The sequence below is a fragment of the Pseudomonas sp. N-1-13 genome, from assembly GCF_057787095.1.
The window spans coordinates 2,357,838-2,472,365 of record NZ_JBYNRI010000001.1 but is presented as its reverse complement, the minus strand read 5'-3'; the positions used below and the strand labels follow the sequence as shown (position 1 = coordinate 2,472,365).

The 114,528-nt window shown below is 62.0% G+C and carries 104 protein-coding genes (2 of these 104 running past the window's edge); 60 read left to right on the top strand and 44 right to left on the bottom strand.

Annotated elements, in window-relative coordinates:
- On the bottom strand, positions 1-1,890 hold the 5' portion of the coding sequence (locus AC3I65_RS11240; RefSeq protein ID WP_076385097.1) for a carbon starvation CstA family protein. It extends 171 nt beyond the left edge of the window; 1,890 of the gene's 2,061 nt are visible here — the first part of the coding sequence; its start codon is at positions 1,888-1,890; the stop codon falls past the left edge of the window.
- 348 nt (positions 1,891-2,238) lie between these two features.
- On the opposite strand from AC3I65_RS11240, the gene AC3I65_RS11235 reads away from it, so the two are divergent.
- A complete protein-coding gene (locus AC3I65_RS11235) occupies positions 2,239-3,600 on the top strand; it encodes a cache domain-containing protein (protein WP_092398613.1) in 1,362 nt (453 codons plus the stop codon).
- A 31-nt stretch (positions 3,601-3,631) separates the two neighbouring features.
- Positions 3,632-4,264 carry a response regulator gene (locus tag AC3I65_RS11230; RefSeq protein WP_047229883.1) on the top strand — a complete coding sequence of 211 codons (633 nt, stop codon included), beginning with the start codon at positions 3,632-3,634 and terminating at the stop codon, positions 4,262-4,264.
- Positions 4,265-4,287: 23 nt separating this feature from the next.
- Here AC3I65_RS11230 and AC3I65_RS11225 read toward each other — a convergent pair whose 3' ends face one another.
- Positions 4,288-5,448: a GGDEF domain-containing protein gene (locus AC3I65_RS11225; RefSeq protein ID WP_223194468.1), complete on the bottom strand. Its 1,161-nt coding sequence runs from the start codon at positions 5,446-5,448 to the stop codon at positions 4,288-4,290.
- A gap of 187 nt (positions 5,449-5,635) precedes the next feature.
- Here AC3I65_RS11225 and AC3I65_RS11220 point away from each other — a divergent pair, with 187 nt between their 5' ends.
- The 3 genes from AC3I65_RS11220 to AC3I65_RS11210 all read left to right on the top strand — a co-directional run bounded on the left by AC3I65_RS11220 (position 5,636) and on the right by AC3I65_RS11210 (position 9,108).
- Positions 5,636-6,427: a transporter substrate-binding domain-containing protein gene (locus AC3I65_RS11220; protein ID WP_047229885.1), complete on the top strand. Its 792-nt coding sequence runs from the start codon at positions 5,636-5,638 to the stop codon at positions 6,425-6,427.
- 96 nt (positions 6,428-6,523) lie between these two features.
- Positions 6,524-8,401 carry a DUF294 nucleotidyltransferase-like domain-containing protein gene (locus tag AC3I65_RS11215; protein WP_076385103.1) on the top strand — a complete coding sequence of 626 codons (1,878 nt, stop codon included), beginning with the start codon at positions 6,524-6,526 and terminating at the stop codon, positions 8,399-8,401.
- Positions 8,398-9,108 carry a 3'-5' exonuclease gene (locus AC3I65_RS11210; protein ID WP_076385105.1) on the top strand — a complete coding sequence of 237 codons (711 nt, stop codon included), beginning with the start codon at positions 8,398-8,400 and terminating at the stop codon, positions 9,106-9,108. Before AC3I65_RS11215 ends, AC3I65_RS11210 begins: the two co-directional genes overlap by 4 nt.
- Positions 9,109-9,112: 4 nt before the next feature.
- On the opposite strand, the gene AC3I65_RS11205 is transcribed toward AC3I65_RS11210, so the two are convergent.
- From AC3I65_RS11205 to AC3I65_RS11190, 4 genes are all read right to left on the bottom strand, one after another.
- Entirely contained in the window at positions 9,113-10,783 is a 1,671-nt protein-coding gene (locus AC3I65_RS11205; protein ID WP_281459281.1) for a BCCT family transporter, read from the bottom strand.
- Between the two features lie 277 nt (positions 10,784-11,060).
- Positions 11,061-12,080, bottom strand: a complete 1,020-nt coding sequence (locus AC3I65_RS11200) for a TRAP transporter substrate-binding protein (RefSeq protein WP_047229889.1) — start codon at positions 12,078-12,080, stop codon at positions 11,061-11,063.
- A 56-nt stretch (positions 12,081-12,136) separates the two neighbouring features.
- Positions 12,137-13,417: a TRAP transporter large permease subunit gene (locus AC3I65_RS11195; protein WP_047229890.1), complete on the bottom strand. Its 1,281-nt coding sequence runs from the start codon at positions 13,415-13,417 to the stop codon at positions 12,137-12,139.
- A complete protein-coding gene (locus tag AC3I65_RS11190; protein ID WP_047229891.1) occupies positions 13,414-13,962 on the bottom strand; it encodes a TRAP transporter small permease in 549 nt (182 codons plus the stop codon). The genes AC3I65_RS11195 and AC3I65_RS11190 overlap by 4 nt, the downstream gene beginning before the upstream one ends.
- Before the next feature lie 1,012 nt (positions 13,963-14,974).
- On the opposite strand from AC3I65_RS11190, the gene wecB reads away from it, so the two are divergent.
- The 6 genes from wecB (at position 14,975) to AC3I65_RS11160 (ending at position 23,652) form a co-directional block, all read left to right on the top strand.
- On the top strand, positions 14,975-16,132 hold the full coding sequence (gene wecB, locus AC3I65_RS11185; RefSeq protein ID WP_439125735.1) for a non-hydrolyzing UDP-N-acetylglucosamine 2-epimerase: 1,158 nt from the start codon (positions 14,975-14,977) through the stop codon (positions 16,130-16,132).
- A gap of 37 nt (positions 16,133-16,169) precedes the next feature.
- Positions 16,170-18,383 (top strand): hypothetical protein, encoded by a 2,214-nt coding sequence (locus AC3I65_RS11180; protein WP_488523723.1) that lies wholly within the window; start codon positions 16,170-16,172, stop codon positions 18,381-18,383.
- Positions 18,384-18,395: 12 nt separating this feature from the next.
- Entirely contained in the window at positions 18,396-20,510 is a 2,115-nt protein-coding gene (locus AC3I65_RS11175) for a glycosyl transferase family protein (protein WP_281459283.1), read from the top strand.
- Positions 20,507-22,312, top strand: a complete 1,806-nt coding sequence (locus tag AC3I65_RS11170; protein WP_281459284.1) for a bacteriophage N4 adsorption protein A — start codon at positions 20,507-20,509, stop codon at positions 22,310-22,312. Before AC3I65_RS11175 ends, AC3I65_RS11170 begins: the two co-directional genes overlap by 4 nt.
- A gap of 39 nt (positions 22,313-22,351) precedes the next feature.
- Entirely contained in the window at positions 22,352-23,233 is an 882-nt protein-coding gene (locus AC3I65_RS11165) for an alpha-amylase family protein (RefSeq protein ID WP_488523722.1), read from the top strand.
- Positions 23,234-23,433: 200 nt separating this feature from the next.
- Complete coding sequence (locus AC3I65_RS11160) at positions 23,434-23,652, top strand: phage infection protein (protein WP_488523721.1); 219 nt, start codon at positions 23,434-23,436, stop codon at positions 23,650-23,652.
- Positions 23,653-23,751: 99 nt separating this feature from the next.
- Here AC3I65_RS11160 and hpaR (AC3I65_RS11155) read toward each other — a convergent pair whose 3' ends face one another.
- Together hpaR (AC3I65_RS11155) and hpaA are read right to left on the bottom strand one after the other, a co-directional pair.
- Positions 23,752-24,174, bottom strand: coding sequence for a homoprotocatechuate degradation operon regulator HpaR (gene hpaR / locus AC3I65_RS11155; RefSeq protein WP_047229898.1), 423 nt, complete (start codon positions 24,172-24,174; stop codon positions 23,752-23,754).
- A gap of 123 nt (positions 24,175-24,297) precedes the next feature.
- Entirely contained in the window at positions 24,298-25,203 is a 906-nt protein-coding gene (hpaA, locus tag AC3I65_RS11150) for a 4-hydroxyphenylacetate catabolism regulatory protein HpaA (protein ID WP_076385117.1), read from the bottom strand.
- Between the two features lie 186 nt (positions 25,204-25,389).
- Between hpaA and AC3I65_RS11145 the strand changes: the two genes are divergently transcribed.
- From AC3I65_RS11145 to hpaI, 8 genes are all read left to right on the top strand, one after another.
- Positions 25,390-26,067, top strand: coding sequence for a fumarylacetoacetate hydrolase family protein (locus AC3I65_RS11145; protein WP_047229900.1), 678 nt, complete (start codon positions 25,390-25,392; stop codon positions 26,065-26,067).
- Positions 26,064-26,834 carry a fumarylacetoacetate hydrolase family protein gene (locus tag AC3I65_RS11140; RefSeq protein ID WP_188251599.1) on the top strand — a complete coding sequence of 257 codons (771 nt, stop codon included), beginning with the start codon at positions 26,064-26,066 and terminating at the stop codon, positions 26,832-26,834. The genes AC3I65_RS11145 and AC3I65_RS11140 overlap by 4 nt, the downstream gene beginning before the upstream one ends.
- A gap of 5 nt (positions 26,835-26,839) precedes the next feature.
- On the top strand, positions 26,840-28,300 hold the full coding sequence (gene hpaE, locus AC3I65_RS11135) for a 5-carboxymethyl-2-hydroxymuconate semialdehyde dehydrogenase (protein WP_047229902.1): 1,461 nt from the start codon (positions 26,840-26,842) through the stop codon (positions 28,298-28,300).
- A 232-nt stretch (positions 28,301-28,532) separates the two neighbouring features.
- Positions 28,533-29,390 (top strand): 3,4-dihydroxyphenylacetate 2,3-dioxygenase, encoded by an 858-nt coding sequence (gene hpaD / locus AC3I65_RS11130; protein ID WP_107321714.1) that lies wholly within the window; start codon positions 28,533-28,535, stop codon positions 29,388-29,390.
- Between the two features lie 76 nt (positions 29,391-29,466).
- Positions 29,467-29,859, top strand: a complete 393-nt coding sequence (locus AC3I65_RS11125; RefSeq protein ID WP_047229904.1) for a tautomerase family protein — start codon at positions 29,467-29,469, stop codon at positions 29,857-29,859.
- Positions 29,860-29,909: 50 nt separating this feature from the next.
- Positions 29,910-31,214 (top strand): MFS transporter, encoded by a 1,305-nt coding sequence (locus tag AC3I65_RS11120; protein WP_047229905.1) that lies wholly within the window; start codon positions 29,910-29,912, stop codon positions 31,212-31,214.
- Positions 31,215-31,226: 12 nt separating this feature from the next.
- Complete coding sequence (hpaH, locus tag AC3I65_RS11115; protein WP_047229906.1) at positions 31,227-32,030, top strand: 2-oxo-hept-4-ene-1,7-dioate hydratase; 804 nt, start codon at positions 31,227-31,229, stop codon at positions 32,028-32,030.
- Positions 32,031-32,044: 14 nt separating this feature from the next.
- Positions 32,045-32,842: a 4-hydroxy-2-oxoheptanedioate aldolase gene (hpaI, locus tag AC3I65_RS11110; protein ID WP_488523720.1), complete on the top strand. Its 798-nt coding sequence runs from the start codon at positions 32,045-32,047 to the stop codon at positions 32,840-32,842.
- A gap of 139 nt (positions 32,843-32,981) precedes the next feature.
- Here the strand turns inward: hpaI and hpaR (AC3I65_RS11105) are convergent, their stop codons facing one another.
- The 3 genes from hpaR (AC3I65_RS11105) to AC3I65_RS11095 all read right to left on the bottom strand — a co-directional run bounded on the left by hpaR (AC3I65_RS11105) (position 32,982) and on the right by AC3I65_RS11095 (position 35,720).
- Positions 32,982-33,404: a homoprotocatechuate degradation operon regulator HpaR gene (hpaR, locus tag AC3I65_RS11105; protein WP_047229908.1), complete on the bottom strand. Its 423-nt coding sequence runs from the start codon at positions 33,402-33,404 to the stop codon at positions 32,982-32,984.
- 133 nt (positions 33,405-33,537) lie between these two features.
- Entirely contained in the window at positions 33,538-34,479 is a 942-nt protein-coding gene (locus tag AC3I65_RS11100; RefSeq protein ID WP_047229909.1) for a p-hydroxyphenylacetate 3-hydroxylase reductase component, read from the bottom strand.
- 71 nt (positions 34,480-34,550) lie between these two features.
- Entirely contained in the window at positions 34,551-35,720 is a 1,170-nt protein-coding gene (locus AC3I65_RS11095; protein ID WP_047229910.1) for a p-hydroxyphenylacetate 3-hydroxylase oxygenase component, read from the bottom strand.
- Positions 35,721-36,033: 313 nt separating this feature from the next.
- On the opposite strand from AC3I65_RS11095, the gene AC3I65_RS11090 reads away from it, so the two are divergent.
- From AC3I65_RS11090 to AC3I65_RS11065, 6 genes are all read left to right on the top strand, one after another.
- The gene (locus AC3I65_RS11090; protein ID WP_047229911.1) at positions 36,034-37,332 is read left to right on the top strand and encodes an NAD(P)/FAD-dependent oxidoreductase; all 1,299 of its coding nucleotides are present in this window, start codon (positions 36,034-36,036) and stop codon (positions 37,330-37,332) included.
- A 108-nt stretch (positions 37,333-37,440) separates the two neighbouring features.
- Positions 37,441-37,806: a cupin domain-containing protein gene (locus AC3I65_RS11085; RefSeq protein WP_047229912.1), complete on the top strand. Its 366-nt coding sequence runs from the start codon at positions 37,441-37,443 to the stop codon at positions 37,804-37,806.
- Positions 37,807-37,858: 52 nt separating this feature from the next.
- Positions 37,859-38,518 carry a helix-turn-helix transcriptional regulator gene (locus AC3I65_RS11080; protein WP_107321711.1) on the top strand — a complete coding sequence of 220 codons (660 nt, stop codon included), beginning with the start codon at positions 37,859-37,861 and terminating at the stop codon, positions 38,516-38,518.
- A 97-nt stretch (positions 38,519-38,615) separates the two neighbouring features.
- A complete protein-coding gene (locus AC3I65_RS11075) occupies positions 38,616-39,437 on the top strand; it encodes a molybdenum cofactor biosynthesis F family protein (protein WP_107321710.1) in 822 nt (273 codons plus the stop codon).
- Complete coding sequence (locus AC3I65_RS11070) at positions 39,430-40,230, top strand: SDR family NAD(P)-dependent oxidoreductase (RefSeq protein WP_281459287.1); 801 nt, start codon at positions 39,430-39,432, stop codon at positions 40,228-40,230. The genes AC3I65_RS11075 and AC3I65_RS11070 overlap by 8 nt, the downstream gene beginning before the upstream one ends.
- A complete protein-coding gene (locus tag AC3I65_RS11065; protein WP_281459288.1) occupies positions 40,223-40,990 on the top strand; it encodes an SDR family oxidoreductase in 768 nt (255 codons plus the stop codon). Before AC3I65_RS11070 ends, AC3I65_RS11065 begins: the two co-directional genes overlap by 8 nt.
- A 160-nt stretch (positions 40,991-41,150) precedes the next feature.
- Here the strand turns inward: AC3I65_RS11065 and feaR are convergent, their stop codons facing one another.
- The 3 genes from feaR to AC3I65_RS11050 form a co-directional block, all read right to left on the bottom strand.
- The gene (feaR, locus tag AC3I65_RS11060; RefSeq protein WP_454864827.1) at positions 41,151-42,113 is read right to left on the bottom strand and encodes a transcriptional regulator FeaR; all 963 of its coding nucleotides are present in this window, start codon (positions 42,111-42,113) and stop codon (positions 41,151-41,153) included.
- 123 nt (positions 42,114-42,236) lie between these two features.
- Positions 42,237-42,857, bottom strand: coding sequence for a DUF3156 family protein (locus tag AC3I65_RS11055; protein ID WP_076385135.1), 621 nt, complete (start codon positions 42,855-42,857; stop codon positions 42,237-42,239).
- The gene (locus AC3I65_RS11050) at positions 42,802-44,301 is read right to left on the bottom strand and encodes an APC family permease (RefSeq protein WP_139050442.1); all 1,500 of its coding nucleotides are present in this window, start codon (positions 44,299-44,301) and stop codon (positions 42,802-42,804) included. Before AC3I65_RS11050 ends, AC3I65_RS11055 begins: the two co-directional genes overlap by 56 nt.
- A gap of 292 nt (positions 44,302-44,593) precedes the next feature.
- Between AC3I65_RS11050 and AC3I65_RS11045 the strand changes: the two genes are divergently transcribed.
- On the top strand, positions 44,594-45,922 hold the full coding sequence (locus tag AC3I65_RS11045; protein ID WP_488524305.1) for an alginate export family protein: 1,329 nt from the start codon (positions 44,594-44,596) through the stop codon (positions 45,920-45,922).
- 39 nt (positions 45,923-45,961) lie between these two features.
- On the opposite strand, the gene AC3I65_RS11040 is transcribed toward AC3I65_RS11045, so the two are convergent.
- Positions 45,962-46,933 (bottom strand): methyl-accepting chemotaxis protein, encoded by a 972-nt coding sequence (locus tag AC3I65_RS11040; RefSeq protein WP_488523719.1) that lies wholly within the window; start codon positions 46,931-46,933, stop codon positions 45,962-45,964.
- A gap of 213 nt (positions 46,934-47,146) precedes the next feature.
- On the opposite strand from AC3I65_RS11040, the gene AC3I65_RS11035 reads away from it, so the two are divergent.
- Positions 47,147-48,634, top strand: a complete 1,488-nt coding sequence (locus tag AC3I65_RS11035; RefSeq protein WP_047229921.1) for an aldehyde dehydrogenase family protein — start codon at positions 47,147-47,149, stop codon at positions 48,632-48,634.
- Positions 48,635-48,649: 15 nt separating this feature from the next.
- On the opposite strand, the gene yghX is transcribed toward AC3I65_RS11035, so the two are convergent.
- The 12 genes from yghX to pedF form a co-directional block, all read right to left on the bottom strand.
- Positions 48,650-49,540, bottom strand: coding sequence for a YghX family hydrolase (gene yghX / locus AC3I65_RS11030; RefSeq protein WP_107321704.1), 891 nt, complete (start codon positions 49,538-49,540; stop codon positions 48,650-48,652).
- 91 nt (positions 49,541-49,631) lie between these two features.
- Positions 49,632-51,275, bottom strand: a complete 1,644-nt coding sequence (mqo, locus tag AC3I65_RS11025; RefSeq protein ID WP_274090837.1) for a malate dehydrogenase (quinone) — start codon at positions 51,273-51,275, stop codon at positions 49,632-49,634.
- A 485-nt stretch (positions 51,276-51,760) separates the two neighbouring features.
- On the bottom strand, positions 51,761-53,131 hold the full coding sequence (locus tag AC3I65_RS11020) for an ATP-binding response regulator (RefSeq protein WP_076385143.1): 1,371 nt from the start codon (positions 53,129-53,131) through the stop codon (positions 51,761-51,763).
- The gene (ercA, locus tag AC3I65_RS11015; protein WP_173407030.1) at positions 53,115-54,278 is read right to left on the bottom strand and encodes an alcohol dehydrogenase-like regulatory protein ErcA; all 1,164 of its coding nucleotides are present in this window, start codon (positions 54,276-54,278) and stop codon (positions 53,115-53,117) included. The genes AC3I65_RS11020 and ercA overlap by 17 nt, the downstream gene beginning before the upstream one ends.
- 113 nt (positions 54,279-54,391) lie before the next feature.
- Positions 54,392-54,463 carry a pyrroloquinoline quinone precursor peptide PqqA gene (pqqA, locus tag AC3I65_RS11010; protein ID WP_003243383.1) on the bottom strand — a complete coding sequence of 24 codons (72 nt, stop codon included), beginning with the start codon at positions 54,461-54,463 and terminating at the stop codon, positions 54,392-54,394.
- 239 nt (positions 54,464-54,702) lie between these two features.
- Positions 54,703-56,223 carry an acetaldehyde dehydrogenase ExaC gene (gene exaC, locus AC3I65_RS11005; protein ID WP_076385147.1) on the bottom strand — a complete coding sequence of 507 codons (1,521 nt, stop codon included), beginning with the start codon at positions 56,221-56,223 and terminating at the stop codon, positions 54,703-54,705.
- Between the two features lie 285 nt (positions 56,224-56,508).
- On the bottom strand, positions 56,509-58,284 hold the full coding sequence (locus AC3I65_RS11000) for a PQQ-dependent methanol/ethanol family dehydrogenase (protein ID WP_076385149.1): 1,776 nt from the start codon (positions 58,282-58,284) through the stop codon (positions 56,509-56,511).
- Positions 58,285-58,493: 209 nt separating this feature from the next.
- A complete protein-coding gene (locus tag AC3I65_RS10995) occupies positions 58,494-59,366 on the bottom strand; it encodes an alpha/beta fold hydrolase (RefSeq protein WP_488523718.1) in 873 nt (290 codons plus the stop codon).
- Between the two features lie 178 nt (positions 59,367-59,544).
- Entirely contained in the window at positions 59,545-60,480 is a 936-nt protein-coding gene (locus AC3I65_RS10990; RefSeq protein WP_047229006.1) for a quinoprotein relay system zinc metallohydrolase 1, read from the bottom strand.
- Between the two features lie 16 nt (positions 60,481-60,496).
- On the bottom strand, positions 60,497-61,252 hold the full coding sequence (locus AC3I65_RS10985; protein ID WP_139050450.1) for a quinoprotein dehydrogenase-associated SoxYZ-like carrier: 756 nt from the start codon (positions 61,250-61,252) through the stop codon (positions 60,497-60,499).
- Positions 61,253-61,262: 10 nt separating this feature from the next.
- A complete protein-coding gene (locus AC3I65_RS10980; protein WP_047229004.1) occupies positions 61,263-62,138 on the bottom strand; it encodes a substrate-binding periplasmic protein in 876 nt (291 codons plus the stop codon).
- A gap of 5 nt (positions 62,139-62,143) precedes the next feature.
- Positions 62,144-62,605 carry a cytochrome c-550 PedF gene (pedF, locus tag AC3I65_RS10975; RefSeq protein WP_160892508.1) on the bottom strand — a complete coding sequence of 154 codons (462 nt, stop codon included), beginning with the start codon at positions 62,603-62,605 and terminating at the stop codon, positions 62,144-62,146.
- A gap of 252 nt (positions 62,606-62,857) precedes the next feature.
- On the opposite strand from pedF, the gene exaA reads away from it, so the two are divergent.
- Both exaA and AC3I65_RS10965 read left to right on the top strand, forming a co-directional pair.
- Positions 62,858-64,714: a quinoprotein ethanol dehydrogenase gene (gene exaA / locus AC3I65_RS10970; RefSeq protein WP_047229002.1), complete on the top strand. Its 1,857-nt coding sequence runs from the start codon at positions 62,858-62,860 to the stop codon at positions 64,712-64,714.
- A 247-nt stretch (positions 64,715-64,961) separates the two neighbouring features.
- Entirely contained in the window at positions 64,962-65,606 is a 645-nt protein-coding gene (locus tag AC3I65_RS10965; protein WP_488523717.1) for a pentapeptide repeat-containing protein, read from the top strand.
- A gap of 184 nt (positions 65,607-65,790) precedes the next feature.
- Here the strand turns inward: AC3I65_RS10965 and AC3I65_RS10960 are convergent, their stop codons facing one another.
- Together AC3I65_RS10960 and AC3I65_RS10955 are read right to left on the bottom strand one after the other, a co-directional pair.
- Complete coding sequence (locus AC3I65_RS10960) at positions 65,791-66,429, bottom strand: response regulator (protein WP_160892504.1); 639 nt, start codon at positions 66,427-66,429, stop codon at positions 65,791-65,793.
- Positions 66,429-67,685, bottom strand: a complete 1,257-nt coding sequence (locus AC3I65_RS10955; protein ID WP_448693729.1) for a HAMP domain-containing sensor histidine kinase — start codon at positions 67,683-67,685, stop codon at positions 66,429-66,431. Before AC3I65_RS10955 ends, AC3I65_RS10960 begins: the two co-directional genes overlap by 1 nt.
- Positions 67,686-68,091: 406 nt before the next feature.
- On the opposite strand from AC3I65_RS10955, the gene AC3I65_RS10950 reads away from it, so the two are divergent.
- The 6 genes from AC3I65_RS10950 to AC3I65_RS10925 all read left to right on the top strand — a co-directional run bounded on the left by AC3I65_RS10950 (position 68,092) and on the right by AC3I65_RS10925 (position 73,331).
- The gene (locus AC3I65_RS10950; protein ID WP_448693728.1) at positions 68,092-69,276 is read left to right on the top strand and encodes an ABC transporter substrate-binding protein; all 1,185 of its coding nucleotides are present in this window, start codon (positions 68,092-68,094) and stop codon (positions 69,274-69,276) included.
- Between the two features lie 31 nt (positions 69,277-69,307).
- Positions 69,308-70,312, top strand: a complete 1,005-nt coding sequence (locus tag AC3I65_RS10945; RefSeq protein WP_047228996.1) for a YVTN family beta-propeller repeat protein — start codon at positions 69,308-69,310, stop codon at positions 70,310-70,312.
- The gene (locus AC3I65_RS10940; protein WP_488523716.1) at positions 70,309-71,037 is read left to right on the top strand and encodes an ABC transporter ATP-binding protein; all 729 of its coding nucleotides are present in this window, start codon (positions 70,309-70,311) and stop codon (positions 71,035-71,037) included. Before AC3I65_RS10945 ends, AC3I65_RS10940 begins: the two co-directional genes overlap by 4 nt.
- A complete protein-coding gene (locus AC3I65_RS10935) occupies positions 71,034-71,825 on the top strand; it encodes an ABC transporter permease (protein WP_076385171.1) in 792 nt (263 codons plus the stop codon). The genes AC3I65_RS10940 and AC3I65_RS10935 overlap by 4 nt, the downstream gene beginning before the upstream one ends.
- A 250-nt stretch (positions 71,826-72,075) precedes the next feature.
- Positions 72,076-72,609, top strand: a complete 534-nt coding sequence (locus AC3I65_RS10930) for a PQQ-dependent catabolism-associated CXXCW motif protein (RefSeq protein ID WP_076385173.1) — start codon at positions 72,076-72,078, stop codon at positions 72,607-72,609.
- Positions 72,610-72,665: 56 nt separating this feature from the next.
- Positions 72,666-73,331: a response regulator transcription factor gene (locus AC3I65_RS10925; protein ID WP_047229013.1), complete on the top strand. Its 666-nt coding sequence runs from the start codon at positions 72,666-72,668 to the stop codon at positions 73,329-73,331.
- 152 nt (positions 73,332-73,483) lie between these two features.
- Here AC3I65_RS10925 and nahK read toward each other — a convergent pair whose 3' ends face one another.
- The 4 genes from nahK to AC3I65_RS10905 form a co-directional block, all read right to left on the bottom strand.
- On the bottom strand, positions 73,484-76,126 hold the full coding sequence (nahK, locus tag AC3I65_RS10920; protein ID WP_488523715.1) for a hybrid sensor histidine kinase/response regulator NahK/ErcS': 2,643 nt from the start codon (positions 76,124-76,126) through the stop codon (positions 73,484-73,486).
- A complete protein-coding gene (gene nosP, locus AC3I65_RS10915) occupies positions 76,056-77,219 on the bottom strand; it encodes a nitric oxide-sensing protein NosP (protein ID WP_047228991.1) in 1,164 nt (387 codons plus the stop codon). Before nosP ends, nahK begins: the two co-directional genes overlap by 71 nt.
- A 237-nt stretch (positions 77,220-77,456) precedes the next feature.
- Positions 77,457-78,641: a porin gene (locus AC3I65_RS10910; RefSeq protein ID WP_076385177.1), complete on the bottom strand. Its 1,185-nt coding sequence runs from the start codon at positions 78,639-78,641 to the stop codon at positions 77,457-77,459.
- 282 nt (positions 78,642-78,923) lie between these two features.
- Positions 78,924-80,198, bottom strand: a complete 1,275-nt coding sequence (locus AC3I65_RS10905; RefSeq protein ID WP_488523714.1) for a glucarate dehydratase family protein — start codon at positions 80,196-80,198, stop codon at positions 78,924-78,926.
- 107 nt (positions 80,199-80,305) lie between these two features.
- Between AC3I65_RS10905 and AC3I65_RS10900 the strand changes: the two genes are divergently transcribed.
- Both AC3I65_RS10900 and AC3I65_RS10895 read left to right on the top strand, forming a co-directional pair.
- A complete protein-coding gene (locus AC3I65_RS10900; protein WP_188251616.1) occupies positions 80,306-81,202 on the top strand; it encodes a LysR family transcriptional regulator in 897 nt (298 codons plus the stop codon).
- 143 nt (positions 81,203-81,345) lie between these two features.
- Complete coding sequence (locus tag AC3I65_RS10895; RefSeq protein ID WP_047228987.1) at positions 81,346-81,780, top strand: nuclear transport factor 2 family protein; 435 nt, start codon at positions 81,346-81,348, stop codon at positions 81,778-81,780.
- Between the two features lie 95 nt (positions 81,781-81,875).
- Here the strand turns inward: AC3I65_RS10895 and AC3I65_RS10890 are convergent, their stop codons facing one another.
- A complete protein-coding gene (locus AC3I65_RS10890) occupies positions 81,876-82,799 on the bottom strand; it encodes a LysR family transcriptional regulator (RefSeq protein ID WP_107321696.1) in 924 nt (307 codons plus the stop codon).
- Between the two features lie 126 nt (positions 82,800-82,925).
- Here AC3I65_RS10890 and AC3I65_RS10885 point away from each other — a divergent pair, with 126 nt between their 5' ends.
- On the top strand, positions 82,926-83,132 hold the full coding sequence (locus AC3I65_RS10885) for a tautomerase family protein (RefSeq protein ID WP_003202537.1): 207 nt from the start codon (positions 82,926-82,928) through the stop codon (positions 83,130-83,132).
- 289 nt (positions 83,133-83,421) lie between these two features.
- Positions 83,422-84,156 carry an SDR family NAD(P)-dependent oxidoreductase gene (locus AC3I65_RS10880; protein ID WP_281459300.1) on the top strand — a complete coding sequence of 245 codons (735 nt, stop codon included), beginning with the start codon at positions 83,422-83,424 and terminating at the stop codon, positions 84,154-84,156.
- A gap of 66 nt (positions 84,157-84,222) precedes the next feature.
- Here AC3I65_RS10880 and AC3I65_RS10875 read toward each other — a convergent pair whose 3' ends face one another.
- Complete coding sequence (locus AC3I65_RS10875) at positions 84,223-86,364, bottom strand: TonB-dependent siderophore receptor (protein ID WP_305468266.1); 2,142 nt, start codon at positions 86,362-86,364, stop codon at positions 84,223-84,225.
- Between the two features lie 205 nt (positions 86,365-86,569).
- Here AC3I65_RS10875 and AC3I65_RS10870 point away from each other — a divergent pair, with 205 nt between their 5' ends.
- The 16 genes from AC3I65_RS10870 to AC3I65_RS10795 all read left to right on the top strand — a co-directional run bounded on the left by AC3I65_RS10870 (position 86,570) and on the right by AC3I65_RS10795 (position 100,501).
- The gene (locus tag AC3I65_RS10870) at positions 86,570-87,241 is read left to right on the top strand and encodes a GntR family transcriptional regulator (RefSeq protein WP_047228982.1); all 672 of its coding nucleotides are present in this window, start codon (positions 86,570-86,572) and stop codon (positions 87,239-87,241) included.
- Positions 87,242-87,352: 111 nt separating this feature from the next.
- Positions 87,353-88,285 carry a 4-hydroxyproline epimerase gene (locus AC3I65_RS10865; RefSeq protein ID WP_047228981.1) on the top strand — a complete coding sequence of 311 codons (933 nt, stop codon included), beginning with the start codon at positions 87,353-87,355 and terminating at the stop codon, positions 88,283-88,285.
- On the top strand, positions 88,282-89,397 hold the full coding sequence (locus AC3I65_RS10860) for an NAD(P)/FAD-dependent oxidoreductase (protein ID WP_139050464.1): 1,116 nt from the start codon (positions 88,282-88,284) through the stop codon (positions 89,395-89,397). The genes AC3I65_RS10865 and AC3I65_RS10860 overlap by 4 nt, the downstream gene beginning before the upstream one ends.
- Positions 89,390-89,626, top strand: a complete 237-nt coding sequence (locus AC3I65_RS10855) for a 2Fe-2S iron-sulfur cluster-binding protein (protein WP_047228979.1) — start codon at positions 89,390-89,392, stop codon at positions 89,624-89,626. The genes AC3I65_RS10860 and AC3I65_RS10855 overlap by 8 nt, the downstream gene beginning before the upstream one ends.
- A complete protein-coding gene (locus AC3I65_RS10850; protein ID WP_488523713.1) occupies positions 89,623-90,879 on the top strand; it encodes an FAD-dependent oxidoreductase in 1,257 nt (418 codons plus the stop codon). Before AC3I65_RS10855 ends, AC3I65_RS10850 begins: the two co-directional genes overlap by 4 nt.
- Before the next feature lie 236 nt (positions 90,880-91,115).
- Positions 91,116-91,865 carry an AraC family transcriptional regulator gene (locus AC3I65_RS10845; RefSeq protein ID WP_076385191.1) on the top strand — a complete coding sequence of 250 codons (750 nt, stop codon included), beginning with the start codon at positions 91,116-91,118 and terminating at the stop codon, positions 91,863-91,865.
- Positions 91,866-92,097: 232 nt separating this feature from the next.
- On the top strand, positions 92,098-92,916 hold the full coding sequence (locus tag AC3I65_RS10840) for an ABC transporter substrate-binding protein (RefSeq protein ID WP_047228976.1): 819 nt from the start codon (positions 92,098-92,100) through the stop codon (positions 92,914-92,916).
- Between the two features lie 10 nt (positions 92,917-92,926).
- Positions 92,927-94,705, top strand: a complete 1,779-nt coding sequence (lhpI, locus tag AC3I65_RS10835; protein WP_488523712.1) for a cis-3-hydroxy-L-proline dehydratase — start codon at positions 92,927-92,929, stop codon at positions 94,703-94,705.
- Positions 94,698-95,363 carry an amino acid ABC transporter permease gene (locus AC3I65_RS10830; RefSeq protein ID WP_047228974.1) on the top strand — a complete coding sequence of 222 codons (666 nt, stop codon included), beginning with the start codon at positions 94,698-94,700 and terminating at the stop codon, positions 95,361-95,363. Before lhpI ends, AC3I65_RS10830 begins: the two co-directional genes overlap by 8 nt.
- Positions 95,364-95,372: 9 nt before the next feature.
- On the top strand, positions 95,373-96,023 hold the full coding sequence (locus AC3I65_RS10825) for an amino acid ABC transporter permease (RefSeq protein WP_076385195.1): 651 nt from the start codon (positions 95,373-95,375) through the stop codon (positions 96,021-96,023).
- Positions 96,016-96,738, top strand: coding sequence for an amino acid ABC transporter ATP-binding protein (locus AC3I65_RS10820; RefSeq protein WP_139050469.1), 723 nt, complete (start codon positions 96,016-96,018; stop codon positions 96,736-96,738). The genes AC3I65_RS10825 and AC3I65_RS10820 overlap by 8 nt, the downstream gene beginning before the upstream one ends.
- A gap of 115 nt (positions 96,739-96,853) precedes the next feature.
- The gene (locus AC3I65_RS10815; RefSeq protein WP_488523711.1) at positions 96,854-97,882 is read left to right on the top strand and encodes a trans-3-hydroxy-L-proline dehydratase; all 1,029 of its coding nucleotides are present in this window, start codon (positions 96,854-96,856) and stop codon (positions 97,880-97,882) included.
- 87 nt (positions 97,883-97,969) lie between these two features.
- A complete protein-coding gene (locus AC3I65_RS10810) occupies positions 97,970-98,887 on the top strand; it encodes a dihydrodipicolinate synthase family protein (RefSeq protein WP_047228970.1) in 918 nt (305 codons plus the stop codon).
- A gap of 176 nt (positions 98,888-99,063) precedes the next feature.
- A complete protein-coding gene (locus tag AC3I65_RS10805; RefSeq protein ID WP_047228969.1) occupies positions 99,064-99,618 on the top strand; it encodes a DinB family protein in 555 nt (184 codons plus the stop codon).
- A gap of 26 nt (positions 99,619-99,644) precedes the next feature.
- Positions 99,645-99,995, top strand: a complete 351-nt coding sequence (locus tag AC3I65_RS10800; RefSeq protein WP_047228968.1) for a DUF6152 family protein — start codon at positions 99,645-99,647, stop codon at positions 99,993-99,995.
- Positions 99,995-100,501 carry a DUF6644 family protein gene (locus AC3I65_RS10795; RefSeq protein ID WP_047228967.1) on the top strand — a complete coding sequence of 169 codons (507 nt, stop codon included), beginning with the start codon at positions 99,995-99,997 and terminating at the stop codon, positions 100,499-100,501. Before AC3I65_RS10800 ends, AC3I65_RS10795 begins: the two co-directional genes overlap by 1 nt.
- 55 nt (positions 100,502-100,556) lie before the next feature.
- Here AC3I65_RS10795 and AC3I65_RS10790 read toward each other — a convergent pair whose 3' ends face one another.
- The 5 genes from AC3I65_RS10790 to AC3I65_RS10770 all read right to left on the bottom strand — a co-directional run bounded on the left by AC3I65_RS10790 (position 100,557) and on the right by AC3I65_RS10770 (position 105,923).
- Entirely contained in the window at positions 100,557-101,621 is a 1,065-nt protein-coding gene (locus AC3I65_RS10790; protein ID WP_230682633.1) for a 2,3-butanediol dehydrogenase, read from the bottom strand.
- Between the two features lie 84 nt (positions 101,622-101,705).
- Positions 101,706-102,818 carry an acetoin dehydrogenase dihydrolipoyllysine-residue acetyltransferase subunit gene (locus AC3I65_RS10785; protein WP_445577792.1) on the bottom strand — a complete coding sequence of 371 codons (1,113 nt, stop codon included), beginning with the start codon at positions 102,816-102,818 and terminating at the stop codon, positions 101,706-101,708.
- A complete protein-coding gene (locus AC3I65_RS10780; RefSeq protein WP_047228964.1) occupies positions 102,818-103,834 on the bottom strand; it encodes an alpha-ketoacid dehydrogenase subunit beta in 1,017 nt (338 codons plus the stop codon). The genes AC3I65_RS10785 and AC3I65_RS10780 overlap by 1 nt, the downstream gene beginning before the upstream one ends.
- A 35-nt stretch (positions 103,835-103,869) precedes the next feature.
- Positions 103,870-104,847 carry a thiamine pyrophosphate-dependent dehydrogenase E1 component subunit alpha gene (locus AC3I65_RS10775; RefSeq protein WP_047228963.1) on the bottom strand — a complete coding sequence of 326 codons (978 nt, stop codon included), beginning with the start codon at positions 104,845-104,847 and terminating at the stop codon, positions 103,870-103,872.
- A 2-nt stretch (positions 104,848-104,849) separates the two neighbouring features.
- A complete protein-coding gene (locus tag AC3I65_RS10770) occupies positions 104,850-105,923 on the bottom strand; it encodes an ATP-NAD kinase family protein (protein WP_487777793.1) in 1,074 nt (357 codons plus the stop codon).
- A 361-nt stretch (positions 105,924-106,284) separates the two neighbouring features.
- Between AC3I65_RS10770 and AC3I65_RS10765 the strand changes: the two genes are divergently transcribed.
- Complete coding sequence (locus AC3I65_RS10765) at positions 106,285-108,165, top strand: sigma-54-dependent Fis family transcriptional regulator (RefSeq protein WP_439125715.1); 1,881 nt, start codon at positions 106,285-106,287, stop codon at positions 108,163-108,165.
- An 8-nt stretch (positions 108,166-108,173) separates the two neighbouring features.
- Here the strand turns inward: AC3I65_RS10765 and AC3I65_RS10760 are convergent, their stop codons facing one another.
- The 3 genes from AC3I65_RS10760 to AC3I65_RS10750 form a co-directional block, all read right to left on the bottom strand.
- Complete coding sequence (locus AC3I65_RS10760; protein WP_274091100.1) at positions 108,174-108,500, bottom strand: hypothetical protein; 327 nt, start codon at positions 108,498-108,500, stop codon at positions 108,174-108,176.
- Positions 108,501-108,727: 227 nt separating this feature from the next.
- The gene (locus AC3I65_RS10755; RefSeq protein WP_047228960.1) at positions 108,728-109,939 is read right to left on the bottom strand and encodes a cytochrome c biogenesis protein DipZ; all 1,212 of its coding nucleotides are present in this window, start codon (positions 109,937-109,939) and stop codon (positions 108,728-108,730) included.
- A gap of 178 nt (positions 109,940-110,117) precedes the next feature.
- Positions 110,118-110,381, bottom strand: coding sequence for a DUF2790 domain-containing protein (locus AC3I65_RS10750; RefSeq protein ID WP_047228959.1), 264 nt, complete (start codon positions 110,379-110,381; stop codon positions 110,118-110,120).
- A gap of 232 nt (positions 110,382-110,613) precedes the next feature.
- On the opposite strand from AC3I65_RS10750, the gene AC3I65_RS10745 reads away from it, so the two are divergent.
- From AC3I65_RS10745 to AC3I65_RS10730, 4 genes are all read left to right on the top strand, one after another.
- Complete coding sequence (locus AC3I65_RS10745; protein ID WP_003202589.1) at positions 110,614-111,354, top strand: response regulator; 741 nt, start codon at positions 110,614-110,616, stop codon at positions 111,352-111,354.
- Entirely contained in the window at positions 111,351-112,661 is a 1,311-nt protein-coding gene (locus AC3I65_RS10740) for an ATP-binding protein (RefSeq protein ID WP_076385208.1), read from the top strand. Before AC3I65_RS10745 ends, AC3I65_RS10740 begins: the two co-directional genes overlap by 4 nt.
- A 285-nt stretch (positions 112,662-112,946) precedes the next feature.
- Positions 112,947-113,612: a ferric reductase-like transmembrane domain-containing protein gene (locus AC3I65_RS10735; protein ID WP_047228957.1), complete on the top strand. Its 666-nt coding sequence runs from the start codon at positions 112,947-112,949 to the stop codon at positions 113,610-113,612.
- Between the two features lie 18 nt (positions 113,613-113,630).
- Entirely contained in the window at positions 113,631-114,125 is a 495-nt protein-coding gene (locus tag AC3I65_RS10730) for an HvfX family Cu-binding RiPP maturation protein (RefSeq protein ID WP_047228956.1), read from the top strand.
- A gap of 123 nt (positions 114,126-114,248) precedes the next feature.
- Here the strand turns inward: AC3I65_RS10730 and AC3I65_RS10725 are convergent, their stop codons facing one another.
- On the bottom strand, positions 114,249-114,528 hold the 3' portion of the coding sequence (locus AC3I65_RS10725; protein ID WP_107321683.1) for an HvfC family RiPP maturation protein. 482 nt of this gene lie beyond the right edge of the window; only the last 280 of its 762 coding nucleotides appear in the window; the start codon falls outside the window, past its right edge — the gene reads right to left on this strand; it ends in the stop codon at positions 114,249-114,251.

Below are 114,528 nucleotides of genomic sequence, written 5' to 3'. Positions count from 1 at the left end.
CTCGATGCTCTTGGCCGGGGCCAGGATCTGGCCGGCGGCCAGGGCATCGTTGTATTTGCGCGCCAGGGCCAGGAAGCCGATCGCCGGGTTGGCGTCGAACAGCTTGATCAGGCCCGCCGTGGTGGTGCAGATCAGCAGCCAGACCGCCGGCAGCATGGTCACCCAGACGTAGCGCTGGCGCTTCATCTTGATCAGTACCACGGTGCCGAGCATCAGGGCGATACCGGCCAGCATCTGGTTGGAGATGCCGAACAGCGGCCACAAGGTGTTGATGCCGCCCAGCGGATCGATCACGCCCTGGTACAACAGGTAGCCCCACAGCGCCACACAGCCGGCGGTGGCGATCAGGTTGGCAACCCAGGATTCGGTCCGCTTGAGGGCTGGGACGAACGAGCCCAGCAGGTCCTGCAGCATGAAACGCCCGGCACGGGTGCCGGCGTCTACCGCCGTGAGGATGAACAGCGCCTCGAACAGGATTGCGAAGTGGTACCAGAACGCCATGGTGTTCTCACCCGGCAACACCGAGTGCAGGATCTGCGCGATCCCCACCGCCAGCGTCGGCGCACCGCCGGCACGGGCCAGGATGGTGGTCTCGCCGATGTCATTGGCCACCGCCTGCAGCGCTTCGGGGGTGATTGCAAAGCCCCAGCTGCTGACAGTCTGTGCCACGCTCACCACATCACCGCCGACGATCGCCGCCGGGCTGTTCATGGCGAAGTACACGCCCGGCTCGATCACCGAAGCGGCGACCATTGCCATGATGGCCACGAACGACTCCATCAGCATGCCGCCGTAACCGATGTAGCGGGCGTTGACTTCGTTATCGAGCATCTTCGGCGTGGTGCCCGAAGAGATCAGCGCGTGGAAACCCGAAACCGCGCCACAGGCGATGGTGATGAACAGGAACGGGAACAATCCGCCCTTCCACACCGGGCCCGTGCCGTCGGTGAACTGGGTCAGTGCCGGCATTTTCAGCTCGGGCATGGTGACCAGGATGCCGATCGCCAGGGCGACGATGGTGCCGATCTTCAAGAAGGTGGACAGGTAGTCGCGCGGCGCCAGGATCAGCCAGATCGGCAACACCGCGGCAACAAAACCGTAGCCGATCAGCATCCAGGTGATTTGCACGCCGGTGAAGGTGAAGGCCTCGGCCCAGACCGGGTCTGCGGCCACTTGCCCGCCGAGCCAGATCGAACCCAGCAGCAACAGCACGCCGATGAGGGAGATTTCACCAATGCGGCCCGGGCGGATGTAGCGCATGTAGATGCCCATGAACATCGCGATCGGGATGGTCGCCATCACCGTGAAGATCCCCCACGGGCTCTCGGCCAGGGCCTTGACCACGATCAGCGCCAGCACCGCGAGGATGATGATCATGATCAGGAAGCAGCCGAACAGCGCGATGGTGCCGGGAACGCGGCCCATCTCTTCGCGGACCATGTCGCCCAGGGAGCGACCGTTGCGACGAGTGGACAGGAACAGGACCATGAAGTCCTGCACGGCACCGGCCAGCACCACCCCGGCGATCAGCCAGAGCGTACCGGGCAGGTAGCCCATCTGCGCCGCCAGTACCGGCCCGACCAGCGGCCCCGCACCGGCAATGGCCGCGAAATGGTGGCCGAACAGGATGTGTTTGTTGGTCGGGACATAGTCCAGGCCATCGTTGTTGAGCACGGCGGGGGTGGCCCGGCGCGCATCGAGTTGCATCACGTTATTGGCGATGAACAGGCTGTAGTAGCGGTAGGCGACCAGGTAGATGGCCACGGCTGCGACGACGATCCAGAGGGCGTTGATCGGTTCGCCGCGGCGCAAGGCCACGACACTCAACGCACAAGCTCCCAGAACAGCCACGGCAAACCAGGCAAGGTGTTTAACCAGACGGGTTGTCATTGCGTGTCTCCTGCCGATATCCAGTGGATTGCGGCGATTGTTTTTATAGTGTGCCCCGACTATTCGGAGCCGGCCCAATATCCGTGGAAGCCGTCAATAAATAAATCCGCAGTACTACGTACGGGCCATCTACGTAGTTCTACGTAGATTCTCGTGGAATCCCTCTGTGTGAGCCCATGCAAAGCCAATGCAGGCTAACGACTGTGGGAGCAAAGCTTGCTCGCGATAACGCTGGGTCTGTTGGCAACAGTCCAGGCTGATCCGTCGCGATCGCGAGCAAGCTTTGCTCCCACAGCGTTATGATGCCGACCATTCGCCTCCCCCCGTTGAGTCCGGACAGGAGTACACATGCTGCTCAAACACAAAATCGTCGCCTTGGGAATTCTGCCCCTGGTCCTGGCGATTGCCGTCATCTGCGCCTTGGTGATCTCGCTTAATCGCCAGTTGGGTGATCAACAGGCGCAACTGATCGAAGACAGCATCCTGGCCAGCAAGCGAGCAGAGCTGAAAAACTACGTCGAAATGGCGCAAAGCCTGATCGCCCCGCTGTATAACAACGGCCAGGGCGACGCACGCGCGCAGCAGCAGGTGCTGGAGGAGCTGCGCAAGCTCAGTTTTGGCATCAATGGCTATTTCTTCGTCTACGACCGCCAAGGGCGCAGCCTGATGCATGCCCGGCAGTCCGAACTGGTGGGCCAATACCTCTGGGACATGAAAGATCCCCAGGGGCTGCCGGTGATCCAGGCATTGCTCAAGAGCGCTGAATCCGGCGAAGGTTTCCAGCGCTACGCCTGGAACAAGCCCTCCTCCGGCCAGGTGACCGACAAGCTGGCCTATGTGGTGATGCTGGATCGCTGGGGTTGGATGCTCGGGACCGGGATTTACCTGGAGGATGTCGAGCGCGCCACCCAGCAAGCCCGCGCTGAAGTGGCCCAGGGCATCCACACCACCATGCAGGCCATCGCCGCCATTGCGCTGGTGGCGGTCCTGCTGGTGTTTGCCGGCGGCATGACCCTCAACGTCAGCGAACATCGCTTGGCCGACAAAAAGCTGCAACGACTGAACCAGCGCATCGTCAGCTTGCAGGAAGAGGAACGCGCGCGAGTTTCACGCGAGCTGCACGACGGCATCAGCCAATTACTGGTGTCGATAAAATTCCAGTTTGAACTGGCCAGTCACGTCCTCGAAAAAGGGCAGGAAAACGGCCTGGGCATCCTGAAGAACGCGACAGACCGGCTGGGGGAAGCCATTGGCGAGATCCGCAACATCTCCCACGACTTGCGCTCCTCCCTGCTCGACACCCTGGGCCTGTCCGCCGCCATCGGCCAGCTCGCGGCCGAATTTCAGCAACGCAGCGGGCTTGAAGTGTCGTACAAAAGCAACGAATTCGATTGCCGCCTGGAAAATGGAGCACCGGTTTCGCTGTTTCGCATTGCTCAGGAAGCCTTGACCAATATCGAGCGTCACGCCGGGGCGAAAAGTGTCGGCATCACCCTGTTCGGGTCCGGCCAGTCCTTGCGCCTGACGGTGGTGGACGACGGGATGGGTTTCAACGTACCGCAGGTCGAACGTGGCCACGCCGGCATCGGCCTGCGCAATATCCGCGAGCGGGTCGAGCATTTCGGCGGACGGCTGGAAATGACCTCGGTGCCGGGACGAAGCGAGCTCGATATCCTGCTGCCCATGAACATGATGGCGACACAAAGCTGATGCGCGCCCAACCTGACAAGAGCACCTGCCGATGAACCTGCCCTCTGTGATCCGCGTCGCGCTGGTCGATGATCATTCCCTGGTCCGCGATGGCATCAGGGCCCTGTTGTCCGTCATGCCCCAACTGGACGTGGTGGGCGAAGCCGAGAATGGTGCACAGGCCATCGAGATGGTCGGGCGCTGCCAACCGGACCTGTTGCTGATGGACATCAGCCTCAAGGACATGAACGGACTTGAACTGACCCGCCTGCTGGGCAAGCAATACCCCAACCTCAAGATCCTCATCCTGAGCATGTACGACAATTATGAGTATGTGAGTGAGTCCGTGCGCTGCGGCGCCAGTGGCTACGTGCTCAAGAATGCCCCTTCGCGGGAAATCATCGCGGCCATTGAAGCCATCATCAGCGGTGGCACCTTCTACAGTGCCGAGATCGCCCAACGGCTGGCCACCGACCCAACCACCGACAACGAGCTGACGCCGCGCGAGAGTCAGGTGTTGTACAAAATGGTCCAGGGGCTGAACAACAAGGAAATGGCCCGGGAACTGGACATCAGCGTGCGCACCGTCGAAACCCATCGCCTGAGCATCCGCCGCAAGCTCAACATCGACAAGCCCGCGGCCCTGGTGAAATACGCCATCGATCACGGGATCATTTCACGCTAGCAACCCCGGCTCGCGCTCGCGGCTTATGACTGAACCTCGGTGGGCCTTTCGATCCGACCCGGAACTTCATCGGCCACCGTGCGATTGCGCCCGGTTCGCTTCGCCTGGTAAAGCAAGGTATCTACGCGCTTGTAAAGATCCTGCCAGGTTTCCCTGGGGCCTAGACTGCCGACACCGAAACTCGCGGTGACCGGCCCGACCGTATCGCGCGTGACAGGCGTACCGTTCTCGATAGCCGCCCGCAAGCGCTCGGCACATTCGTAAGCTTCCCGGGCATCGGTGTCCGGCAGGAGCACAGCGAATTCTTCACCACCGAGGCGCCCGACGATGTCCCGTTTGCGCGCCGAAGTGCGCAGCAGTTGGCCAACTTCGCGCAAGACGTTATCGCCCACGTCATGGCCATGGCTATCGTTGATGTTCTTGAAGTTGTCGATATCGCACAGTGCCAGCGCTGTCGTGCCGCGCGGGCTCTTCATCAGCAGCATCGACACCCGTTCTTCGAAGCCGCGCCGGTTCAAGACACCGGTCAACGGGTCAAAGTCGCGTTCGCGACGCAGGTCATCGATCACGTCAGCAATGGCCGCGGCGAGAATCACAAAGGCAAGTCCGATACCGAGCACCGCCAGGGACAACTGGAGCGCCTGCCAGAACACCGAGTTGGCGAAAGCGACCCGGTCCAGCGGCACCGACAGCCCGACAGTCAACAGGGTCCGCGGAAAGAAATGCAACGCGAAGACCAGCAACACCCAGAACAGCGCCTTGTCAACGAGTCGCCCGCGTAACAGCGATCTGAGCTTGACCGCCGCCACAAGCAAAATCGCACCATAGCCGAAGTTCTGGATGTAGATGCGCGCAAGCAGGTTGCGGTCGATATAAAAGAACCAGCCCAGTGCCAGGGAAATGACGCATACCACGGCCACGTCCAGCCGCCAGCCGAGGCGTTTTTGCGAGCGCAGCAAAACGCCTTCGGCCACTGCCAGGACCGCCGAGGTATACAGCGCGCCGGACACAATGGCATTGGGCCCGACCCCGGGAGGCCAGCCGAAAAGCTGCGACGTGGCGCCACACGCGAACAGGCCACAGCCACCAGCCAGGAGCAGCAGATAGTCGCGTTTTTTGTCGATAAACCAGGCGCAGACGAACGCAACCCCAAAGACCGACAGGATCCCTGGGACCATCAACATAAGCGTAATTCTGACGACTGATGCGTCCATCCGAAACGTGTTTCTCCCCTGACCCAAGTCTGCCATCGCCCATGATGACAGAGGCGAAGGCAGCACACCTGCGAAGTTTGAGGCGCCAATGACAGCCCGCCAACCTTTTCACTACACTGCCCTTCTTGTCCCCTCCCTTGCGAGACGTGCAGTCCCTATGAAAAACATAACAAACACGATGACGTTCTGTGGCCTGCTGGCGTTCTGCGGCAGCGCCCTTGCCGAGCCAGCCCCTTCGCACCTTGATCAGGTCCTGCAACGCGGCGAGCTGAAAGTGTGTACGACGGGCGACTACAAGCCTTACACCTACAAAGCCGAAACAGGTGAATACGAGGGGATCGACATTGACATGGCCCGTTCGCTGGCCGCCAGCCTAGGGGTCAAGGTTCAATGGGTGCAGACCAGCTGGAAAACCCTGATGCCGGACATGGTCGCCGGTAAATGCGATATCGGCATGGGCGGGATTTCCGTGACCCTGGAGCGTCAGAAAAAAGCCAACTTCAGCACCACCCTGGATGTGGATGGCAAAATCCCGCTGGTGCGTTGCGAGGACCAGGCGCGCTACCAGACCATCGAGCAGCTCAACCAGCCTTCGGTGCGCCTGGTGGAACCGGCCGGCGGCACCAACGAAGCTTTCGTCCGGGCGTTCCTGCCCAAAGGGCAACTCAAGTTCCACGACAACGTGACCATCTTCCAGGAGCTGCTGGACAAGCGGGCCGACGTGATGATCACCGATGCCTCGGAAGCGCTCTATCAGCAGAAACTCAAACCCGGTCTTTGCGCCGTCAACCCCAGCCGCTACTTGCAGTATGGCGAGAAGGCCTACCTGCTGCCACGGGACGACATCACCTGGAAAATGTACGTCGATCAGTGGCTGCACCTGAGCAAGGCAAATGGCAGCTACCAGAAGGTCATCAGCCAGTGGCTGGCGGTGCCCCAGCAACAGTGACAATGCCTGCGCCGCACACGACTCACTCACCCAGGGTTTGTGTGCGGCCCCTGGAACTGGCATGTTGGTCTCTCAATTGATCAGCCACGAGGTTCCATGCAGATCGAGTTACTGGAAATCAGCGAGCACCTGCATCGTTTTCCCCCTTTCGATGCCCTGCCCCAGCAAACCCTGGAGGCCATAGCGCAGCGCGTCGAAGTCAGCTACTTCAAGGCCGGCAGCGATATTCTCGAGGCCGGCTCCATCGTCCACGACCTGCATTATGTGCGCAGTGGCGCAGTCGAGATCTACCGGCGCAACGGCCAGTTGTACAATAGGCTGGTGGAAGGCGACATCTTTGGTCAGGCCAGCCTGCTGCGCAGCAACAAGGTGCGTTTTCCGGCACGGGCCCTTGAAGACAGCCTGATCTACTTCATCCCGGCGGATGTGTTTGCCCAGCTGTGCGAGCAACATGACAGCTTCGCCGACTTTGTCGAGGCCGAAGGACACTCCAGGCTCAAATCCGCCGTCGAGGCCCAAGGCCGCGCCAGCGAACTGATCCAATTGAAATCCCGCGCGCTGATTTCCCGGGACCTGGTCTGGGTCACCCCGCACACCAGCGTTCACGAAGCAGCACGGTTGATGTCCCAGGAAAGCGTTTCCTGCGTCGTCGTCCTGGAACCTGCCGGGCATCACCCGGAAAAAATGCTCGGCATCGTCACCGACCGCGACCTGCGCACCCGGGTAGTGGCCGCCAACCGCAGCGGCGATACCTGCATCGGTGAAGTGATGTCGACCGATCCGGTGGTCATCCAGGCCGATGACTCGTTGTTCGAAGCCATGTTGTGCATGCTTCGCAGCAACATCCACCACCTACCGGTGGTGCACAAGGGACGCACGCTGGGGTTGATCAACCTGTCGGACATCATCCGGCACGAGTCCCAGAGCAGCCTGTACCTGGTCAACAGCATCTCCAACCAGACCTCTGTCGAGGGCTTGCGCTCGTTGTTGCGGGATCTGCGCGGCACCTACATTCGCATGGTGCGCGACGGTGCGACGGCTCACATGATCGGCAGCGCCATCTCGGGCATTGGCCGCGCCTTCACCCAGCGGTTGCTCGAATTGGCCGAGCGGGAACTGGGGCCGCCGCCGGTTCCGTACTGTTTCATGGTGCTGGGATCGATGGCGCGGGACGAGCAACTGCTGGTAACCGACCAGGACAACGCCCTGGTGCTGGATGATCGTTTCGACCCGGCCCTGCACGACGAATACTTCAAAAGCCTGGCCACCTTCGTCAGCGACGGCCTGGCAGAGTGCGGCTACAGCTACTGCAAGGGCGGCATCATGGCCACCAACGCGCAATGGCGTCAGCCGTTGCGAGTATGGCGCGAGTATTTCAGCCAGTGGATCGAGAAGCCCAATGCTGCCACCCTGCTCAACAGTTGCATCTTCTTTGACCTGGACGGGGTCTATGGGCAACTGGAAATGGTCAACGAACTCAAGGTGCTCTGCGCTGAAAAATCCAGGGTGACCCCCGCCTTCCTGGCGGCGATGGCCCGGAATGCCTTGAACCGCACGCCCCCCTTGGGTTTCTTTCGCACCTTCGTGATGGAAACCGACGGCAAGCAAAAACAGATCATCAACCTCAAGGGCCGTGGCACGGCGCCATTGACCGATCTGATCCGTATCCACGCCCTGGCCTGCGGGACCACGGCGCAGAATTCCTTTGATCGTCTCGAAGCCATCAGCACCACACAGCTCGTGCAACCGCAGGCCATTGAGCATCTACGCTACGCCTTGGAGTTCCTGTCGATGGTGCGCATCCGACACCAGGTCGACGCCATCGAACAGGGCCAGAAACCGGATAACTACATCGAACCGGAGCGCTTTTCCACCACCGAGCGGCACAACCTCAAGGAAGCGTTTCAGGTATTGAGCAATGCGCAGAAATTCCTGCGATTCCGCTACCCCGGTCACGCTCGGCCATCCCGATGAACAATCCGAAGGGGCAAGAAACGCTGGATTGGGCGGCACGTTTCAAACGTCTGGAACAGCAAGCCCGGCACCCGCTGCTGCAACGCTTCTACCAACAGGGTGTCATCGACGCCGGGACTGCGCTGGAGCAGGTGGAACTGCTGGCCATGGACCTTGAAACCACCGGCCTGAACGCACGCACTGACAGTATCGTCAGCATCGGCCTGCTGCCGTTCACCCTTAGGCGCATACGCTGCGGCGAAGCCCTGTACTGGGTGATCAAGCCCTCGCAGCTCAGTCATGAGTCGGTGACGTTTCACCACATCACACACTCCGACATCCGTCATGCTCCCCGATTGCCGGACGTCATGGAGAAAGTGCTGGAAGCCATGGCGGGGAAGATCATGGTGGTGCATTACCGGGCCATCGAACGCAACTTCCTGGATCAGGCGTTACGCAATCACCTTGGGGAGGGCCTGCAATTTCCGGTGATTGACACGATGCAGCTGGAAGCGCGGCAGGTGCGCGGTCAGCGGCGTTGGCTGGACCGGCTGTTACGCCGTCCACCCGAGTCCATCCGGTTAGCGGACAGTCGCTTGCGCTACCACCTGCCGCCCTATCACGCCCATCATGCCTTGACCGATGCCCTGGCGACGGCCGAGCTGTTGCAAGCGCAAATAGCCACTCACTACAGCCCGTCCGTCCCTATCGGCCAGCTGTGGGATTAAAAGGTCAGGTGCGCGGTTCCGACATCAATCCCTTGACCAGGGAAATACAGCCCAGCAGCAGGACAATGGCAAACGGTAAGCCGGTGGAAACCGCCATGGCTTGCAACGCGATCAAACCGCCGCCCAACAACAGCGCAATAGCGATCACACCTTCGATGATGGCCCAGAACACCCGCTGTGGAACGGGCGCATCGACCTTGCCGCCAGCGGTGATGGTGTCGATGACCAGCGAACCGGAATCCGAAGAGGTGATGAAAAACACGATCACCAGCACGATACCGAGCAGTGACGTGATCTCCTTGAGCGGAAGCCCTTCGAGCATGGCAAACAGCTTGAGCTCCAACACCGCATCCTTGACCCCACTCAGCCCCTGGAGGGTGGCCTGGTCGATGGCTGTCCCGCCAAAGGTGGTCATCCACAATACCGACACCAGCGAAGGCACCAACAGCACCGAGATCAGGAACTCGCGAACGGTACGGCCGCGACTGACGCGGGCAATGAACATCCCCACAAACGGCGACCAGCTGATCCACCAGGCCCAGTAGAACGCCGTCCAGCCTTGGGTGAATTCAGTGTCTGTGCGACCGAAGGGGTTGGACAACGCCGGCAGGTACTCGGCGTAGGTCACCAGATTCTTGAAGAAGCCGGTGAGGATCGCCAGGGTTGGTCCCACCACGATAATGAACAAAAGCAACAACAGGGCCAGGCCCATGTTGATTTCGGAGAGCAGCTTGACGCCCTTCTCCAACCCGGCGAGCACCGACCACAGGGCAATCAGGGTGATGCCGATGATCAGCACGACTTTGCTCACGCTGGTCGATTGAATGCCAAACAGGTGTTCAATCCCCGCAGCGGCCTGCTCGGCACCGATGCCCAGCGAAGTCGCCAGCCCGAACAGGGTGGCGAATACCGCCAGGATGTCGATGATATGGCCGGGCCATCCCCAGACGCGCTCACCCAGCAGCGGGTAGAAGATCGAGCGTATCGACAGCGGCAAGCCTTTGTTGAAGGAGAACAGGGCCAGGGACAACGCGACAATGGCGTAGATGGCCCAAGGGTGCAGACCCCAGTGGAAAATGGTCGCGGCCATGGCCAGGTCGGCGGAGGCTTTCATATCGCCCGCCGCACCGCCCAGAGGCGCCCAGTCGGTACGCGCCCCGCTGGCGTCGAGTGTGACACCGCCCATGGCGGCAGCGTAATGGGACATGGGTTCTGCCACGCCGTAGAACATCAGGCCGATGCCCATCCCAGCGGCGAACAACATGGAGAACCAGCCCACATAGGTGTGGTCCGGCGTGGCATCCTGACCGCCCAATCGAACCTTGCCCAAGGGCGAGACGATCAGCGCCAGACACAGCACTACGAAGATGTTGGCCACGCTCATGAAGAACCAGGCCAGATGCTTGGTCAACCAACTGCGCATGGCGCTGAAAAGCGGTTCGACTTCATTCTGCAGTGCAAGTGTCACGATGACGAACAGCAGAATGGTCGCCGCGGAGATGATGAAAACTTTGCCGTGGATATCCAGAGAGAAAGAGAACTGACCTCGGATATTGTCTTGCCCGATCACGTAGTCGGTGTCGATGAGATTGGCTTTGCCGCTGGGGGCTGGTATCCCCTCTGTGCCGGTTGACTGGGGTTGTCCTGATAGATCGTCTACAGGGTTTTTTCCCACGAGAACCTCCTTTTGTTATCCGCGCGCTTGGGCGCGCATGGTCTGATAAGCCCCGCTGTTCCTATGGTAAAAACGAGATGTGTGCGCATGTATCTTAACAAGCTTATGAGCCAGTCTGGGACATTGCGGCCGTTCAAGCGTTCCCCGGCTGGGAAAATGGCCCGTGTGCGAGCCCTCAGGGGACCGGCATCACGGCTGGGAAAAGCCTGAATCGCAAAGAAAAAAAAGGCGCCGGGATTGCCCCGGCGCCCTTTGATCAGCCTTTGTGTCGCTCAGCTCACTGCGCGGCGCGTACCTTGGCAATTTCGTCGTACATCATCTTCACCAGATTGGCATCCAGGGACTTGGCGAACTTGTCGATCACCGGTTGCACACGCTCGCGAAAGCGATCTTTCTCGGCCGGGGTGATCTCGTTCACGGTCATCGCACCGGCCAGTGTTGCTTTGGCCTTGTCCATGCTCGCAGCGGTGACTTCCCGCTGGTACTTCTGCGCCTCGGCGGCGGCCTGGCGGATCAGGTTTTTTTCATCCTCATTCAGACGGCTCCAGGTTTTCTGACTGATGATCAGCGACTGGGGATTGAAGATGTGGCCGGTCACCGACAGGTACTTCTGCACCTCGAAGAACTTGTTGCCCTCAATCACCGTGAAGGGGTTCTCCTGGCCGTCGATGGTGTGCTGCTCAAGGCCAGTGTAGACCTCGGGAAACGCCATCGGCACCGGGTTAGCGCCCAGGGCGGTAAAGGTTTCCAGGTAGATCGGTGACTGGATCACGCGAATCTTCAAGCCCTGCATGTCTTCAAGCTTGGCCACTGGATGCTTGCTGTTGGTCAGGTTGCGGAAACCCAGGTCCCAGTAGCCCAGGCCAACTAGCCCTTTGCTGTCCAATTGCGCCGCCAGTTTCTGGCCGACCGGCCCGTCGATCACCGCGTGGGCTTCTTCGGCGTTGTTGAACAGGAAGGGGAAATCGAGCATCGCGAAATCCGCTGCCTGGGCGGCGAGGATGCCGGAGTTGAGCACGGTGATGTCCAGCGTACCGCCCTGCAGGGCCGAGACCGTCTGCACGTCACCACCCAGGGTTCCACCGGGGAACAGACGGACCTTGAGCTTGCCGCCGCTCTTCTCGCTCAGCAGGTCGGCGAACTTCTGTGCGCCCTGCCCTTGGGGGTGCTCCTTGACGTTCTGGAACGCAAATCGCAGGGTACGCTCGCGGATCTCGTCCGCGTGGCTGACCACGCTGCCCAGCAGCAGCCCCGTTGCACATGCCCCGGCCAGCAAGGTTTTCATCAGTTGTCCCATGTCACTCTCCGATCATTATTGTTTTAGAAGTCGAGCTACTACCGCTTGCACCGGCGTCAACCGGTGAAGAATTTCAAAGGTCCCAGAACCAGTTGCGGAAACAGGACCAGAAGGAACAGCACCGCCAGTTGCGCGAGCAGGAACGGCCACACGCCACGAACGATCTCTTCGATATTGAGTTTCGAAACCCCGCTCACCACATTGAGCACGGTACCCACCGGTGGCGTAATCAGGCCGATGGCAGTGTTGATGAGAAACAGCACGCCGAAATAAACCGGATCGATACCCGCCTGGGTCACCGCTGGCATCAGCACCGGGGTGAGGATGAGGATGGTTGGCGTCATGTCCATGACCGTACCGACCATGATGATCAACAGCATGATCACCACCAGGAGCAAGGTCGGGCTGTCCATGAACGGTTCGAGCACTGCCGCCAACTGGCCCGGCAAGTCGGCAATGGTCACCAGCCACGAGGACACCATGGCCGCCGCCACCAGGAGCATCACCACCGAGGTGGTCTTGGCCGAGGACAGGATCACTTCGTACAGCTGGCTGACTTTCATTTCCCGGTAGATGACCAAGGACACAAACAACGAATAGACCGCTGCCACCACCGCCGCTTCCGTCGGGGTGAAAATGCCGAACTTGAGACCCAGGATGATGATCAGCGGCAGGCCCATGGCCCAACTGCCCTCGACCAGGGCCCGCATCACTTCGGCCCGCGAGCGCTTGGGTGGTGTCTGCACATGCTCGCTGCGGGAGATGAACCACCAGGCGATGGCCAGGGCGACACCGAGCATCAGACCCGGCACGATCCCGGCCAAAAACAGCTTGGAAATCGATACCCCGGACGCCACGCCAAACACAATGAAGCCAATGCTCGGCGGAATGACCGGGGCAATGATGCCTCCGGCGGCAATCAAGCCGGCCGAACGCGCCCGGTTGTGCCCCGCCAGCACCATCATCGGCACCAGCAAGGCCGCCAGCGCCGCCGCGTCGGCCACCGCCGACCCCGAAAGCGATGCCAACAGGCAGGACGCGATGATCGCCACGTAACCCAGGCCGCCACGCTTGTGTCCCACCAGCGCCATGGCGATGTTGACGATGCGTTTGGACAGGCCGCCGGAGTTCATCACTTCGCCGGCCAGCATGAAGAACGGCACAGCCATCAACGGAAAACTGTCGGCACCGTTAAGCAGGTTCTGGGCGATGATTTGTGCGTCAAACAGATCCAGATAAAACATCAACGCCACACTGACCACCAGCAAGGCAAAGGCAATGGGAATGCCCAGCGCCATGCTGCCTATCAATGACCCGAGGAAAATAACCAGTGTCATGGGCGGGTACTCTTGATGGGGTTATGGGCGATCACTTCGGCGGCGTCGTTGTCCTTGACCATGACCATTTCGTCATCCCTGAGCTTGCCGAACAGCGCCAGGTAGAGCTCATAGACCAGGATGGCGGCGGCGCTGGCGCCGAACACCAGGCCGGCAGCGTAGAACACGGCCATCGACAAACCCGAGGCCGGCGCGACCACATCCAGGTTGATGACCGCCTGCTGCCAGCTGCCGCTGAAGATCAGCCAGCAGATGTACAACATCATCAGGTGCCCGATGACCAGGCAGAGGCGCTTGCCGGCCGGAGGCAGGCGTTTGACCAGACTGTCGAGCCCCAGATGGGCACGGTCCTTGAGCGCCACCAAGGCGCCGAGAAAAATCATCCAGACGAAGAACCAGCGCGACAGTTCCTCCGAGACGCTGATGCCTGAGTTGAAGGCATAACGCAGCACCACATTGCCGAACACCAGCACGATCATTGCGACCATGCACAGCACAATCAGCAGTTTGAGCAGTTTGAAATACAGATCGACGACCTTTGTCATCTTGAAGACCTCCCGGACTTGTCGAGCACCGGCATCTCGCAACCGGCGCGATAGGACCGCAACGATGGGCGGGGAGCTATCGGGTCAGGACACAGCGACTGAGCGTTGTTCCGGGGCCGGAGCAACGAAGCGAGGGATAGGGGCTGAGCGCTTGCAGACGGGTACGCATGGGGGTTCCTCAATTTTTTATTATGGTCTTGGTCAAGCTGAGCAAGAGGTGTTGCGCCTAAAATGTACCAACCGGTTAGTTCGGTCAATCACCTTGGCGGGAGGCCCACACAAAGCGTGCGATTATCGGATAAGCGTGTGGGCCGGCTTATCCGGTCTTTTTCCTGTTCGACCCCGTGCCCGAGTGCGTTTTTTTATTTATCAACAGACAACTTTATTTATGAACTAGCGCCACACAAAACTGTTCAACTCCGCCGATCTGAAAATCCAATAATAAAATTGAACCTTATTTAACTTCCGCACTTCACCGGCAACCCGCCAACTCGATAGAACTTCCAACCTCGACAACAAACAGGCGTCATTTCAATGACAAACATCCAGGCACCTTTATATAAAGCGGCGCCAGAAATAAGACCTCGATAGACCTGGCGTGATCAAGACGCCCTTTCCAGCACTCAATAAATCACGAAAAAACCTTATAATTCAAAATCTTACACGATTTTTATTTGAGAATAAGAGCGCAACTTTCCAACCTCCCCTCAACCCTTCTTAATCAAAACAACAAAATACCTTTCAAATAAAACTTTGCGCCCGTGTTCTTTGGTGTTATTACTTCGCCGCTCCAAACTGCAATAGGCCATTACGCAACTTTCCGCGTGCGTAACGCGCCTGCCTGATATTGGATCCCACTTAATTCAACTTGCTTGTTTACTCAAACGCATGATCGCGCTTGGGCGAACGGCTGTGCAGCGCAGCAAACTGCGCGAGGAAGGGCGTCATCGCTACTCATCAGTCACGGATCAGGATTCTTTCGATCTTCGGTACCCGTCCGGAAGCCATCAAGATGGCACCTTTGGTCAAGGCCCTCGCCGCCGAACCGGGCATTGAGTCGCTGATCTGTGTCACCGGCCAGCATCAGAGCATGCTTGAGCAGGTGCTGGACCTGTTCGATCTCAAGGCGCATTTCACCCTCAACGTGATGACGCCGCACCAGACGCTCAACTCGCTGACGGCTGCGTTGTACGGCGCGATCGACCCGGTACTGGAACAGACCCGGCCGGATCGGGTGCTGGTCCATGGCGACACCACCTCGGCCATGGTGGCTTCGATGGCCTCCTTTCATCGACGCATTCCCGTGGGCCATGTGGAAGCCGGGCTGCGCACCGGCGATATCTACAGCCCATGGCCGGAAGAAATGAACCGTCGTTGCATCGACCTCAGCGCCGACCTGCTGTTTGCCCCCACCGCACAATCTCGCGATAACCTGCTGGACGAACGTCTGCAGGGCCGCTGCCTGGTGACCGGCAATACCGTCATCGATGCGTTGCAGATGACCGCCCGGCGCATCGAGCAGGATGCACAACTGCGACAAACACTGGACCAACAGTTCCCGTTCCTGCAAACCGGACGCAAGCTGCTGCTGGTCACCGGCCACCGCCGGGAGAACTTTGGCGAAGGCTTCCTGGACATCTGCAAGGCCTTGCGTCACTTGGCCCAGCGTCCCGACATCCAGATCGTCTACCCGGTGCACCTCAATCCCAGCGTACTGGGCCCGGTGACGGAACAACTGGGTGACCTGCTCAACGTGCACCTGATCAAGCCCCTGGATTACCTGGCGTTCGTGCGCCTGATGCAACACGCCCACGTCATCCTCACGGACTCCGGTGGTGTGCAGGAAGAAGCGCCGTCCCTGGGCAAACCGGTGCTGGTGATGCGCGACGTCACCGAACGCCCCGAAGCCGTAGCTGCGGGTACGGTGCGTCTGGTCGGCACCTCCCCGACCTCGATCATTGCCGGCGTGGACGCACTGTTCGACGACAAGGCCTTGTGGCGCCGCGCGTCTCAGGCAGCCAACCCCTATGGTGATGGCAAGGCCAGCCAGCGCATCGTCGATACCCTGATGGGGCGCCCGATGGACGAATTTCTCGTGGGCCAGTCGCAATTGCCCCAAGGCTGGGCTCACCCACCGATGTACGCGCCACGCCAGTTGCTCGCCTCCTAATCGCTGCTCCCCCTTATCAGAATCGAGATTTACCTGAATGAAGCCTTCCGTTGCCATCTCTACGGGTGCGCTCAGCGCCCTTGCCTGTGGCCTGAGCCTGCTTGCGCTCATGCCAACCTTTGCCTTGGCTGCCGATAGCCCGCTTACCCAGGCAATCCATCGGCTCAACGCCGATACCCGCCAGGAGCGCGAAGTCCGCTTGAGCGACCTGGGCATCAGTGCGCCGATCCTGCTGGGCGCCAGCGATTCCCGACGGGAACTGTATTTGCCAGTGCCGGCCGGGGTTACCCTCAATGAGGCGACCCTGCAACTGGACGCCAGCTATCTCAATGGCGAAGGGGGCCGCAACACCCTGCTGCTGTCGCTCGATGGCTATCCGGTGCGCGCCGAAGGACTCAGCGAACCTCAGGGCAGTGCCAGCGCCACACTGGGCGTCGACAAGGCTGCGCGCGACAACGGCCTGGTGCGGCTGGGCATTGCCTGGTCTTCGGTGGTCTCCCGGCCGTTGTGCGAAGACGACCGAGTCATCGGCAACGTGCTGCGCATCCAGCCCGACACACGCCTGAACTACAGCTACGACGCCAGCCAACTGCAGGATGTCGGTGCCGCCTGGACGGCATTGCCTGCTCAACCCGGGATCCTGGTTGCACCCGGTTCGTTGTCCGCCGACAGCTATGACGCGGCCTGGCGATTGGGCGTGGCCCTGGAGCGAATGGGCAAGCACAGCCGCATCCTGCCGTTCCCTGCCGTACAAGACAGTGTGGATTTGAGCGCTCTGCGCATCCCGGCCGAACTGTTGAGCCTCCCGGCCTTCGCCAGCCTCAACGCGAAGGGCCAGCATCGCCTGGCCAACCCGGCAGAGATCGGCGCGCTGCTGATGCTGGGGCAAACCCCGAATGTACAGGCCGATCTGGCCATCAACGACCCGCAATTGCTCCAGGCCATCAATCAGTCCCTGGATGCGTTGCAGAGTCAGGTCCAAAGCGTCGACCTAACGGCGGCCAGTGCATTGACCCAATGGCGCGCACAACACGTCAACGCAGCCACGGCAGGCGCCGGTCCGGACGATGTGCGCCTGGCGCTGCTGGGTACTCGCCCGGTCCTGATGATCGCCCCGCACGCCACCGGCAAAGCCCTGTCGCTGCTTGGTTCAGCGTGGAACAAACTGGCGCGCAGCCGTCAGTTGACCGTCAGCCAAGCGCAAACGCCTTTGAGCAACGATGGCCGCGTGGCCCTGTCGCGACTGGGCGGCGCACCTGGCACCTATGACGTGGCCTCCCGATTCGACTGGAGCACTTCGTTCCCCTTGGGCAGCGTGGCGTATGACGGTCGCTTGCCGGTAACGGCCGTGGTGGATCTATCCGCGGCACCGGGGGCTTCACACACCCCGCCCGTGGCCTCGCTGTTTTTCAACGATTTCCTGATCGGGGCCCAGCAGTTGACCACCGATGGTCAGTCACAACGCATCCAGGCCCATATCCCCAGCTATGCCCTGGGTTCAAAAAACGTATTGCGCGTCTCGTTCCAGCGCCAGCCTGTCAGCGATCGCTGCCTGGAAACACCCCAGGCCTTCCCGGTAGCGGTGCTGCCGAGCAGCCATATCGTGCTGGAAAAAATCGCCCTGGACGACGGTTTCTCCGGCATGGCCGCGCGCTTCGCCGTGGCGACCCAGATCCTCGTTCCCCAGGCATACCTCGACCAACCGGCCGCCAGTCTGGCCCGGGTGATCTCGGTGGCCGATGCCGCCGGTGTTTCACCGTTGCGCGCGCAGTTGAACGTCAGCGCCGATCCCAAAGCCGTGGTCAGCCCGGACAAAGCCTTCCTGGCGTTCGAGTTGCCGCTTGAGGACAGCAAGGAATCGGTCCTGGTCGATGAACAGGGACGTCTGCGCATCAACCATGAAGATCACTTGCTGCTGGATGTGCAGCCTCTCAACCAACTGGCTTCGCTACAAGTGGTGCAAGCCTCGGGACAGCATGGCCTGGTGTATCGGACCTTGGGCAGCCAAGCGCCCGACTTCGCCCAGCCGATTGTGCTGACCCGTGGCGATGTGGCGATTCTCGGCGACAGCGGCGCGGTGACGATCATCGACAGCAAGGACCCCAGCGGCAGTCGGTTGCTCGGCCGTGAAGAACCCAAAGGGCTGGATGCCTGGCGTAAACCCTCGCTGCTCTGGCTGATCCCTGGCGCCATTGTGTTGTTCCTTCTCCTGTTGCTGGCTGGCCGTAGCGCCCGTCGCAATCGCCAGTAACGGTACCCTTCGATGACGTCGCTTTATTGGCCCTATTGGCTGGCCCACTACTACAACTACCTGGAAGCGGCGACCATCGTCGTCGCGGTGGTGATCCTGATCTCCAGCCTGGACGACCTGATCATTGACCTGTGGTACTGGTCTCGCCGCCTGTACCGCAAGCTCACCGCGGACCGCAAATACCGGTCGCTGACCGTCGACCAACTGCTGGCCCGGGACGAACAGCCCCTGGCGATCATGGTGCCGGCCTGGCTGGAATACGACGTCATCGCACCGATGATCGAGAACATGGTTTCGACGCTCGATTACCAGAACTACGTGGTCTTCGTCGGCACCTATGTCAACGACCAGCGCACCATCGACGAAGTCGAGCGGATGCGCCGGCGCTACAAGCAACTGCACCGCGTGGAAGTGCCCCATGCCGGACCGACCTGCAAGGCCGACTGTCTGAACTGGGTGATCCAGGCGATCTTCCTGCACGAGAAAACCCATGGCATGACCTTCGCTGGGGTGGTGTTGCACGACAGCGAAGACGTGCTGCATCCATTGGAATTGCGGCTGTTCAACTACCTGCTGCCGCGCAAGGACATGATCCAGTTGCCCGTGGTGTCGCTGGAGCGCAACTGGTACGAATGGGTGGCGGGCGTCTACATGGACGAGTTCGCCGAATGGCACGGCAAGGACCTGGTGGTGCGTGAAAGCATGACCGACACCGTGCCCTCGGCCGGCGTCGGCACCTGTTTCTCCCATCGCGCGTTGCGGGTACTGGCCGGCGAAACCGAAAACCAGCCGTTCAACACCGACAGCCTCACCGAGGACTACGACGTCGGCGCGCGACTGGCCAAGGTCGGCATGAACGCCATCTTCGTGCGTTTCCCGGTGCAGTTTCGGGTGCTGCGCAAATCCTGGTTCCGCAAGCCCTACGAATCGACCCTGACAATGCCACTGTGCGTGCGCGAGTTCTTCCCGGACACCTTCCGCACGGCGTTCCGACAAAAGGCCCGCTGGACCCTGGGCATCGGCCTGCAAGGCTGGGAACAGATGGGCTGGAGCGGCTCGTTGGCCAACCGCTACCTGCTGTTTCGCGACCGCAAGGGCGTGGTGACGGCGTTCGTCAGTATCATCGCCTACGTGATTCTGGTGCAGCTGCTGGGCTTGATCATTCTGCGCAACAGCGGCTGGTGGGACGTCACCTTCCCGACGCCCTTTGAAACCAACGACCTGATCAAATACCTGCTGGTGGCCAACGGCATTGCCCTGCTCTGGCGGATCCTGCACCGTTGTTATTTCACCACCGTGCTGTACGGCTGGCAGCATGGCTTGCTGTCGATCCCGCGCATGCTGGTGGGTAACTTCGTCAACTTCATGGCCGCGTCCAGAGCCTGGCGGATGTTCCTGGTGGGCAAGGTGATGAATCGCAAACTGGTCTGGGACAAGACCATGCACGACTTCCCTTCCACCGACCTGGTGGCCATCGCGCCCCGCCGCCTGGGCAGCGTGTTGCTGTCCTGGCAGGCCATTACCGACACCCACCTGCAGAGTGCCCTGGACCAGCAACAATCACGCAACATGCCCCTGGGGCGCATTTTGCTCAACAACGGCTGGCTGGACGACGAAACCCTGGCCGAAGCCATCGCGTTCCAGAATGACCTGCCCCGGGTCTTCGACGTGTCGCAAAAAGCCGCCGCCTCGACCTCGTCACTGACCGGCGAGTTTGCCCTGCGCTGGCGGGTCATTCCCCTGGGCCGCAACGCTGACGGCTGCGAACAGATCGCCGTTGCCAACCCCCTGTCCGACGAAGGCCTGCAACAGATCGCCGCCGAACTGGGCAGCGAGCCGGTGCAACTGATTGCCAGGGAAAGTGAAATTCTCGCGCTGTTGCGCCAATTGCCGGAACGCAACGGCCACGCCGTACCGAATGCCAGTGCACCGCTACTGGGTGACTTGCTGATCGAAATGGGCCTGCTCGATCGCGATCAGTTCAGCCGCGCCATGTTGCAGTATCGACCGCAGCACCACGGTCGGATCGGCGATTACCTGGTCGACAGCGGCGTGCTGCCCCGGGCCACTATCGAACAGGTGGCGGCGCGTCAGCACAGCGTCTACCCCATGGAGCTTCCGGCATGAACCGCGCCCTTCTGACCCTCTTGGCCACGGGGCTGAGCCTGATACCGGCCGTGGCTGCTGCCGAAACCTTGCCATTGCCGTTGTCCGGCCCGGCCTACACCGCCGCCAACCAAGCCTACAGCGCCTACGAGCGCAAGGACTACGACCTGGCCATCGCCAAGGCGCGCGAGGCCCTGCGCCTGCGCGCCGACGTGACGCGTCTGCACACCCTGATCGCCATGGCCGAACGTGACAAGAAACGGCGCGACCAGCCCCGGAGCGCCGCATCGTCCGCCGTGGCCGCGGCACCGGGTTTCATGGCCGCCACCCAAGGGTACAGGGCCTATGATCGCGAACGGTTCGGTCTGGCTGCGCAATCGGCTCGCAAGGCGATTGCCCAGGCTCCCCATCGCCGGGAGTACCGGCTGTTGCTAATCGACGCCTTGCAGCGCCAGCATCTTCTGGTCGAAGCCGACCAGGCTGTGGGCGATGCGCTCGGGGTCTTCGCCAACGATGACGCGCTGCTGATGCGTCGCAAGGCGATTCGTCGCCAACTGGCGGCGCCGCTGGCGGTCCAGGGCTACCGCGCCTTGCAGCAGGGCAATGCGGTGCTGGCCGTGGACAAGGCTCGCCAAGCCGTGGCTTGGGCTCCGGAAATCGCCGCCAACCAGCAATTGCTCAACAGTGCGCTGCTGACGGCCGAGGATCGCGACGCACCGATTCTCGAGTGCCAGGAAAGTACCTTCGGCCTGACGTGCGCCACCAGGGCGAATAATGCCGAAGGACGGGCACCGGTCAGTGATTTGCAACTGGCCTATGATTCAGTCCGGGCCGGTGACGACGAGGCGGCCCACGCAGCCTTCCGCAGGGCCGATGCCAGCACCCGGCTCGCTCCGGCAGCGGCTCAGGATGCAGCTTACAACGCCATGCGCGTTCATAAAGACGACGAAGCGGTGGCGTATTTCAAGCGCGTCATCGATGCCCAGGCGACCACTGAGTCACCCATGTCTGCACAACAGCTGTTCGATACCCGTCGTGCCGTGGGCGACATTTCACGCACCATGGGCTTGACCAGCACCACCAGCTATCGCGGCAACAGTTCCAGTGGCCTGAGCGCTGCTCCGGGCACCAGCAACAGCGGCAGCCAAAGCAATGATCAACTGCAGAACAGCACTGAGCTGTCCTGGCGGCCGCTCGGGTATCGCAATGCACGTTTCGTCGAACTCTACGGGCGCGTCACCGACACCCTGTGGAGCAAGAACAGCGACTCGGACACCGGTGCGGATGCCTTGCAAGGGGCGCTGGGGGTACGGATCAAACCCTTCAGCTCCATCAACATCATGGCCGCCTTTGAACGCACCTTTCCCCTGGGCTCCTCGAACGTCGAGGGCGACTGGCTCGCGCGCCTGGGCTACGGTTCGAGTATCGGCACCGACCTGCGGGTCGATGCGCCCAGTTGGTGGACTTCGCAGCTGTACGCCGAAGTCGGTCGATACATCAACGACGAACGCAATTATTTCAACAGCGAATGGCAAGTGGGACGCAGCTATGCCATCGGCGGTACCGGCTCGCGCTGGGTGACCTTCCCCCATGTCGTGGCGGCGGTCGACTACGATTCCAAGATGAAAAGCGGCGCCGACGGTGACTTCTCGTCAGGCAACGCCGGCGGGATCGGCGTGGGCAACAACGTACGCTACTGGTTCCGCGAAGACGCCTACAACGCCCCGCGCTCCTATGTGGATTTTTCCCTGCAGTATAGGGCCAGGGTATTTGGCGAGGAACGCGCCAAAGGCGTGTTCGCTCGCTTGACCTACTCCTATTGAGGCCGTTGATGTGATGTGCAATTGCAGGAAGACGTTCGCTTGAAAATCTTCGGCCATATCATCAGTCGCACGGCTGTGGCGGCGCTCTCGCTGGCCACGGCCCTCGGCGCAGGCACAGGCACAGGGATGTATTACATGATGAACCAGGAGGTTGCACCGAACATCGTTGGCATCGTCTGGCAGCCAGACAACCAGACCGTGGGCATCAAAGGCGACTGGGAAAAGCTGGGGGTGCGCGAGCTGCTGGTGCAATGGACGGTGGTGGATGACCAGGCCTTCGTGCCCGGCACCGGCCTGCCCAGCGTGCCGCTACTGCCTGACTGGGCGCGCATCGCCAAGGCGCCCTGGGCCCAGGATGTCATCCTCGGGCTGGCCGGCCATTTCAGTGAAAACCGCTCCAGGGACAACATCGAGCAACTGGCCACGGTGTCGGAGCGCATTGCGCAACTGCCGACGCCACTGCACGTGACCGGGTGGTACTTTCCGGCCGAGGTCGATCCCAGTTGGTCTCGCGCCAAGGAACTGCCCGCCTTGCTGGCCAAGCTGCCGCGCCCGTTGTGGATCAGCGTCTACGACGGCGCCAACATCGGCCCCGCCGCCACTGCCGACTGGCTCAAGCAATGGTTGCCGGACGATATTGGCGTGTTCTTCCAGGATGGCGTCGGCGTCTACGCCCGCACCGCCCCGGTGGCCCGGGACTACGCCGACACCCTGCGTGACCGGCTCGGGAAGGATCGCGTGCGGATCATCGTCGAAGCCTTCCGCCCCAAGTTCGGCGGCGGCTTTCGCTCGGCCACGGTTGCCGAACTCACACCCCAACTGGCCGCCTATGCCGGCTATCCGCTGTACCTGTTCGACGGCCCCCATTATCTGACGCCTGAGTTGGTGGAGCAGCTGGAGCAATCCTTGGCCAAGCCGTGATCATGGCTCGAGGCCTTCGTCCTGGCCTGGCCCCATAGATTTGTATCGCTGTGTATATGAACGGCGAGTTGATACGAAATCGCTGACTTCGAGCCTTGCCGACACACAACGTCGATACACCTTCGCGTTTAACTGTGATCACCGGACAGCAGCACACCCGTTGCCACCGGCCCACTCAATCAAGCGCAAGGAGAATCACCATGTTCACTTTCTCGAAAGTTTCGTCCCTGGCAATCGCTCTGACACTGATGGGCGGGCTCGGCCTGTCGAACATCGCTTCGGCCACGGCCATGAGTGCAGCGGCGAAGGGTCAGGCTGCACAGTTGGTGGCTGAAGGTGGCTCCGATCGTCTGCTTCAAAACCGCGTGGCTGAAGGTGGCGCTGATCGTCTTCAGGAACTGCGCGAACGCAACGCTTAAGAGTTGCCGATAGCCGTGCCGAGTTTGGATCGAAGTCTCAGCGCAATGGATTATTCGGGGTGAGGGAGCTTGCCCTCTCACCCCGAATGTTTGCCTGGCTCACGGCTTGATGTTCTTCAGCTCGTTGAGCAGCGCCAACAGTTGCTGCATCTTTTCTTCACCAAACTGGTCTTCGATGCGGCGATAGTTGCTTTCCATCCCCTCACTCATCGACACGAAGCACTGCTGCCCACGCTCGGTCAGCCCTACGAAAACCCGACGCTGATCCTGGCTCGACTTCTGCCGACGCACCAGCCCATCACGCTCCAGACGGCTGAGCACACCGGTCATGCTGGGTTTGAGGATGCAGGCCTGATGAGCGAGCTGGTGGCTCTCCAGCTCTCCTTGCTGATGCAGGATACGGATCACCCGCCATTGTTGTTCCGTAAGGTCATGCTGGTTCAGCGCCGGGCGGAAAAAAGCCATGGCCGCTTCGCGCGCTTGCAACAGGGTCAGTGTCAATGAAGGTCTGGGGTTGGCCATGTTCGGACTGTTTGGATGGACGAGCTGGCAGCTTAGTGTTGCGGACAAGCGGCTGCAAGAAACAACGCCGCGCACTGGACGGCTGCATGACGCCGGTGGCGAGTGCTCCACCAGCAACAACGCTCAACGCAACCCCGATTGCCGCTGGCGATACTCCCCTGGTGTGAGCCGGGCGTAGCGCTGGAAGAAACGACTGAAATACGCCGGGTCCTTGAACCCGAGCTGGTAGCAGATTTCATTGGCTGAACTGCCGGTAAACAACAGCAACCGCTTGGCCTCCTGCATCAGCCGTTCCATGATCAGTTGCTTGGAAGGCAGGTCGGCGATCCGTCGGCACACATCGTTGAGCCGCGCCTCGGTGACGCCGATGCCCTCGGCGTAGCGCGACAACGGCCAATGTTGCAGGTAGTGAGCTTCGATCAGCTCATTGAAGCGGTGGAAAATCTTCAGGTCCTCATGCCGGGCCGGTCGTGCCTGCAGAGAATTGGAACACAGACGCAGCAGACTGATCATGATCAGCCGCGTCAAACCGTCCAGCGCCGCGCTGCGTCCCGGCCGCTCGGCACAGACCTCCTCGCTCAGCTCCTCGAACAGGTACTCCAGTCGCCGCACCTCCCCCGCCTGTTCCGGCCCCAACTGCGCCAACGCAACGCAGGCCGCAGGCATTTGCACACCCGCCGGCGCCAGGCTCGGATCAGCGTCGATCAACTGCCACACCAATTGCTGACGAACGGTCAACACATGCCCGTCACTGTCGGCTTCGGTCACAAAAGAATGGGGAATGGTGGGTGGCGTAAGGAAAAACATAGGCCCGGATTCGACGTATTGCTGGTCGTCCAGATACACCCGTACGGCGCCGCTTTTCACGTAGTGAACCTGAAAGAAACGGTCATGCCGATGCACCGGCATATTGCGACCGAAGAAACCCGCCAGGTTGGCAAGCCGATCGTAGTGAACCTCGGCATCGCTGTAACGCTGGTCGTACACCTGGCCAATGTTGATGTTGGGGATTGGCTGACGGTCAGTCATCACGCATTTCTCGTTTTTTATTCTGATTCAGGCAGCGGCTTGGATTCATCCTGCGCCGATTTCCCGAGGGCAACCAGTGTCCGGTGATTCTGCCACGCTTGACGATAGTTAACATCTTAATTATAACTGTTAATACATTAACAATATCTGCAGAGCCCTCATCTCTGCCGCTGCCAGGAGACAAGCATGAGCCGTGCCCTGCATGACGTCGCGACCGGCACCCTGTTTGGGGTTGCACTGAACTATCAGGGGCTGCTGAAACAGCGCCTCGCCGAGTTCGAGCAACCGCCTTACCAGAAGCCGCCGGTCAAACCGGTGTTGTTCATCAAGACACCCAACACCCGCAACCGGCACGACGCCGACGTGGTTCATCCAGGTCACGGCCAGCGGCTGCAACCGGGGCCCGCGCTTGGCGTGGTGATGGGCAAGTCGGCCAGCCGTGTCAGCGCCGCCGAAGCACTGGACTATGTGGCCGGCTATACCGTGGTCAATGAATTCAGCCTGCCGGAAGACAGCTATTACCGCCCCGCCGTCAAGGCCAAGTGCCGGGACGGCTTCTGTGCCATCGGGCCTGAACTGGTGCCCACGGCCAACGTTGCCGACCCCCATAGCCTGACAATCAGGCTGTACGTCAACGGCGAGGTGCGTCAGCACAACAACACGGCCAATTTCGTTCGCAACATTCCCCAATTGATTGCCGAGATCAGCGAGTTCATGACGTTGCATGCCGGCGACGTTCTGATCACTGGCACGCCCGAGGGCCGGGTTGATGTCGTGCCTGGCGATCGCGTCGAAGTGGAGATCAGCGGCCTGGGCCGCCTCGTCAATAGCGTTGTGGCCGAGCACACAGGAGCACGTTCATGAAACACGCGCGCATTGGTTTTGAAGGCCAGGTCCACACGGTCACCGTTGAAGCTCACAACGCCGTTCGCCTGGCCGACGGTCGGCTGCTGGCCGAGGATCAGGTCCAGTGGTTGCCGCCGGCCACCGGCAGCATGTTCGCCCTGGGCCTGAACTACGCCGATCACGCCGCCGAACTGGCGTTCAAGCCGCCAACCGAACCGTTGGCGTTCATCAAATCCCCGGGCACCTACACCGGCCACAACCAGATCACCTGGCGCCCCGACAACGTCGCCTACATGCACTACGAGTGCGAGCTGGTGGCGGTCATCGGCAAAGCCGCGCGCAACGTCAAGCGCGAGGACGCGCTGGGTTACCTGGCCGGTTACACCGTGTGCAACGACTATGCGATCCGCGACTACCTGGAAAACTACTACCGCCCCAACCTGCGGGTGAAAAACCGTGATGCCACCACACCTGTCGGCCCGTGGATGGTCGATGTGGCCGATGTACCGGACCCCGGCAACCTGAAATTGCGTACTTGGATCAACGGCGAACTGCGCCAGGAAGGCTCGACCCGCGACATGATTTTCGACATCCCCTACCTGATCGAATACCTGTCCAGCTTCATGACCCTGCAGCCCGGCGACATGATCGCCACCGGCACACCCGAAGGTCTGGCGGACGTGGTGCCCGGTGATGAAGTAGTGGTGGAAGTGGAAGGCGTCGGCCGCCTGGTCAATCGAATTGTCAGCGAAGCCGAGTTCTTCGCATCCCGTAAAGAGGCGTGAGCAGCATGATCAAGCACTGGATCAACGGCCGTGAGGTCGAAAGCAAAGATGTGTTCGTCAACTACAACCCGGCCACCGGTGAAGCCATTGGCGAAGTTGCCAGCGGCGGCGCCGAAGAAGTTGCCCAGGCCGTGGCTGCGGCCAAGGACGCTTTCCCGAAGTGGGCCAACACGCCGGCCAAGGAGCGCGCCCGACTGATGCGCAAGCTCGGTGAACTGATCGAGCAGAACGTGCCGAAACTGGCCGAACTGGAAACCCTCGACACTGGCTTGCCGATTCATCAGACCAAGAACGTGCTGATCCCGCGCGCCTCCCACAACTTCGACTTTTTCGCCGAAGTCTGCACGCGGATGGACGGCCACACCTATCCGGTCGACGACCAGATGCTTAACTACACCTTGTACCAACCAGTCGGTGTCTGTGCATTGGTCTCGCCCTGGAACGTGCCGTTCATGACCGCAACCTGGAAGACCGCGCCGTGCCTGGCGCTGGGCAACACCGCCGTGTTGAAAATGTCCGAGCTGTCGCCGCTGACCGCGAACGAGCTGGGGCGCCTGGCGGTGGAAGCCGGCATTCCCAACGGCGTGTTGAACGTGATCCAGGGTTACGGTGCCACGGCCGGCGACGCATTGGTGCGGCATCCGGATGTGCGGGCGATTTCCTTCACAGGCGGCACCGCCACCGGCAAGAAGATCATGCAGACCGCCGGGCTGAAAAAGTATTCGATGGAACTGGGCGGCAAGTCGCCGGTACTGATTTTCGAAGACGCCGACCTTGAACGGGCCCTCGACGCAGCGCTGTTCACCATCTTCTCGCTCAATGGCGAACGTTGCACCGCCGGCAGCCGGATCTTCATCCAGGAAAGCGTCTACCCACAGTTCGTGGCCGAATTCGCCGCCCGGGCCAAACGCCTGATCGTCGGTGATCCGCAAGACCCGAAAACCCAGGTCGGCTCGATGATCACCCAGGCCCACTACGACAAGGTCACCGGCTACATCAAGATCGGCCTCGAAGAAGGCGCCACGCTCCTGGCCGGCGGTCTGGAGCGCCCGGCCAACCTGCCGGCGCACTTGAGTCGCGGCCAGTTCATCCAGCCGACAGTGTTCGCCGACGTGGACAACAACATGCGCATCGCCCAGGAAGAAATCTTCGGCCCGGTGGTGTGCCTGATCCCGTTCAAGGACGAAGCACAAGCCTTGCAACTGGCCAACGAGACTGACTATGGGCTGGCCTCGTACATCTGGACCCAGGACATCGGCAAGGCCCATCGCCTGGCCCATGGCATCGAGGCCGGCATGGTGTTCATCAACAGCCAGAACGTGCGCGACCTGCGCCAGCCTTTCGGCGGCGTGAAGGGTTCCGGAACCGGCCGCGAAGGTGGACAGTACAGCTTTGAAGTCTTCGCCGAGATCAAGAACGTCTGCATCTCCATGGGCGGGCATCACATTCCGCGCTGGGGGGCATGATCACAGACAAATCGGGTGATTAACCTTGTGGCGAGGGGATTTTTTATCCCCGCTGGGCTGCGCAGCAGCCCTACACCCGACGACTCGGTGTGTCAGGCCTATTGAGGGGCCGCTCCGCGCCCCAGCGGGGATAAATCCCCTCGCCACAAGTGCAGTGATCTACCCAGAGCATCAAGACCCGATTCACCCGTTATCCGAGATTCAACAAGAACAATTTTTCAGGAGAATCATCATGGGCGAAGTCGTCCTGGCTGCGAAAATCTGCCACGTTCCCTCGATGTACCTGTCGGAGCTGCCGGGCAAACACCACGGCTGCCGCGCAGCGGCCATTGCCGGCCATAAGGAAATCGGTCGCCGCGCCCGTGAACTGGGCGCCGACACCGCCGTGGTGTTTGACGTGCACTGGCTGGTCAACAGCGCCTACCACGTCAACAGTGGCGCGCACTTCAAAGGCATCTACACCAGCAACGAGTTGCCGCACTTCATCAAGAACATGGAGTACGAATACTCCGGCGCTCCGGAACTGGGCGAATTGATCGCCGCCGAGGCCAATGCCGCCGACGTGCGCACCCTGGCCCACAACATCCCGAGCCTGGAGCTGGAATACGGCACGCTGGTGCCCATGCGCTACATGCACATGGATGTTCCGCAAGACCAGAAATTCAACGTGGTGTCGGTTGCCGCCTGGTGCGCCTGGCACCGTCTGCAAGACAGCTTCACCTTCGGTGCCGCCGTGCGCCGGGCCATCGAAAAAAGTGATCGCAAGGTGCTGGTGCTGGCTTCCGGCTCGCTGTCGCACCGCTTTTCCGATGATCGCAATGCCGAAGCCAACATCCACAACTGGACGCGCGAGTTCGACAAACAGGTCGACCTGCATGTCGTGGAGCTGTGGCGCCAGGGTCGCTGGAAAGAGTTCTGCGCCATGCTGCCCGATTACGCCGAGCACTGTTTCGGTGAGGGCAAGATGCATGACACCGCCATGCTTCTGGGGCTGCTCGGTGGGCCGGACTATGCCAAACCCGCCGAAATCATCACCGAACCTTTCGGCAGTTCCGGTACGGGCCAGATCAACGCCATTTTTCCAGTTTGAGCCACAGCGGCAGCCGACCACCCTCGACTTGCCGCTTGAAGCTTGCCACTCACAGCTGCCGACGCAGGAGGCCTCCATGCCCCACTTCATTGCCGAATACACCGACAACATCGAACAACAGGCCGATCTGCCCGGCCTGTTTGAAAAGGTTCACACCCTGCTGGGTGACAGCGGTGTGTTTCCCCTGGGTGGTATCCGCAGCCGTGGTGTGCGCCTGGATACCTGGCGCATGGCCGACGGCAAGCACGACTATGCCTTCGTCCACATGACCTTGAAGGTCGGCCATGGCCGTGACCTGGCTACCCGCCAGAAAGTGGCGCAAAAGCTCTTTGAAGTGATCACCGCGCACTTCGCCGAACTCCAGGCCCAGCGCTTGCTGGCGCTGTCGTTCGAGATGATCGAGCTGCACGAACAGCTCAACTTCAAGGCCAACAACGTTCACGCCTTCCTCAACGCCCAGGCCCATTAAACCCGCCTGCCCGTTCGCCCTTCGGCCTCTCTGACAAAAAGTACAAAATCATGAGCACAGCCAATACCGCCGACACTGCCGGCACAATCGCCCACGACCGCACCCATGCCACCGTCACCTGGCGACTGATGCCATTGCTGTTGGTCTGCTACCTTTTCGCCCACCTGGACCGCATCAACATTGGCTTTGCCAAGATGCAGATGAGCGCCGACCTGCAGTTCAGCGACACGGTCTATGGCTTCGGCGCGGGCCTGTTCTTCATCGCCTACGCGCTGTTCGGCGTGCCGAGCAACATCGCCCTGGACCGGGTCGGCCCGCGCCGCTGGATCGCCACGCTGATGGTGGTCTGGGGGGCTTTGTCCACCGGCATGTTCCTGATCGAAAGCGCCGCTGGGTTCTACGTGTTGCGCTTTCTGCTGGGGGTGGCCGAAGCCGGGTTCTTCCCGGGCATTCTGGTCTTTCTCAACCGTTGGTACCCGGCACGACGCCGCGCCCAGGTGACCGCGCTGTTTGCCATTGCCGTGCCGATGGCCGGCGTGATTGGCGGGCCCTTGTCGGGCGGCATCCTTGAACACTTTCATGACTTCGGTGGCCTGCGCGGCTGGCAGTGGATGTTCGTCATCGAAGGGCTGCCGGTGATTCTGCTCGGCCTGGTGGTGCTCAAGTGCCTGCCGGACAGTTTCGAGACGGTCAACTGGCTGACACCGCAAGCCAAACAGCAATTGCGCGCGCAACTGAGCGTTGAAGAACAACGCAAATCCATCACCTCGTTCTCGGCGATTCTCAACAACCCGCAGGTCTGGTTGCTGGTGGCGGTGTATTTCGCCGTGATGCTGGCGGTGAACACCCTGGCTTTCTGGATGCCCACGTTGATTCACGGCGCCGGAATCGGCAGTGACGGTCAGGTTGGATTGCTCAGCGCCGTGCCGTATCTGGCCGGCTGCTTTTTCATGATCGGCTGCGGCCGTTCGTCAGACCGCCATCGCGAACGGCGCTGGCACCTCTGCGTACCGCTGCTGATGGCGGCGGCAGGCATTGCCATCGCCGGTCTCTCACCCACCAGCCCAACCCTGGTACTGGGTGGCCTGATCATCGCGGGTATGGGTGCCAGTGCAGCGTTGCCGATGTTCTGGCAACTGCCGCCGGCCTTCCTGTCCAACAGCACCCAGGCCGCCGGCATCGCACTGATCAGCTCCTTCGGCAGCATTGCCTCATTCCTGGCGCCCTATCTGATCGGCTGGATGCGCGACACCACCCAGAGCGCCAGCCTGGCCCTTTATGTGCTGGCGCTGCTCATCGCCGTGGGGGGCCTGCTGGTGCTTCGCACCCAGGCCGCCATCGTCAACCCTCAATAAGAGATGCTCTTCATGCTCGATCAAAACCTCATCCAGCAGGCCGCCGCCCGCCTCGACCACGCAGAACGTTCGCGCGAACAGGTGCGGCAGTTTTCCCTCGACCATCCGCATATCACCCTGGACGACGCTTACGCCATCCAGCGCGCCTGGGTTGCGCAAAAGATCAAGGACGGCCGCAAGCTGGTCGGCCACAAGATCGGCCTGACCTCCCGGGCCATGCAGGTCTCGTCGAACATCACTGAGCCGGACTATGGTGCCCTGCTCGATGACATGTTCTTCGACGAGGGCACCGACATCCCGTTCGAGCGCTTCATCGTGCCCCGGGTGGAAGTGGAACTGGCGTTCATCCTCGGCAAGCCGTTGAAAGGCCCGAACGTGACGGTATTCGACGTGCTGGACGCCACCGAATGGGTGATCCCGGCACTGGAAATCATTGATGCCCGCATCCAGCAGATCGATCCACAAAGCAAGGCCACCCGCAAAGTCTTCGACACCATCTCCGACAATGCCGCCAACGCCGGCGTGGTCATGGGCGGGCGCGCGGTGCGCCCCACTGAAATCGACCTGCGCAAGGTGCCTGCGGTGCTCTACCGCAACGGCGTGATCGAGGAATCCGGCGTCTCGGCAGCGGTGCTCAATCACCCGGCCAAAGGCGTGGCCTGGCTGGCGAACAAACTGGCGGCCTACGACGTCACCCTGCAGCCGGGGCAAATCATTCTAGGTGGCTCCTTCACCCGTCCCGTGGCGGCCAACCCGGGGGATACCTTCCATGTCGACTACGACATGCTCGGTTCCATCGCTTGCCGTTTCGTCTGATCGGAGACTGACTCATGGACATGCCCATCAATACCTTCAAGCAACGGCTGCGCAGCGGTGAGGCGCAGATTGGCCTGTGGCTGGGCCTGGCCGACGCCTACTGTGCGGAACTGGCGGCCAACGCCGGCTTCGACTGGTTGTTGATCGACGGCGAACACGCGCCCAATGATGTGCGCGGGATACTCGGCCAGCTCCAGGCCGTGGCCCCCTACCCCAGCCAACCGGTGATCCGCCCAGTGGTCGGCGACACCGCATTGATCAAACAGGTGCTCGACATCGGTGTGCAAACCTTGCTGGTGCCGATGGTCGAAAGCGCCGGCCAGGCTCGCGAACTGGTGCGCGCCATTCACTACCCGCCTCAAGGCGTCCGAGGCGTCGGCAGTGCGCTGGCCCGTGCATCACGCTGGAACAGTATTGCCGGTTACCTCGATAAGGCCGACGAACAGATGTGCCTGCTGGTGCAGATCGAAAGCCGCGAGGGCCTGGCCAACCTGGATGCCATCGCCGCAGTGGAAGGTGTTGACGGGGTCTTCATAGGTCCGGCGGATCTGAGCGCGTCCATGGGTTTTCGTGGCAATCCCGGGCATCCGACCGTGCAAGCCGCCATCGAGGACGCCATCGCCCGCATCCGCCAGGCCGGCAAAGCGGCCGGGATTCTCAGCGCCGATGAACAGCTCGCCCGGCGTTATATCGAGCTGGGCGCTGGGTTTGTCGCGGTGGGGGTGGATACAACCGTGTTGATGCGCGGTTTGCAAAGCCTTGCGGCGACGTTCAAAGACACACCAAAACCTGCGGCTAGAGGTGTGTACTGATAGCAACACAAACCTCTGTGGAGAGGGGGCCTGTGGGAGCAAAGCTTGCTCGCGAAACCGGCACCTCGGTTTCTGAGAGACCGCGGTGCCTTCATCGCGGGCAAGCCTTGCTCCCACAGACGTTAACCAACCCGGGATCTCAACGCCTGATCGCTTTCAGGTCATTGAGCAACTCCAGCAACGTCTGCAACTTCTGCTCCCCCAACTTGCCCTGCAAACGCTGGTAATTCTCTTCCATGCTCTGGCTCATCGAATCGAAGCTCGCCTGCCCCTGCGGCGCCAGGCGCACCAGCACCCGCCGCTGATCCTGTTCGGCCTTGCGCCGTTCCACCATGCCCGCCGCTTCCATGCGCGTCAGCACGCCGGTCATGCTCGGTTTGAGAATGCAGGCCAGTTCAGCCAGGCGATTGATCTCCAGTTCGTCGTGCTGGCTGAGGATACGGATGACTCGCCATTGCTGTTCGGTCAAACCGTGCTGGTTGAGGGAGGGACGGAAAAAACCCATGGCCGCTTCACGGGCCTGTAGAAGGGTGAGGGTCAAGGATTGGCGCGGTTTGGGCATAGGTGTGTTCGCGAGGAAATTTAGTTAATGAGTTAACTAAATCTTAACAGCTTCGGCGCCAAGTTACCTTGGGGCGAAGGGATTTCTCTCCTCGCCACAAGGCTGAGTGTCGCGCTTGAACCCCTGTAACAACTCAAGCGCCTTTGATGACGCCTTTGAGCACGGCCTTGAAATGCTCCACCTGTTGCTCGCTGAACTGGCCGAATACCTTGTCCTGCTGCTCCTTGGCAATTGCCCAGAGTCCTTCGGTTTCGTCCACGCCCTTGACGGTCAGACGCACTCGCTCGCCCTCATCGGTGACCAGGCCCTTGCGCTTGAGGTTAGCCACGGCCTCTTCGATCTCACGCGCCGGCATCGCCACTTCCCGTTGCAGGTCGCACAGGTTCAGCCCTGCATCGTTTTCCAGCACCATCAACATCCGTGCTTCGCTGGTGCGCAGCCCGGTGGACAGCTGGCGCGGCTGGTAACTGGCCTGATAGGCCCGCAGCGCCTGGGTCATCAGGTAATACAGGTTGTGGCTCAAACGGCCCTGGAAGTGACTGCTGGGGGACTGTCCCTCCTCCCGTTTGGTCATGCGGGTGTGGGGCAAGATCATCGAGTAGGCGCCCTGGTGATAGAGCAACGGTGAGCGGCCGTAATCATCAAACGCCACGACTTTACCGATCATGATCCAGTGATCACCGCCATCGACCTGTTGGAATTTTTCACAGTGAAAACGCGCCGAGCAATCGACAAACACCGGAGCACCTCCCTCCCCGGCCTCGAACTGGATCTCGGCGAACCGATCCTCCTTGGGCCGAGCGAAGTTGTTCGACAGGTCGATCTGATCGGCGGCCAGCACGTTCACCGCAAAATGGCTGGCGGCCTCGAACACACCGTGACTGCTGGAGCGCTTGTCGATGCTCCAGAGAATCAGCGGCGGATCCAGGGACACCGAGTTGAAACTGTTGGCCGTCACACCGACCTTGCGACCATCTTCGGCGGCCGCGGTGACCACGGTCACGCCAGTGGCAAAGTTACCCAGGGCCCGGCGAAACGCACGGGTGTCGAAAGCGCTATCGCACACATCAGACATACAAGACTCCCGGCCGCCTCAGTCGACGGCCTCAATTGTTTTTATATGAGCCAGGCTCAGCGAGCAGGCGGTCAAACCATGGTGGGGTCGGGCTCCAGGCCCATCAGTTCACGGCCCAGAATCTGCGCGCAGACGTCGTAGTCGGTGTAGGCGTGAGCACCGGTCAAATGGGCATCGCGGAACAGTCGTTGCAGTTCATTGGTCTCGAACCAGGCGCCACCCCCGGCTGCTTCCATCAGGCGATCCACTGCCTGAATGCACATTTTGGTGGCGTACCCCTGGTTGGTCCGCCAAAACGCCAGGGTTTCGCGGCTGGGGTATTGGTGGCGCTCACTGTGCTCGGCATGCTCTTGCCAGGTTTTCTCCAGAAACGCCCGGGCTGCCGCCACCTGATGAGTGGACTCGGCCAGGCGCATCAGCGCTGGAGTGGCGGCGCCGACCGCCGCGCCGGTGTAGGCGCGCACGCGGGTTCGGGTTTTCTCGCGAAAAACCTCTAGCATGCGTTCCGCCACACCCAGGCTCACGGTGGAGAAACCGCTGGCGAAATACGGGCGATACGGCGAGTAGAAAATCTTGCTGTCGGGGTACAGGCCAAACCCGGCGGATTTGCCTTCCATCATGTCCTTGGCTTTCTGAATCCGGTGTTCCGGCACAAACGCGTTGTCGATGATCAAGGTCTTGCTGCCACTGCCGCGCATGCCTACCGCGTACCAGTCATCGCGGATTTCATAATCGCTGCGAGGCAGCACCGCGAAGCAATAGTCCTGGGTTCCTTCGGCATTTTTGCGGCGAAATCCCACGATCGCCCACTCGGCATGGTCACAGCCGCTGCTCCAGCCCATTTCGCCGCTGAACATCACACCGCCCTCGACCTCCTCGGTGCGACCGAAAGGTGCAATGCTGCTACTGGCAGTCGCATCGGGATCGTCACCCCAGACTTCTTCCTGGGTTTTGGCCGGGAACATTGCCAATTGATGGCTGTGGGTGCACAACAGGCTCATGGCCCAGGCGGTGCTGGCGCAGGAGCCGGCCAGCAACGCGATGCAGTCGGCGAACTGCGGTAGCGATATTTCCATGCCGCCGTACTTTTTCGGCTGGAAAGCCCGGTGCATGCCGATACCTTTGAGCAAGGCTATATTTTCGACAGGAACGCTACGGTCCTTCTCTGCCTGGAAGGCATTGGCGGCAATGACCGGCAGGATAGGCTTGAGGTCTTCGAGCAACGGATTTGGCTTTTTCATGGACGGGCTCTTTTATTATTGGCATCTGCCGATCCCGCCTTTGCCCGGCAACCCGGTGCTGCAGAAATGGCGGAATCAGTGATTAAGGCCCGTTCAGTATGGGTAATCCGGGGCAACTGAAAAATGCACCTTCCAGACCCAAGATTGTACTTTCCACGGTGCGACCTTCACTGCCATGGCGCGCTCGATCAAATCCGCCGGCACGGATGATCAAGACAGGCGCCAGCACCAGGGCTCTTAATAGGGCCATCGCGTGCAGTGTCTTGCGAAGGCGCTTGTCACGGCGTTTCTTTTCACTTTGTCAGGTTGCGTCATGATCAATATCGAAACGCCCACCTATTACACCGCCACCAAGAAATACAACCTCAGTTTCCCAACCCTGGAACAGGACGTGGAAGCCGACGTCGTGGTGATTGGCGGCGGTTTCTCCGGCATCAATACCGCGCTGGAACTCGCTGAAAAAGGCATTACCAATATCGTGGTGCTGGAGGCGCGTTACCTGGGGTTCGGCGGCACCGGGCGCAATGGCGGGCAGATCATGGCCGGCATCGGCCATGACCTGGAAAAAATCAAGAAGGATGTGGGAGAAGACGGGCTGCGGCAGGTCTTCGAGATCAGCGATCTGGGCGCGGACATCATCAAGGACCGCATCGCCAAGTACGACATCGATGCCGACTTCTGCCATGGCTACGGCTACATGGGCTTCAACGCTCGCCAGGAAAAAACCCTGCGGGCCTGGGAAAAAGACTTCAAGTCGATCAACAGCAAGCATGAGATCCGCTTTCTCGGCGGTTCCGACGTGCAGCAAATCATCGGGTCCAAGGCCTACAGCAGTGCATTGCTGCACATGGGCGGCGGGCACGTGCATTCGCTGAACCTGTTGCTGGGCGAAGCCAAGGCACTGGTCAGCCACGGCGTGCGGATTTTCGAGAACAGTCCGGCCCTGGAAGTCAGCTACGGCGAGCGCATCACCGTGCGCACCGGGCGTGGCTCGGTCAAGGCCAGCAAGCTGTTGTGGGCCTGCGACAGCTTCCTCAACAAACTGGAGCCGGAGCTGCATCGCTCGACCATCAATACCTATGCCTTCCAGATGATGACCGAGCCATTGTCGGAGGAGCTGATCCAGCGCATCAGCCCGATTCGCGGCGCCTACAGCGATATTCGCCCGGTGATCGACTACTACCGCGTCACCAATGAAAACCGCCTGCTGTTCGGTGCGGCGACGCCGTTGATAGAACACATCCCCCAGGACCTCAAGGCCTGGAATCGGCGCCTGATGCTGAAGATTTTCCCGTACCTCAAGGACGTGAAGATCGACCTGGCCTGGGGCGGCCCGATGGCGTGCAGCCCGAACCTGTTTCCGCAGATCGGCACCCTGCCCGGCCGCAGCAATGCGTTTTTCGTCCAGGGCTATTCAGGCTTTGGCGTCACCCCCAGCCACATCATCTGCAAGGTGCTGGCCGAAGGCATGAGCGAAGGCTCGGCGCGCTACGACCTGGTCAGCTCCGTCAGGCGTCCGACCATCATCGGCAAGGACGCCATCCGTCCACTGCTGCTGACCGCCGGCAAGTCCTGGCACCAGCTGTCGGGTTACTGGAATGGCCGTCGCTGATGGCCATGATGCCAGTCAGTTAGGCGCTCCCACAGATCCCAGCGCCTTCACGGACCGGTACTAGACATACATACCCGCTGTTTTTTTCACTCATCAGGAGTCACTGCCATGCCCCTTATCAACCTCAAGAAAGACATCCAGCTGTCCGACCTGGACGCCTGGGGCACCGTCGCCGATCTCGGTTCGCAGATTCTCGAAGGCGAAGTCAAAGCCTTCGGCAAAATGACCTTCGGCGCCCCCACCGATGCGGTCAGCAGCGCCTACTTCGGCACGACCAAGGGCAAGTTCCGAATGGTTTATCCGTTCGCCGAACAGGCCACCGTGGTCACTGGCGAAGTGGTGCTGACCGATGAAGCCAGCGGTCAGAGCACCCGCTACAAGGCCGGCGACAGCTGGTTCGTGACCAAAGGTACGCCGGTATTGTGGGAAGTGGTCAGCGAAAGTTTTGTCAAACACTACTTCGCGGTAGTCTGACCGGACCCGGCTGCCGGATTCACCGGCAGCCCTCTTGGCGAAGGTTGCGAGCATGTACGTCATCCCCTCCCAGGACATCGCCGGCCATTGCCTGCACGCGTTCACCCAGCTCGTTCCCGCCAGTCGAGCGGCCTTCTATTGCGTCGACCGACAGTTGCAAGCCCATGACTTCAGCCTGCATGGCATGAGCGGCGAGATGCATCGCGACTATCTGGACAATTATCGCCAGTTCGATCCGTTGCAGCCGCGCAACTACGTTTCCAGCGACCTGGCCGTGGTGCCTCTTGGGCTGGCCATGGCCCGCCAGCCAATCCGTGACAGCCATCGCTACCGCCATTTTTTACAGCGCTACGACGTGGTGGATGTGGTGGAAGTCTTCGCCCATTGGGGCAGTCGGCCTCAAGCGGCTATTTCCTTGTTGCGCACCGCCGAGCAAGGCGTCTTCACCAGCGAGCAACTGACGCAGCTCGCAGCGCTGCAAGCGTTACTGCAACTGGCCGTCGCCAACCTGCCGCCGCAGGACGACTCGCTCAGTAGCCTGACCCCCAAGGAACGCCAGATAGCGTTGCTGCTGCGCCAGGGCGTCAGTAACAAAGAGTTGGCCCGAGAGCTGGACGTCGGCCTGCCCACGGTCAAGACGCATCTGATCAACCTGTTTCGCAAGACCGGCGTGAGCAATCGAACCGAGCTGGTCAGCAGCCTGTTCCTCTAAGCCATTGCCTGTGCCGGTTCAACCATTCGGTTGATGGGCCAGCCCCGCGCAAGGCGCCATGATCCGGGTGGCTATCTCATCCAACCGGAGTCTTGCAATGACCACACCTACAGACTGGATCACCGTCGGCGCCCTGGCCGACGGCTTTGCCCCTGAAGCGTTCATCCTGCCGAACCTGGCCGACCTGAACGGTAAGACCTTCACCCTGAATTTCGCCAATGGCTGGCAGATCGAACACCGCTTCGAACAGCAAACCCTGTCATGGAACGCAGCCGATGGTCATTCCAGCGGCACCGCGCCTTATCGGGCCACGTCGGTGCGGCCAGGCCTCTACCTGGTGGATTTCGTCAAGCACGAAGGCGCACAAGCCTGGTCGGTCAGCCTGGTACTTGATACCGCTCACGCGGCGTTCACCGCAGTGATCGGCAGCATGCCCGGGCAAGAACAAACTCGCGAAGGTCTGTACAGCCGCGCGCTGGCCGGCCAGCCACTGACGGGCGTGAAAGTGGAGTTCCTTCACGGCAGTCTCGACCGCCCCTGGCAGCAGGGCCTGTGCCCACATGCACCGACCACCGAACTGGTGGGCCTGCGCAACCTGTATCGCTACAGCCCCAGCGAAGTCTACGAACACATCTATCTCAACGACCGGTTCTATTCCTGGCAGTGCCTCAAGGGTGTCGAACAGGGCCTGTGCGATACCGACCGGTGTGACACCTACAAGATCGCCGATCAGTTGTACCTGTTCGTCTGGCGGGAAAAGATCATCCCGACCCTGGGCCTGGTGCTGATCGACATGCAGCAGCACCGCAGCGACGGCAAGATTTTCGGTTATGCCGGCGCGTCTTTCGATGAGTTTTCCAATTTCCCCGTCAGTTCCTACTGCCAGGTTCTCAACCGGACGGAATATCCCGATGCCTGAATTGCGCACCATCGTGATCACGGGCGCGGGCACTGGCATCGGTGCCGCCTGCGCCCGGTTGTATGCCGCTGAGGGCGCCAACCTGGTGCTGATCGGCCGACGCCGCGAACCTCTGGCGCAACTGGCCGAGGAAATAGGCGGCCTGGTGCTGGTGGGCGATGCCGCGTGCCCGACGACCTGGGACGGCTTCGTCGCACAGATCCGCGAGCGTTATGGCCGGCTCGATGTGCTGCTGGCCTGCGCTGGCGGCATGGGCCTGGGCAGCGCCACCCAGACCAGCCCGCAGACCTGGGAAGCGGCCATGCGCAGCAATCTCGACAGCGCCTTCTACAGCGCCCGGGCGTGCCTGCCGCTGCTGCAGGAAAGCGCTGGCAACATTGTCCTGATCGCATCCATCGCGTCGTTGGCGGCAGGCCCGCAAGTCTGCGGCTATACCACCGCCAAGCACGCGCTGCTGGGGCTGAACCGCTCCCTGGCGCGCGATTACGGCCCGCGCGGGGTGCGGGTCAACGCCGTCTGCCCGGGCTGGGTGCGCACGCCGATGGCTGATGAGGAAATGCAGGTCTTGATGCAGTTTCACGGCGAAACGCTGCAGCAGGCCTACGACAGGGTCTGCGCGGACGTGCCATTGCGCAGGCCCGCCAGCGCGCAGGAAATTGCCCATGTCTGTCGCTTCCTGGCCTCGGATCAAGCCTCGATCATCACTGGCGCGGCATTGGTGGCCGACGGTGGCTCCAGCATCGTAGACGTACCAACCCTGGCCTTCAGCCGGATGGAGGCCACCGATGCCTGATGACCTGGATTTCAGCGCAAAAACGGTGCTGGTCACGGGCGGTGCCCAGGGTATAGGCCGGGCCATCGTCGAAGCCTTCGCCTGGCGTAGGGGCCGTGTGGTGATCGCTGACCTGGACCTGGCACAGGCCGAGGTGGTGGCGAGCGAGTTGACCGCTGCAGGTTGTCAGGTACAGGCCGTGGGCGTGGACCTGGCCGATGCAACGGCGATCAGTACGCTGATGGCTGATCTGGAGCAGCGTCTGGGGAGGCTGGATGTTCTGGTGCACAACGCCGGGTACTTTCCCCTGACACCCTTTGCCGGGATCACACCGCCGATGCTTGAGCGCACGCTGGCAGTCAACCTTTCGGCGCTGTTCTGGCTGACTCAGGGAGCATTGCCGATGTTCCGTCGGCAGGGCCAGGGCTGCGTGCTGGTGACCTCCTCGGTCACCGGCCCGCGGGTGGCTTATCCAGGGCTCAGTCACTATGCGGCGTCCAAGGCCGGAGTCAACGGGTTCATCCGCAATGCGGCACTGGAACTGGCGAGTGAGCATATCCGGGTCAACGGCGTCGAACCCGGGATGATCGCGACACCGGCCATGGCGAACCTGGGGGATGATGCGGTCAATCAAGACATCGCCCGTCGGGTACCGCTGGGACGCCTGGGCACCCCGTCCGACATCGCCGGCGCCATGCTCTTTCTGGCATCGGACCTGGCCGCGTATGTGACCGGACAAACCCTGGTGGTGGACGGCGGCTCGACCTTGCCCGAGGTTTGAGCGTGTGGGAGCGGTGCGTCGGCTGGCGATGATGTCGACGCAGCCGTCATCACCGGCAGCCCTGCTCCCACAGCCCCATCCTCCCCCCATCCACTGTGGGAGCGAGCCTGCTCGCGATAGCCGTGGGTCAGCTTGAGCCGACCCTGAATGCGCCCACCACTCAAACCACCCCCTGTACCTGTTGCAGATGGCTGGCACGAAATTCCTTGGGCGATAGCTCGAACTGTTTCTTGAACGAACGGCTGAAATGGGCCGAATCGGTGAAGCCCCATTTGTAGGCGATCGAAGTGATGGATTCGTCCCGCAGGAACGGATTGGTCAGGTCATCGGCGCTGCGCTTGAGCCGGGCCCGCTGGATGTAGCGGCAGACGCTGTCATCCTGTTCTTCGAATAAACGGTACAGATGTCGCACCGAAATGTTCAGACGGTTGGCCAGGCCCACCGGGCTCAAGCCGGGCTGGGTCAGGGACTCGTCGATGACTTTCTGCACATAACTGCGCAAGTGATTGCCTTGCAACGCAACGCCGTCATCCTCCGATCCGGTGCCCTGTTCCAGGGCCGAACCGAGCAGCGAAACAAACGCATTCTGCAAGGCTTCACCTTCTCCTGTGGCGCCCTCACCGTCGGGAGTGTCCTTGCACAGCTGATCCATCAAGACGTGCAACATGCGCCCACAAGCCTTGCGCGAGGAGATCTTGCCGAAGGTCCGGGTTTCCCCGCCCAGTTTCCTGGACACATCCTGGCGGGACAGAGACAACACCGCGTGTTCAATCAGGCCGAACGGGCTGATCTCGAGCGAGCCCACCGAATCCATCAATAGCAGTTCGCCGGGCGCCAGCTGGATGCTCAGGCCGTTCTGAGTAATGCGCGAGTATCCACTGCGCTGACTGACCAGGAAGCAATCCTGGTCGTCATCGTGGTCGGAATTGGGCGAGTGACGCTTGATACAGCCAGCGTTGGTACGCAAGTTGGCGAGGGAAAGACCGCCACGGAAGAAATTCGACACCTCACCGATAAACAGCGCGCGATTAAAGGCCAGTTCCGTCTCGAAATGGCCGCAAGTCGCGCGCAGATCCCGGTTCCAGGTCTCCAGCCCGTCTTGCCCAACCTGATGCATGCTCATGGCGCTCTCCGCAGTGGCTTATTGTTTTTGTACGGCAATAGTTAACATGTTATCTATATGCGCGCAACAAGTACCTGATCGCCAGAGCAGTAGCACAATTGATGCCAGGGCAAAGCCCACAAATCAGAGTGTTCCCAGTACCCTTTGCAAGCCGCTCAAGACCGCCCACAAGGCAATCCGTTGCTCGCGGCTCAAAGCAATGTAGCGCCGAAAGGCCGGCATCCGATTCACCACCTCACTGCCGCCCATGTGCTCCAGCCGCACGCACCACTGGTGGTCTTGCAGATCGATGCGCAGGCGTTTGAAGTCCAGCGGCATGAGGGCTTGGTACAGCGCCGGATCGCCCTCTATCGCCGTCTTCAAACGAGCCGACAGCTGATTGTCCCCTTCCTTGAGCCGACAACGAATACCCTGGCGACGCACGGCCCCGCCATGGTGCAGTTCCACGCGTGCCGTGCCCTCTCTCGACGCAGGCACGCGCAGCACGAACTCGGTCATCACCAGGTGCATCAACAACTGCGACTCGGTGCGCTCGACGATCTCCACCTGCAAGCAACCATCATCGGTGACGGCCATCGCCGTCACCGGGCCGGACATCTCGAATCGCGCCAGCCCGAGGTTGCGCCGCAAGTGTTCCAGCGTCACCCCGGGACGATAACCGACCGGGGCGCGGTGGGCACTGAACAGCTCAGACAGTCTTCGCAGCACGTTCGTCAAACTCGCTGACAGGTTGCCCTGGCTCATGGGAAAACTCCTTGGCCAGCACGTCTTCCACCGACGCGGGCTTGAATGGATTGACCTTCTGCACCACCAGGGTCCAGAACAAGGCGTAGGCCGCAGTGCCACCGAGCATCACCGCGAATGGAACGTAAATGTCTGCCGGATTCATGCCTGGTGGAGTGATGAACCACATGCCGATGACGATGCCGACACTGGACAGGATCTGAGGCAGCGGGAAAAACGGTGAGCGATAGGCCCGAGGCAGATCCGGACGACGGATCCGCAGGCTGATCACCGACACGGTCACCAACAGGTAGGCAAAACTCCAGGCACACACTGCAGCCAGCACCAGGTGCATGATGTTGTCGGTATTGCCGCCGAGCCACAGCGCGTGCAGACAGGGAATCAGCATCGCCACAAGGATGCACAGCACGGGGGTCTTGAAACGAGGGTGCAGATAGGTGAAAAACCGCGGCAGCGCACCATCCACCGCCATGCCATACAGAATCCGCGGCACACCGGCCATCAGGGTGTTGATGGTCGCCGCTCCGGCAAACAGGAAGCCGATCCCCAGCCACATCGGGCCGATATCGCCCATGACCTGCTCGGCGAATCGCGGAATCGCCATGGGCGTGTCCAGCAAGTGCACGCCGCTGGTGGCATCGAGCAGCACGTTTTCGACCTGGCGCTTCATCGCCGCGCCATAAATGAACATGCACGTGGCAACGCCGAACAACCCCAGCATCATGGCCCGCGGCATGGTCGTGGCCGAGCGCCGCAGGTCCGGCGCCAGTGGCGTGACGAACTCGCAACCGACAAACATGAACATGGCCATGCCCACCAGCGACAGCACCGTCACCAGATCGGTGCCCACCACGGATGCGCCAAACCACCCCTCCAGCTCCACCGCCGGAGCGGCGATCAAGCCCAATACGCCGAACACCATCAGGGTCGTCCACATGCCGAACGTGAGGATGATCTCGGCCCGGCCGAAGGCGCTGACACCAAACGCGTTCAGCACGCCGAAGACCACGACGAACCCCACGCCCAACAGCCAGGAGCCACCCGCCGATTCGGCCAGGGTGTTGAGGTGCTCGAAATTCACCAGGGCCATGACCCCGGCCAGGATCGTTTCCGCAGTCCCGGCGAACACATGGACAATCAGGTAGGCCGACAGCGTACCGGTGATTGCAAAAAAGCGTCCCATGCCACAGTTGATGTAGTCGTAGACCGAGCCGGTGGTGGGCAGGATCGAGGCGGCTTCGGCGAAGGTGGTCGCCTGGGCCAGCATCATGACCACGGCGATCAACATCGCCACGGCAAAGGCGCTGCCGCCAATACCGAAGCCCATGGTGGCGGTGAGAATCACCGGGCTTGCCATGATCAGGCCAATGGTGCTGGCCAACGCGGTGGGAAAGCCCACCGTACCCCGGTTCAAGTGCTCGGTGAGCCTGTCATTGATCGACATCGTGAAGATCCTCGAAAGCGGATTTTTAGTATGGATGCCACTGCCGTCCAGGAGCCGGCGCTCAAGCCTTCCCCAGCCAGTCCCTGATCGAAACGGCGTCGCGTGCAGGATCACTGTGCGCCGCCCTCGGCCCGAGCGTCTTGCCCGTGTCTGCCGCCGGTTTTGTTGCTGCCTGCCAGCGCTCGCGCCTTGGCGGGCTGGATCAATTATCTGGCAGGCAGGTAAAAGACTTCCCTGCCCCGGTCTCCCCTTAATGGGCGCTCTGATGTCCTATCACACTGGGGAAAACACCATGGAGCACACCCGCAATACACCTTTGCTGCGCAACGCCATCGGCCTTGGAATCGCCCTGCTGGTGGCTGATTCGTCGGCCCAGGCCTATGAGCTTTACACCGACGACGACACCACGGTTACCGGCAACTTCCTGGCGGTCTACGGGATGTTCAATAGTCGCAAGAACTATGACGGCACCCGCGGCGGCTCAAGTTGGCGTGAGGGTTTTATCAAGTATGGCCTGAGTATCGACCAGACACTCGGCGCCATGGGCAGCGTCTACGGGACGGCCAATCTGGTCAGCTCCGGCACCTGGGGCGACGGCGATGCCGCGGGCCTGAGCGACGGATCCGAACGCACCACCAAGTTCGATGAAGCGTTTGCCGGCTGGCGTTCAGGGGATCTGTTCCCGGCGCTGGGCAAGGACGGCGTCGACCTGTCCTACGGTCGCCAGGTCATTACCCTCGGCGATGGCTTCATCATCAATGACGACGGTCTGAATCTGGGCAAAGGCGTGGCCGACGGTGAGTTCAACCGCGGCGGCGCCTATTACCTGGCGGCCCGTCATGCCTTCGACAAGACCGCCGTGCTGCGCCTGGGCGGCCAGGAAGGCGTACACGGCAGCCTGATGTGGATCAAGTCCGACAACCGCGCCCAGGCCAATACCGAAATGGCCGCCGGTACCCTGCAATACAGCGCAGCACCAGGCACACTGGGGCTGACCTACATCCATGGCATCGACGTCGATGATCGCTACGCCAGCGAGTTCCAGAAGCAGCGCGAAGGCATGGACATCTACAGCCTGCGGGGCGCGGGGAATGCCGGCATCGACAATGCCCACTTTGCCTTCGAATATGCCTGGCAGGACAAGGACGCGGGCCCGGAGAAAGCCTGGTACACCGAAGCCGGCTACACCTTCGCTGAGCTGCCCTGGACCCCGGACCTGACCTATCGCTACAGCCGCTACTCCAAGGACTGGGACTCGATGTTCAACGGCACGAGTCGCGGCTATGGCACCTGGTTCCAGGGCGAAGTCACCGGCAACTATTCCGGGCCGTTCAACAGCAACACCGCTGTCCAGCACCTGGGGCTCAAGCTCAAGCCAACAGAGGCAGTGACTATCGGCGCGCTATTCTTCGACTACAAGACCCTGCACACCCGCGACGCGCTGAATCTCGATGGACGGGAGCTGGACCTGTATGTGGAATGGGCCGTGAACGAACACCTGATCGTCACGCCACTGGTGGGTCTGTACAAGCCGGAAAAGGACGCGAGCAACGGCGGCAATCAAGTGAATGGCAACGGCACCAATGTCTACAGCCAACTGGTGGTAGCGGTTCCATTCTGAAGCAACCGGGAGCTGCCCCGAAGGCAGCTCCCGGGCGGATTATTGTTTGTGCTGATGCAACATGGTCTGGATCTGATGGGTCGCCTGACGAGTGCTTTCTGCCAGTTTGCGCACCTCATCGGCCACCACGGAAAAACCGCGCCCGACCTCGCCCGCCCTGGCCGCTTCAATGGCGGCGTTCAAGGCCAGCAGATTGGTCTGCTCGGCGATGCCCTTGATCACCCCCACCACGGTGGCAATCTGGGCGTAGGTCACTTGGTTCTGCTCCAGCATGCGCTGGTGGGTAGATTGGGCCGAGCGTTCATCGCTGATATCGCGCACCGCACCGATGACCCGAACCAGGCGTGCGTGCGAATCCCGTAACGCCCGACCACGCTCGCGACACCAGATGTAATCCCGGCTCTTATGGCGCATCCGGTACTCGAATACGTACTCGCCGCTGCCCTGGGAGCCAAGGATTTCCCGCTCGAAAATCGCCATGATCTTTGGCAGGTCGTCAGGGTGGGTGATGCTGACCTGGGCATCCCAGCCATCGGGTAACTCATCGGCGGTGTAGCCCAGCAGCGAGCGGAACTGACCGGAAAAACGCATGGCGCTGGCGGGGTGCTGCAGATCGCCATTGGCCACCGTGATGTCCCAGCAGCCTTCGGTCAGGGTCGATTGCAGCAGCTCCCAGATGTGCGCTTGCTGCTGGAGTTGCTGCAACTGCTGGCGGTGTTCATCCAGGCGTGCTTCAAGCCGATGCTCGCGCTCCAGGGCCTGTTCCAACTGCTGGCGAGTCACCTCAAGTTCATGCTCACGTTGCCGGCCTCGCGCGCTCTGCTCGCTCACCTGTGCCTGGGCATTGTGCAGGTCTTCGCTTGCCTGCGTCATCTGCCGTGCGTGTTGCTCAAGACAGTCCCGCAGTGACGGATACACCTCCAGCATCGGGGCGTCGCCGCCCTCTCCGGCCAATGCGCGTTGTATTTGCGCGATCAACGCCAGCTTCTGTTTGTTGGTCTGGAGAAACATCGCCCGCCCCTTTGCCCGTCAGTCGAAACACTGATCTGAACGCAAACCGGTCGCGCTGGCTTGTACATGGCTGCAATGGCTTTTGCTCCTGGCTGCCAGCCCCTCCCGGAAACTGGCAGCCACAGACATACCCCGCGGCAGGCACAGTCAAGCCGCATCGGCCCCCAGGGATTAACCTCCAGACTTTCCCTTGCCCGCGATCAGGAAACCCTCATGAGCGATATTGCCCTGCTACCTCAGGTCGAAGCTTTTCTCGCCCGACACCACGCGCTGTTCATCGACGGTCGTTATGTCCAAAGCCAAAGCGCGCAGACGCTGGACGTCGTCAACCCCGCCACCGGCCAGGTCATCGCACAGGTCAGCGAAGCCTCGCCAGGCGATATCGATGCGGCGGTGGAGTCGGCGCGGCGCGGATTCAAACAGTGGTCTGCGGCGGCACCGGCCGTGCGCGGTCACGTGCTGCTCAAGCTGGCGGACCTACTGGAGCGCCATCGCGAAGAACTGGCGCAGATCGAAACCTGCCAGTCGGGCAAGATCATCCAGATATCCCGCGCTTTCGAGGTCGACCAGGCCGCGCATTTTTTGCGTTATTACGCCGGCTGGGCCACCAAGATCAGCGGCCAGACCATCACCCCGTCGCTGCCCTCCTTCGCCGGTGAACGCTACACCGCGTTCACGCTGCGCGAACCGGTGGGCGTGGTGGTCGGCATCGTGCCGTGGAACTTCTCCACCATGATTGCCATCTGGAAACTCGCCTCGGCACTGGTGACCGGCTGCAGCATCATCATCAAACCCAGCGAGTTCACGCCGCTGACCATCCTGCGCATCGCCGAACTGGCCATGGACGCGGGCCTGCCACCGGGTGCCCTCAACGTGGTGACCGGCGGTGGTCAAGTAGGCAAAGGGTTGATCGAGCACCCTGGCACAAACAAGGTTTCGTTCACCGGTTCCGTGCCAACCGGCCTCGCCGTCGGCCAGAGCGCCATGGGCGCCGGGCTGACCCGTGCCACACTGGAACTGGGCGGCAAGAATGCGGCGGGTTTTCTGCCGGACGTGGCGGCGGACGTGGCGGTCAACGGCATCATCGAAGCGGGTTTTCTGCACTCAGGGCAAATCTGCGCGGCGGCCGAGCGGTTCTTTGTCCATCGTTCGCAGCTTGAACCGATCATGGACAAACTGGCCCAGCGCCTGAGCAAACTCAATATCGGCTCGCCCCTGGACGAAGCCACCGAGTTCGGCCCGGTCACCAACCGCCAGCATCAGCGCAAACTCGGCGAGTTCTTTGCCAAAGCCCGGGCACAAGACAACACCATCATTCACGGCGGCAAGTTGATCGACGGACCGGGCTGTTATGTCGAGCCGACCATCATCCTTGCCAACAGTCGCAGCGATACCTTGCTTCACGAAGAGACCTTCGGCCCGATCGCCACGTTCTTGCCTTACGACAGTGAAGAAGAACTGCTGGAGCTGATGAACGACACGCCGTTCGGCCTGAGTGCCAGCCTCTGGACCAATGACCTGGGCAAGGCCCTGCGCATGGTGCCCGCCATCGAAGCCGGCACCGTATGGGTGAACATGCACACCCTGCTCGACCCGGCCGTGCCCTTTGGCGGCAGCAAGTCTTCGGGGATGGGCCGGGAGTTCGGCAGCGCCTTCATCGACGACTACACGGAACTCAAGTCCGTGATGATTCGCTACTGAGCCGCGACGTGGCGCTCACCCCAGGTAACGCTTGAACCATTCAAGGGTGCGCCCCCACGCCAGTTCGGCAGCCGCTTCGTCATAGCGCGGGGTCGAGTCGTTGTGGAAGCCATGGTTGACGCCCGGATAGATATAGGCCTGATAGGTCTTCTTCCCGGCCTTGAGCGCTGCTTCATAGGCCGGCCAGCCTTCGTTGATGCGGGTGTCGAGTTCGGCGTAGTGGATCAGCAACGGTGCTTTGATTCGCGGCACGTCCTCAGGTTTGGGCCCGCGCCCGTAGAATGGCACCGCCGCGCCGAGCTCGGGATACGCCACGGCGGCGGCATTGGCCACCCCGCCGCCGTAGCAGAAACCGGTGATGCCGACTTTCTTGCCGCCAATGGCGTCGTGTTTCATCAGAAACTCAACAGCAGCGAAAAAATCGTTCATCAGCTTCTCGGGATCAACCTGCTGCTGAAGCTCGCGCCCCTTGTCATCGTTACCCGGATACCCGCCCACCGAGGTCAGGCCGTCCGGCGCCAGCGCCACGAAACCGGCCTTGGCCACACGCCGGGCGACGTCCTCGATATAGGGGTTCAAGCCACGGTTCTCATGGGCGACCACCACACCGGGCACCGGGCCGCTAGCCTTGGCTGGCCGGACCAGATAGCCGCGCACCTGACCGTGACCGTTGGGAGAGGGATAAGTGATGTACTGCGCCACGATATCCGGGTCGGTGAAGTTCACCTGCATCGCTTGGGCATAGTTGGGGCTCAACGACGCCAGCAGTGCGCCGGCCGTCAGCCCGCCCACCGCAAACTGACTGGCCCGCTCCAGGAAGATCCGTCGGGATATCTGGCCGTGGGCGTAAAAATCGTAAAGCTCGAGCAGTTCGGGGGCAAAGTCCTTGGCGGTCAGGCGAGTCATGGTTTGATCCTCTTCGGGGATCGAAAAATCATAGACGAAAAAAAACGCCGCTCGATGAGCGGCGTTTTTTATTCACCAGACAACGTCCGGTTTACAGCGCCATGTCGGCCGCCGGGTTGCTTTGCGGGGCAGCGGCCGGCGCAGTCGGTGCAGGCGCGGTGCGCTGCTGGCCGATCGTCGGTGGCGTGTCCAGTTGCAGGACTTCGCTGGTGTAAGCCCACTCCTGAGCCACACGCTCAGGGCTTTCGTTGAGCTTAGTGCCGTAGCTTGGCACGATCTGATGCAGTTTTTCCTGCCAGGCCGGGGTGGCGACCTTGTCCTTGAAGACCTTCTCAAGCACCGTCAGCATGATCGGCGCAGCAGTCGAGGCACCTGGCGAAGCACCCAGCAGAGCGGCGATGCTGCCGTCCTGGGAGGCGACCACTTCAGTACCCAGTTTCAGGACGCCGCCCTTCTCTTCATCACGCTTGATGATCTGCACGCGCTGGCCGGCCTGCCACAGGCGCCAGTCTTGTTGCTTGGCGTCCGGGAAGTATTCCTTCAGGGCGTTGAAGCGATCTTCGTCCGACTGCATCAACTGGCCGGCCAGGTATTCAACCAGCGGGTACTGTTCGATACCCACCTTGGTCATCGGCCACACGTTGTGGGTGGTGGTGCTGGTCAGCAGGTCAAAGTACGAACCGTTCTTCAGGAACTTGGTGGAGAAAGTGGCGAACGGGCCAAACAGAATCACACGCTTGCCGTCGAGCACGCGGGTGTCCAGGTGCGGAACCGACATCGGCGGTGCGCCAACCGAAGCCTTGCCGTAGGCCTTGGCCAGGTGCATCTGGGCGACGGTCGGGTTCTCGGTCACCAGGAACGAGCCGCCTACCGGGAAGCCGGCGTATTCACGGGCTTCGGGGATGTCGGCTTCCTGCAGCAGGTGCAAGGCACCGCCGCCAGCGCCGATGAACACGAACTTGGCGTCGGTCTCGGTTTCGCTACCGTCCTTCAGGTTCTTGTACGCAACGCGCCAGGTGCCGTCTTCGTTGCGGGTGATGTCCTGCACTTCGCTGGACAGCTTGAGGGAGAAGTTCGGTTTGGTTTGCAGGTGAGCAGCAAACTGACGGGTGATTTCGCCGAAATTCACGTCGGTGCCCAAGGGACTCCAGGTGGCCGCGACTTTCTGGCTCGGATCACGCCCTTGCATCATCAGCGGTACCCACTTGTTGATCTGCTCGCGATCTTCGGAGTACTGCATGCCGGCGAACAACGGGCTGGCCTGAAGGGCTTCGTAGCGCTTCTTCAGGAACGCGATGTTGTCCTCGCCCCAGACAAAGCTCATGTGCGGGGTGGAGTTGATGAACGAGCGCGGGTTCTTCAGCACGCCGTTCTTGACCTGCCAGGCCCAGAACTGACGGGAAACCTGGAACGCTTCGTTGATCTCGATGGCCTTGGCGATTTCGACCTTGCCATTCTTGTCTTCGGGCGTGTAGTTCAGCTCGGCCAGCGCGGAGTGGCCGGTACCGGCGTTGTTCCAGCCGTTGGAACTCTCTTGGGCAACACCGTCCAGGCGCTCGACCATTTCCATGGTCCAGTCCGGTTCCAGCTCATTGAGCCAAACGCCGAGTGTCGAGCTCATGATGCCGCCACCAATGAGCAGGACATCCACTTTTTTTGCTTCGGCGGCGTGCGTGGTCGCAAGACCCATCGCCATCGCCAGGCCCAGCAGCGCCGTGTGTGTTTTCTTCAACATGTGTGTATCCCTAGGGTAGAACGCCATTCCGCCCACCAGTCCTGCAAGGATAGACCACGCCATGGCCGGCATACGGCATGACTGGGGTCGAGACGAGACTGGAGGATGGACCTACAGGGGCCGAGAATCATCGGCCTCGCTTTTATGTCTCTCCGGCGCTGACTTCTTGTAGGTCTTGGCTTCAGCTGGGTGAGGGACACTGCAAAACGCTTGTAATCGGGCCAGACATGGCCGCGCCCGATTGTCGCAGCGGGGGGAGTTTACAGAATGAACTAAACAGACCGAAGCCCCTTTTTTCATTCAAGGCATAAACACCGACCAAATGACGGCGTTTTGATGGCGCACTGGCTGAAAAATGTGGGAGCGAGCCTGCTCGCGATGGCCGTGGCGCATTAGACAGTGATGCAAGCTGACCCAGTGCTATCGCGAGCAGGCTCGCTCCCACAAGGGATTGTTGGTGAAATCTGGCGTCACCTCTCCACCCGCTACCCGAGCAACTGACTCAACACCGCCCGCAATTTGCCGGGCTTGACCGGTTTGTTGAGCAGTGGCGCATTGAGTTTGCGCAAGGCGCGGCGGCACTGGTCGCTGCGATCGGCGGTGATGATCACCGCCGGGATCGTCTGTTGGAAATGCTCGCGCAAGTGCTTGACCACTTCGCACCCGACGACGCCATGATCCAGGTGGAAATCCGCTAGGATCAGTTCCGGCGCGCGGCCTTGCAGCACGTCAAAGGCACCCGCCTCGTCCGTGGCGGTCAACACGTCACACCCCCACTGCCCCAGCAGCGCGGCCATGCTTTGCAAAATGCTCAGCTCATTGTCGATGACCAGCAGACGGCGGCCAGGCAGCGGGTTACCGGCGACGGCCTGGGCGGGCATCTGGGCCATGGGCAGCAGTCTTTCAGCAGACAACGGCACCTCGATGCTGAATACCGAACCGCGCCCCGGGCGGGAACGTACCTGGACCCGATAACCGAGAATGTGGGCGATACGCTCGACAATCGCCAAACCCAGGCCGACACCCTTGCGATCGGCAGCGCGACCTACGTCCAGCTGGTTGAACTCCAGGAAGATCGACTCCAGGCAGTCGGCAGCAATACCGCGCCCCGTGTCCCAGACCTCCAGGCTCAACCGCTCGCCCCGACGCCGCGCGGCCAACAGGATGCCGCCCTGAGCGGTGTAGCGACAGGCATTGCTGAGCAGGTTGCGCAAGATCCGGGTCATCAGCCGCAGGTCGGTCATCACTGTTTCGTCGCCGAAACGTACCCGTAGCTCCAAGCCGGCAGCGCCAGCCACCGATTGAAACTCCGAAGCCAGCGGCGCGAGCAACTCATCCAGCCGATACGGCGCCAGGTCCGGCCTGACTGCAGCCTGGTCCAGCCGGGAGATGTCCAGCAGGTCGGTGAGCAGGTCTTCCGCCCCTTCGAGCGCCTGGTGGGTACGCTCCACCAGCACGTGTTCGGAGGTGGGCAGCGAGCGTTCGCGTAATGTGGCGATCAGTAGGCGTGCGGCGTTGAGCGGTTGCAGCAGGTCATGGCTGGCGGCGGCCAGGTATTTGTCCTTGCTGCGGTTGGCCGCCTGCGCAGCGTCCCGGGCGTCGCGCAGTTGTTGTTCGATCAGCTCGCGTTGGGCGATCTGTTGTTGCAGGTTGCGGTTGGCCTCCAGCAGCGCGTCGGTGCGTTCGGCCACCCGCTGTTCCAACTGATCGTTGAGCTGTTGCAGGTGTTGCCGGGCCTGTTCCAGCTCATCGAGGCGCGCGGCCAGTTCCGGATAGTGGCTCTTGCGCGTGGAGTGATTGCCCAATCCCAGCAGCCCGGCCAGGGCTTTTTGCTGTTCGTCAGAGGGCTTCGCCATAGACGACCTCGACATCCCGCTGGCTCGACTCCCGAGGGTTGGTGAGAATGCACGGGTCATGCATCGCATGTTGCGACAGGAACGGAATATCCGAAATGCTCACCCCGTGCAGCCCCAGGGTTTCGTGAAAGCCGATGGTGCGCTTGAGGGCAATCAGGTGTTCCACCAGCCGGGTACGGATCTGCCGGTGATTGAGGCCCCGGCAATCGATACCCAGCGTCTGGGCAATCACCTTGAAACGCTCGGGCGCCGAGTTGTAGTTGAACGCCACCACATGCTCCACCAGCACCGCGTTGCACAAGCCATGGGGCAAATCCAGGAACCCGCCCAGGCTGTGGGACATCGCGTGCACCGCACCGAGAATCGCGTTGGAGAACGCCAGGCCGGCCTGCATGCTGCCCAGCATGATCTTTTCCCGCAGGGCGACATCCGCCGGGTTGGCGATCATCTGCACCAGGTTGCTGTTGATCAGGCGCATGGCCTCCAGCGCATGGGGGTCGGTGAGCGGGCCGTGGCCGGTGGATACAAACGCCTCGATGGCATGCACCAGCGCATCGATGCCGGTGCAGGCGGACAGGAACGGGTCCATGCTCAGGGTCGTTTCCGGGTCGATCAGCGACACGTCCGGCACCGCGGCCTTGCTGACGATGGAAAACTTCATGCGCTCTTGCTGGTTGGAAATGATCACGAACTGCGACACGTCCGCCGAGGTGCCGGCGGTGGTGGGAATCAGGATCAACGGTGGGCTGGGCACGTGCAAGGTGTCCACGCCTTCGAATTCCAGGATATTGCGACCATGGGCAACGACGATGCCGATGCCTTTACCGCAATCCATGGGGCTGCCGCCACCGACCGCGACGATGACATCGCAGTGGTTTTCCCGGTACAGCTCGGCCCCGAGCATGACTTCTTCGACCCGGGGATTGGGCGAGACGGCACTGTAGATGCAGTAATCGATGGCCTGGGCCTGGAGGCTGGCCTCGACGTCGGCGACCCATCCTGCGGCGATCACGCCGGGATCGGTGACGATCAGCACCTTGCGTGCGCCGAACGTCTTGGCGTAATTGCCGACATTGTGCCGGCAACCGGCGCCAAACATGATTTCAGGTGAAACGAACTTGCGCAGCGGGCTGAGACTCTGGCTCATCGGTAAGCCTGTTCTTATTGTTCCGGGAATACCCTGAGCCTAAAGCATCCCACCGTGATTGCAATCAGACCAAATGGGTAGCCCGGCCTGAACATCTCAGGCCGGGCCAACGCTCATCGGTTGGCGAAGTACATCGTCACTTCAAAGCCTATACGCAGGTCGGTGTACGCGGGTTTAGTCCACATGGGTCTTTCCTCTTCTTGTACCGGGCCATTCCGGCAAGGTCATTAATGCACGCTGTACCCGACGTTCGAATGCTACTTTCGAAGCGGTGAGTGGGGTGCGTTGGTAGCAATGCTGCAATCACACAAATCCAAATGTGGGAGCGAGCCTGCTCGCGATGACGCCTGAACATTCAACATAGAGGTTGAATGATCTACCGCTATCGCGAGCAGGCTCGCTCCCACAGGGGGGTGTTTCTGGGTTAGAAGAAGCCCAACGGATTAACGTCGTAGCTCACCAGCAGGTTCTTGGTCTGCTGGTAATGGTCGAGCATCATCTTGTGGGTTTCACGACCCACGCCAGACTTCTTGTAGCCACCGAACGCGGCGTGGGCCGGGTACAGGTGGTAGCAGTTGGTCCAGACACGCCCGGCCTTGATTGCCCGGCCCATGCGGTAGGCGCGATTGATGTCGCGGGTCCAGAGACCGGCGCCGAGACCGAACTCGGTGTCGTTGGCGATCGCCAGGGCTTCAGCTTCATCCTTGAACGTGGTCACGCCCACCACCGGGCCGAAGATCTCTTCCTGGAACACGCGCATCTTGTTGTGGCCCTTGAGCAGGGTCGGCTGGATGTAATAGCCGCTCGACAAATCCCCTTCAAGATGTTCCGCCGCGCCGCCCGTGAGCAGCTCGGCGCCCTCCTCCCGGGCGATGTCCAGGTACGAAAGAATCTTGTCGTACTGCTGCTGGGACGCCTGGGCGCCGACCATGGTTTCGGTATCCAGCGGATTGCCGCGCTTGATCTTGGCGATCTTCTTCATGACCTCGGCCATGAACGGCGCGTAGATCGACTCCTGCACCAGCGCCCGTGATGGGCAGGTGCAGACTTCGCCCTGGTTGAAGAACGCCAGCACCAGGCCTTCGGCGGCCTTTTCGATGAACGCCGGCTCGGCCTGCATGATGTCTTCGAAGAAGATGTTCGGCGACTTGCCGCCCAGCTCCACGGTGGACGGGATGATGTTCTCGGCGGCGCATTTCATGATGTGCGAGCCCACCGGGGTCGAGCCGGTGAAGGCGATCTTGGCGATGCGCTTGCTGGTGGCCAGGGCTTCACCGGCTTCGCGGCCAAAGCCATGGACGATGTTCAACACACCGGGCGGCAGCAGGTCGGCGATCAGCTCGACGAACACGGTGATCGACAACGGCGTCTGCTCCGCTGGCTTGAGCACGATGCAGTTACCCGCGGCCAGGGCCGGGGCGAGTTTCCAGGCGGCCATCAGCAGCGGGAAGTTCCACGGGATGATCTGTCCGACCACGCCCAGCGGTTCGTGGAAATGATAGGCGGTGGTCAGTTCATTGATCTCGGCGGCCCCACCCTCTTGGGCGCGGATGCAGCCGGCAAAATAACGGAAATGGTCGGCCGACAGCGGTACGTCGGCGTTGAGGGTTTCGCGCACGGCTTTGCCGTTGTCCCAGGTCTCGCTGACAGCCAGGCGTTCCAGGTTCTGTTCGATGCGGTCGGCGATTTTCAACAGCACCAGGGAGCGATCCTGCACCGAAGTCTTGCCCCAGGCATCGGCAGCGGCGTGGGCTGCGTCCAGGGCCTTGTCAATGTCAGCGGCGTTGGAGCGTGGGAACTCGGCGATGACCTCGCCGTTGACCGGGGACGTGTTGGTGAAATACTCGCCGTTAACCGGCGCGACGAATTCGCCGCCGATGAAATTGCCATAGCGCGGCTTGAAGGTAACGACGGCGCCTGGGGTTCCGGGTTGTGCATAGATCATAATGGGCCTCTGCCTGGTCGATGCCTGTCGCGGGACAGGCGATAGGCCGATGGTAGAGAGACCCGCATGCTGGACGAATGCGTCATTGGCAGGGGGGCTCTCGTTATTTGGTCGTAGGTTTGTGGATTTTTCAGGACACGAAAAGCGGGAACAAGCGCTGCCTTTGTGGCGGGGGGATTTATCCCCGCTCGAGTGCGCAGCGCTCGCAAAGATTTTGGGGCCGCTTCGCAGCCCAGCGGGGATAAATCCCCTCGCCACAAAAGCAGCCCCCGGCTCAATGGCAACTCAGCGCTTGGCCACCAACTCTTTCGGCAGCTTGAAGGTCCAGAGCATGCCGCCCTGGTTGAAGTCCTTCACGCGCTTGGCCACTTCGCCGCCCCACAACGGCACCGCGCCACCCCAGCCCGAGAGCACGGAGACGTATTGCTCGCCATCCATCTCCCAAGTGATGGGCGAACCGAGCACACCGGAGCCGGTCTGGAATTCCCAGACCTTTTCCCCAGTCTTGGCGTTGAAGGCCTGCAGGAATCCTTCAGGCGTGCCGGTGAACACCAGGTTGCCCTTGGTGGTCAGCACTCCGCCCCACAGCGGCGCGAAGTTCTTGTGACGCCAGACCTCCTTGCCAGTCTTGGGGTCGATGGCCCGCAGCACACCGATGTAGTCCTCGTTCAGCGGCTTGATGGTGAAACCGGCCCCCAGGAACGCCGCGCCCTTCTTGTAGGCGATGCCTTCGTTCCAGATATCCATGCCCCATTCGTTGGACGGCACGTAGAACAACCCGGTGTCCTGGTTGTAGGCCATCGGCATCCAGTTCTTCGCCCCGAGGAACGCCGGCGCGACAAACACCGAGCTGCCCTTGGCTTCGCTGCCCGGCGCGCCCGGACGGCCGGCCTCGTTGTAGATCGGCCGCCCTTCCTTGTCCAGGCCGCTGGCCCAGGTGATCTTGTCGACAAACGGGAAGCCGCGGATGAACTTGCCGTTGGTGCGATCGAGCACGTAGAAGAAGCCGTTGCGGTCGGCGGTGGCCGCAGCCTTGATGTCCTTGCCCCCTTCCTTGTAGTTGAAGGAGATCAGTTCGTTGACGCCGTCATAGTCCCAGCCGTCGTGAGGGGTGCTCTGGAAGTGCCATTTGATGCTGCCGTCGTCTGGGTTGAGGGCCAGGCGCGACGAGGAATAGAGGTTGTCGCCAGGGCGCAGATGGGAGTTCCACGGTGCCGGGTTACCGGTGCCAAACAGCAGCAGATTGGTTTCCGGGTCGTAGTAGCCGCCCAGCCAGGGCGCCGCACCACCGGTCTTCCAGAGATCCCCCGGCCAGGTCTTGCCGGCTTCGCCACCGGAAATGCCATTCTCGATAGCCTTGCCGTCCTTGTAGACATAACCCATGTGCCCTTCCACGGTCGGACGGGTCCACAGCAGCTCGCCGTTTTTCGGGTCGTAGGCGCTGATCTTGCCCACCACGCCGAACTCGCCGCCCGCCACGCCGGTAATCAGCTTGCCATTGACGATCATGGGCGCGGCGCTGATGGAATAACCTTCCTTGTGGTCAGCGACTTTCTTGCTCCACACCACCTTGCCGGTGTCCTTGTTCAGGGCCACCAGCTTGGCGTCCAGGGTGCCGAAATACACCAGGTCGCCATACAGCGCCACGCCACGGTTGATCACGTCGCAGCAAGGACGAATGTCATCGGGCAGGCGCGCATCGTATTGCCAGAGTTTCTTGCCGGTGCGTGCATCCACCGCGAACACCCGCGAGTAGGAACCGGTGAGGTACATCACCCCATCCTTGATCATCGGCTGGGCCTGCTGGCCGCGCTGCTTTTCACCGCCGAAGGAGAACGCCCAGACCGGACGCAGATCCTTGACGTTATTCACGTTGAGCGTGTCGAGTGGGCTATAGCGTTGGCCTTGCACGCCGAGGCCGTTGGTCACGACCTGCTGCGGGTTTTTCGGGTCCTGGAGAATTTCCTGATCGGTCACGGCGGCCAAGGCCGAACCGGACAGCAGCATGGCACTGAGCAGCAGGCTCACGGCGAAGGGCTGGCGACGTGCGGGATGAGTCATGACGGCTACCTCTGCGGTTATTGTTATACCCGGGAAATTTTCCCGGTCTGCCGCAGATTCTTGGCCTTGGGGCCGTCGTCAACAATTGCCCGCTGTGTTGAGTTTTCTAGTTCCTTGGTACATGTGAAGACCGGATTGGACCGTTACAACGCTGTTCCCTCAGGAAGCCGGTAAGGTGGCGCCAGCCTTGCGTGAACGGCATGCCGGCTTCAGGGCGAGTCGGCTTGGAAAAAATCGCGCAAGATTCGGGCGAATTCGTCGGGACGTTCGTCGGCCGGCCAGTGTCCGGCACCTTCAATGACGGTCCCACTCAGGTGCTGCGCCACCGGTTCGAGGAGCAGGCTGGTCTTCTCGGCGAACCCCCATCGACCACCAATGCCGAGCACGGGCATCTGCAGTTTGCCCCGCCGAGCGGTTTCGGAATGGTCGTCCATGTCCTGCCAGACCGCAGCGTAGTAATTGAGGCCCGCTCGCAGCGCGCCTGGTTTGATGATCTGCCGGACATATTCCTCGAAGTCCTCGCCGCTCACGCCCTCAGGGTTGGCGGACATCTTCCAGAAAAACCAGGAGAGCAGCTCGCGCTCCTTTCCGCGAATGAACATTTCCGCAACATCGGGCTGAGTGAAGAAGCTGAGTTGCCAGCTACTGGCGACGTCCCAGTCTCGAGATGGCGTCAGCTTGGCCTCGTAGCCGAACCCCGGCAGCGCATATTCGGCGAGGGCCAGCCGTAGAACCTCGTTGGGGTGCGCGCCGGCATATTGGTAAGCAACGCCAACACCGTGATCGTAGCCCACAAGGAAGACCGGCCCCAGGTTGAGCTTCTCGATGAGGGCTCGTAGATCGCGCGCCATGGTCCGCTTGTCGTAGCCCCCGGGCGTAATCGACGATCCTCCGGCTCCGCGCAGATCCGGGGCAATGATTAGATACTGGTCGGCGAGTTCCGCCATGACCCGATTCCACATCAGAGAGTGTTGTGGCCAGCCGTGGAGAAGGACGATCGGTGCCCCTTGCCCGGTAAACCGATAGTGCATTTCGATGCCATTGGCGTGGATTTTGTCGTGGAGGATTTTTGTGATGGTCATTTCATCGCTGCTCCAGAGTTCTGCCTTGCGTAGAAAGCACTCTGCGGCCATGACATCTTCGGTTCCGCGACTTCGGCTATTTTTTCAGGCACCACACCCCTGCTGTGTCCTTAACAATGACCTTAGATCAAGGCCCGCCTTTTTTCATTTTTGGCGCTAGCCGGGGGATTTGCCGGGACTACTGAATCTTGGCATCTACTCGCTTCATCCCTACCCGCTCATAACGCGGATAAAGATGACTGACACTGCGAATCAGCTCATACCGACTCAAGCTGATCCCGGCAAAACGCTCGGGGATGGGGCTGCGGATCATCTCGGCCATGTCATCGCCCCGGGCCGCGCCGTCGCGCATCAGTTGGTCGAGCCAGCTGAGGTAGTCGCGCATTTGCAAGAAAGGCCGGGCATCGCTCGCCACTGGACCATGGCCGGGTACGATCTGCTTCCACGACAGGCTTTGCAGGGTGTCCAGATCCTTGAGCCAGACCTCCAGACCGGGGCTGTTCGGGGTGGTCAGGGCTCGTTCGTAGAACACCAGATCGCCGGCAAACAACACGCCGGTGGTTTCATCGAGGATCGCCAGGTCCGCCCCGGTGTGCCCGGCCAATGCCAGCAGACGCAACGAATGGTTGCCGACCTTCAGCGGACCGGGAACCAGCACTTGGTTTGGCAATACCACTTCGGTGCCACGCATCCAGTCACCGACCAGCCGGTACATGTTCTCGGCCATGGCATCGCCCTGCTGGCGCAACAGATCCGTGGTCCCCGCCAGCGCGCCGATGGAGACGTCGCTGAAGGCCTGGTTGCCCAAGACATGGTCGGGGTGATGATGGGTCAGCAACACCTGGACTACCGGCTTATCGGTGATCGCGGCAATCGCCTGGCGCAAGGCCTGCCCGTAGCGCCGGGACGGGCCGCTGTCGATGACCACCACGCCGGCCTCGGTGACAATAAAAGCGGTGTTGACGATGTTGCCGCCGTTGGCCTTGGCAAAATTGTCCGTGCTGCCTTCCAGCAGCCAGGTGCCTTCGGCGATCTGCCGGGGCTTGAGTGAATAGTCCGCTGCGGCCCATGTCGGCAGGCACAGGCCCAGCCAGATCAGCAACAACCAACGCATGGCGCGCTCCTTGTGGTCAGGGGACCGTTGCCTCGAATTCATTGCCGCTGTTGTCACGCAACAACAGGCGGGTCTGCCCGGGGCCTTGAATGTCGAAGCTCAGGTTGGGGTTTTCGCTGACGGCCGGGAACAGCTCCAGGCGCGCCAGCACCTGGCCGTCGGCGTCCAGCAACTGCGCCTGGTTGAGGTAAAACTCCGGGATGCCGCTCACCAGCCCATTGTCCATCGGGTGGGCGACTTGCAGGCGCAGGCGGCTGTCTTCACCTCGGGGGTAACGAGCTCCCAGCACTTCGCCCAAGTGTTCTTCCCAGCCCGGCTGGGTCCGCACCACGCTTGGCGCGGTGCAGCCGCCACCGGCCGCGTCGATCAACGTCGAGCCGACGTGCCACAGGCCGTCACGGGTCTGCACGGCAGCGCGCAACGGCGTGGCCTGCTCGATACGAATGCGGATCGACAGCCAGGGCAGCACCCGCTCCCCCGGCTGGAAATCGACGATCTTGGGCAGCGGGTTCAGTTCGGCCCAAACCAGCATGCGCACCACGTCGCCGGTGAATGCGCGGGCATCGATCTGCAATGGCACCTGGCGCGCGTCTTCGGCAAAAGGCGGCGCCAGCAATCGGACCCGGTCGTCGAACACGAACGGCGCCTCACCCAGCAATTGTTTGTGATAGAAGGCCCACATCACCGAGGGCACCGGGTCCTTCCCAGTCTCGAGCGCCGTCGCCGTCAACGGCAGGCAGCACAACAGCAGACCCCACGCTCGCCAGTTCATCCCTGCGCTCCTATTGATACATCTCGGGCACTTCGTAACGCAGGCCGTAATGGGCATAGATGGTTTTGAGACTACCGTCGCGGATCAACCCCTCCAGCGCTTCTTCCACCGCATAAGCCAGCTGCCGGTTGCTCTCATGCACCGCCATACCGATTTCCCACCGTTGCTTGCCCATGTTCGGGTAAGCATTTTCGGCCAATGCCAGTTGCGGATCGGCTGCCTCATGCAGTTGCCAGTCGATCTCCCCGCGCATGGCCATGACCGCGTCGACCTGCCCGGCCCGCATGGCCTTGAACGCCTGGCCTACGCCGGGGAAGTGATGGGTCCTGGCGCTGAGCATGCCGTTGAACACCGAGGTCAGGTAGAACGACGGCACGCTGTCGACTTCAACGCCAATGGGGTGCTGCTGGAATACCGCGACACTGCCTACACTTTCAAGCCGTCGGCGGTCGTACGCCACTTGCCAGCACTCCTGCTGATAAGGCCCGAACATGGCGACCTGGGCGTTTTCCAGTTCACCGATGTCGTTGCGCTTTTGCACGTAGTCGCGATCGTAAGGCACGCGCATCATCAGGTCGGCCAGTTGCCGACCATGCAGGGCGCTGCTGCGCCAGATGTAATCGCGCAGGTCGTCATCGAGCTTTTCGCCGGGCGGCGCCCAGATCAATCGCAGGCGCACGCCAAGGGCTTTGGCCAGGGCCTGGGCCAGCTCCACATCCACGCCCCGAGGCTGGCCGTGGTCTTCGAAGCTATAGGGGGCAAAATCCTTGTACACCGCCACTTTCAGCTCGCCGGCGGCGATCATTTCGTCGTAGTTACGCACCTGTGCCTGAACCGTCTGGCCACACAGCAACAGGCTGCAGAATATCCACGCGAACAGGCGCATGGCGATCACTCCTCGACGTGCACGCTGTCGAGATAGGTGCGCACCGCCCACAAGGCTTCCTGGCTCAAATAGTCCGCCATTTTCGGCATGTAGACCCGGCCGTCGCGCACCGCGCCGTGACGCACGCGCTCGACAAACCACTCATCTCCGGCTTCGGCGGCATCCAGCATGCGCAGATCCGGCGCGATCCCGCCGGACTTGGCTTCCAGGCCGTGGCACGCGGCGCAGTTCTGGTTGTAGGCCGAGGCGCCGATTTCCACCGCTTTGTCTCGCTCAGGAGAACTGCGGTAAGGGTTCTGGGCGACCCAACCATCGCCATCCAACGGCAGGCCGGTGTCCTTGATCGGGGTCAGCCCTTTGGTTTCCACTGCCTGGGGCACTACGTTGCCATGGGCCCACACGGAGCCTGCGCCGGTCAGCCCTATCAGCAATGCGGTAGCGATGATGGCGTTGCGTTTTGTTGTCATTGTTATGCCCTCGAATTTGCACGCAAGACCTCTCTACAGAGGCCGTGCCGTCATCTTAGGAACGCCTGCGCCCCAGCCGAATGCTGCTTTGGTGGCCGCACTCTAGTTCCTTGGTAGCGGGTCATCCGGCGCAGTTCGCAAAGACAGCCGGTTCGGGAAATCTTCCCGGCACGGGCGGGACTTTTTCCGTATCGGTGGGGCCCTGACGCGACCCAACCTAGTCAGGCCAAAACCTCACTGGGAATGCCCACCATGACAATAAAAACGCTCCCCGCCCTCTCTTCCCTGACCGTTGCCTTGCTGCTGGCCGGCAGCCTGTCCCTGACTCCGCAGGCGAACGCCGCCGTCACCTGGGAAGACATCGCCAACGACCACCTGACCACCCGCGACGTATTGCAATACGGCATGGGCACCAACGCCCAGCGCTGGAGCCCGCTGGCCCAGGTCAATGACAAGAACGTGTTCAAGCTCACGCCGGCCTGGTCTTATTCATTCGGCGACGAAAAGCAGCGCGGCCAGGAGTCCCAGGCCATCGTCAGCGACGGCGTGGTGTACGTCACCGGCTCTTACTCGCGGGTATTCGCCCTCGACGCCAAGACCGGCAAACGCCTGTGGACCTACAGCCATCGGCTGCCGGACAACATTCGCCCGTGCTGCGACGTGGTCAATCGGGGCGCGGCCATTTACGGCGACAAGATCTACTTCGGCACGCTGGATGCGCGGGTGGTCGCCCTGAATAAAAACACCGGCAAAGTGGTGTGGAACAAGAAGTTCGGCGATCACGCGGCCGGCTACACCATGACCGGAGCCCCGGTGCTGATCAAGGACAAGACCAGCGGCAAGGTGCTGTTGATCCATGGCAGTTCCGGGGATGAGTTCGGCGTGGTCGGGCAACTGTTCGCCCGGGACCCGGACACCGGTGAAGAAGTCTGGATGCGGCCTTTCGTCGAAGGCCACATGGGCCGTCTCAACGGCAAGGACAGCACGCCGACCGGCGATGTGAAAGCACCGTCCTGGCCCGACGACAAAACCACCGAAACCGGCAAGGTCGAGGCCTGGAGCCACGGCGGCGGCGCACCTTGGCAGAGCGCCAGTTTCGACCCCGAAACCAACACCATCATCGTCGGCGCCGGCAACCCGGGGCCATGGAACACCTGGGCGCGCACGGCCAAGGATGGCAACCCGCAGGATTACGACAGCCTCTACACCTCCGGCCAGGTGGGCGTCGACCCGAGTACCGGCGAGGTGAAGTGGTTCTACCAGCACACGCCCAACGATGCCTGGGATTTCTCCGGCAACAACGAGCTGGTGCTGTTCGACTACAAAGACAAGGACGGCAAGCTGGTCAAGGCCACCGCCCACGCCGACCGCAACGGTTTTTTCTACGTCGTGGACCGCAACAACGGCAAGCTGCAGAACGCCTTCCCTTTCGTCGACAACATCACCTGGGCCAGCCACATCGACCTGAAGACCGGCCGCCCGGTGGAAAATCCAGGTCAGCGTCCGGCCAAGCCACTGCCGGGTGAAACCAAGGGCAAACCGGTGGAGGTCTCACCGCCCTTCCTGGGAGGCAAGAACTGGAATCCCATGGCTTACAGCCAGGACACCGGGCTGTTCTACGTGCCGGGCAACCAGTGGAAGGAGGAATACTGGACCGAAGAAGTGAACTACAAGAAAGGCTCGGCCTACCTGGGCATGGGCTTTCGCATCAAGCGCATGTATGACGATCACGTCGGCAGCCTGCGGGCGATGAACCCCACCACCGGCAAGGTGGTCTGGGAGCACAAGGAAGCCTTGCCGCTGTGGGCCGGGGTGCTCGCCACCAAGGGCAATCTGGTGTTCACCGGCACCGGCGACGGCTTCTTCAAGGCCTTCGACGCCAAGACCGGCCAGGAACTGTGGAAGTTCCAGACCGGCAGCGGCATCGTCTCCCCGCCCATCACCTGGGAACAGGACGGCGAACAGTACATCGGCGTGACCGTCGGCTACGGCGGCGCCGTGCCGTTGTGGGGCGGCGACATGGCCGAGCTGACCAAGCCGGTGGCCCAGGGCGGGTCGTTCTGGGTGTTCAAGATTCCGAGTTGGGATAACAAGGTGGCCCGCCAATAACCCTTGCGGGAGCGATCCTGCTCGCGATAGCGGTGGTTCAGTTGGCAGTGATGTTGAATGTGCCGACGGCTTCGCGAGCAAGCCCGCTCCCACTCTTGATCTCATTGGACACAGATTCTGTGTCTAGCAAAGATCCCTTGTGGGAGCGAGCCTGCTCGCGATGGCGGTGGTTCAGTTGGCAGTGATGTTGAATGTGCCGACGGCTTCGCGAGCAGGCTCGCTCCCACAGTTAACTCGAGTTCCTGCCATGAACTATCCACTGGTTTTATTGATCGTGTTCGCCGCAAATGCCAGCGCCGACGACCTCGACATGCCCCTGACCATCAACGGCTGCATCATCGCCGAGTCCAGCCAATGCCCCGGCGCCGACCTTCGCGGCGCCCGGCTGGCCAACCAGGACCTGCGCAAAATGAACCTCAGCGGTGCCGACCTGCGGGGCGCCGATCTGCGCCATGCGCGGCTGGACCTGGCCAATCTGGAAAAAGCCCGTCTGCAAGGCGCCAACCTGACCCGTGCCAGCTTGCAGCAAAGCAACCTGCGCCTGGCGGACTTCAGTGGGGCCACGCTCAAGGCTATCCAGGGCTGGGGCCTGTTTGCCCAGGGCGCGCAGTTCCAGAAAGCCGACCTGAGCGCCGCGCATCTTCAATTCGCCCGGCTGTCCGGCGCCCGAATGCACGAAACCAACCTGCAAGCCGCCGACCTGGAAATGGCCTGGCTGAGCAAGGCAGACCTCAAGGGCGCCGACCTGCGCGACGCCAACCTGCAGGAAGCCAAGCTTGGCGAAAGCAACCTGGAAGACGCCAACATGAGCGGTTCACGCCAGCATTACGGGAATTTTCAGGATGCGAATATGCAAGGGTGTAGGGGTTGCCCAGTGTCCTGGGATCAATGAAGTCTCCAGATACACACAGCCTTGTGGCGAGGGGATTTATCCCCGCTGGGCTGCGCAGCAGCCCTAAAACAGCCAGCTCAATAGACCTGGCACACCGAGTCTTCAGGGTTTGGGGCTGCTGCGTAGCCCAACGGGGATAAATCCCCTCGCCACAGTTGAGCATCATTGCGAGGAAATGAGGGGCTCACCCCGCCACCCGCACCACGCCCATGTCGATCCCCAGGTGGACCAGTTCGGCATGGGAACTGACCTGCAGCTTGCTCTTGAGCAGCGTCAAGTGATTGGACACGGTCTTGGCGCTGATGCACAACTGTTCGGCAATGGTGCGAGCCGGGGTGCCCCTGGCGAGCATCACGAAGATCTCCAGCTCGCGCTGGGTCATGCATTGCAAGCGCGGGTCGGTGTTATGCCGGGTGCTGGCGCAGGCCAACTGGGTGGCCAGGGCTTGTTCGATGTAGGCATGGCCGGCCAGCACCCGGCGCACGGCCTCCACCAATATCTGGGGTGCCGAGTTCTTGGTCAGGTAGCCCGCAGCCCCGGCGTCCAGCGCCTGACGGACCAACGGCAGTTCATCATGCATGCTGAAGAACAGCACCCGCAGTTGCGGCAGGCGCTGGCGCAGGCGCCGGGTGGTTTCCAGCCCGCTGATACCGGGCAGGCCGAAATCCATGATCACCAGATGAGGCACCTGCTCCAGCACTTGACTCAACGCCTCTTCACCGGTGGCGGCTTCGCGCACTTGCAGCTCCGGCATCAGCGCCCGCAATAGGCTGGCATAGCCCTGCCGAACCACCGCATGATCGTCGACCAACAAGATGTTCATCACGCCTCCAGGGGAATATTCAAGGCCAGCGCCCAACCTGCGCCGGGCTGGCTGATGATGCGCAGTTCGCCACCCAGGCTGCGGGCGCGCTCGGACATCGAGTGCAGGCCAACGCCCGCTCGATGGGGCCCGGTCGCTCCCCGGCCGTTGTCACGCACCAGCACTCGCAAACGCCCGGCCCGATGCTGCAGGCGAATCCGCACCTGCGTGGCGCCGGCATGCCGGACGACATTGGTCAGCGCTTCCTGCAACAGGCGATACAGGTGGGTCTTGTTCGAGCCCGACAACGGCGGCAACGGCGCGTTGATCCGCAGCTGACAGGCGATGCCCTGGTTTTGTTGCCACTGAGCCACCAGCAGCTCGATGGCCTCGGACAGCGGCAGGTGCTGAAGCACCACCGGATACAGGTCTTGCACCAGCGCACGGAATCCCTGTTGCAGATGCTCGCAATGACCCTCGAGCTGGCTGACGGTCTGCTCCAGCATCGGCGGCTGATCGATCACCAGCCGCAGCAAGCATGCCCGGGCGCGGATCCCTGCCACGTATTGGCCCAGGTCATCGTGCAGGGTCCGAGCCAGCTGCGTGCGTTCCTGCTCCTGCACGGCCAGCAGGGCTTGAGTAAGCCGGGTGTTATCGGCCTGGGCCTGAGTCAGGGCAGCGGTCATGCGATTGAAATGCACCGCCAATTGCCGGGCCTCCGGGATAGCATCAGCGGCCAGCCGCACCTGCAGATCGCCGGCGCAGACCTGACGCAGGGCCTGCAGCAATTCATCGAGCAATCCCATACCCCGGCGCACCGCCCAGCGGATCACCAGCAGGCTGACCAACAGCGCCAGCGCACAGACGCCGAGCAGTTGCACCAGGGAATCGAGGACTTCTTCGATTTCGTCCCGAGGGTCGACCGCGATCCAGGCCCGGCGACCGTCGCGCAAATCCACCACCGCGGCAGCCGGAGCGTCGCCCAGTAACCAGCGACCAAGCCAGGCGCTCACCCCGCCCTCGCTGTTCCCCGGCTGCACCTGCCCCGCCGCCAACCAGTGCACCCGCACATGACGCAAACTGCCGGTCAGCCGCGACTGGAGACTGGCCGGGTTGCGCTCGGCGGTTTCACTCAGGTAATGCACCACGGACTCGGCCGATTGCAGCTCACGTTTCACATCAGCCGTGGCTTGATGCAGCAACAGGACCGCACAAGCCAGGGTGACCAGGGCGAAAAACGCCGTCACCCAGAGGTTGATTCGCCAGAGGGCCGACATGGTTAGCGGCCCATTCCCTGGCCGGCACAGAACCCCTGTGGGAGCGAGCCTGCTCGCGATGAGATCGGCACATTCAACAGCGCTGTCGACTGAACCACCGCTATCGCGAGCAAGCTCGCTCCCACAGGGGGACCTGTGTGCTCGCAGGTTTTGTGTTCGCGGCAGCTCTTTGGTTTGCCAGACAACCGATCCACGCCAATCAGACTCAAGATCAGCAACAACGGCAGCAGCAGGGCTTTGAGAATCCGCACGGTCTGTCCGCTCCTGATGAATGACGATGACTGGCATCCTAAAACCCCGGCGTCGACAGCGGGTTACTACCTTGGTACTGGCCCGGCGGTACTTTCTGCATATTTCCCCCTGGACACAGGCTTCCTATGCTGACGCTACCCGCAATGGAGGTGTTATGCGCCGGCTCGTCAGTTACGCCTTGATCCCTTTGCTCGCAGCGGCCAGCACCGGGTTGCCGGTCGCCGCCCAGGCTGGCGACGGCGCGCCGCTGCAAGTGCGCATCGGCTACCTGGGTTACCGCCCCGACCCGGGCCCGCTGCTGTCCAACGTCATTGAAGAGCCCGCCGATGCCGGGCTGCGCGGGGCGCAGTTGGCGATTGTCGACAGCAACAGCACCGGGCGTTTTCTCAAGCACGATTACCAGCTGCAAAGCGCCAGCGTCGACAGCCCCGAAGCCTTGCTCCAGGCCGCCCAAGCGCAGCATGACCAAGGCCTGCGGTTGTTTGTGGTCAACGCACCATCCGCCAGCCTGCGCCAACTCAGTGCCGCCCTGCCCGACAGCCTGCTGTTCAATGCCGGCAGCGCCGACGACAGCCTGCGTACCACCGATTGCCTGGGCAACGTGCTCCACAGCCTACCCGACCGGGCGATGCTCGCCGATGCCTTGGTGCAGTTCAGCGTCGTACGCAAATGGCAGCGGGCATTACTGATCGTCGGCCAGACGGCCGAGGACCAGGCCTATGCTGCTGCGCTACGACGAGCCATGAAGCGTTTCGGCATGAAGGTCGTCGCGCAAAAAGACTGGCAGTTCGACAACGACCAGCGCCGCAGCGCCCAGGCCGACATGCCTTTGTTCACCCAGACCGCCGAATACGACGTGGTGCTGGTGGCCGACGAGCGCGGCGACTTCGGCGAATACGTGCCCTACCAGACCTGGTACCCGCGTCCGGTGGCCGGCACGCAAGGCCTGACCCCCACCGCCTGGCACAAGACCGTGGAAACCTACGGCGCGGCACAGCTGCAAAAACGCTTCGAAGCCCTGGCCGGGCGCTGGATGAATGATCGTGATTTCGCCGCCTGGATCGCCGTGCGCAGCATCGCCAGTGCCGTGAGCAAACTGCGCCAGGACGATCCATTGGCCATCCGCCAACTGGCGCTGAGCGAGCAATTGCCGCTGGACGGTTTCAAGGGGCGCAAGCTCAGTTACCGGCCGTGGAACGGGCAACTGCGCCAGCCGATTCCCCTGGTTCAGCCGCGGGCGCTGGTGAGCACCTCGCCCCAGGACGGTTTTCTGCACCCTACCAACGAAATGGACAGCCTGGGCTACGACCGGCCCGAAGTGAGCTGCCGCTACCCCTGATCCCTTCAAGAACAACAATAAGGAAACCGCCATGCGCCGCCCCCTGCTTGACCCGACCCGGTTCCAACCTGCCCTGCTTTGCCAGACCCTCACCCTGGCGGCGGCGTTGTTGGTCGCCGGCCCCGCCGCCGCCAGCATCGCCTGGGTTTCCAATGAGAAAGACAACAGCCTGAGCCTGATCGACATGCAGAGCCTGGAGGTCATCGAGACCCTGCCGGTGGGCCAACGCCCCCGAGGCCTGTTGCTGTCCCACGACAACCGCCTGCTGTACATCTGCGCCAGCGATTCGGACCGGGTCCAGGTGATGGACGTCGCCACCCGCAAGATCATCAAGGAATTGCCCTCCGGCAAGGACCCGGAACAGTTCGCCTTGCACCCCAATGACCGCTGGCTCTACGTGTCCAACGAAGACGATGCCCTGGTGACCGTGATCGACACCCAGACTTCCGAGGTGCTGGGACAGATCGGCGTCGGCGTCGAGCCCGAAGGCATGGCCGTCAGCCCCGATGGCAAATGGGCGGTCAACACCAGTGAAACCACCAACATGCTGCACTGGATCGACACCAGCACCCAGACCTTGGCCGACAACACACTGGTGGATCAGCGGCCGCGTTTCGTCGAGTTCAGTCGCGACGGTTCGCAGCTCTGGGCCTCGGCGGAAATCGGCGGCACGCTGACGATTCTCGATGTCGCCAGTCGCCAGGTGCTCAAGACCCTGACGTTCCAGATCAAGGGCGTTCACCCCGACAAGGTACAACCGGTGGGCATCAAGCTCAGCGCCGACGGCAAACTCGCCTTCGTCGCCCTGGGCCCGGCCAATCACGTCGCCGTCATCGATGCCAAGACCTTCGAAGTGCTGGATTACCTGCTGGTGGGGCGGCGCGTCTGGCAACTGGCATTCACTCCCGATCAACGCCAACTGCTGGCAACCAATGGCGTCAGCGGTGATGTGTCGGTGATCGACGTGCAGAGCCGCAAAGTGCTCAAGTCGGTGAAGGTTGGGCGCTATCCCTGGGGCGTAGTGGTGACGCCATGAACGCCTTGGAAGTCAGCGACCTGAGCTTCGCCTACGGCGCGCGCGAAGCCCTCAGGCAGGTGAGTTTCAACCTCGCAGCCGGGCGCTTCGCCGCGTTGCTGGGCCCCAATGGCGCCGGCAAATCGACGCTGATTGCCTTGCTCACGCGCCTGTATGACGTGCAGCGTGGTGAGGTCCGCGTCGGCGGCCATTCGTTGCAGACCTCGCCGCTGCCGGCCTTGCGCCAGTTGGGTGTGGTGTTCCAACAGAGCACCCTGGACCTGGACCTGAGTGTCGAGCAGAACCTGCGTTACCACATTGCGCTGCATGGCCTGTCGCGGCGCCAGGGCAGTGTGCGCATCGACGCGGAACTGGCCCGCCAGCAGTTGACCGAGCGGCGCCACGAACGGGTGCGCGCCCTGAATGGCGGCCATCGTCGCCGGGTGGAAATCGCCCGGGCGCTGCTGCATGAACCGCGCCTGTTACTGCTCGATGAACCCAGCGTTGGCCTTGACCCGGCCAGCCGGCTGGCCCTGAACCAACACGTTCGCCAGTTGTGCCACGAGGGCATCAGCGTGCTGTGGACCACGCACCTGCTGGACGAAGTACAGCCCAGCGACGATCTGCTGATCCTGCATCAAGGCCGCCTCGTCGCCAGCGCACGCGCCGACGCCGTCAGTCAGGCACATGGCGGCACCCTCGGTTCGGCCTTCACCCACCTGACCGCAGCGGGAGTTCACCCATGAACGCGTATTGGCAATGCTTCAGCGGCATCGTGGTGCGTGAATGGCTGCGTTTCGTGCTACAACGCACGCGCTTTCTCAGTGCCCTGGTGCGGCCGCTGCTGTGGCTGCTGGTGTTCGCCGCCGGCTTTCGTGCGGCACTGGGCATCGCCATCATTGCCCCCTATGACACCTACATCCCTTATGAGGTGTACATCGTGCCTGGCCTTGCCTGCATGATCCTGTTGTTCAATGGCATGCAGGGTTCGCTGTCGATGGTCTATGACCGGGAAATGGGCAGCATGCGCGTGCTGCTCACCAGCCCTCTGCCGCGGGCCTTCCTGCTGGCGAGCAAGTTGCTGGCAACCTCGTTGATCTCGTTGTTGCAGGTCTACGCATTTCTCGCCATTGCCTGGCTGTACGGCATCCAGCCACCGGCCATGGGCCTGCTGCTGGCGTTTCCGGCGCTGCTGCTGGTGGCCCTGATGCTCAGCGCCCTGGGCTTGCTGCTGTCCAATGCCATCCGGCAACTGGAGAACTTTGCCGGGGTGATGAATTTCGTGATCTTCCCGATGTTCTTCCTGTCCTCGGCGCTGTATCCGTTGTGGAAAATGCTGGAGGCCAGCCCTTGGCTGTACTGGCTGTGCGCGGTGAGTCCGTTCACCCATGGGGTGGAGCTGGTGCGTTATGCGTTGTATGAACGGTTCAATCTGCTGGCGATGGTGGTGTGCGCGGGCTTGACCCTGGTGTTCGCATTACTGGCGGTGTGGACCTTCAATCCGCAGCATGCGGCGTTGCGCAAAGCAGGCTGATTGCACGACGAATATCCCTTGTGGGAGCGAGCCTGCTCGCGATAGCGGTGCGTCAGTCACGTCTCTGCCAACTGAACCACCGCTATCGCGAGCAGGCTCGCTCCCACAGGGGATAGAGCATGACCTAGGTTTCACACTTGTCTTTGAGCCCGAAATTACTACTTTAGTACCGGTTTTCCTGTCTATGGTCGCATTCACAAGACCTCGACCCTGGCATGTAATGGGCGCATAACAAAAAGGATAAATTCCCATGCCCCGTTTGCTGGTGATCGTCTTGCTGGGCCTGTGGCTGAATGTCGCCCAGGCTGACACTGCGCTGTTCTCCGCGCAGGGCTATCGCATTGCCCAGTACCGCAGCCCGACGCCCGCCACCGTCGATGGCGCAAAGACACTCGATACCCAGGCACTGCAACAACTGATGGGGCAAACGCCATCTGCGATCCTGATCGACGTCTATCGCCGCCCCTGGCTCCAGGGACGCTTCATCGACAACGAGCCCCACGCCAACCTCCCCGGCAGCCTGTGGCTGGCCAATACCGGCGACGGCGAACTCGACCCGACCTGGCAGGATTACTTCAACCATCACCTGGGAAAAGCCACGGGCGGGCGAGCGGATCAACCGCTGGTCTTTTATTGCCGATCTGATTGCTGGTTGAGCTGGAACGCGGTAAAACGCGCCGCCGCCATGGGCTATAAACAGTTGTATTGGTACCGCGACGGCCTCGACGCTTGGGAGGCGGCCCGCCTGCCCTTGCAAGCGGCCCGGCCCGAACCCTTTCCCTGATTTCAATGAGTGCGTGCCCCCGCTCCACCCACACGACAATAACGAGGTGAATGGCCATGTATAAGATCCTGATAGCCGACGATCACCCACTGTTTCGCGAAGCCATCCACAACGTCATCAGCGACGGTTTTCCTGGCAGCGAGGTGATGGAAACCGCCGATCTGGACAGCGCCCTGGCGTTGACCCGCGAGCACGACGACCTCGACCTGATCCTGCTGGACCTGAACATGCCCGGCATGCACGGCCTCAATGGCCTGATCAACCTGCGCAACGAGGCGCCGACCATCCCCGTGGTGATCGTCTCCGCCGAACAGGACAAACAGGTGGTGCTGCAAGCCATTACCTACGGCGCGGTGGGGTTCATCACCAAGTCCTCGCCGCGCTCGCAGATGACCGACGCCATCGAGCAGATTCTCAACGGCAACGTGTACCTGCCACCGGACATCATCCGCACGCAGAAAAGCCCGATGGGCCGCCGCCTGAACGAAACCCCGGCCTTTGCGCCCGAGCTGCTCCAGGCCCTGACCCGTAAACAATTGCTGGTGCTGGAACGCATGACCAAGGGCGAGTCGAACAAACAGATCGCCTACACGCTGGAGATCGCCGAAACCACGGTCAAGGCTCACGTTTCGGCCATCCTGCGCAAGCTCAATGTGCACAATCGGGTGCAGGCGATTCTCAGTGCCGGGGATATTGATTTCGGGGCTTATCTGCGCCGTTGAACCGCTGACACACATCCCTGTGGCGAGGGGATTTATCCCCGCTGGGGCGCGAAGCGGCCCTAAAACCTAAGAACTCGGTCTGCCTGGCAGATCCAGGGGGGCTGCTTCACAGCCCAGCAGGGATAAATCCCCTCGCCACAACAGCGTTCGGCTCAATGACTCTTGGGCCCACTCAACAAATGACTCATCGCAATCTTCAGTTTCATCGGCCGCACCGGCTTGTGCATCAGGGTGTGGCCGCGTTCGCGGATCTGCTGCTTGAGTTCGTTGCTGTAGTTGGCGGTGATCATCATGGCCGGGATCGCCGAGGCCCGGCGGGCGTTGATCCGGGCCACGGCGTCGACGCCGTTCTGCTCGTTGTCCAGGTGATAGTCGGCAATCAGCAGGTCGGCCTCGGCATGGTAGTTGTCCACCTGACGCGCCAGGTCCTGCTCCGACAGCGCAGTCACCACCCGACACCCCCAACCTTCGAGCAGCGTACGCATGCCGGCGCAGATGGCCGCGTCGTTATCCAGCACCCAGACCCGGGCCCCGCGCAAGCGCTCAAGCATCGGTTCGCTCATCTCCAGGCTCGGCAACGGCTTGGGCGCGGTGGCGCTCAGGGGCACGTCGATGGAGAACACCGAGCCCTTGCCCGGCCATGAACGCACCTGGATCCGGTGCCCGAGGATCCCGGCGATTTTCTCGACGATCGCCAGCCCCAGGCCCAACCCTCGATCCTGATCCGGGCGCTGCACATCGCCGCGCTTGAACTCCTGGAAGATCTCTTCAAGACGGTTTTCGGCAATGCCGATGCCGCTGTCCCAGACCTGGATGGACAAGCGCTGACGGTGCCGGCGACAGCCCAGCACCACCCGCCCGCTGGGGGTATAGCGAATGGCATTGCTCAGCAGATTGCGCAGGATCCGCGCCAGCAACTGCATGTCGCTGCGCACCAGGGCCGAACACGGCACAAAGTGCAGTTCCAGCCCCTCACTGCGCGCCACCTGGACGTATTCGGCGGCCAGGTTGTCGAGCAACTCGCTGAGGGCGAACGGCGCGATATCGGCCTTGATCACCCCGGCATCGAGCTTGGAAATGTCCACCAGCGTGCCCAACAGGTTTTCCACGTCCTGCAGCGAGTGGCTGACGTTGCGCACCAGTTGCGCGTTCGCTACCGGCTCACGGCGCTCGAGCAAAGCGCTGGTGAACAGCCGCGCGGCGTTGAGCGGTTGCAGCAGGTCATGGCTGACCGCCGCGAGGAATTTGGTTTTCGACAGGTTGGCCTGCTCGGCCTCGCGCTTGGCCTCGCGCAAGCGCAGCTCCACCCGGCTGCGCTCGTCGATTTCGCGCAATAGCTGGTCATTGAGGGAGGTCAGTTCGGCGGTGCGTTCCTGGACGCGCTGTTCCAGGTTCTGGTAGGCCTGGTGCAGCGCCTCGGCGGTGCGACGCCGCTCGGTGATGTCGCGGATCAGCACGAAGATTCCCACCACTTCACCATTGGCCAGCCGATTGGGCACGTAGGAACGCAGCATATAGCGTTCCTGGTTGTTGATATTGGTCTCGGCAAACTCGAACGTCACACTCTCACCGGCCAAGGCCCGGGCCACGTAGGCCTCCAGGCGCTGGTAATGCTGTTCGCTGTGGGCCTCGCGCAGGCTCTGGCCGAGCATCACGCCACGGGGCCAGCAATACCATTGCTCGTAGACTTTGTTGGTAAATTCGTAGACCAAGTCGGCATTGAGGTAGGCGATCAGCGCCGGCACATGGTCGGTGATCAGGCGGATCCAGCGTTCGCTTTCACTCAGGGCCTCGGCGTGCTGGTAGCGCTCGGTGATGTCGGTGAAGGTGTTGACGTAGCCGCCGGTGGGTAGCGGATGGGTGCGAATCTCCAGGACCCGGCCATCCGACAGGCGCTGCTCGCTTTCGTGGATGAGCCGGCCATTGCTGTCGCGACTGGCCGGGGTCAGCAGTTGCAGTTCACTGTCGGCGATCACCTCGGAAAACGGCCGATGGGCCGCCACTGGCGCCAGACCGCTGAGTTCCAGGAAGCGACGGTTCCACAACTCCAGCACACCCTGGGCATTGACCATGGCCACACCCTGGGAAAGGTTGTCCACGGCCCGTTGCAACAAGTGCGATTTCTGCGCGATGGCCTGTTCGCGACGCACGGTTTCACTGAGTTTGACGTCGGTGATGTCGGTAAACAGAATCACTCGACCGCCTTCCTGGGTTGGTCGTTCGCTGACTTGCAGCCAGCGCCCGTTCTGCAAGCGGTAAAGCACATGCTCGTCGGCCTGGCCACGCGGCTCTTCGCTGAACAACCCGTTGGCGGTCATCAGTCGCTTGACCTCGGAAATGCGCATCCCGGCGATGATACGCACGCGGCTGTGGGCCCAGAATGCCTTGAAGCGGCTGTTGAACAGGACGATGCGCTGTTGTTCGTCGAACAGCACAAATGCATCGGAAATGCTCTCAATGGCATCGATCAGGTGCCGGTGGGCGGTTTCCGCGCGCAGCCGCGCTTCGCCCAGCAGGTGATTGCCGGCCTTGAGCTCGGCCATGGCCTGGTTCAGGGCATCGGTGCGCTCGCGAACCTGCTCGGCCAGCACCACTGAATGCTGGAATGCCGCATACGGGTCGTTGCCCCGGGTCACGCCGGACTCCACCCGTTCGATCAGTGCGTCGTTGATCCGCCGCAGTTTGCGGTTTTCGTGCTGCAGGCTGGCGATCTGCGCCTGCAGGTCAGCGATGGCCGGGGACGCGATGGCGGGCAATGGCAACTCCGGTGAAGGTCTGGTTGATGTGCATGCCATTGAACTGCTCTCCGTAGGTGTTGAAGCCCATCACGCGATGGTCGCGCAGGAACTGGCCGATCTGCTCCAGGCCACCGCGATCTTCCAGTTCCATGCGCCTGAGAAAACAGTCACAGCCGATGGTCAGCAGCAAGTCACCCAGGCGCCCCTGCAAGCCGCTGAACAGTTCTTGCAGGTTGTGCAGCAAAGGGCCCGGGGTCATCGCCGTGAGCACGATGCCGTTCTCCACCGCACAGTAAAAACTCAGGCTCAGGTCTGGGTGCACCTGCTGGATCGCCCGCACGTAATACTGGTCGTTGATGCGCACCGCCAGCGGATGGGCGGCGAAGACCCGGTAGTTCAACGCGTTCACCGGCACACCGATGTGCCGGGCATATTCCTCGGCGGCGGGCTCGGCATTGAGCTCGTAGACACGCCGCGAGGTGCTGTCGGCCCCGGTCACGACCAACTTCTCCTCCCGAGGCAGGATGTGATGGGTGGTGAACACCTCGAAATCCAGCCAGGTGTTGATCAGCACCACCACTGCCGCGCCGCTGTGGAACTGACCTTCGTAGTACACGTGGGTGTGAGTCAGGTAGTTGTCGTCGCCGGCCGAACCGCCGAAATGCGGAATGTCCCCCAGCGCCGCGCTCAACGCCGCCAGCACCATCTCCTCGCGACTGGACAACCCATCGAGCAAGGTCAGGGCAAAGCTGTGGCCCTTGATCGGCGCCAGCGCATTGCTGCGGCAACCGCTGGCCAGTCGTTCGACCATTTGCTGGGCGTCGATCAGGCTGAAGTGCTCCATTTCCCCGATCAGCTCGGCAGCGATGGAAAAATGCCGATGATCGAAACCCACCGCTGTGACGCAGTTGCGGCCATAGCCTTGACTGGTGATTTCTCCGGCGCTGGTGCAGCCCACCAGGCGAATCCCGCCGAAGCTCTGGGAGAGTGCCTGGCCAAGAGCCGGCAAGTCGTATTCGGCGGAGCAGAAAAACAGCACGAAACCCAAGTGCGGGTGCAGCAACTGCCGCGCCAGCTCCTGGGCAACCTGCTGGACGTTCGTTGCCTGGGACATGGCGCTTATCACACCTTCGCTCTGGGCCTTTAGCATCTTCGCCTCCGACGGGTGCGTGACAGGAACCTTGAGTGTACGAAGCGGCGCCCGACTCACGAATGCTACTTGGGTAGCGGGTAGACGCTTCCATGGGAGGAGAACAGTGGCGGCCCCTGCCGCGATGCGCACGGCAGGGACCACCACAAAAAACCCCGGGCTTCGGCTGGAATGCTCCTGTGGTGAGGGGATTTATCCCCTCACCACAGGGTTGTGCATTGCCCCGATGGATCCTCTTTACCAGGTCAACACCGCCCCCACCGCAAAGGTGTCGGTGTCTTCGTTCTGGGCGCTGGTGTCATGGCCGTTGATTTCGAACTGGTTGTATTCGGCCACGAGCTTGAGGTTGTCGTTGACGTCATGGAACAGCGCTATGCCACGGGTTTCATAGTCGGCGCCGCTGCCCACCACGCCATTGCCGTCGTCCTCGGTCTTGCCGTAGGACAGCGCCAGGCGGTTCTTGCCCAGTTTGTAGGAGCCCTGCAACAGGTAGCCGGTACTGTCGACATTGCGCAACGTCGCTTCGCCGGCGTTGTTGGTGAAGAACGGGTTGATACCCTTGGCCTGGAACCCGGAACCGGTGAGCGACAGACCGCCCATCTTCGCCTGTACGCCATAGCCCAGACCTTTGGAGGTCACTGAATCGACCGTGGTGTCGGTGTTGTCCGAGGTCTGGTAGCTGCCGTTGAGCCAGCTGTAGATCTTCGCCCCACCCAGGTCGAACTGGTAGGTCACCTCACTTTCAGTACGCGGATTTTCCTGGTAGGCCTTGCCGGTGGCACTGCTGTCGTTGGTGTCCACCGGGTCCATGATGCCCACCGCCACCCGCAGCCCATCCATCACCGGCGTGCGGTAAGTGATCTGCGAAGTCGGGAACGGATACGGGTAGCCGCTGCCGATGTTGCCGAACGACACCCCGCCGCCGTCCACCAACCCGAGGGTGTCGCTGACCTGCCCGTAACCGGCCAGTAACTCGTCCAGCAGAATGTTGGAACGGGCGAACAGACCGAAGTCCTTGCCGACCAGCACTTCACCCCACTGCGGATTGGCGACGGTGCCGTAGAACTGCCGCACGTCGATGGCGGTGTCGGTGCCGTTGGTTTCGCTGTCGTTGATGGTCACCCAGAACGAGGCACGGGCGCCAAGCTTGAGGTCATCGACCTGCTTGCCCATGTTGAAACCCAGGTAGTTGGGCAAGAAGCCCATCTTGACCCGCGCCTGCCGACGGTCGAACTGCTCCCCTGCCCGGTCAACATCGCTGTTGACGTAAAAGGCGTTGATATAGCCGTCGGTGGAAAAGGTGGTCTGGTCCTTGTCGTACAGCATGATTTCAGCCTGGGCCCACGACGTCAGGCCAAGGCTCGAAAGGCCGGCGATGACCGCAGGCAAAAAACGGTGGCGAGTATTTTTATTGTTGTGCATGGCGCGCTCCGCAACATGAGACGGGATGTCGGAGGCGATTATCGAAAGGCGACAGGCCGCGTCATACGCTGCCTTGGAGGCAATTGGCGGATGCTTTGGAGGCGCCGGCCCGGCGCGGCAGTTTGGGTGTAAGACTGCGATGTGACGGAGGGGCAATACTTAGGGCCTACCCCTGAAACTAAGGTGGGAGCGAGCCTGCTCGCGATGGCGGTGTGTCAGCCACCCTAAATGCTGCTGACCCAACGCCATCGCGAGCAGGCTCGCTCCCACAGGATCCTTGACTCAGAACCTCGGTTTGACGGTTTTCCAGTCCGGCTTGTAGCGCTGCATCTGCCGCACATCGTCGCGCTGGCGGATGCCGCAACTGAGGAACTGCTCATGCAGCTTGCCCAGTTGATCGCGGTCCAGCTCCAGTCCAAGCCCCGGCGCACGGGTGATTTTCACGCAACCATCGACAATCGGCAGCTTGCCGCCCTTGATCACCTCTTCATCCGGTTCCTGCCACGGGTAATGGGTGTCACAGGCGTAATCCAGGTTCGGTACCGAAGCCGCGACGTGGGCCATGGCCATCAGGCTGATGCCCAGGTGGGAGTTCGAATGCATCGACACGCCCAGGCCAAAGGTGTCGCACATTTTCGCCAGCGCCTGGGTGTCTCGCAGCCCGCCCCAGTAATGATGGTCGGCCAAGACGATCTGCACACTGTTCAGCGCCACGCTGCGACGGAACTCGTCGAAATCGGTGACCACCATATTGGTCGCCAGCGGCAGGCCCGTGCGCCTGTGCAGTTCGGCCATGCCTTCGAGCCCTGGTGTGGGGTCTTCGTAATATTGCAGGTCATCGCCCAGCAGCTCGGCCATGCGAATGGAAGTTTCCAGCGACCAGTTGCCATTGGGATCGATGCGCAGCGGGTAGCCGGGAAACGCCTGCTTCAACGCCTTGATGCAGGAAACCTCGTGTTCCGGCTCCAGGGTGCCAGCCTTGAGCTTGATACTCTTGAAGCCGTAGTCCTGGATCATGCGCCGGGCCTGGGCGACGATCTGCTGTTCGTTGAGCGCCTCGCCCCAGCTGTCCGGCGGATACGGCGAATCGACGTGCTCGGCGTACTTGAAAAACAGATAGGCGCTGAACGGGATCTCATCCCGAATCGCCCCGCCCAGCAGATCCACCAGCGGCACGTTCAGGTAATGGGCTTGCAGGTCCAGGCAGGCCACTTCAAACGCTGAGTAAGCATTGCTCACCGCCTTGCTCGCATGGGAACCCGGCGCCAGCTCCGCACCGGCAGCGCTGGCGGGCCGGTGGGCGGCCACGGTGGCCTGGACGATGGCCCGCAACTGGTTGAGGTTGAACGGGTCCAGCCCGATCAACTGGCTTTGCAGTTGCTGCTGGATCGCCAGGGCCGGCGCATCGCCGTAACTCTCGCCCAGGCCGATGTAACCGTTGTCGCTCTCGATCTCGATGATCGAACGCAACGCGTAGGGCTCATGAATGCCGCTGGCGTTGAGCAACGGCGGATCGCGAAAGGCGATGGGTGTGACGGTGACGCGGGTGATCTTCATGCAGCGGCTCCGATCATTGTTTTTGTAGAGGACGGGTCGATGATGGACGGAGGGTATTGTTCCCGTCTAATCTAACTTGGCACTTGATTGATACCTGGATTGAATCAATGTTTGAACTGGCCCAGCTACGCTGCTTCACCACGGTGGCGACCGAACTCAACTTCCGTCGCGCCGCCGAACGTCTGAACATGACCCAGCCTCCGCTGAGTCGGCAGATCCAGTTGCTGGAACATCACCTGGGTGTCGAACTGTTCACCCGCAGCACTCGCAGCGTGGCGCTCACCGCCGCCGGACGGGCGTTTTTCATCGAAGCGCAGAACCTGCTGGAGCAGGCGCAACAAGCCGCCGTGGCCGCCAAGCGGTTTGCCCAGGGCGACATCGGCTCAGTCACCATCAGCTTCGTCGGCAGCGCGGTGTATGAGTTTCTACCCAAAGTCATCGCCGAAGCCCGCTTGAAGCAACCCCAGGTAAAAATCGTTCTGTCGGAGATGAACACCTACCAGCAACACGAGGCCCTGCGCGCTCGCCGCATCGACCTGGGGATCGTCCGCTCGCCACTGCTGGAAACCGGCTACGCCACCGAGTGCCTGGTGCGCGAACCGTTCGTCCTGGCCGTGCCTGTGGGGCATCCGCTGGCCAGTGCCGATTCGGTGGGCGTCGAAGATCTCGACGGTGAACCCTTCCTGATGTACTCCCACTCCGCCTACCCACCTTTCAACGAACTGCTCACAGGCATGCTGCGCTCGGCCCGCGTTGCACCGCAGTTCGTGCAATGGCTGGGGTCGTCGCTGACGATCCTGGCGCTGGTTAACGCCGGCATGGGTCTGGCACTGGTGCCCCGGTGTGCCACCAGCGTGGTGTTCAGGCAGGTGGTGTTTCGTGAGATCGATCTGGGTGAAGGGGTACAAAGCGAGTTGCACCTGATATGGCGCCAGGACAATGACAACCCGGCGTTTGCCATGTTGCTGGAGGGCATTCGCGGGGCCGTTCGCGAGGGTCTCTGAATCTGAAGCCCACCGATGTCGCCCTCCGCAGTGACCAAACTTGACGACCTATTCCCGTCACCCCAAACAAGTTGTACGATGACAGACGAGATCAGCCGAAAACGCTAATCCGCTCCGATACCTACAAAAATAAGGAAATACCCATGAAAAAAGCCACATTGGTCATCAGCTTTCTGTGCCTGTTCAGCGGCTACGTCGCGGCTGCCTCTTCATCGGCCGAGCAGGAAGTGGCCCAGGCCGTCGACCATCTGACCCAAGCCATGCTGCACAAAGACATCCCACAACTCCAGGCACTGGCCGCCGAAAACCTGACCTACGGGCACTCCAGCGGGAAGATTCAGGACAAGAAAGCCTTCATTGCCGACATCGAAACCGGCAAGAGCGCGTTCAAGACCCTGGAGATGAAGGATCAGAAAATCACCCTGTCAGGCGATGTGGCCCTGGTGCGTCACCACTTCTCCGCGCAAGCGCTCAAAGGCACCGAAGTGGTTCCGACGGAAATCGAGAACTTTCAGATCTGGCAGAAGCAGAAGAATGGCAAGTGGCTGCTGATTGGGCGGCAGGCGTTTCGGTTCTGAGCTAAAAATCTCCGTGGGCGCCGTTAGTTAACGTGAAGCGGCAGGGATTCAATGTGGCGAGCGGATTTATCCCCTCGCCACAGGTCACCGTTACTTCAATCCGCCGCCCACTGCTCCCGGTACTGCAGCAGGAAATCGACAAAGGCGCGCACCCGCTGCGGCACGTACCGACCGTGGGGATACAGCAAGGTGAACGGACGTGAGCGCCCCGCGAAAGGCGCAAGTACCTCCACCAATTGCCCGTTGGCCAGCTCCTGCTCCACGATGAATTTGTAGGTCTGGAACAAGCCGGCGCCATGTTTGGCCAGCGTCACGCCGCCGAGCACATCGTCCGAACAGCAATACCCTCCTTCGCCGAACACCTCCTTTTCCTTGCCGTCGACATTGAACAACCAGGAAATCCGCCGTCCGCTGCTGGGCAATTCGAACTGGATGCACTCATGGTCGTCCAGATCTTCAAGGACCTGCGGCGTGCCGGCCTTGCGCAAGTAATCCGGGGACGCGACCACCACCAATTTCGCGTCTTCCAGCAGTCGGGCGATCATCGATGAGTCGGGTTGTGCTCGCACCCGGATGGCGAGGTCATAACCTTCGGCAACGAAGTCGATGTTTCGGTTGCTCAGGTGCAGGTCCACCGTCACTTGCGGGTATAGCGCCCGAAAGGCCGGCAGCAAGGGCAGGATGCGGTGATGACCGTAGGTGGTGGGCAGGCTGATGCGCAGTTGCCCGGACGGCACCGATTGCGCGCCCATCATTTCCTGTTGCGCCTCCACCAGTTGCGTCAGCGCTTGCCGGCATTGCTCGAAATAGGTCTTGCCGGCTTCCGTCAGCCGAATGCTGCGTGTGGTGCGCACGAAAAGACGCGAACCCAGGCGCTCCTCCAGACGGAAAATCGAGCGACTCACCGCCGCCGGAGTCACACCGGCAAGCTGGGCCGCCGCGGTGAAACTCCCTGCCTCCGCCGCCAGGCAGAACAGTTCTATGCTGCCCAACTGCAAGTCTTCGAAATGACGCTTCATGATTCGTTACACCGCGTATCAACTGAAGTTTCCAGACACCTGTTTATCAGCCGCAGGCGTATAAATATAGTGGCCCCCGTGGCGCGGGAACCTCCTGCGCTCATTTCTCATCAGCAGGAGTGCATCATGCCTTTCGTCAATGTGCGTATAACCCGCGACGGCGTCACTCGCGAACAGAAAGCCCAGGTCATTTCCGAGATCACCGAAACCCTGCAACGGGTGCTGGGCAAGGACCCGCACTTGACCCACATCGTGATCGAGGAAGTCGACACCGATAACTGGGGTTACGCGGGTATGACGACGACGCAATACCGAAGCTTGCCCAAAGAGTGACGGTTCTACCTTCCCCAGCCCGGTCCAACTGACCGGGCTTTTTTATGCCTGCCAACGAATATCCCTGTGGGAGCGAGCCTGCTCGCGATGACGGTGGACCGGTTACATTGATGTTGGCTGGGATACCGTCATCGCGAGCAGGCTCGCTCCCACATTGAATTAATTACATGACGTATCAACTCAAGTACCAGCCCCCGTATTTATCAAACCCAAGCGCATCAATACCCTGATCTCAACCACCGCCAACATCGGCGCAACGGTTTCAATTCAATTGATCAGGAGTTCAATCATGAGCCTCAACAAAACCGTCATCATCACCGGCGCCTCCAGTGGCATCGGCCTGGGTCTGGTCCAGGCGTTCCTGGATCGGGGCTATAACGTGGTGGGCAATGCCCGCTCTCAGTCCGGCCTGGACAGCGCCGCGCAACAGCTCGCCCACCCGGCGAACTTCATTGGCGTGGCCGGTGATATCGCTGACCCGGCGACTTCAACCCGTCTCATCAACAAAGCCATCGAAACCTTCGGGGCCGTGGACGGGCTGGTGAACAACGCCGGCTTCTTCCTGCCAAAACCTTTCATCGAATACAGCCCCCAGGACCTGGAAGCGCTGCTGGACACCAACCTCAAGGGTCTGGTCTACGCCAGCCAGGCGGCTGCCGCACACATGATCGGTCGTCAGCAGGGTTTCATCATCAACATCTCCGCCGCCGTGGCCCTGCAACCGAACATCCAAGTGCCGGCGGCGCTGCCGGTGTTGATCAAAGGCGGAGTCAACCAGATGACCCGTGCCCTGGCGCTGGAGCTTTCGCCCCACAACATCAAGGTCAACGCGGTCGCCCCCGGCATCATCGACACGCCCATGCATGACCCGGCGCACCGCGACTTCCTCAACAACCTGGCCCCGGCCGGTCGCGTCGGCACCATCGAGGAAATTGCCGAGGCCGTGTTGTACCTGGCGCGCGCTGATTTCACGACCGGCGCGATACTGCCGGTAGACGGCGGGATGAGCACGGGCAAGTGGTAATACAGGCAAGTGGTAAAAAGAAAACCCCGCAGGCACAACCTCCGGGGTTTTCATGACGCCTGGAGTTCAGAGCGTATAGGAGATGCCGGCCTGCACGGTTCGCGGTGCGCCTGGGTAGGCATAGACGTTACCGAAAGCGCCTTCTTCGTAGTCGGCGTCGAACAGGTTCTTCAGGTCCAGGTTGAGGCGGATCCGCTCGTTGACCTTGTAGTAGCCGAGCAGGTCCACCACCGTGTAGCTGTCCATGGAGAACGCAGTCGCCGCCGTCTGGCCGGCCCGTTCATCCACATACTTGGCGCCTAGTCCCAGGCCCAGCCCTTTGAGGCCGCCATCCTGGAACTCATAGACGTTCAACAGGCTGAAGGTGTTTTTGGGCACGTTGAGCAAGCGGGTGCCGGACGGGATATTGATGTCCTTGGTCACTTCGGCATCCACATACGCGTAACCACCAATCACGCGCCACTCCGGCGTCAAATTGCCCGCCACGTTCAGGTCAAAACCACGGCTGCGCACTTCGCCAGCGGCCACGCTGAAGGTGGAATCCACTGGGTCAGTGGTGAGCACGTTACGTTTTTCGATCTGGTACACCGCCGCATCGACACTCAACTGACGATCCAAGGCTTCCCACTTGATCCCCATCTCATAAGACTTGCCCTCTTCCGGCTTGAACCCGCCGCCTTCGCGACTGGCACCGTTGTTGGGTTTGAACGAGCGCGCGGTATTGGCATAGACAGCCAAGGTGTCGGTCAAATCGTAGATCACACCCAGGCGCGGGGTGACCGCGCTGTCGGTGACGTCCCAGTTCCGACTACCAGGCGGGGTCTGAGGGACGAAACTCTCGTACTGATGCTCGAACCGCTCAAAACGTGCCCCGGCCAACAGCTTCAAGCGCTCAGTCAGCGCCACCTGATCCTGCACGAATACGCCAAACGTCTTGAGGTTTTCCTGATCATCGGTGGGCGTGCGTGTCAGCGCCGGGCGTGGCTGGCCATACACCGGATCGAAGATATCGATCGGATAAGCACTGCTCCCTGCGGCGGAACGTTTGATGATGGACTGGTAGTCGTAGTCTTCATACTCGATGCCGGTCAACAGCGTGTGCTCGAACCCGCCAGTGGAAAAATGCCCGGTGAGGTTGAGTTGGGTGTCCCGGTCAGTCCACTCCAGTTTGCGATAGTTGAAATTGCGCCCCAGGGTACGCCCATCGGCGGCGATACCGTTGCCTTCCACCGCGTTGCCCTGCAGGGTGCCGTCCAGCCATTGGGTACCGCCGGCCAAGGTCCAGTCGTCGTTGAGCATGTGCTCGAAACGCACCTGCAGCATGTTGTTGTCGTTGTGCAACTTGCCGGCGTCTTTTTCGCCGAAGAACGTATCGCGCGAGGCGGTGCCGCGCTGACCGGCGTAATGGGTCAGGCCACGGTCCAGCGGCGCATTGTTGCGCATGAAGTCGCCTTCGAAGGTCAGGCGCGTGGTGTCGTTGACCTGCCAGGTCACCACCGGCGCAATGCCGTAGCGTTCGGTCTCGACGTGGTCGCGGAACGTATCGCCACCCTCGCCGATCACGTTCAGGCGATACGCCAGGCGTCCTTCTTCGTCCAGCGGGCCTGAGGCATCCAGGGTCCCGCGACGCATGCCCTGGTCGCTGACCTGGCTGCCCAGGGTCACAGTGCGTTCGGCCAATGGCTGCTTGGACACCACGTTGAAGGTGCCGCCTGGATCGCCGCGACCGTACAACATCGTCGCCGGGCCGCGCAGCACTTCCAGGCGCTCGATGGTGTTGGCATCTGGCATGTTCGGGTAACCGCGGTTGATCGGGAAACCGTTGCGGTAGAACTCGCCCGTGGTAAAGCCGCGGACCGTGAACGTGGTCAGGCCCTGGCCACCGAAGTTGTTCGCCCTGCCGACCCCGCCGGCGTAATCGAGCGCGTCTTGCAGCCGGGTGGCGCTGAGGTCTTCCACCACGTCGCGCGAAACCACGGAAATCGACTGTGGGGTTTCATGAATCGCGGTGTCGGTACGTGTCGCGCTGGCCGAACGGGTCGCGTGGTATCCCTTGACGGGCCCCTGCGCGGACTCGATATCCGAAAGACCCACGATGTCCGTGGCTTGCAGTTCCACCGGTGCGGAGGTTGCGGCCATGGGCTCGTCTGCCCACGTGGATACGGAATAAGCCTGGAGCACACACAGTGAAACGAGAATCCGACGCATCGATGCACAATCCTAACGAAAATACGTCAGCCCCCCAGAGGCCGACAAGAATGTGTCGCGAAAGATACAGCAACTCATTCTTGTTTGACACAAATTCCCATTCACAACCCAGCAAAATACCCCTTCCTGGCACGTGCCAACTGCACAACGCGACTGCTGGCAAAGTCGTATACCATATCCCCAACCAAGCCAAACGACCGCCGCCGTGACCTTATCCAAGTTCAATCTGCCTGATCTGGGCAACACCCCTTCCACTTCGGAAATCATCACCCGTCATCTGCGCGAAGCCATCGTGGCCGGGCATTTTGCCGAGGACGAGCCCATTCGCCAGGACGACATCGCCCGGCAGTTCAACGTCAGCAAGATTCCCGTGCGCGAAGCCCTCAAGCGCCTGGAAGCCGAGGGGCTGGTGATGTTCCAGCGCAATCGCGGGGCGATGGTCACGCGCATTTCCGAGGCGGAGCTGGCGCAGATGTTCGAGGTGCGGATGCTGCTGGAAGACAAAGTGCTGCGTCTGGCGATTCCCAACATGACCGAAGAGACCTTCGTCCGCGCCGAGAGCATCTGCCGTGAGTTCATCGGTGAAGACGACGTGGGTCGTTGGGCTGAACTGAACTGGCAATTGCATGCCTGTCTCTACGAGCCGGCGCAACGCCCCTTTCTGGTGGGTTTGATCCGCTCGGTGCACGACAAGCTGGAGCGCTACCTGCGCATGCAGATGAGCCTTTCGGCCGGCAAGGAACGCGCCGACCACGAACACCGGGAAATTCTTGCGGCCTGCCGCGCCGGTGATGTGGAGCGGGCGGTGAAGTTACTGGACGAACACATCGCCGGCGTTTGCAAGACGCTGTTCGAGTTCCTGCCTTCGAGCCATTGATGCGCCGCTGCTGTGCCGATTTCGTCATGAGTGACAGATAAATCCATCAAGCCGTCACCCCCCAGCGCGGGCCACGCTTGCCGTCACTCATCTGAACGGACGTGGCCCCCCATGAAACGCATCACCGTGATCGATTCCCATACCGGCGGCGAACCGACCCGCCTGGTCACCGACGGTTTTCCCGACCTGGGCCAAGGCAGCATGGCCGAGCGCCGCCAGCGTCTAGCGACACAGCATGACGCCTGGCGCACCGCCTGCGTGCTGGAACCACGGGGCAGCGATGTGCTGGTGGGGGCGCTGCTCTGTGAGCCGCAGGACCCGAGCGCCTGTGCCGGGGTGATCTTCTTCAACAACAGCGGCTACCTGGGCATGTGCGGCCACGGCACCATCGGCCTGGTGACGTCACTGGCACACCTGGGCAAGATCGGCCCTGGCGTGCACACCGTCGAAACCCCGGTGGGCACGGTGCAAGCGACCTTGCATGAGGACCGTTCGGTCAGCGTACGCAATGTGCCGGCCTACCGTTACCGCAAGGCCCTGAGCCTGGAGGTGCCCGGTATCGGCCCGGTGGTGGGCGATGTGGCCTGGGGCGGCAACTGGTTTTTCCTGATCGCTGACCATGGCCAGCGCGTGGCGGGCGACAACCTCGACGCGTTGACCGCCTATACCTACGCCGTGCAGCAGGCCTTGGAACAGCAAGGTCTGCGGGGTGAGGACGGGGGCCTGATCGATCACATCGAACTGTTCGCCGATGACCCGCACGCCGACAGCCGCAACTTCGTGCTCTGCCCCGGCAAGGCGTATGACCGCTCCCCATGCGGCACCGGCACCAGCGCCAAACTGGCGTGCCTGGCCGCTGACGGAAAACTGCAACCCGGGCAGATCTGGCGCCAGGCCAGTGTCATTGGCAGTGAATTCGAAGGCTCCTATGAGTTCGACGGCGAGCGCATCGTGCCGACCATTCGCGGCCGCGCCTACATCAGCGCCGAAACCACGCTGGTCATTGAGCCGGATGATCCGTTCGCCTGGGGCATCGTCCCGTGAACGCCGGCCACGTCGCCGATGTGATCATCATCGGTGCCGGCATCATCGGCGCCGCCTGCGCCCGAACGTTGGCCCGGCGAGGCTTGAAGGTCCTGGTACTCGATGCCGGTTGGCACGGCGCCACAGCCGCCGGCATGGGCCACTTGCTGGTGCTGGACGACAACCCGGCGGAACTGGCCCTCAGTCAGTATTCCCTGCAGCGCTGGCGCCAGTTGGCCCCGGCCCTGCCCGACGCCTGCGCGTGGCGCAACAACGGCACCCTGTGGCTGGCGGCCAATGCCGAGGAAATGGCCGTTGCCCATAGCAAGTACCTGAACCTGCTGGCTCATGGCGAAGACTGCGAGCTGATCGGGCGTGCGGCCCTGCAGCAGCGTGAGCCGCAACTGCGCGAAGGCCTGGAGGGCGGCCTGCTGATCAAGGGCGACGGGATCCTGTACGCCCCGGCTGCCGCGCGCTGGATGCTGGACGAGGCCAATATTGCTCAGCAACGCGCCCAGGTCATTGAAGTGGACGGCCATCGAGTGCGTCTTGAGGACGGTCGCTGGTTGAACGCAGAAGCGGTGATTCTCGCCAATGGCATCCAGGCCACCGAGCTGTGCCCGGAGTTGCCGATCGAAGCCAAGAAGGGCCATTTGTTGATCACCGATCGTTACCCCGCCACCGTCTGCCACACCCTGGTGGAGCTGGGATATGTCACCAGCGCTCACAACGCCAGCGGTCCATCGGTGGCGTGCAATATCCAGCCGCGTCCGACCGGGCAGCTGTTCATCGGTGCCTCGCGACAGTTCGGCACCGTCGACCCGCAGGTGGAAGGCTGGATGCTGGCAAAGATGCTCAAGCGTGCTGTCGACTACATGCCAGGCCTGGCACACCTCAACGGCATCCGCGCCTGGACCGGTTTTCGCGCCGCCAGTCCCGACGGCCTGCCGCTGGTGGGGCAACATCCGCAACGCCCGGGCCTGTGGCTGGCGGTGGGTCACGAAGGCCTGGGCGTGACGACGGCACCCGCAACGGCCGATCTGTTGGCCGCGCAACTGTTCAACGAAACCTCACCGCTGGCGGCACAACCGTACCTGCCACAGCGTTTTCTGGGAGAACCGGCCCATGCCTGATCTGTTTCTCGATGGTCGCCCGCTCACGGTCGTCAGCGGCACCAGCGTCGCCGCCGCCCTTGCCCTGGGAGCCGACGGTTGCAGCCGCACTTCGGTCAGCGGCCAGCGCCGCGCGCCTCTGTGCGGCATGGGCATTTGCCAGGAATGCCGGGTGATGATCGATGGCCATCGACGCCTGGCCTGCCAGACGCTATGCCGCGATGGCATGCAGGTGCAAACACGACCATGAACGAAACCACCGACCTGCTGATCATCGGCGCCGGCCCCGCCGGCATGGCCGCCGCCCTGGCCGCGGCAAGCAGCGGCATGCGCATTGTGCTGCTGGACGATAATCCATTGCCGGGCGGGCAGATCTGGCGCGACGGCCCCCAGGCTCACCTCCCCGCCGAGGCCCGACGTCTGCGCAACTCATTACAGGCCTGCGCCAATGTGCGCTGCCACGCCGGCACCCGAGTCATCGCCTGCGCCGCCGATAAAACCCTGCTGGTGGAAGATGCCGAACGCGGCTGGCAGATCACCTACCAGCGCTTGATCCTGTGCACCGGCGCGCGCGAACTGCTGCTGCCCTTCCCCGGCTGGACGCTGCCGGGGGTGACCGCCGTCGGTGGTTTACAAGCATTGATCAAGAGTGGCCTGCCAGTGCGCGGTGAACGGCTGGTGATCGCCGGCAGCGGCCCATTGCTGCTGGCCAGCGCCGCCACCGCCAAGCATCAAGGGGCGCAGGTACTGCGGATCGCCGAGCAGGCCAATCATCGCGCCGTCGCCGGTTTCGCCGCGCAGTTGCCGCGCTGGCCGGGCAAGTTTTTGCAGTCGTTCAGCCTTTTCGATCCACACTACCGCACCAGCACGCATGTGCTGGAGGCCCTGGGTCGCGAGCGGCTTGAGGGCGTGCGCTTGCTGCAACAGGGCAAGACACTTGAACTGGCCTGCGACCGTCTTGCCTGTGGGTTCGGGCTCATTCCCAATACTCAGCTCGGCCAGGCCCTGGGCTGTGGTCTTGAAGGCCAGGCGCTGGCCGTTGACGCCTGGCAAGCGACTACCCGCCACGACCATTACGCCGCCGGTGAATGCACCGGTTTCGGTGGCAGCGAACTGGCGCTTGTGGAAGGCGCCATCGCCGGCCACAGCGCCGTCGGCAATAGTGTCGCCGCGCAACGCTTGTGGCCTCGCCGGGCACGCTGGCAAGGTTTCGCCCAGGCGTTGAACAAAGCCTTCGCCCTTAACGCGCGACTCAAGACCCTCGCTCGGGACGACACGCTGGTGTGCCGCTGCGAAGACGTGCCGTATGGCGAGCTGGTCGACCACCAGGACTGGCGCGCAGCGAAACTGGCGAGCCGGTGCGGCATGGGGGCCTGCCAGGGGCGGGTCTGCGGCGCCGCGCTGGAACATCTGTTCGGCTGGCCCTCACCCACGCCGCGCCCGCCCTTCAGCCCGGCGCGGATCGAGACTTTGCTGCACCTGGAAGAAACCCCGCCCACTTGAGCCCGTGCAAGCCCAACCTGTGGGAGCGAGCCTGCTCGCGATAGCGGAGTGTCAGTCAACATCAATGCTGCTGAACCGGCGCTATCGCGAGCAGGCTCGCTCCCACAGTTGCTTCGGGTCATTCATAAAGAACTGTGCGAACCAGCGTGCGATTGCGAGGTGACAGGTCCCGTATTTTCGATCGACACTGCGCTACCGCGAGCACGCTCGCTCCCATCAGAAGGCGATGCTGGACCATGTACCCCACGCTCACTTCCTTCGCCCCCTGCGATTTACCGACCCTGCTCAACAGCCTGCAACCCATCGCGCCGTTGCTCGACACCCTGTCGGACGTGGTGTTTTTCATCAAGGACAGGCAAGCCCGCTATGCCTTCGTCAACCAGACCCTGGCCCGGCGTTGCGGCTTCAAACAAAGCGCTGACCTGCTGGGCCTCACTGCCGAGCAGGTTTTTCCCGAGCGTTTCGGCCCGCTGTACACCGAGCAGGACCGACGGGTGCTGGCCAGCGGCCGGGAACTGGCCGACCAGCTCGAACTGCACCTGTACTACGGCAACCAGCCGGTGTGGTGCCTGACCCATAAACTCGCCCTGCATGCGCCCAACGGCCAGATCGTCGGCCTGGCCGGGATTTCCCGGGACTTGCAACTGCCCCAGTCGAGTCACCCTGCGTTCCACAAACTGGCGGCGGTGGATGCCCATATCAAACAGCACTTCGCCCACCCCATCAGCCTTGCCGACCTGACCGCTATCGCCGGGTTGTCGGTGGCGCAGTTGGAGCGCCACTGCAAGCGCATCTTCCAGCTCACGCCCCGGCAGATGATTCACAAGGCGCGGCTGGAAGAAGCCTCGCGGTTGTTACTGGACCACGACCTGCCCATCACCGAAATCGCCCTGCGCTGCGGCTACACCGATCACAGCGCGTTCAGCCGGCAGTTCCGCGCCTTGACCAGCCTTTCACCCAGTCAGTATCGCGAAAATCAGCGCTGACCTGTGTTCCCTGGTGGGGCATGGGGACTGCGATTGCTCCTATCTGTAACACCGCACGCAAGCGTTGTTCGGCGTCTGACGCAGCTCCACGTCTTTTAATGCATGCACATCAAAGCCTTACCAATGACCACTGACTCAACCTCAAACCGGCACGCTGCTTGCTTTATTTAATATCGTATACGAAATCCTCAATACGATATTTCATCCGCATTTATTCGACAGCGAGGCATTTATGAAAAACCCTGCATTGGCTGTAGCCCTGAGCGTTGCCCTCACGCCCCTTTTCATCGCCCCCGCTCACGCCGACAAACTCGACGACATCATCGGCTCCGGCAAACTGCGCTGCGCCGTGACCCTGGACTTCCCGCCCATGGGTTTTCGTGACGCTGGCAATAAACCCGCTGGTTTTGACGTGGACTATTGCCACGACCTGGCGAAAGTCCTCGGCGTGGAACCCGAAGTGGTGGAAACACCGTTCCCGGACCGGATCCCGGCGCTGGTTTCCGGCCGTGCGGACGTGATCGTCGCCTCCACCTCCGACACCCTGGAGCGGGCCAAGACCGTGGGCCTGACCGTGCCCTACTTCGCGTTTCAGATGGTGGTGCTGACCCGCGACGATACCGGCATCAACAGCTACGACGACCTCAAGGGCAAACCTCTGGGTAACACCAGCGGCACCTACGAAGCCATCGCCCTGGAAAAAGACCAGAAGAGTTGGGGCAGCGGCAGTTTCCGCGCCTACCAGTCGCAGAACGACACGCTGCTGGCCGTCGCCCAGGGCCACATCGATGCGACCGTGGTGACCAACACCGTGGCGGCCGCGACCATCAAGTCGGGCAAGTACAAGAACCTGAAAATCGCAGGCAACGCGCCCTATGTCATCGACTACGTGTCCCTTGGCGCCAAGCGCAACGAGTACGGGTTGATCAACTACCTCAATCTCTTCGTCAACCAGCAGGTGCGCACTGGCCGTTACAAGGAGCTGTTCGTCAAATGGGTGGGCACCGATATCCCGCCGGCCGACCTGGTGGTGCCGCAGGTTTACTACTGAGGATTGGAGCATGCCAAGCACGCCTACCCGTGTGACGGGCCGAAGTCTGGTGGAGGGTGCCGCCCAGGGCGCCCTGCTGTACGCCGATGTGGGCCTGAGTTTCTGGGGCGGGGTCGACCCGGCCAGCGGCGAGGTGATTGACCGCCATCATCCGTTGAGCGGCGAACGCCTGGCCGGGCGCGTGCTGGCGATTCCCAGCGGGCGTGGCTCCTGCACCGGCAGCAGCGTGCTGATGGAGCTGATCAGCAACGGCCACGCCCCTGCGGCCCTGGTGCTGGCCGAGGCCGATGAAATCCTGACCCTGGGCGTGCTGGTGGCGCAGGTGATTTTCCAGCGTTCCCTGCCGGTGGTGTGTGTCGGGCACGAGGCCTTCAAGCGGTTGCGCGGCCAGGGTTTTGTGCGCATTGAAGGCGCTCGGCTGACCTTGTCAGGTCAGCGCCCCAACGATGGCTGGCACGAGCTGGACTTTCCAACCCCCGCGCTCAGCGGTTCAACCATCAGCCTCAGCCAACAGGACCAGGCGCTGCTGGACGGCAGCCACGGCAAGGCGGCCCAGGTCGCAATGCAGATTGTATTGCGCATGGCCGATATCCAGGGCGCCACACAACTGCTGGATGTGACCCAGGCCCACATCGATGGCTGCATCTATACCGGCCCGGCCAGCCTGCGTTTTGCCGAACAACTGGTGCAATGGGGCGCGAAGGTGCGCGTGCCCACCACGCTCAATTCGATTTCCGTAGACCAGCGGCGCTGGCGGGAGCTGGGCGTCGACCCTGCCCTGGGTGAGCCTGCCAGCGCCTTGGGGGATGCCTACATGGCAATGGGGGCGCAGTTGAGTTTCACCTGTGCCCCCTACCTGCTCGACAGCGCGCCCAAGGCTGGTGAGCAGATCGTCTGGGCCGAATCCAACGCCGTGGTCTACGCCAACAGCGTGCTCGGTGCCCGCACGCAGAAGTATCCGGACTTCCTGGACATCTGCATCGCCCTCTGCGGCCGCGCGCCATTGACCGGCTGCCATCTTGACGCGCAGCGCAAAGCCGCGCTGATTATCGATGTGCCGCCGTTGGGGTCCGTGGACGACAGCTTCTATCCGCTGCTGGGTTATCACATCGGCAGCCTGACGGGCCGTCGCATCCCACTGATCCGCGGCCTGGAGCACGCCGCCCCGACGCGGGATGACTTGAAAGCCTTCGGCGCCGCGTTCGCCACCACCAGCGCCGCGCCGCTATTCCACATCGCCGGGGTGACGCCCGAGGCCCTCGACCCGGTCGATGTCCTGGAACCGGGAGTCAGTTTGCCGCAGGACACTGTCAGCGCTGCCGGCCTGCTCGCCAGTTGGCGCGAACTCAACAGCGCCCGGCACCGCCAGGTGGACGTGGTCTCCCTGGGCAATCCGCATTTTTCCTTCAGCGAATTCGCCGCCCTGTCGGCCTTGTGCGCCGGCCGCCACAAACATCCGGAGGTGGTGCTGGCGATCACCTGTGGCCGAGCGGTACTGGAACAGGCTCGCGAAGCGGGCCATCTGCAGGCTATCGAAGCCTTCGGCGCGCTCCTGGTCACCGACACCTGCTGGTGCATGTTGGGCGAGCCGGTCATTCCGCCCGAGGCCACCACCCTGATGACTAACTCCGGCAAGTACGCCCATTACGCACCGGGTCTGGTCGGTCGCGGCGTGCACTTCGCCAGCCTTGCGCAGTGCGTTGAAGCTGCGTGCAGCGCAACGGCCAGCGGTCAACCGCCGACGTGGCTGCAACCGACTGTCCATACGGGGGGCCTGACCGATGTTTGACTACAGTTTCCAGTGGCGCCCGGCCTTGCGTGCCCTGCCCGACATGCTCGCCGGGGCCTGGGTCACCTTCGAGACCGCGGCGCTGTCGATGATCTTCGGCGTGCTGATCGCCCTGGTGCTGACGGTGATGCGCCAGGCCCGCCATCCGCTGCTGCGCGGCGTGGGCAATGGCTGGGTGTCGATCGCCCGCAACACGCCCTCGCTGTTCCAGATCTACATCCTCTACTTCGGCCTCGGCTCTCTCGGGCTGCACGTCAGTTCCTGGCTGGCGTTGCTGGCCGGGATCACCTTCAACAACGCCGGTTACCTGGCGGAAAACTTTCGCGGCGGCCTCAAGGCCGTGCCGAGTACCCAGATGCGCGCCGCCCGCTCCCTGGGCATGAGCGCCTGGCAGGCCTACCGGATGATCATCGTGCCGCAACTGCTGCGCATCGTGTTCTACCCGCTGACCAACCAGATGGTCTGGGCGGTGCTGATGACTTCCCTGGGTGTGGTCGTGGGCCTGAACAACGACCTGACCGGCGTCACCCAGGAATACAACGTCAAGACCTTCCGCACCTTCGAATACTTCGCCCTCGCGGCGGTGCTGTATTACCTGATCGCCAAGCTGATCGTCGGGCTGGCCCGGCTGTTGTCCTGGCGATTGTTTCGCTACTGAGGGGGCGTCATGTTTACCACCAGCCTCACCCTTAACGACCTGCTGTTCTTGCTCGACGGGGCTTGGGTCACGCTGCAACTGACCGCGTGGTCGATCCTGCTGGGCTCCCTGGCCGGCTTGCTGTTCGGCCTGCTGCGGGCATTGCTGCCGCGGGCCAGCCTGCCACTGGCCTGGGTACTGGACGTGTTTCGCAGCGTTCCGCTGCTGATCCAGTTCGTGCTGTTCAACGCCCTCAAGAGCATCGTCGGCCTGAACCTGAGCGCCTTCGCGGTCGGTTGCATCGTGCTCGGCGTCTACGCCGCCGCCTACTTCACCGAGATCGTGCGCGGTGGCGTGCTGGCGGTGCCGTTGAGTACCCGGCGGGCCAGTCGCTCCCTGGGCCTGAGTTACCTGCAGGATCTGCGCTACATCGTCCTGCCGATTGCCACGCGGGTCGCATTCCCTGGCTGGCTGAACCTGGTGTTGGGCGTGATGAAAGACACCGCGCTGGTGATGTGGATCGGCATCGTCGAACTGCTGCGCGCCTCGCAAACCATCGTCACCCGCATCCAGGAACCGTTGCTGGTGCTGTGCATCGCGGGCCTCATTTACTACGTCATGAGCCTGGTGGTCGCCCGCCTTGGCGCACGTCTGGAAAGAAGGTGGCAGGAAAATGATTGAGATCGAGAACGTACACAAATCCTTTGGCGAGCTGGAAGTGGTCAAGGGCGTGAGCCTGACGGTGGACAAAGGGGAAGTGGTGTCGATCATCGGCGGCTCCGGCTCCGGCAAATCGACCCTGCTGATGTGCATCAACGGCCTTGAGCCGATCCACAAAGGCAGCATCCGCGTGGACGGCATCGAGGTTCACGACCGCGCCACCGACCTCAACCGCTTGCGGCAAAAGATCGGCATCGTGTTCCAGCAATGGAACGCTTTCCCCCATCTGACCGTGCTGGAAAACGTGATGCTGGCGCCTCGCAAAGTGCTGGGAAAAAGCAAGCAGGAGGCCGAAGCGCTGGCGCTGCGACAGCTGGAACATGTGGGCCTGGGAGACAAACTCAAGGCCTTCCCCGGCAAGCTTTCCGGTGGTCAACAACAGCGCATGGCGATCGCCCGGGCCCTGGCGATGTCGCCGGACTACATGCTCTTCGACGAAGCCACCTCGGCCCTGGACCCGCAATTGGTGGGCGAAGTGCTGGACACCATGCGCATGCTCGCCGAAGACGGCATGACCATGGTGCTGGTGACCCACGAGATCCGCTTCGCCCGGGACGTGTCCGACCGCGTGGCGTTTTTCTGCGACGGGAGGGTTCATGAGATCGGGCCGCCGGATCAGGTGATTGGTAATCCTGTGCAGCCGGAGACGGCGGCTTTTCTCAAGTCGGTGAAATAGCGGACGGCCCTTTCGCGAGCAGGCTCGCTCCCACAGGTTCTGTGGCGTACGCAAAACAGTGTGGGAGCGAGCCTGCTCGCGATGAGGCCCGACCAGACAACCCAAGGAGCAGCCAATGCGCTCATCAAAAATCATCCATATCGTCAGCTGCCACGCCGAAGGCGAAGTCGGCGATGTGATCGTCGGCGGCGTCGCACCACCGCCAGGCGCCACTGTATGGGAACAGTCACGCTGGATCGCCCAGGACCAGACCCTGCGCAACTTCGTCCTCAACGAACCCCGTGGCGGCGTGTTCCGTCACGTCAACTTGCTGGTGCCGGCCAAGGACCCGCGGGCGCAGATGGCCTGGATCATCATGGAACCGGCCGACACACCGCCGATGTCCGGTTCCAACTCGTTGTGCGTCGCCACTGTGTTGCTCGATAGCGGCATCCTGCCCATGACCGAGCCCCAGGCGCGCTTGGTCCTCGAAGCGCCCGGCGGGCTGATCGAAGCGGTGGCCGACTGCCGCGACGGTAAAGTCCAGCGGGTGGAAATCAAGAACGTGCCCTCCTTCGCCGACCGCCTCGATGCCTGGATCGAAGTCGAGGGGCTGGGGTCGCTGCAGGTGGACACTGCCTACGGCGGCGACAGTTTCGTCATCGTCGACGCCCAGCGCCTGGGTTTTGCTATCCGTCCTGATGAAGCGGCCGAATTGGTGGCCGTGGGGCTGAAAATCACCCGGGCCGCCAACGAGCAACTGGGCTTTGTGCATCCGTTGAACCCGGACTGGTCGCATATCTCGTTTTGCCAGATCGCCGCGCCCATCGTCCTGGAGAACGGCATCGCCAGCGGTGCCAACGCCGTGGTGATCCAGCCCGGCAAGATCGATCGCTCCCCCACCGGCACCGGTTGCTCGGCGCGCATGGCGGTGTTGCACGCCAAGGGGTTGATGCAAGTGGGAGAGCGTTTCATCGGCCGCTCGATCATCGGCTCCGAGTTCCACTGCCGTATCGATTCATTGACCGAAGTGGCCGGGCGTCCGGCGATTTATCCGTGCATCGCCGGGCGCGCGTGGATCACCGGCACGCATCAGTTGCTGCTCGACCCGGCAGATCCCTGGCCACAGGGGTATCGGCTTTCGGATACCTGGCCTGGCGCATGACTTCTTGAATTGGCATCGCCCCCTGTGGGAGCAAGCTTTGCTCCCACAAATTCCCTCGCCACATACCATTAACAACCGGAGACAACCATGAGCAAACGCATCAACTGGAGCGGCGTATTCCCCGCCGTCACCACGCAGTTCAACGATGACTTTTCCATCAACCTGGAAAAAACCCATCAAGTGATTTCCAACGTCATCCGCGATGGCGTGTCAGGCCTGGTGGTCTGCGGCTCGGTGGGGGAAAACACCTCCCTGAGCGCCGAGGAGAAAATCGCCGTGACCGAAGTGGCGGTGGATGCTGCCCGGGGCCGGGTGCCGGTGATCTGCGGCGTGGCCGAGTTCACCAGCGTGCAGGCGGCCAAGGTCGCCAACGCAGTGCGCCGGGTCGGCGTCGACGGCGTGATGCTGATGCCAGCGCTGGTCTATGGCTCCAAGCCGTTCGAGACCGCCGAGCATTTCCGCTACGTGGCCCGGCATGCCGACGTGCCGTTGATGGTCTACAACAACCCGCCGATCTACAAGAATGACGTGACCCCGGACATCCTGATTTCCCTGGCCGATTGCGACAACGTGGTGTGCTTCAAGGATTCGTCCGGCGACACCCGGCGCTTCATCGACGTGCGCAATGAAGTGGGCGACCGCTTTGTGTTGTTTGCAGGCCTGGACGACGTGGTGCTGGAAAGCCTGGCCGTGGGTGCCGAAGGCTGGGTCTCGGGGATGTCCAACGTGTTCCCCCAAGAAGGCGAAACCATTTTCCGCCTGGCCCGCGCCGGACGTTTTGCCGAAGCGATGCCGATCTATGAATGGCTGATGCCGATCCTGCACCTGGACGCCCGCGCCGACCTGGTGCAGTGCATCAAACTGTGCGAAGCCATCGCCGGTCGCGGCAGCGCCCTCACCCGCCCACCACGCCTGGCGCTGCCGGAGGAAGATCGCGTGTACGTCGAGCAGATCATGGCCAAGGCCCTGGCCAATCGGCCGGTGTTGCCGGATGTGGGGCTTTGACCGCAGGACATGGCGCTGACCGGCGGTGATAGCGCCGCCGCCATCGCGAGCAGGCTCGCTCCACATTCACCACAAATCCCTGTGGGAGCGAGCCTGCTCGCGATAGCGGTCTGTCTGAATCGACTATGCTGGATGTGCCGCCCTCATCGTGAGCCAGCTCGCACACAAGGTGCCCCATGAACTATTTCCTGGCCCAGGCCCTGAACAATCAGTGGGCCAATCACCGACTACTCACTGCCTGCGCGCCGTTGAGCGAGGCCCAATACCAGGCACCGCGCACGGGGTTCTTCCCGTCCATCCAGGCCACGCTTTGCCACATCCTGGAAGTGGACCGCTATTACCTCACCGCCCTGGAAGGCGACCGTGACGGCCAGATAAAGGATTTTTCCGAGACCCTGGCCTTTGCCCAATTGCTGCACAACCAGACTCAAACCGACCAGCGACTGGTGGCATTCTGCGAAGCCCTGCGGGAAACCGACCTCGCCCGCTCCGTCGATCTGGTGCGTGTCGACGGGGTGGTGCGCGAACGAATCGACCGACTGCTGTTGCACCTGTTCGAACATCAGATCCATCATCGCGGACAGGTCCACACCATGCTCAGTGCCACCCACGTCAAGCCGCCGCAACTCGATGAGTTCTTCCTCGACTGCGACCGCAGGTTTCGCGAAGAAGACGAGCAGTCACTGCAGCTCGGCGAAGACCGCGTCTGGCGCAACTACCTGCCGGGCTGAACCGATGATCCAACAGGAGACCTGCCATGAAACACATACTCGGTTGCATCGGCTTATCGTTGATGCTGGTGGCAACGACAGCCCTGGCCCATCACGGCTGGAGCGAGTACGACACTGACAACACCCTGCAACTCAACGGAACGATAGAAGAATCCGGCTATTCGCATCCCCATGGCTTCGTGCGCCTGAAAACGGCGGACAAAACCTGGACCGTGGTGCTCGCCCCGCCGTCACGCATGGAGAACCGAGGCCTGAGCAAGGACATGCTCAAGCCTGGCAACCAGGTGGGCGTGGTCGGCTATGCAAACCGCAACAAACCCGATGAGTTGCGCGCAGAACGCATCACCGTCGACAACAAGACCGTCGAGTTGCGCTGATGCAGGCCATCGAGGCAGGCAACGACCCGCAGGGCTGGCTGGACCAACTGGAAGGTTCGTCCCTGGCGCTGGCCATGCGCGGCGAACTGTGGCTCTACCCGTTGGTGGAGGTGGTGCACATCATCGGGTTTTCGCTGTTGGTGGGCGCGGTGGTGATGTTCGATTTGCGGGTGCTTGGGGTGTCCAAGGACATTGCCGTGACGGCGCTGGCCCGCCATCTACTGCCCTGGGCCCTTGCGGCCCTGCTGTTGATCGTACCCGCCGGTTTGATGATGTTCAGCGCCCATCCCCATGACTTCGCCGGCAATGGCGTGTTTATCCTCAAGCTGTGCCTGATTGCGGCGGCGGGCCTCAACGCCCTGGCGTTTCACCTCGGGATTTATCGCACGGTCAGCCAATGGAACACCGCCAGCGCGGCACCAGGACTTGCAAAAGCGCAGGCGGTGCTGTCCGTGGCGATATGGTTCACGGTGGTGTTGTGTGGGCGCTTGCTGGCCTATACCTGAGATAAAAAGTGCGATGGCCTTGCCGGCCATCGCCAATCGCCCACCTCAGGCGCGCTCAGATCCGTGCGGGTGACACGATGATTTTCACGTTGTGCTCCTTGTTGTTGACCAGTTCCTCGAACCCCTGGCCAACGATCTGCTCCAGCTGGATGCGCCCGGTCACCAGCGGCGAGATGTCCAGGCGCCCATCGGCGATGAAGGCAATCACGTCGGCGAATTCACCGTTGTAGGCCAGCGCGCCAAGTACCTGCTTCTCGGTGGAGACCAGTTCAAAGAAGTTGAACTCGCTCGGTTCCTCGAAAATCCCCACCAGCACACATTTGCCCGCCTTGCGGATCAGGTCGATGGCGAGTTTGGCGGTGTGCTTGTTGCCGATGCACTCGAAACTGACGTCGGCCCCCAGACCAGCGGTCAAACGACGGACTTCGGCCAGGGCGTCGCACTCGTTCGGATCGATCACATGACTGGCCCCGACTTCCAGGGCCTTGGCCTTGCGCGCACCGGACATTTCCAGGGCGATCACCTGCGCCGCGCCGGCGGCCTTGGCGCACATGATGGTGCACAGGCCGATCGTACCGGCGCCGACCACCACTACGTTCTGGCCCAACAGGCTGCCGGCCTTTTTCACCGCATGCATGCCCACCGCCAACGGCTCGATCAGCGCGCCGGCTTCGGCGGGAAAATCGGCAGGCAGTTTGTAAAGCAGATTGGCCGGCACATTGACCAGCTCCGCGAACGCACCGTTGTTCATCAGCCCGGTGAACGCCAGGTTTTCGCAGATGTTGTAGAGCCCGTGGGTGCAGTAATAGCAGGTGCCACAGTGCTGACAGGCATCGGCCGCCACCGGCTCGCCGACGCTGAAGCCCTCGACACCAGCCCCCAATTCGACGATTTCACCGCAGAACTCATGGCCGAGGATGCACTGGCCCTTGATGCCGGTCAGCGGATGCGGCGCGTCCACCGGAATGAACACCGGCCCGGCCACATATTCATGCAGGTCAGAACCACAGATGCCGCACCACTGCACGCGGATCTGCACCCAGCCGGCGGGCGGCGCTACGGGCAGCGGCACGTCTTCGACGCGGATGTCGTTGCGGCCATGCCAGACAGCGGCGCGCATGCTGCGGGTAGGCTTGATTGAAACGTTCATAGCGTTGCCTCCAGAATTTTGTAGGGGCGACGAATCACCGCGCCGCCCGCTTGATCAGTGCTGCTCAATGAACCCGAGGATCAACCGGTTGACCTGCTCGGCCGCTTCCATTTGCACCATGTGCCCCTGGCCGGGCAGCACCTCGACCTGGGCACTCAGCCCGTCGCTGTGGGCTGCCGGGATGATCGCGTCGTCGCTGCCCCAGATCACCAGCGTCGGGACGTGGCCGGCCTGCACCACTTCGCGTAAATCCACCTGCTGACGGCCGTCGGCGAACAGCGTCGCTGACAGTTGCAACAGCGCAGCGTCCACACCCTCCAGGCGCTTGTACTTGAGCATGTCATCGAGCATCTGCCGGGTGACCAGCTCGGCATTGGAGAACAGTTGCACCAGTTGCGGCTTGAGGGCGTTGCGGTTGGCCGCTTCGACAAAACCTTTGAGGTAGCTGCCATTGATCTGCGCGCCCAGCCCGGCACTGCCGATCAAGGTCAGCGACCGCACTCGCTGGGGCATCAGGCGCGCGGCGTTCAGCGACACCGCCCCACCCATGGAATGCCCCACCAGATGCACAGCGTTGATGTCCAGGTGATCGAGCAAGGCCAGCACCACGCCGCTCAGTTCGTCCAGGTCACCGCGTTGCAGTGTCTTGGCGGATTCGCCATGGCCCGGCAGGTCCAGGGCGATGACCCGACGCCCGGCCGCCAGTGCTTCGTGGTTGAACAGCCAATTGTTCAGGTCGCCGCCGAAACCATGCACCAGCAGCAGCGGCGTGCCGCCTTCGCCACGCTCGAAAAAGCGGATCACCCGGCCATCCAGTTCGACTTTCTGCGGTTTCGGGCCGCTGTCTTCGTCGGCAGCGTCGCCGGGCACAAAGGACGACTGGAACTGCTCGATGACCGCATCGATCTCGGCATCGCTCGCTTCACCGTCGACGACAATCCCGAGCAAGGCGCCGACCGCCAGGGTTTCGTCCTGTCGGGCAACCTGCCGCCGCAAGATCCCGGAGAACGGCGCTTCGACGCTGCTGGAAATCTTGTCGGTTTCCACGTCCATCACTTCATCACCCTTGGTGATGGCCTGGCCCTCCTCCTTGAGCCAGGCATCGACCCGGCCTTCGGTCATCGACAGGCCCCACTTGGGCATGGTCAGGGTATGAATCTGGCTCATCAGCGCTTGCTCCACTCGATCACGTTGAGCACGGCTTGTTCGATCTTCGCCGCGTCAGGGATGTACAGGTCTTCCAGGGCATCGGAGAACGGCACCGGGGTATGGGGCGCGGTGACCATTTCAATCGGCGCCTTGAGCGCGCCAAAGGCTTTTTGCGCCACCAGCGCGGAAATGTCGGTGGCCATTGAGCAGCGTGGGTTGGCCTCATCGATGACCACCAGGCGCCCGGTTTTCTCGACGCTTTCCAGGATGCTGTCCTCGTCCATCGGGCTGGTGGTGCGCAGGTCGATGACCTCGCAATCGATGCCGCGCCCGGCCAGGCTGCGGGCCGCGTCCATCGCGGTATTGACCATGCGCCCGTACGACACCAGGGTCACGTCTTTGCCGTCGCGCAGAAAATTGGCCTCGCCGAAGGGAATGGTGTAGAGCTCTTCCGGCACCTCGCCCTGCATGCTGTAGAGCAATTTGTGCTCGCAGAAGATCACCGGGTCGTTGTCGCGGATCGCCTGGATCAGCAGGCCCTTGGCGTCGTAAGGCGATGACGGACACACCACTTTCAGCCCCGGAATGTGCGTCCACAAGGAGGTGAGCATTTGGGAATGCTGGGCGGCGGCACGCAAGCCGGCGCCGACCATGGTGCGGATCACCAGCGGCGTGGAGGCCTTGCCGCCGAACATGTAGCGAAACTTCGCCGCCTGGTTGAGGATCTGGTCCAGGCAGCACCCGGCGAAGTCGACGAACATCAGTTCGCACACCGGGCGCACGCCACAGGTCGCCGCCCCGACCGCCGCGCCGACGTAACCGATTTCCGACAGCGGCGTATCCAGCACACGCCCGGGAAACTGGTCGTAAAGCCCCTTGGTGACACCGAGCACACCGCCCCAGGCGTCGTTTTCACCGGGCGCGCCGGCACCACCGGCGACGTCCTCGCCCATGATGAAGACGCTGGAATCGCGGCGCATTTCCTGGGCCAGGGCTTCATTGATTGCCTGCTGATAGCTGATTTTTCTCGCCATGATGGGATTCTCTGTTCTTGTTTTATGAAGAGCGTTCAGGGATAGGAGACGTAGACGTCGGTCAGCAGGTCCGCCGCGGTGGGCTTGGGATCGGACTTGGCTTTGTACACGGCGTTTTCGATCAGCAACTCGATCTCCTTGTCGATCTGGTCCAACTGCTCGACGGTGAGCAATCCGGCCCGCGTGGTGCGCTCGCGAAACTGCATCAGGCAATCCTGGTTCTCGCGAAAATGCTTGACCTCGTCGGGTGCCCGATAAGTCTGGGCATCGCCCTCGAAGTGGCCGTAGTAACGGGTCAGCTTGACCTCGATCAGCGAAGGCCCCTCCCCGGCACGGGCGCGTTCGACGGCGGCCCCGGCGGCTTCATGCACGGCAAAGAAGTCAAAGCCATCCACCGTCACCCCGGGCATGCCGAAACCGGCGGCGCGGTCGGCAATGTGATCGCAGGCCACCGACCAATTGGACGCGGTGGCTTCGGCGTAGCCATTGTTTTCAGCGATGAACAGGCACGGCAGGTTCCACACCGAGGCCATGTTCATGGCTTCGAATACCGCGCCTTCGTTGGAGCCACCATCACCGAAAAACACCACGGCGACGCTGTCGGTGCCCTTGAGCCGGGCGGCCAGCGCGGCGCCCACCACCAGGGGCGCGCCCGCCCCGACAATGCCATTGGCGCCGAGCATGCCTTTCTCGAAATCGGCAATGTGCATGGAGCCGCCCTTGCCTTGGCAGACGCCGGTCTTCTTGCCGTAGATCTCGGCCATCATCCCGTACACGTCCACGCCCTTGGCGATGCAATGACCGTGGCCTCGGTGGTTGGAGGCGATGCAATCGTCATCGCCCAAATGGGCCATGACGCCGGCGGCCGACGCCTCTTCGCCGGCATACAGGTGGACGAAACCGGGAATCTCGCCAGTGGCGAACTCCACGTGCAGGCGCTCTTCGAAAGCGCGGATGGTGCGCATCACCTGATAGGCGTGCAGCAGTTGATCGTGGGTGAGCGGTGTCGACATTTTTATTCTCCTGGGGTGTCTTCTTGAAGATTCAGAGGGTGTTGCGGGTGTTCGCGGCCGATGGCCAGCAAACGCTGTTGCGCGGCGTAGGCCAGCACCGCGTTGACATCGATGCTCAGCGGGCCGCCGGCATCGAGGGTGACCGTGGGCCGGTCCTGCGCGTTGAATTCGATTTCCCGTTCGCCGTCCAGGGCCAGGGTGCCTCTGGAGAGCGACAGGCCATGGGCGATGCCAGGCTCCAGGGGCCCGGCGGCGAGCACGCCACAGCCTTGCAACAGACCAGGGGCCAGCGGCACCAGCAACGCTTCGGGCGATTGCGGGTCCAGGCGCATCCAGGCACCACCCGCTGCCTGGCGTGACACCGGGAACCACAAGCCGCACAGCGCCGACAGGCCGATGGATTGCGGCTCGGCGAAGGTCACGAACACCTCGGCCAGGTCCTGCGCCCGACTGATGGCCCGGGCGCCGACAAAGCGCAGCGGCGACACGGCGACGTCCACCAGGGCGACTTCGCGCAAACCGCGTCCGGCATCGCAGACCAACAGGCGTTTGTTGCGACGCAGGCCGATCTGCGCAGGTATCCGGCCGCTGGCGTACAACCCACCAGCCAATCCGGCACTGGTGGCTTCGCGCAGTTCGGGGAAGGCGTTATTGGTGCCCGTGGAGAGGGTCAGCAGCGGGATATCAGCGACTTCGGCGGCCACGGCCTTGTGGGTGCCGTCGCCGCCCAGCACGGCGATCAGGCTCACCTCGCGTTCTGCCATCAGGCGGGCGGCCTGACGCGTATCTTCGACGGTCTGGCGCAGCGTCAGGTCGAGAAATTCCAGGGCCGGCCAATGGCTGCTGCGCGCCTGGCGGCTGTGGCTGTTCTTCAGCACGGCGGCGGCAATGCCGGTCATGTCGGTCGGCATCAGGACCTGCTCGATACCGGTGGCACCAAAGGCGGCCAGCAGCCGCTGGATCACCGAAACCTTGTCGGTGCTGGAAAACAACCCGGCGTTGGCGGTCAGGCGTCGCACATCGCGCCCCGACGCCGGGTTGGCAATGATGCCCACGGTCAGTGGACGGCGACTCATGGCGCCACCGGCAGTTGAGTAGATGGACGACCTGGGCAGCAAAACCCTCGGTGCAGAGACATGGGACACCTCGTTTTTTATTATTGGCAGTCCGAACGGGTCGGCTGCAGACGCTAGAGCAAGGGCGGTGCCAGATACCGATAGAACCGGCGAAAGGCCTGGAACAGAGCCCTCGCAGCGCCTCCTCCGAGGGAATCCACCCACGCGCTGTGAGACGCGACATGTCAGCCTGCACGAGGTTCTGGCGAGACCGTGAGACGTGGCGTCTCACACTTGCCGGTGCGGCTCGCCGAGCTTGTCTGCGCACAACGAACGGCGCTTAATGAGCGCACAACGATAAGAAGCTGAAACGGAGGCCCGTATGCTTTCCGCTCACTCCCGGGCGCATGTGGATTGCGTCAGCCGCGTACTGAAAAACGCGGCGCAACTGCCACAGCTGCCCGTCCCGGACCTGATCCTCGACTCCTGGCGTCGCTCCATGGAGCAACATCATCTGGACCCCGGTTCGCTGCAGGGCCCGCGCATCCTGTCCCAGGACGTGCTCAAGCAATGCCGCGAGCGCTCGGAACTGTTCCTTAATATCGCCAGCGAAGAAGTCGCCCGGCTGCATGGTCGGGTGCGGGATGCCGACTACTGCGTGCTGCTCACCGATGCCCAGGGCCAGACCATCGATTACCGGGTGGAAACCACCATTCGCAATGACTGCCGCAAGGCCGGGCTGTACTTGGGCACCTGCTGGTCGGAGGGGGAAGAAGGCACCTGCGGCGTGGCGGCGGTGCTCACGGCCAAAGCCCCGGTGACGGTGCACAAGCGCGATCATTTCCGGGCGGCGTTCATCGGCCTGACCTGCTCCGCCGCGCCGGTTTTCGACCCGCAAGGGCAGTTGCTCGGGGTTCTGGATGTCTCGGCGGTGCGTTCACCGGATGATCGACGCTCACAGCACCTGATCCGGCAGATGGTGGTCCAGAGCGCTCGGGAAATCGAACAGGCGTTTTTCATGAGCAGCGCCCAGGGCTACTGGGTACTGCGGGCCCATCGCAACGCCGGCTACGTCGACAGCCAGCCGGACTTGCTGTTCGCCTGGGACGACGACGGTTGCCTGCAAGCCCTGAACCCCGCAGCTCGCCAGTACCTGCTGCAACACTACGGCCAACTGCCGCAACACATCAGCCAGGTGTTCGACCAGCAACTGCTGCACCGAGCCCGCGACGAGCGTCTGTATCCGCTGTCCAGCCCCGGCATCGAGTCGCCTTTGCATGGTCGCCTGAGTGCGCCGCGACAGCGGGCCAATCCGCGCCCCCGGGTTGCCATGGCCCCGGTGGAGCTGGATCCTCGATTGGCCGACAGCCTGCGTCTGGCGGTACGGGTCAAGGATCGCAACTTGCCGGTGCTGATCCAAGGCGAAACCGGCTCTGGCAAGGAGGTATTTGCCCGCCAACTGCATCAGGCCAGCCAGCGCCGTGACCGGCCGTTCGTGGCATTGAACTGCGCGGCGATTCCCGAAAGCCTGATCGAAAGCGAGTTGTTCGGCTACGTTGCCGGGGCCTTCACCGGGGCCTCGGCCAAAGGTATGCAGGGCCTGCTGCAACAAGCCGATGGCGGCACACTGTTTCTGGATGAAATCGGTGACATGCCGCTGGCTTTGCAAACGCGCCTGCTAAGAGTATTGGCCGAAGGTGAAGTGGCGCCACTGGGGGCGTCACGGCGCAGGGCCGTGGACATTCAGGTGATCTGCGCCACCCACCGGGACCTGGAGACATTGGTCGCCGCTGGCGGGTTTCGCGAGGATCTGTACTTTCGCCTGGGCGGCGCCCGCTTCCAACTGCCGCCGCTGCGTGAGCGCAGTGATCGGCTGGCGTTGATCAACCGCATCCTTGAGGAGGAATCGGCGCAGTGCGGGGGGATGGCGCAATTGAGCGGCGCAGCCCTGGAATGCCTGCTCGGTTATCACTGGCCGGGCAATATCCGCCAGTTGCGCCATGTGCTGCGCTACGCCTGCGCGGTGAGCGAGGCGAGTGTGATCCAGCTCAGTCACCTGCCCGAGTCATTGCACTGCACACAAGCGCCTATGGACGCACCACAACCCAGCGCCAGCCCGGAGCGTCAGATGCTGCTCGATGCGCTGGTGCGGCATCGCTGGAAGCCCACCGCCGCTGCACGGGCGCTGGGCATTTCCCGAGCGACCCTGTACCGAAGGGTTCACCTGCATGGCATCGAAATGCCCGGCAGAAGCCCGGCGTGAACCAACGCTTATCTTCGCGCCAGCGCATGCCGCACGCACTGTTCGTAGTAGGTCTGTTTGATGGCCGCGGGCTTGAGACGTGAAGCGCTGTTATAGGTCTGTTCGGTGATGCCCAGGGCGGTCATGCGCATCCACGGCCGGGGAAACTTGCGCACCTGCAACCTTTTGCGCGCGCCGTACAAGGTGATCCCGGAAAGCTTCGACGCCTGGGCGCCGGCGGCAATGTCCGAACCCCAGCGGCACACCGACTGCTGGTTTTTCGTCAGGGCCTTTGCCTGAGCCTCAAGCGAAACGACCAGGAGACACGTCACCACGACCCACATAGAAATCCGCATAGGTTTGTCGCCCAACTTTCTGAAATAAAAGAAGTTTGACAACCTTGGAAAGAGCAAGGGGCCAGCACGGCTACGCAATTCCTAGTAGGGAGGGATTTATCTGTGGGAGCAAGGCTTGCCCGCGATGAACGATAACGCGGTTCAATTGTTCGACCGCGGTGCGGCTATCGCGGGCAAGCCTTGCTCCCACAGATCCCTTCGCCTTAAGCAAGCTCCCTTGCCACGGGTTACTGGCTGGCCTTGGCTTCCTCCAACAATTGCTCAATCACCCGTTCCTGCTCGGCATACCGCCCTTCGCCAAAGTGGCTGTAGCGCACCTGCCCCTTGGCATCGATGAAGTAGTGGGCTGGCCAGTACTGATTGTTGAAGGCGCGCCAGATTGCATATTGGTTATCGATGGCCACCGGGTAGTTGATCCCCAGCTTGCGAACCTGCTCGCGCACGTTGTCGATGATTTTCTCGTAGCCGTACTCAGGTGTGTGCACGCCGATCACCACCAACCCCTCCTTCTCGTACTTGCGCGCCCAATCGTTCACATAGGGCAGCGTGCGCTGGCAGTTGATGCAGTCATAAGTCCAGAAATCCACCAGCACCACTTTGCCCCGCAGTGACTCGCTGCTCAAGGGTGGCGAGTTCAACCATTGCACGGCGCCCTCCAGGGACGGCATCTCGCCCTGAGGCTGAAGCGATTCCAGGGGGGCCGCGCTCGCCTTTTCGACCAGGTAATCGATGGCCTTGGGCACATTCTTCAGTACCCCCTGCTCCAGGGTCGCAGCCCCTTGGGAGGAGGTACTGGCCAACAGGCGATCATCGGCACCCGTGCCAATCGCCACGGCTGCCAGCAATACCACGACACCGGTACCCCGGCGCAGCCAAGTGGTGATCGGCAATGACAGCTTGAGGCGGTCGGCCAATCCGCGCCCGGCCAGGATCAGCACACCCAGCGACAAGGCACTGCCCAGCCCGTAAGCGAGCAGCAGCAGACTGGTTTCAGCACTCGCGCCTTGCAGCATGGCCCCAGTCAGAATCACCCCGAGTATCGGCCCGGCACACGGCGCCCAGAGCAGCCCGGTGGCGACCCCGATCAGCACCGAGCCCACAGGCCCGGCCATTCGTCCGGCGCCGTTATCGATACGGTTGCCCAGGCTCACCAGCGGCCGCGCCAGCCATATACCGACCCGGCTGAACATCAGCGACAAGGCGAACAGCACCATCACCCACAGAGCGATTTGCCGGCCAACGCTGCTGGCTCGCACCACCCACTCGCTGCTGACCACCGCCAGACTCGAAACCAGGGCAAACGTCAGCACCATGCCGGCCAGCGTCAGCAGTACCGAGCCCCGTGAGCGATTGGCCCGGGCAAACAGAAACGGCACCACCGGAAGAATGCAGGGACTGAGGATCGTCAGGATCCCGCCCAGAAAAGCGATCAAAAGCATGGCAACACCTCAACGGTAGGTAGATAGACTGAACACACCAAATCGGGCGGCGCCTCTGTGGGAGCAAAGCTTGCTCGCGATAAACGACGACGCGGTATTGCCAGGAATCGAGGCGCCTGCATCGCGAGCAAGCTTTGCTCCCACAGATTTACTGCCACAGGTTGGCTGCCACGGCGAGTCAGTTCTGGTTGCTGCAGTTGTCAGCCAGCTTGCGATAGTCCAGCGCCTGCTTGTGGCCCGCTGAGTCGAGGTAGGTCATGCGGGCATTCACCACGCCGCAGGCCGGGGTCGGATCTTCGCTGAGGGACAGGACCTTCTGGATATCCAGGTGGGTGCCATAGGCGTAGGTCTGAGCCTGGACGTGACTCTCGGCCCGAGCCGACAAGGTGCAGATGTTCAGCGCGGCGAAAAGGCAGGCGGCGTAGACGGCTTTGGTGTTCATGGCGGTATCCTCGATGCATTCAATGGGTGGGTTTTTCGGCCGGGGCGTGTTGTGCCGCCTCGATGGATGCCATTGAATGCCCGTGAGGTATCGCGTCTGTATCGGGCAACGCGGCTTTTTGAATCCCTGTGTATCCGCCGCGCGCCAGATACACTGCAATACAAACCGCCGCGAGCCGGGCTGGCCGGCGCCTGTAGACTGATCACAACGAAACGCCAAGGGGCAGAACACCATGGATCACGTCGATCATGTGTTGATCGTGGATGACGATCGCGAAATCAGAGAGCTGGTGGGCAACTACCTGAAAAAGAACGGCCTGCGTACCACCGTAGTTGCCGATGGCCGGCAGATGCGTGCCTTTCTGGAAACGACCCCGGTGGACCTGATCGTGCTGGACATCATGATGCCGGGCGATGATGGCCTGGTGCTGTGCCGGGAACTGCGCGCCGGTAAACACAAGGCCACACCGGTACTGATGCTCACCGCCCGCAACGATGAAACCGACCGCATCATCGGCCTGGAAATGGGCGCCGACGATTACCTGGTCAAACCCTTCGCCGCCCGGGAGTTACTGGCGCGGATCAACGCGGTGCTACGGCGTACCCGCATGCTGCCGCCCAACCTGGTGGTCACCGAAAGCGGTCGCCTGCTGGCGTTCGGCCGCTGGCGCCTGGACACCACTGCACGGCACCTGCTGGACACTGACGGCACCATGGTCGCCTTGAGCGGCGCCGAATATCGCCTGTTGCGGGTGTTCCTCGACCACCCGCAGCGGGTGCTCAATCGCGATCAGTTGCTGAACCTGACTCAGGGCCGGGACGCCGATCTGTTCGATCGCTCCATCGATCTGCTGGTCAGCCGCCTGCGTCAACGGTTGCTGGATGATGCCCGGGAGCCGGCCTACATCAAGACCGTGCGCAGCGAAGGCTATGTGTTCTCGTTGCCGGTGGAGATCCTTGAGGCGTCGGTATGACCCTGCCGCTGCGCTGGCCGCGCACCCTCGCCTCGCGCCTGTCGCTGATCTTCCTGATCGGCCTGATCCTGGCCCAGGGCCTGTCGTTCGGCGCCCAGTATTACGAACGCTACCAGAGTGCCAAGACCACCATGCTCGGCAACCTGGAAACCGACGTCTCGACCTCGGTCGCCATTCTCGACCGCCTGCCGGCTGCCGAGCGCCAGGCCTGGCTGCCGAAACTCGCCCGACGCAACTATGGCTACCTGCTCGATGAAGGTCAGCCAGGCCAGCGAATGCTTCCTGACAACGCCCCGGTGTCGGTGACTTCAATCCAGGAGGCCATCGGCCAAGCCTACGCTCTGACGTTCACCGACATTCCCGGACCGAAGCAGCATTACCAGGCGCACCTGCGCCTGGCCGACGGCAGCCCGCTGACCATCGACGTGCGCCCGGCGATGATGCCCCTCTCCCCCTGGCTCCCGGTGGTGTTGCTGGGGCAACTGGCGCTGTTGATCGGCTGCACCTGGCTGGCCGTGCGCATCGCCGTCGGCCCGCTGACCCGACTGGCCCAGGCGGTGGAAACCCTGGACCCGAATGCCCACAGCGTCCGCCTCGACGAAAAAGGCCCGACCGAAGTGGTGCATGCCGCCAAGGCGTTCAATGCCATGCAGGACCGTATCGCCGCCTACCTCAAAGAGCGCATGCAGTTGCTGGCGGCGATTTCCCATGACTTGCAAACCCCCATCACGCGCATGAAGCTGCGCGCCGAGTTCATGGACGACGGCATCGAAAAGGACAAGCTGTGTAGCGACCTGAGCGAAATGGAGCACTTGGTGCGCGAAGGTGTGGCCTATGCCCGCAGCATCCATGGCGCCACCGAAGCCAGCTGTCGCATCAACCTGGATGCGTTTCTCGACAGCCTGGTGTTCGACTATCAGGACATCGGCCAGGACGTGCAGCTATCCGGGAAAAACGCCGCGGTCATCGACACCCGGCCCCATGCCCTGCGCCGGGTGCTGGTCAACCTGGTGGACAACGCCTTGAAGTTCGGCGGCGCGGCGCAGATCCAGGTGCAGCGCACTGACAGCGGACAACTGGCGATTCAAGTGCTGGACCGTGGCCCCGGCATCAATGAGCAGGAGCTGGCCGAGGTGCTCAAACCGTTCTACCGGGTGGAAAGCTCGCGCAACCGGGAAACCGGTGGCACCGGGTTAGGGCTGGCCATCGCCCAGCAACTGGCGATCGCCATGGGCGGTTCGCTGACCTTGAGCAATCGTGACGGCGGCGGGTTGTGTGCAGAGTTGCGGCTCAGCCGGGAAATTTAACCCCGATCCACCTGTGGGAGCGAGCCTGCTCGCGATGGCGTCGGTATAGCCGACATCTGTGCAAGCTGCACCACTGCTATCGCGAGCAGGCTCGCTCCCACAAAGGTTCAGCCCCAGGCTTTAATGTACTCGGGCTTTGTATGCCAATGTGTCCGCCACAGGCACGGTTACACAGGCTTGCAAACGCCCGAATTCCAGACACACCCCACTTACACCCGTTTGAAAAACTCCCTCGTGTTCCCGGTCGCTATTCAAGATCGGGCCCCACACCCAAGGAGCCTTCTCATGCCTGCTTCCACGTTTCGTTTCCAGGGCTGGTCGCTGTTCAGCCTGCTTGCCGCCCTGGTGCTGTTGATGACCGCACTGACCCTGGCGCTCAACCCGGACCTGACCGAGGGCGTGCGCAGCGCCATTCGCGCCACAGCCCGCTCATCCTTCGCCTTGTTTCTGCTGGCCTTTACCGCCTCGGCGTTCGCCGTGCTGGTGCCGTCGCCCCTGAGCCGGTCCCTGGTCCGCGAGCGACGTTTCATCGGTTTGGCCTTCGCATTTTCCCATCTGGTGCACGCCGTGCTGATCTACAGCTATGGGCAGCTCAACCCCGAGTTCTGGCCGGGTCGCACCACCGTTGGCAATATCCCCGGCTCCGTCGGATACGTGTTCATCCTGCTGCTGGCCCTGACCTCCTTCAAAAGCACCGCGCGCCTGATTGGCGGCAAAACCTGGAAACGCCTGCACGTCAGCGGCATGTGGGTGCTGGTGGCGATCTTTGCCTACTCCAACTTCAAGCGCATTCCCATGAGTGCCTGGTACGTGCTGCCCTTCGGCCTGACCTGCGCCGCCATCGCGATTCGTCTGGTGGGCAAGCTCGCCCAGGCCAACGCGCGCCGAAGGAGTTCATCCCCGTCGGGCCGCGCAGCCGCCCCTCTGGTTGCCACTGACCACTCGAATTGAGCCCCTGGGAGATCGATCATGTCTGCAGATGTTTTGAAAGGCCTGCGCACAACACTCGATCAGACCGGAACGTGGCTCGGGCCATTGGGCCTGCGCCTGTTCCTGGCCTGGGAGTTTTTCGAATCCGGTTGGGAGAAATGGCAGGGCGACAACTGGTTTGCCCAAATCCAGGCCGCGTTCCCCTTCCCCTTCAACCACTTGCCGGCCAGTTGGAACTGGGAACTGTCGATGTGGGCCGAACTGCTCTGCGCCCTCGCCCTGCTGATGGGCCTGGGCACTCGCCTTTCGGCGCTGGTGTTGATGGTCGTCACGGTCGTCGCCACCGCCGCCGTGCACTGGCCGGCGGATTGGTCAACCTTGAGTGAACTGGCCCAGGGGTACGCCATCACCAACAAAGGCCACGGCAACTTCAAACTGCCGTTGATCTATCTGGTGGCGTTGTTGCCGCTGCTGTTGCAGGGGGCCGGGAAGTTGAGTGTCGATGCGCTGCTCACTCGGGGATACCGCCGATAACATTGCCTGATACATATCCCTGTGGGAGCGAGCTTGCTCGCGATGGCGGTGGACCAGTCACATCGAAGTTGGCTGGAATACCGCTATCGCGAGCAGGCTCGCTCCCACAAGGAGGTTCTGCGCTTAACCGCCGGATTGCGCTTGCACGCCGACCACCCCTTCCCTGTGCATCTGGCGCAACAACATCACCGCGTTGTCCATGAATTCGTTTGAATCCACCCCCGCCTCCCGCGCCAGCGCAAACAACTGGTCGCGCCCAGCCAACCCGGGAAACTGCTCGATACGCTGCAACAGCCGCCAGGCCAACGGACTGAGCTCGGAAAAGCGCACCGCAAACCCAGGCGTTCGCCGCACCAGCAGCAGCGTCGGTTGCGGCGGTGGCGTCGTGGGCTGGTAGCCCGGC

Bases quoted from the DNA above. Each gene is read 5' to 3' on its own strand.
- AC3I65_RS11125 (WP_047229904.1), top strand. From the start codon at position 29,467: ATGCCCCACTTCATTGCCGAATACACCGACAACATCGAACAACAGGCC.
- AC3I65_RS11160 (WP_488523721.1), top strand. From the start codon at position 23,434: ATGTTCACTTTCTCGAAAGTTTCGTCCCTGGCAATCGCTCTGACACTG.
- AC3I65_RS11020 (WP_076385143.1), bottom strand. From the start codon at position 53,131: ATGGCGAAGCCCTCTGACGAACAGCAAAAAGCCCTGGCCGGGCTGCTG.
- AC3I65_RS10925 (WP_047229013.1), top strand. From the start codon at position 72,666: ATGTATAAGATCCTGATAGCCGACGATCACCCACTGTTTCGCGAAGCC.
- nosP (WP_047228991.1), bottom strand. From the start codon at position 77,219: ATGCTAAAGGCCCAGAGCGAAGGTGTGATAAGCGCCATGTCCCAGGCA.
- AC3I65_RS11055 (WP_076385135.1), bottom strand. From the start codon at position 42,857: ATGAGCCAGGGCAACCTGTCAGCGAGTTTGACGAACGTGCTGCGAAGA.
- AC3I65_RS10800 (WP_047228968.1), top strand. From the start codon at position 99,645: ATGAAACACATACTCGGTTGCATCGGCTTATCGTTGATGCTGGTGGCA.
- nahK (WP_488523715.1), bottom strand. From the start codon at position 76,126: ATGGCATGCACATCAACCAGACCTTCACCGGAGTTGCCATTGCCCGCC.
- AC3I65_RS10880 (WP_281459300.1), top strand. From the start codon at position 83,422: ATGAGCCTCAACAAAACCGTCATCATCACCGGCGCCTCCAGTGGCATC.
- wecB (WP_439125735.1), top strand. From the start codon at position 14,975: ATGGCACCTTTGGTCAAGGCCCTCGCCGCCGAACCGGGCATTGAGTCG.
- AC3I65_RS10745 (WP_003202589.1), top strand. From the start codon at position 110,614: ATGGATCACGTCGATCATGTGTTGATCGTGGATGACGATCGCGAAATC.
- AC3I65_RS10775 (WP_047228963.1), bottom strand. From the start codon at position 104,847: ATGTCGACACCGCTCACCCACGATCAACTGCTGCACGCCTATCAGGTG.
- AC3I65_RS10820 (WP_139050469.1), top strand. From the start codon at position 96,016: ATGATTGAGATCGAGAACGTACACAAATCCTTTGGCGAGCTGGAAGTG.
- AC3I65_RS11225 (WP_223194468.1), bottom strand. From the start codon at position 5,448: ATGTTGATGGTCCCAGGGATCCTGTCGGTCTTTGGGGTTGCGTTCGTC.
- AC3I65_RS10815 (WP_488523711.1), top strand. From the start codon at position 96,854: ATGCGCTCATCAAAAATCATCCATATCGTCAGCTGCCACGCCGAAGGC.
- exaC (WP_076385147.1), bottom strand. From the start codon at position 56,223: ATGATCTATGCACAACCCGGAACCCCAGGCGCCGTCGTTACCTTCAAG.
- AC3I65_RS10825 (WP_076385195.1), top strand. From the start codon at position 95,373: ATGTTTACCACCAGCCTCACCCTTAACGACCTGCTGTTCTTGCTCGAC.
- AC3I65_RS10785 (WP_445577792.1), bottom strand. From the start codon at position 102,818: ATGAGCCAGATTCATACCCTGACCATGCCCAAGTGGGGCCTGTCGATG.
- AC3I65_RS11215 (WP_076385103.1), top strand. From the start codon at position 6,524: ATGCAGATCGAGTTACTGGAAATCAGCGAGCACCTGCATCGTTTTCCC.
- AC3I65_RS11235 (WP_092398613.1), top strand. From the start codon at position 2,239: ATGCTGCTCAAACACAAAATCGTCGCCTTGGGAATTCTGCCCCTGGTC.
- AC3I65_RS10985 (WP_139050450.1), bottom strand. From the start codon at position 61,252: ATGAACTGGCGAGCGTGGGGTCTGCTGTTGTGCTGCCTGCCGTTGACG.
- hpaH (WP_047229906.1), top strand. From the start codon at position 31,227: ATGCTCGATCAAAACCTCATCCAGCAGGCCGCCGCCCGCCTCGACCAC.
- AC3I65_RS10875 (WP_305468266.1), bottom strand. From the start codon at position 86,364: ATGCGTCGGATTCTCGTTTCACTGTGTGTGCTCCAGGCTTATTCCGTA.
- AC3I65_RS10940 (WP_488523716.1), top strand. From the start codon at position 70,309: ATGAACGCCTTGGAAGTCAGCGACCTGAGCTTCGCCTACGGCGCGCGC.
- AC3I65_RS10735 (WP_047228957.1), top strand. From the start codon at position 112,947: ATGCCTGCTTCCACGTTTCGTTTCCAGGGCTGGTCGCTGTTCAGCCTG.
- AC3I65_RS11220 (WP_047229885.1), top strand. From the start codon at position 5,636: ATGAAAAACATAACAAACACGATGACGTTCTGTGGCCTGCTGGCGTTC.
- AC3I65_RS10980 (WP_047229004.1), bottom strand. From the start codon at position 62,138: ATGCGCCTGTTCGCGTGGATATTCTGCAGCCTGTTGCTGTGTGGCCAG.
- AC3I65_RS10900 (WP_188251616.1), top strand. From the start codon at position 80,306: ATGTTTGAACTGGCCCAGCTACGCTGCTTCACCACGGTGGCGACCGAA.
- AC3I65_RS11100 (WP_047229909.1), bottom strand. From the start codon at position 34,479: ATGTCTGATGTGTGCGATAGCGCTTTCGACACCCGTGCGTTTCGCCGG.
- pedF (WP_160892508.1), bottom strand. From the start codon at position 62,605: ATGACAACAAAACGCAACGCCATCATCGCTACCGCATTGCTGATAGGG.
- AC3I65_RS10830 (WP_047228974.1), top strand. From the start codon at position 94,698: ATGTTTGACTACAGTTTCCAGTGGCGCCCGGCCTTGCGTGCCCTGCCC.
- AC3I65_RS10950 (WP_448693728.1), top strand. From the start codon at position 68,092: ATGCGCCGGCTCGTCAGTTACGCCTTGATCCCTTTGCTCGCAGCGGCC.
- AC3I65_RS10765 (WP_439125715.1), top strand. From the start codon at position 106,285: ATGCTTTCCGCTCACTCCCGGGCGCATGTGGATTGCGTCAGCCGCGTA.
- feaR (WP_454864827.1), bottom strand. From the start codon at position 42,113: ATGAGCATGCATCAGGTTGGGCAAGACGGGCTGGAGACCTGGAACCGG.
- AC3I65_RS10935 (WP_076385171.1), top strand. From the start codon at position 71,034: ATGAACGCGTATTGGCAATGCTTCAGCGGCATCGTGGTGCGTGAATGG.
- AC3I65_RS11090 (WP_047229911.1), top strand. From the start codon at position 36,034: ATGATCAATATCGAAACGCCCACCTATTACACCGCCACCAAGAAATAC.
- AC3I65_RS11070 (WP_281459287.1), top strand. From the start codon at position 39,430: ATGCCTGAATTGCGCACCATCGTGATCACGGGCGCGGGCACTGGCATC.
- hpaR (WP_047229898.1), bottom strand. From the start codon at position 24,174: ATGGCCAACCCCAGACCTTCATTGACACTGACCCTGTTGCAAGCGCGC.
- AC3I65_RS10930 (WP_076385173.1), top strand. From the start codon at position 72,076: ATGCCCCGTTTGCTGGTGATCGTCTTGCTGGGCCTGTGGCTGAATGTC.
- AC3I65_RS10990 (WP_047229006.1), bottom strand. From the start codon at position 60,480: ATGCGTTGGTTGTTGCTGATCTGGCTGGGCCTGTGCCTGCCGACATGG.
- AC3I65_RS10810 (WP_047228970.1), top strand. From the start codon at position 97,970: ATGAGCAAACGCATCAACTGGAGCGGCGTATTCCCCGCCGTCACCACG.
- AC3I65_RS10790 (WP_230682633.1), bottom strand. From the start codon at position 101,621: ATGCGCGCCGCTGTCTGGCATGGCCGCAACGACATCCGCGTCGAAGAC.
- yghX (WP_107321704.1), bottom strand. From the start codon at position 49,540: ATGACTCGCCTGACCGCCAAGGACTTTGCCCCCGAACTGCTCGAGCTT.
- AC3I65_RS11095 (WP_047229910.1), bottom strand. From the start codon at position 35,720: ATGAAAAAGCCAAATCCGTTGCTCGAAGACCTCAAGCCTATCCTGCCG.
- AC3I65_RS11180 (WP_488523723.1), top strand. From the start codon at position 16,170: ATGAAGCCTTCCGTTGCCATCTCTACGGGTGCGCTCAGCGCCCTTGCC.
- AC3I65_RS11075 (WP_107321710.1), top strand. From the start codon at position 38,616: ATGACCACACCTACAGACTGGATCACCGTCGGCGCCCTGGCCGACGGC.
- AC3I65_RS11085 (WP_047229912.1), top strand. From the start codon at position 37,441: ATGCCCCTTATCAACCTCAAGAAAGACATCCAGCTGTCCGACCTGGAC.
- AC3I65_RS11145 (WP_047229900.1), top strand. From the start codon at position 25,390: ATGAGCCGTGCCCTGCATGACGTCGCGACCGGCACCCTGTTTGGGGTT.
- exaA (WP_047229002.1), top strand. From the start codon at position 62,858: ATGACAATAAAAACGCTCCCCGCCCTCTCTTCCCTGACCGTTGCCTTG.
- ercA (WP_173407030.1), bottom strand. From the start codon at position 54,278: ATGAGCCAGAGTCTCAGCCCGCTGCGCAAGTTCGTTTCACCTGAAATC.
- AC3I65_RS11175 (WP_281459283.1), top strand. From the start codon at position 18,396: ATGACGTCGCTTTATTGGCCCTATTGGCTGGCCCACTACTACAACTAC.
- AC3I65_RS11000 (WP_076385149.1), bottom strand. From the start codon at position 58,284: ATGACTCATCCCGCACGTCGCCAGCCCTTCGCCGTGAGCCTGCTGCTC.
- AC3I65_RS10795 (WP_047228967.1), top strand. From the start codon at position 99,995: ATGCAGGCCATCGAGGCAGGCAACGACCCGCAGGGCTGGCTGGACCAA.
- AC3I65_RS10770 (WP_487777793.1), bottom strand. From the start codon at position 105,923: ATGAGTCGCCGTCCACTGACCGTGGGCATCATTGCCAACCCGGCGTCG.
- AC3I65_RS11195 (WP_047229890.1), bottom strand. From the start codon at position 13,417: ATGACACTGGTTATTTTCCTCGGGTCATTGATAGGCAGCATGGCGCTG.
- AC3I65_RS10995 (WP_488523718.1), bottom strand. From the start codon at position 59,366: ATGACCATCACAAAAATCCTCCACGACAAAATCCACGCCAATGGCATC.
- AC3I65_RS10910 (WP_076385177.1), bottom strand. From the start codon at position 78,641: ATGCACAACAATAAAAATACTCGCCACCGTTTTTTGCCTGCGGTCATC.
- AC3I65_RS10780 (WP_047228964.1), bottom strand. From the start codon at position 103,834: ATGGCGAGAAAAATCAGCTATCAGCAGGCAATCAATGAAGCCCTGGCC.
- AC3I65_RS11210 (WP_076385105.1), top strand. From the start codon at position 8,398: ATGAACAATCCGAAGGGGCAAGAAACGCTGGATTGGGCGGCACGTTTC.
- hpaI (WP_488523720.1), top strand. From the start codon at position 32,045: ATGGACATGCCCATCAATACCTTCAAGCAACGGCTGCGCAGCGGTGAG.
- AC3I65_RS10945 (WP_047228996.1), top strand. From the start codon at position 69,308: ATGCGCCGCCCCCTGCTTGACCCGACCCGGTTCCAACCTGCCCTGCTT.
- AC3I65_RS10840 (WP_047228976.1), top strand. From the start codon at position 92,098: ATGAAAAACCCTGCATTGGCTGTAGCCCTGAGCGTTGCCCTCACGCCC.
- AC3I65_RS11050 (WP_139050442.1), bottom strand. From the start codon at position 44,301: ATGTCGATCAATGACAGGCTCACCGAGCACTTGAACCGGGGTACGGTG.
- AC3I65_RS11045 (WP_488524305.1), top strand. From the start codon at position 44,594: ATGGAGCACACCCGCAATACACCTTTGCTGCGCAACGCCATCGGCCTT.
- AC3I65_RS11120 (WP_047229905.1), top strand. From the start codon at position 29,910: ATGAGCACAGCCAATACCGCCGACACTGCCGGCACAATCGCCCACGAC.
- AC3I65_RS10855 (WP_047228979.1), top strand. From the start codon at position 89,390: ATGCCTGATCTGTTTCTCGATGGTCGCCCGCTCACGGTCGTCAGCGGC.
- AC3I65_RS11140 (WP_188251599.1), top strand. From the start codon at position 26,064: ATGAAACACGCGCGCATTGGTTTTGAAGGCCAGGTCCACACGGTCACC.
- hpaA (WP_076385117.1), bottom strand. From the start codon at position 25,203: ATGACTGACCGTCAGCCAATCCCCAACATCAACATTGGCCAGGTGTAC.
- AC3I65_RS10885 (WP_003202537.1), top strand. From the start codon at position 82,926: ATGCCTTTCGTCAATGTGCGTATAACCCGCGACGGCGTCACTCGCGAA.
- AC3I65_RS10740 (WP_076385208.1), top strand. From the start codon at position 111,351: ATGACCCTGCCGCTGCGCTGGCCGCGCACCCTCGCCTCGCGCCTGTCG.
- AC3I65_RS10750 (WP_047228959.1), bottom strand. From the start codon at position 110,381: ATGAACACCAAAGCCGTCTACGCCGCCTGCCTTTTCGCCGCGCTGAAC.
- lhpI (WP_488523712.1), top strand. From the start codon at position 92,927: ATGCCAAGCACGCCTACCCGTGTGACGGGCCGAAGTCTGGTGGAGGGT.
- AC3I65_RS10905 (WP_488523714.1), bottom strand. From the start codon at position 80,198: ATGAAGATCACCCGCGTCACCGTCACACCCATCGCCTTTCGCGATCCG.
- AC3I65_RS11080 (WP_107321711.1), top strand. From the start codon at position 37,859: ATGTACGTCATCCCCTCCCAGGACATCGCCGGCCATTGCCTGCACGCG.
- AC3I65_RS10850 (WP_488523713.1), top strand. From the start codon at position 89,623: ATGAACGAAACCACCGACCTGCTGATCATCGGCGCCGGCCCCGCCGGC.
- AC3I65_RS10805 (WP_047228969.1), top strand. From the start codon at position 99,064: ATGAACTATTTCCTGGCCCAGGCCCTGAACAATCAGTGGGCCAATCAC.
- AC3I65_RS11065 (WP_281459288.1), top strand. From the start codon at position 40,223: ATGCCTGATGACCTGGATTTCAGCGCAAAAACGGTGCTGGTCACGGGC.
- AC3I65_RS10730 (WP_047228956.1), top strand. From the start codon at position 113,631: ATGTCTGCAGATGTTTTGAAAGGCCTGCGCACAACACTCGATCAGACC.
- AC3I65_RS10960 (WP_160892504.1), bottom strand. From the start codon at position 66,429: ATGAACATCTTGTTGGTCGACGATCATGCGGTGGTTCGGCAGGGCTAT.
- hpaE (WP_047229902.1), top strand. From the start codon at position 26,840: ATGATCAAGCACTGGATCAACGGCCGTGAGGTCGAAAGCAAAGATGTG.
- AC3I65_RS10965 (WP_488523717.1), top strand. From the start codon at position 64,962: ATGAACTATCCACTGGTTTTATTGATCGTGTTCGCCGCAAATGCCAGC.
- mqo (WP_274090837.1), bottom strand. From the start codon at position 51,275: ATGTTGAAGAAAACACACACGGCGCTGCTGGGCCTGGCGATGGCGATG.
- AC3I65_RS10755 (WP_047228960.1), bottom strand. From the start codon at position 109,939: ATGCTTTTGATCGCTTTTCTGGGCGGGATCCTGACGATCCTCAGTCCC.
- AC3I65_RS11170 (WP_281459284.1), top strand. From the start codon at position 20,507: ATGAACCGCGCCCTTCTGACCCTCTTGGCCACGGGGCTGAGCCTGATA.
- hpaR (WP_047229908.1), bottom strand. From the start codon at position 33,404: ATGCCCAAACCGCGCCAATCCTTGACCCTCACCCTTCTACAGGCCCGT.
- AC3I65_RS10865 (WP_047228981.1), top strand. From the start codon at position 87,353: ATGAAACGCATCACCGTGATCGATTCCCATACCGGCGGCGAACCGACC.
- AC3I65_RS10895 (WP_047228987.1), top strand. From the start codon at position 81,346: ATGAAAAAAGCCACATTGGTCATCAGCTTTCTGTGCCTGTTCAGCGGC.
- AC3I65_RS11230 (WP_047229883.1), top strand. From the start codon at position 3,632: ATGAACCTGCCCTCTGTGATCCGCGTCGCGCTGGTCGATGATCATTCC.
- AC3I65_RS11035 (WP_047229921.1), top strand. From the start codon at position 47,147: ATGAGCGATATTGCCCTGCTACCTCAGGTCGAAGCTTTTCTCGCCCGA.
- AC3I65_RS10845 (WP_076385191.1), top strand. From the start codon at position 91,116: ATGTACCCCACGCTCACTTCCTTCGCCCCCTGCGATTTACCGACCCTG.
- AC3I65_RS11200 (WP_047229889.1), bottom strand. From the start codon at position 12,080: ATGGGACAACTGATGAAAACCTTGCTGGCCGGGGCATGTGCAACGGGG.
- AC3I65_RS10760 (WP_274091100.1), bottom strand. From the start codon at position 108,500: ATGCGGATTTCTATGTGGGTCGTGGTGACGTGTCTCCTGGTCGTTTCG.
- AC3I65_RS11190 (WP_047229891.1), bottom strand. From the start codon at position 13,962: ATGACAAAGGTCGTCGATCTGTATTTCAAACTGCTCAAACTGCTGATT.
- AC3I65_RS11040 (WP_488523719.1), bottom strand. From the start codon at position 46,933: ATGTTTCTCCAGACCAACAAACAGAAGCTGGCGTTGATCGCGCAAATA.
- hpaD (WP_107321714.1), top strand. From the start codon at position 28,533: ATGGGCGAAGTCGTCCTGGCTGCGAAAATCTGCCACGTTCCCTCGATG.
- AC3I65_RS10955 (WP_448693729.1), bottom strand. From the start codon at position 67,685: ATGTCGGCCCTCTGGCGAATCAACCTCTGGGTGACGGCGTTTTTCGCC.
- AC3I65_RS10890 (WP_107321696.1), bottom strand. From the start codon at position 82,799: ATGAAGCGTCATTTCGAAGACTTGCAGTTGGGCAGCATAGAACTGTTC.